General features: G+C 37.3%; 101 protein-coding genes, 3 tRNA genes and 1 pseudogene (2 of these 105 cut by a window edge). 55 read left to right on the top strand and 50 right to left on the bottom strand.

Annotation, left to right across the window (positions count from 1 at the left end; genetic code table 11):
* From pilB to H4J73_RS14815, 4 genes are all read right to left on the bottom strand, one after another.
* On the bottom strand, positions 1-159 hold the 5' end (the start) of the coding sequence (gene pilB / locus H4J73_RS14830) for a type IV-A pilus assembly ATPase PilB (protein WP_182223632.1). The gene continues 1545 nt to the left of window position 1, outside the view; 159 of the gene's 1704 nt are visible here — the first part of the coding sequence; it begins with the start codon at positions 157-159; the stop codon falls past the left edge of the window.
* Between the two features lie 193 nt (positions 160-352).
* Positions 353-775 (bottom strand): prepilin-type N-terminal cleavage/methylation domain-containing protein, encoded by a 423-nt coding sequence (locus tag H4J73_RS14825; RefSeq protein ID WP_182177097.1) that lies wholly within the window; start codon positions 773-775, stop codon positions 353-355.
* Positions 776-934: 159 nt separating this feature from the next.
* Entirely contained in the window at positions 935-1813 is an 879-nt protein-coding gene (gene nadC, locus H4J73_RS14820; protein WP_404851832.1) for a carboxylating nicotinate-nucleotide diphosphorylase, read from the bottom strand.
* An 89-nt stretch (positions 1814-1902) separates the two neighbouring features.
* The gene (locus H4J73_RS14815; RefSeq protein ID WP_182177095.1) at positions 1903-2421 is read right to left on the bottom strand and encodes a TIGR02281 family clan AA aspartic protease; all 519 of its coding nucleotides are present in this window, start codon (positions 2419-2421) and stop codon (positions 1903-1905) included.
* A gap of 91 nt (positions 2422-2512) precedes the next feature.
* Here H4J73_RS14815 and ampD point away from each other — a divergent pair, with 91 nt between their 5' ends.
* Together ampD and ampE are read left to right on the top strand one after the other, a co-directional pair.
* Entirely contained in the window at positions 2513-3058 is a 546-nt protein-coding gene (gene ampD, locus H4J73_RS14810) for a 1,6-anhydro-N-acetylmuramyl-L-alanine amidase AmpD (RefSeq protein WP_182223684.1), read from the top strand.
* A 58-nt stretch (positions 3059-3116) separates the two neighbouring features.
* Positions 3117-4046 carry a beta-lactamase regulator AmpE gene (gene ampE / locus H4J73_RS14805; protein ID WP_182177094.1) on the top strand — a complete coding sequence of 310 codons (930 nt, stop codon included), beginning with the start codon at positions 3117-3119 and terminating at the stop codon, positions 4044-4046.
* 59 nt (positions 4047-4105) lie between these two features.
* Here the strand turns inward: ampE and H4J73_RS14800 are convergent, their stop codons facing one another.
* Both H4J73_RS14800 and H4J73_RS14795 read right to left on the bottom strand, forming a co-directional pair.
* On the bottom strand, positions 4106-6040 hold the full coding sequence (locus H4J73_RS14800) for a DNA topoisomerase III (RefSeq protein ID WP_182177093.1): 1935 nt from the start codon (positions 6038-6040) through the stop codon (positions 4106-4108).
* A 315-nt stretch (positions 6041-6355) separates the two neighbouring features.
* On the bottom strand, positions 6356-7084 hold the full coding sequence (locus H4J73_RS14795; protein ID WP_182223633.1) for a cytochrome b/b6 domain-containing protein: 729 nt from the start codon (positions 7082-7084) through the stop codon (positions 6356-6358).
* Between the two features lie 324 nt (positions 7085-7408).
* Between H4J73_RS14795 and H4J73_RS14790 the strand changes: the two genes are divergently transcribed.
* From H4J73_RS14790 to H4J73_RS14770, 5 genes are all read left to right on the top strand, one after another.
* On the top strand, positions 7409-7636 hold the full coding sequence (locus H4J73_RS14790) for a glutaredoxin family protein (protein ID WP_182177091.1): 228 nt from the start codon (positions 7409-7411) through the stop codon (positions 7634-7636).
* Between the two features lie 129 nt (positions 7637-7765).
* Positions 7766-9658 carry a diguanylate cyclase gene (locus tag H4J73_RS14785; protein ID WP_182177090.1) on the top strand — a complete coding sequence of 631 codons (1893 nt, stop codon included), beginning with the start codon at positions 7766-7768 and terminating at the stop codon, positions 9656-9658.
* Positions 9659-9674: 16 nt separating this feature from the next.
* A complete protein-coding gene (locus H4J73_RS14780; protein ID WP_182177089.1) occupies positions 9675-10811 on the top strand; it encodes a hypothetical protein in 1137 nt (378 codons plus the stop codon).
* Between the two features lie 18 nt (positions 10812-10829).
* On the top strand, positions 10830-12965 hold the full coding sequence (ovoA, locus tag H4J73_RS14775) for a 5-histidylcysteine sulfoxide synthase (protein WP_182177088.1): 2136 nt from the start codon (positions 10830-10832) through the stop codon (positions 12963-12965).
* A complete protein-coding gene (locus tag H4J73_RS14770; RefSeq protein ID WP_182223634.1) occupies positions 12966-14156 on the top strand; it encodes a pyridoxal phosphate-dependent aminotransferase in 1191 nt (396 codons plus the stop codon).
* Between the two features lie 107 nt (positions 14157-14263).
* On the opposite strand, the gene H4J73_RS14765 is transcribed toward H4J73_RS14770, so the two are convergent.
* Both H4J73_RS14765 and H4J73_RS14760 read right to left on the bottom strand, forming a co-directional pair.
* Positions 14264-14899 carry a hemolysin III family protein gene (locus H4J73_RS14765; protein ID WP_182177086.1) on the bottom strand — a complete coding sequence of 212 codons (636 nt, stop codon included), beginning with the start codon at positions 14897-14899 and terminating at the stop codon, positions 14264-14266.
* 202 nt (positions 14900-15101) lie between these two features.
* Entirely contained in the window at positions 15102-15320 is a 219-nt protein-coding gene (locus H4J73_RS14760; protein ID WP_182177085.1) for an EF-hand domain-containing protein, read from the bottom strand.
* 205 nt (positions 15321-15525) lie between these two features.
* On the opposite strand from H4J73_RS14760, the gene H4J73_RS14755 reads away from it, so the two are divergent.
* The 4 genes from H4J73_RS14755 to H4J73_RS14740 all read left to right on the top strand — a co-directional run bounded on the left by H4J73_RS14755 (position 15526) and on the right by H4J73_RS14740 (position 19752).
* Entirely contained in the window at positions 15526-15876 is a 351-nt protein-coding gene (locus tag H4J73_RS14755; RefSeq protein WP_182177084.1) for a RidA family protein, read from the top strand.
* Positions 15877-16153: 277 nt separating this feature from the next.
* The gene (locus H4J73_RS14750; protein ID WP_182177083.1) at positions 16154-17290 is read left to right on the top strand and encodes a porin; all 1137 of its coding nucleotides are present in this window, start codon (positions 16154-16156) and stop codon (positions 17288-17290) included.
* A 7-nt stretch (positions 17291-17297) separates the two neighbouring features.
* A complete protein-coding gene (locus H4J73_RS14745) occupies positions 17298-17717 on the top strand; it encodes a phosphate ABC transporter substrate-binding protein (protein WP_182177082.1) in 420 nt (139 codons plus the stop codon).
* A gap of 94 nt (positions 17718-17811) precedes the next feature.
* Positions 17812-19752, top strand: a complete 1941-nt coding sequence (locus tag H4J73_RS14740; RefSeq protein ID WP_182223635.1) for an ATP-dependent DNA helicase RecQ — start codon at positions 17812-17814, stop codon at positions 19750-19752.
* A gap of 82 nt (positions 19753-19834) precedes the next feature.
* Here the strand turns inward: H4J73_RS14740 and H4J73_RS14735 are convergent, their stop codons facing one another.
* A complete protein-coding gene (locus H4J73_RS14735; RefSeq protein WP_182177080.1) occupies positions 19835-20326 on the bottom strand; it encodes a peptidylprolyl isomerase in 492 nt (163 codons plus the stop codon).
* A gap of 36 nt (positions 20327-20362) precedes the next feature.
* Positions 20363-21349 (bottom strand): tRNA-modifying protein YgfZ, encoded by a 987-nt coding sequence (gene ygfZ, locus H4J73_RS14730; protein ID WP_182223636.1) that lies wholly within the window; start codon positions 21347-21349, stop codon positions 20363-20365.
* A gap of 171 nt (positions 21350-21520) precedes the next feature.
* Here ygfZ and H4J73_RS14725 point away from each other — a divergent pair, with 171 nt between their 5' ends.
* A complete protein-coding gene (locus H4J73_RS14725) occupies positions 21521-21772 on the top strand; it encodes a succinate dehydrogenase assembly factor 2 (RefSeq protein WP_182177078.1) in 252 nt (83 codons plus the stop codon).
* A 37-nt stretch (positions 21773-21809) separates the two neighbouring features.
* A complete protein-coding gene (locus H4J73_RS14720; protein WP_182177077.1) occupies positions 21810-22112 on the top strand; it encodes a hypothetical protein in 303 nt (100 codons plus the stop codon).
* Between the two features lie 9 nt (positions 22113-22121).
* On the opposite strand, the gene nadB is transcribed toward H4J73_RS14720, so the two are convergent.
* Positions 22122-23720 carry an L-aspartate oxidase gene (nadB, locus tag H4J73_RS14715; protein WP_182177076.1) on the bottom strand — a complete coding sequence of 533 codons (1599 nt, stop codon included), beginning with the start codon at positions 23718-23720 and terminating at the stop codon, positions 22122-22124.
* Between the two features lie 239 nt (positions 23721-23959).
* Between nadB and rpoE the strand changes: the two genes are divergently transcribed.
* From rpoE to H4J73_RS14635, 16 genes are all read left to right on the top strand, one after another.
* Positions 23960-24538 (top strand): RNA polymerase sigma factor RpoE, encoded by a 579-nt coding sequence (gene rpoE / locus H4J73_RS14710; RefSeq protein ID WP_182177075.1) that lies wholly within the window; start codon positions 23960-23962, stop codon positions 24536-24538.
* Positions 24539-24620: 82 nt separating this feature from the next.
* Positions 24621-25244, top strand: a complete 624-nt coding sequence (locus tag H4J73_RS14705) for a sigma-E factor negative regulatory protein (protein WP_182223637.1) — start codon at positions 24621-24623, stop codon at positions 25242-25244.
* Entirely contained in the window at positions 25241-26200 is a 960-nt protein-coding gene (locus H4J73_RS14700; RefSeq protein ID WP_182177073.1) for a MucB/RseB C-terminal domain-containing protein, read from the top strand. The genes H4J73_RS14705 and H4J73_RS14700 overlap by 4 nt, the downstream gene beginning before the upstream one ends.
* Complete coding sequence (locus H4J73_RS14695; protein ID WP_182177072.1) at positions 26197-26706, top strand: SoxR reducing system RseC family protein; 510 nt, start codon at positions 26197-26199, stop codon at positions 26704-26706. Before H4J73_RS14700 ends, H4J73_RS14695 begins: the two co-directional genes overlap by 4 nt.
* Before the next feature lie 258 nt (positions 26707-26964).
* Positions 26965-28755 carry a translation elongation factor 4 gene (lepA, locus tag H4J73_RS14690; protein WP_182177071.1) on the top strand — a complete coding sequence of 597 codons (1791 nt, stop codon included), beginning with the start codon at positions 26965-26967 and terminating at the stop codon, positions 28753-28755.
* Between the two features lie 10 nt (positions 28756-28765).
* Positions 28766-29686 (top strand): signal peptidase I, encoded by a 921-nt coding sequence (gene lepB, locus H4J73_RS14685; protein WP_182177070.1) that lies wholly within the window; start codon positions 28766-28768, stop codon positions 29684-29686.
* A complete protein-coding gene (gene rnc / locus H4J73_RS14680) occupies positions 29686-30378 on the top strand; it encodes a ribonuclease III (RefSeq protein WP_182177069.1) in 693 nt (230 codons plus the stop codon). The genes lepB and rnc overlap by 1 nt, the downstream gene beginning before the upstream one ends.
* A 15-nt stretch (positions 30379-30393) precedes the next feature.
* Positions 30394-31305: a GTPase Era gene (gene era / locus H4J73_RS14675; RefSeq protein ID WP_182177068.1), complete on the top strand. Its 912-nt coding sequence runs from the start codon at positions 30394-30396 to the stop codon at positions 31303-31305.
* 29 nt (positions 31306-31334) lie between these two features.
* Entirely contained in the window at positions 31335-32021 is a 687-nt protein-coding gene (gene recO / locus H4J73_RS14670; protein WP_182177067.1) for a DNA repair protein RecO, read from the top strand.
* A gap of 18 nt (positions 32022-32039) precedes the next feature.
* Positions 32040-32777, top strand: coding sequence for a pyridoxine 5'-phosphate synthase (gene pdxJ, locus H4J73_RS14665; protein ID WP_182177066.1), 738 nt, complete (start codon positions 32040-32042; stop codon positions 32775-32777).
* Positions 32778-32885: 108 nt separating this feature from the next.
* Positions 32886-33266, top strand: coding sequence for a holo-ACP synthase (acpS, locus tag H4J73_RS14660; protein WP_182177065.1), 381 nt, complete (start codon positions 32886-32888; stop codon positions 33264-33266).
* A gap of 117 nt (positions 33267-33383) precedes the next feature.
* On the top strand, positions 33384-33629 hold the full coding sequence (locus H4J73_RS14655) for a hypothetical protein (RefSeq protein ID WP_182177064.1): 246 nt from the start codon (positions 33384-33386) through the stop codon (positions 33627-33629).
* A 315-nt stretch (positions 33630-33944) separates the two neighbouring features.
* Positions 33945-35891 (top strand): acetate--CoA ligase, encoded by a 1947-nt coding sequence (acs, locus tag H4J73_RS14650; RefSeq protein WP_182223638.1) that lies wholly within the window; start codon positions 33945-33947, stop codon positions 35889-35891.
* Between the two features lie 337 nt (positions 35892-36228).
* Positions 36229-37326, top strand: coding sequence for a 3-deoxy-7-phosphoheptulonate synthase (locus H4J73_RS14645; RefSeq protein ID WP_182177062.1), 1098 nt, complete (start codon positions 36229-36231; stop codon positions 37324-37326).
* 44 nt (positions 37327-37370) lie between these two features.
* Positions 37371-38510, top strand: coding sequence for a bifunctional chorismate mutase/prephenate dehydrogenase (gene tyrA, locus H4J73_RS14640; RefSeq protein ID WP_182177061.1), 1140 nt, complete (start codon positions 37371-37373; stop codon positions 38508-38510).
* A 55-nt stretch (positions 38511-38565) separates the two neighbouring features.
* Positions 38566-39042, top strand: a complete 477-nt coding sequence (locus H4J73_RS14635; protein WP_182177060.1) for a thioredoxin family protein — start codon at positions 38566-38568, stop codon at positions 39040-39042.
* A gap of 93 nt (positions 39043-39135) precedes the next feature.
* Here H4J73_RS14635 and barA read toward each other — a convergent pair whose 3' ends face one another.
* The gene (barA, locus tag H4J73_RS14630) at positions 39136-41964 is read right to left on the bottom strand and encodes a two-component sensor histidine kinase BarA (protein WP_182223639.1); all 2829 of its coding nucleotides are present in this window, start codon (positions 41962-41964) and stop codon (positions 39136-39138) included.
* A gap of 96 nt (positions 41965-42060) precedes the next feature.
* Here barA and rlmD point away from each other — a divergent pair, with 96 nt between their 5' ends.
* From rlmD to H4J73_RS14600, 6 genes and pseudogenes are all read left to right on the top strand, one after another.
* Positions 42061-43383: a 23S rRNA (uracil(1939)-C(5))-methyltransferase RlmD gene (gene rlmD / locus H4J73_RS14625; protein ID WP_182177058.1), complete on the top strand. Its 1323-nt coding sequence runs from the start codon at positions 42061-42063 to the stop codon at positions 43381-43383.
* A 40-nt stretch (positions 43384-43423) separates the two neighbouring features.
* Positions 43424-45631: a GTP diphosphokinase gene (relA, locus tag H4J73_RS14620; RefSeq protein ID WP_182177057.1), complete on the top strand. Its 2208-nt coding sequence runs from the start codon at positions 43424-43426 to the stop codon at positions 45629-45631.
* A 35-nt stretch (positions 45632-45666) separates the two neighbouring features.
* Positions 45667-45807, top strand: a pseudogene (gene mazG, locus H4J73_RS14615) (nucleoside triphosphate pyrophosphohydrolase); the annotation flags it as partial.
* A gap of 37 nt (positions 45808-45844) precedes the next feature.
* A complete protein-coding gene (locus tag H4J73_RS14610) occupies positions 45845-46393 on the top strand; it encodes a hypothetical protein (protein ID WP_182177055.1) in 549 nt (182 codons plus the stop codon).
* A gap of 18 nt (positions 46394-46411) precedes the next feature.
* Entirely contained in the window at positions 46412-47254 is an 843-nt protein-coding gene (gene mazG / locus H4J73_RS14605) for a nucleoside triphosphate pyrophosphohydrolase (RefSeq protein ID WP_182177054.1), read from the top strand.
* A 2-nt stretch (positions 47255-47256) separates the two neighbouring features.
* Positions 47257-48060: an enoyl-CoA hydratase-related protein gene (locus H4J73_RS14600; RefSeq protein ID WP_182177653.1), complete on the top strand. Its 804-nt coding sequence runs from the start codon at positions 47257-47259 to the stop codon at positions 48058-48060.
* Positions 48061-48117: 57 nt separating this feature from the next.
* Here the strand turns inward: H4J73_RS14600 and H4J73_RS14595 are convergent, their stop codons facing one another.
* The 5 genes from H4J73_RS14595 to H4J73_RS14575 form a co-directional block, all read right to left on the bottom strand.
* Positions 48118-48846 (bottom strand): YebC/PmpR family DNA-binding transcriptional regulator, encoded by a 729-nt coding sequence (locus H4J73_RS14595; RefSeq protein ID WP_182177053.1) that lies wholly within the window; start codon positions 48844-48846, stop codon positions 48118-48120.
* Positions 48847-48989: 143 nt separating this feature from the next.
* The gene (locus H4J73_RS14590) at positions 48990-49919 is read right to left on the bottom strand and encodes a PDC sensor domain-containing protein (RefSeq protein WP_182177052.1); all 930 of its coding nucleotides are present in this window, start codon (positions 49917-49919) and stop codon (positions 48990-48992) included.
* Positions 49920-50095: 176 nt separating this feature from the next.
* Positions 50096-50233 carry a hypothetical protein gene (locus H4J73_RS14585; RefSeq protein WP_182177051.1) on the bottom strand — a complete coding sequence of 46 codons (138 nt, stop codon included), beginning with the start codon at positions 50231-50233 and terminating at the stop codon, positions 50096-50098.
* A 35-nt stretch (positions 50234-50268) separates the two neighbouring features.
* The gene (locus H4J73_RS14580) at positions 50269-50799 is read right to left on the bottom strand and encodes a hypothetical protein (RefSeq protein ID WP_182177050.1); all 531 of its coding nucleotides are present in this window, start codon (positions 50797-50799) and stop codon (positions 50269-50271) included.
* Between the two features lie 124 nt (positions 50800-50923).
* Positions 50924-51805: a LysR family transcriptional regulator gene (locus H4J73_RS14575; RefSeq protein ID WP_310649654.1), complete on the bottom strand. Its 882-nt coding sequence runs from the start codon at positions 51803-51805 to the stop codon at positions 50924-50926.
* Between the two features lie 971 nt (positions 51806-52776).
* Between H4J73_RS14575 and astB the strand changes: the two genes are divergently transcribed.
* Positions 52777-54114 carry an N-succinylarginine dihydrolase gene (gene astB / locus H4J73_RS14570; protein WP_182223640.1) on the top strand — a complete coding sequence of 446 codons (1338 nt, stop codon included), beginning with the start codon at positions 52777-52779 and terminating at the stop codon, positions 54112-54114.
* Between the two features lie 76 nt (positions 54115-54190).
* Here astB and glsB read toward each other — a convergent pair whose 3' ends face one another.
* From glsB to ltaE, 4 genes are all read right to left on the bottom strand, one after another.
* A complete protein-coding gene (glsB, locus tag H4J73_RS14565; RefSeq protein ID WP_182177047.1) occupies positions 54191-55123 on the bottom strand; it encodes a glutaminase B in 933 nt (310 codons plus the stop codon).
* Between the two features lie 211 nt (positions 55124-55334).
* On the bottom strand, positions 55335-57629 hold the full coding sequence (locus H4J73_RS14560) for an ATP-binding protein (protein WP_182177046.1): 2295 nt from the start codon (positions 57627-57629) through the stop codon (positions 55335-55337).
* Between the two features lie 54 nt (positions 57630-57683).
* Entirely contained in the window at positions 57684-58946 is a 1263-nt protein-coding gene (locus H4J73_RS14555) for a PotD/PotF family extracellular solute-binding protein (protein WP_182177045.1), read from the bottom strand.
* Between the two features lie 104 nt (positions 58947-59050).
* The gene (gene ltaE, locus H4J73_RS14550) at positions 59051-60064 is read right to left on the bottom strand and encodes a low-specificity L-threonine aldolase (protein WP_182177044.1); all 1014 of its coding nucleotides are present in this window, start codon (positions 60062-60064) and stop codon (positions 59051-59053) included.
* Positions 60065-60364: 300 nt separating this feature from the next.
* Here ltaE and H4J73_RS14545 point away from each other — a divergent pair, with 300 nt between their 5' ends.
* Positions 60365-61879 carry a leucyl aminopeptidase gene (locus H4J73_RS14545; protein WP_182177043.1) on the top strand — a complete coding sequence of 505 codons (1515 nt, stop codon included), beginning with the start codon at positions 60365-60367 and terminating at the stop codon, positions 61877-61879.
* A 144-nt stretch (positions 61880-62023) separates the two neighbouring features.
* Here the strand turns inward: H4J73_RS14545 and H4J73_RS14540 are convergent, their stop codons facing one another.
* The 18 genes from H4J73_RS14540 to H4J73_RS14455 form a co-directional block, all read right to left on the bottom strand.
* Positions 62024-62725, bottom strand: coding sequence for a VC0807 family protein (locus H4J73_RS14540; RefSeq protein ID WP_182177042.1), 702 nt, complete (start codon positions 62723-62725; stop codon positions 62024-62026).
* A gap of 168 nt (positions 62726-62893) precedes the next feature.
* Positions 62894-65611, bottom strand: coding sequence for a nitrate reductase (locus tag H4J73_RS14535; RefSeq protein ID WP_182223641.1), 2718 nt, complete (start codon positions 65609-65611; stop codon positions 62894-62896).
* Between the two features lie 71 nt (positions 65612-65682).
* A complete protein-coding gene (gene nirD / locus H4J73_RS14530; protein WP_182177040.1) occupies positions 65683-66048 on the bottom strand; it encodes a nitrite reductase small subunit NirD in 366 nt (121 codons plus the stop codon).
* A gap of 10 nt (positions 66049-66058) precedes the next feature.
* A complete protein-coding gene (gene nirB, locus H4J73_RS14525) occupies positions 66059-68650 on the bottom strand; it encodes a nitrite reductase large subunit NirB (protein ID WP_182177039.1) in 2592 nt (863 codons plus the stop codon).
* Positions 68651-68745: 95 nt separating this feature from the next.
* Positions 68746-69942, bottom strand: coding sequence for an alginate export family protein (locus H4J73_RS14520; RefSeq protein ID WP_182177038.1), 1197 nt, complete (start codon positions 69940-69942; stop codon positions 68746-68748).
* Between the two features lie 73 nt (positions 69943-70015).
* Positions 70016-70858, bottom strand: coding sequence for an ABC transporter ATP-binding protein (locus H4J73_RS14515; protein WP_182177037.1), 843 nt, complete (start codon positions 70856-70858; stop codon positions 70016-70018).
* Positions 70859-70881: 23 nt separating this feature from the next.
* Entirely contained in the window at positions 70882-71838 is a 957-nt protein-coding gene (locus tag H4J73_RS14510; protein ID WP_259366616.1) for an ABC transporter permease, read from the bottom strand.
* 85 nt (positions 71839-71923) lie between these two features.
* Positions 71924-73321, bottom strand: coding sequence for a CmpA/NrtA family ABC transporter substrate-binding protein (locus H4J73_RS14505; RefSeq protein ID WP_182177035.1), 1398 nt, complete (start codon positions 73319-73321; stop codon positions 71924-71926).
* A gap of 342 nt (positions 73322-73663) precedes the next feature.
* Positions 73664-74749 carry a CmpA/NrtA family ABC transporter substrate-binding protein gene (locus H4J73_RS14500; protein WP_182177034.1) on the bottom strand — a complete coding sequence of 362 codons (1086 nt, stop codon included), beginning with the start codon at positions 74747-74749 and terminating at the stop codon, positions 73664-73666.
* A 29-nt stretch (positions 74750-74778) separates the two neighbouring features.
* Positions 74779-75414 (bottom strand): ANTAR domain-containing protein, encoded by a 636-nt coding sequence (locus tag H4J73_RS14495; RefSeq protein ID WP_310649651.1) that lies wholly within the window; start codon positions 75412-75414, stop codon positions 74779-74781.
* A 322-nt stretch (positions 75415-75736) separates the two neighbouring features.
* The gene (locus H4J73_RS14490) at positions 75737-75949 is read right to left on the bottom strand and encodes a hypothetical protein (RefSeq protein WP_182177033.1); all 213 of its coding nucleotides are present in this window, start codon (positions 75947-75949) and stop codon (positions 75737-75739) included.
* A gap of 1182 nt (positions 75950-77131) precedes the next feature.
* Positions 77132-78070, bottom strand: a complete 939-nt coding sequence (locus H4J73_RS14485) for a PEP-CTERM sorting domain-containing protein (protein WP_182177032.1) — start codon at positions 78068-78070, stop codon at positions 77132-77134.
* 592 nt (positions 78071-78662) lie between these two features.
* A complete protein-coding gene (gene speB / locus H4J73_RS14480) occupies positions 78663-79589 on the bottom strand; it encodes an agmatinase (protein ID WP_182177031.1) in 927 nt (308 codons plus the stop codon).
* Between the two features lie 12 nt (positions 79590-79601).
* Complete coding sequence (gene speA, locus H4J73_RS14475) at positions 79602-81512, bottom strand: biosynthetic arginine decarboxylase (protein WP_182177030.1); 1911 nt, start codon at positions 81510-81512, stop codon at positions 79602-79604.
* A gap of 284 nt (positions 81513-81796) precedes the next feature.
* Positions 81797-82138, bottom strand: coding sequence for a YdbL family protein (locus H4J73_RS14470; protein ID WP_182177029.1), 342 nt, complete (start codon positions 82136-82138; stop codon positions 81797-81799).
* Positions 82139-82147: 9 nt separating this feature from the next.
* Positions 82148-82330, bottom strand: coding sequence for a YnbE family lipoprotein (locus H4J73_RS14465; protein WP_182177028.1), 183 nt, complete (start codon positions 82328-82330; stop codon positions 82148-82150).
* A 2-nt stretch (positions 82331-82332) separates the two neighbouring features.
* Positions 82333-85098 (bottom strand): YdbH domain-containing protein, encoded by a 2766-nt coding sequence (locus tag H4J73_RS20825; RefSeq protein WP_182177027.1) that lies wholly within the window; start codon positions 85096-85098, stop codon positions 82333-82335.
* Positions 85099-85572: 474 nt separating this feature from the next.
* Entirely contained in the window at positions 85573-87099 is a 1527-nt protein-coding gene (locus H4J73_RS14455; RefSeq protein WP_182177026.1) for a carbon-nitrogen hydrolase family protein, read from the bottom strand.
* A 482-nt stretch (positions 87100-87581) separates the two neighbouring features.
* On the opposite strand from H4J73_RS14455, the gene H4J73_RS14450 reads away from it, so the two are divergent.
* From H4J73_RS14450 to H4J73_RS21035, 3 genes are all read left to right on the top strand, one after another.
* Positions 87582-87866 (top strand): MazG nucleotide pyrophosphohydrolase domain-containing protein, encoded by a 285-nt coding sequence (locus H4J73_RS14450; protein ID WP_182177025.1) that lies wholly within the window; start codon positions 87582-87584, stop codon positions 87864-87866.
* A 130-nt stretch (positions 87867-87996) separates the two neighbouring features.
* Positions 87997-88086: a beta-propeller domain-containing protein gene (locus H4J73_RS21040; protein WP_182188807.1), complete on the top strand. Its 90-nt coding sequence runs from the start codon at positions 87997-87999 to the stop codon at positions 88084-88086.
* A complete protein-coding gene (locus H4J73_RS21035) occupies positions 88047-88268 on the top strand; it encodes a beta-propeller domain-containing protein (protein ID WP_404851962.1) in 222 nt (73 codons plus the stop codon). The genes H4J73_RS21040 and H4J73_RS21035 overlap by 40 nt, the downstream gene beginning before the upstream one ends.
* Positions 88269-88925: 657 nt before the next feature.
* Here the strand turns inward: H4J73_RS21035 and H4J73_RS14440 are convergent.
* The 6 genes from H4J73_RS14440 to mutY all read right to left on the bottom strand — a co-directional run bounded on the left by H4J73_RS14440 (position 88926) and on the right by mutY (position 93533).
* Entirely contained in the window at positions 88926-90128 is a 1203-nt protein-coding gene (locus tag H4J73_RS14440; protein ID WP_182177024.1) for a serine hydrolase, read from the bottom strand.
* Positions 90129-90291: 163 nt separating this feature from the next.
* Entirely contained in the window at positions 90292-91350 is a 1059-nt protein-coding gene (locus H4J73_RS14435) for an AraC family transcriptional regulator (RefSeq protein WP_182177023.1), read from the bottom strand.
* A 334-nt stretch (positions 91351-91684) separates the two neighbouring features.
* Positions 91685-91760: transfer RNA gene (locus H4J73_RS14430), tRNA-Thr, on the bottom strand.
* Positions 91761-91867: 107 nt separating this feature from the next.
* Positions 91868-91943 (bottom strand) — tRNA-Phe (locus tag H4J73_RS14425).
* A 188-nt stretch (positions 91944-92131) separates the two neighbouring features.
* Complete coding sequence (locus H4J73_RS14420; protein ID WP_182177022.1) at positions 92132-92404, bottom strand: oxidative damage protection protein; 273 nt, start codon at positions 92402-92404, stop codon at positions 92132-92134.
* 55 nt (positions 92405-92459) lie between these two features.
* A complete protein-coding gene (gene mutY / locus H4J73_RS14415) occupies positions 92460-93533 on the bottom strand; it encodes an A/G-specific adenine glycosylase (RefSeq protein ID WP_182177021.1) in 1074 nt (357 codons plus the stop codon).
* A gap of 141 nt (positions 93534-93674) precedes the next feature.
* On the opposite strand from mutY, the gene H4J73_RS14410 reads away from it, so the two are divergent.
* Together H4J73_RS14410 and trmB are read left to right on the top strand one after the other, a co-directional pair.
* Complete coding sequence (locus H4J73_RS14410) at positions 93675-94013, top strand: 50S ribosome-binding protein YggL (RefSeq protein ID WP_182177020.1); 339 nt, start codon at positions 93675-93677, stop codon at positions 94011-94013.
* Positions 94014-94172: 159 nt separating this feature from the next.
* Positions 94173-94907: a tRNA (guanosine(46)-N7)-methyltransferase TrmB gene (gene trmB / locus H4J73_RS14405; protein ID WP_182177019.1), complete on the top strand. Its 735-nt coding sequence runs from the start codon at positions 94173-94175 to the stop codon at positions 94905-94907.
* A 14-nt stretch (positions 94908-94921) separates the two neighbouring features.
* Here the strand turns inward: trmB and H4J73_RS14400 are convergent, their stop codons facing one another.
* From H4J73_RS14400 to H4J73_RS14390, 3 genes are all read right to left on the bottom strand, one after another.
* On the bottom strand, positions 94922-95269 hold the full coding sequence (locus H4J73_RS14400) for a hypothetical protein (protein WP_220459969.1): 348 nt from the start codon (positions 95267-95269) through the stop codon (positions 94922-94924).
* A gap of 295 nt (positions 95270-95564) precedes the next feature.
* Positions 95565-96044 (bottom strand): methylated-DNA--[protein]-cysteine S-methyltransferase, encoded by a 480-nt coding sequence (locus H4J73_RS14395; RefSeq protein WP_182177018.1) that lies wholly within the window; start codon positions 96042-96044, stop codon positions 95565-95567.
* Between the two features lie 71 nt (positions 96045-96115).
* Positions 96116-96547: a CBS domain-containing protein gene (locus H4J73_RS14390; protein WP_182177017.1), complete on the bottom strand. Its 432-nt coding sequence runs from the start codon at positions 96545-96547 to the stop codon at positions 96116-96118.
* Between the two features lie 194 nt (positions 96548-96741).
* Between H4J73_RS14390 and H4J73_RS14385 the strand changes: the two genes are divergently transcribed.
* From H4J73_RS14385 to H4J73_RS14340, 10 genes are all read left to right on the top strand, one after another.
* The gene (locus tag H4J73_RS14385; RefSeq protein ID WP_182177016.1) at positions 96742-98985 is read left to right on the top strand and encodes an ABC transporter permease subunit; all 2244 of its coding nucleotides are present in this window, start codon (positions 96742-96744) and stop codon (positions 98983-98985) included.
* Between the two features lie 16 nt (positions 98986-99001).
* Positions 99002-100639, top strand: a complete 1638-nt coding sequence (gene pstA, locus H4J73_RS14380) for a phosphate ABC transporter permease PstA (protein ID WP_182177015.1) — start codon at positions 99002-99004, stop codon at positions 100637-100639.
* 150 nt (positions 100640-100789) lie between these two features.
* Positions 100790-101611, top strand: a complete 822-nt coding sequence (pstB, locus tag H4J73_RS14375) for a phosphate ABC transporter ATP-binding protein PstB (RefSeq protein WP_182177014.1) — start codon at positions 100790-100792, stop codon at positions 101609-101611.
* 49 nt (positions 101612-101660) lie between these two features.
* The gene (phoU, locus tag H4J73_RS14370) at positions 101661-102362 is read left to right on the top strand and encodes a phosphate signaling complex protein PhoU (RefSeq protein WP_182177013.1); all 702 of its coding nucleotides are present in this window, start codon (positions 101661-101663) and stop codon (positions 102360-102362) included.
* Between the two features lie 178 nt (positions 102363-102540).
* Positions 102541-103221, top strand: coding sequence for a TIGR00153 family protein (locus tag H4J73_RS14365; RefSeq protein WP_182177012.1), 681 nt, complete (start codon positions 102541-102543; stop codon positions 103219-103221).
* A 9-nt stretch (positions 103222-103230) separates the two neighbouring features.
* Entirely contained in the window at positions 103231-104496 is a 1266-nt protein-coding gene (locus tag H4J73_RS14360; RefSeq protein WP_182177011.1) for an inorganic phosphate transporter, read from the top strand.
* 251 nt (positions 104497-104747) lie between these two features.
* A tRNA-Phe gene (locus H4J73_RS14355) sits at positions 104748-104823 on the top strand.
* Positions 104824-105085: 262 nt separating this feature from the next.
* Positions 105086-106510, top strand: coding sequence for a TolC family protein (locus H4J73_RS14350; RefSeq protein ID WP_182177010.1), 1425 nt, complete (start codon positions 105086-105088; stop codon positions 106508-106510).
* Between the two features lie 2 nt (positions 106511-106512).
* Positions 106513-107829, top strand: coding sequence for an efflux RND transporter periplasmic adaptor subunit (locus tag H4J73_RS14345; RefSeq protein ID WP_182223642.1), 1317 nt, complete (start codon positions 106513-106515; stop codon positions 107827-107829).
* Positions 107826-110942: an efflux RND transporter permease subunit gene (locus H4J73_RS14340; RefSeq protein WP_182177008.1), complete on the top strand. Its 3117-nt coding sequence runs from the start codon at positions 107826-107828 to the stop codon at positions 110940-110942. The genes H4J73_RS14345 and H4J73_RS14340 overlap by 4 nt, the downstream gene beginning before the upstream one ends.
* A gap of 71 nt (positions 110943-111013) precedes the next feature.
* Here the strand turns inward: H4J73_RS14340 and H4J73_RS14335 are convergent, their stop codons facing one another.
* Together H4J73_RS14335 and tal are read right to left on the bottom strand one after the other, a co-directional pair.
* Positions 111014-111187 carry a DUF3545 family protein gene (locus tag H4J73_RS14335; protein ID WP_182177007.1) on the bottom strand — a complete coding sequence of 58 codons (174 nt, stop codon included), beginning with the start codon at positions 111185-111187 and terminating at the stop codon, positions 111014-111016.
* A 148-nt stretch (positions 111188-111335) separates the two neighbouring features.
* Positions 111336-112289, bottom strand: a complete 954-nt coding sequence (gene tal / locus H4J73_RS14330; RefSeq protein ID WP_182177006.1) for a transaldolase — start codon at positions 112287-112289, stop codon at positions 111336-111338.
* Positions 112290-112537: 248 nt separating this feature from the next.
* On the opposite strand from tal, the gene yaaA reads away from it, so the two are divergent.
* The 3 genes from yaaA to H4J73_RS14315 form a co-directional block, all read left to right on the top strand.
* Positions 112538-113314, top strand: coding sequence for a peroxide stress protein YaaA (gene yaaA, locus H4J73_RS14325; protein ID WP_182177005.1), 777 nt, complete (start codon positions 112538-112540; stop codon positions 113312-113314).
* Between the two features lie 96 nt (positions 113315-113410).
* Positions 113411-113932 (top strand): TIGR03546 family protein, encoded by a 522-nt coding sequence (locus H4J73_RS14320; protein ID WP_182177004.1) that lies wholly within the window; start codon positions 113411-113413, stop codon positions 113930-113932.
* Positions 113929-115343, top strand: the 5' portion of a protein-coding gene (locus H4J73_RS14315) for a TIGR03545 family protein (RefSeq protein WP_182177003.1). It continues 385 nt past the right edge of the window; the window shows 1415 of its 1800 coding nt (coding positions 1-1415); its start codon is at positions 113929-113931; its stop codon lies beyond the right edge, outside the window. The genes H4J73_RS14320 and H4J73_RS14315 overlap by 4 nt, the downstream gene beginning before the upstream one ends.

The following is a 115343-nucleotide window of genomic DNA, read 5'->3' as shown; positions in this document are numbered from 1 at the left end:
ACTATCCGCGTTTAAATTTTTGTCTTCAATAAGAAATCGTATGAAAGGTTTTGATTGCTGAAGGAATTCAGCACCAATACTATCGACCATATTCTTGTCGACAACATCATGCTTTAAAAGTGCAGTTAAAACACTTGATTGTTTATGATGACCTTTCATGGCAACCTTTTCGCGGTAGGAATAATATAATCTATTTACTCACAATGTTTATTGCAAGTATAGCTTAATTCATTTTGAGTTTTGTAAAATAAAGAGTTGAAAAAATTAGGCATAAAAAAAGCCCCTAATGTAGGAGCTTTTTTATGCAAACTAGTTAGTTATGTTAAGCAGCTAACAAGTTATCGCTATATTATTAACATAAACCTGCAGCGATACATGTTCCAGTTTTTGTCCACTCTACAGGAATACCAGCACTTGGCGTTAAAATATACGTCGCAGATCCTGCTGCAGCAGTAGCAGTCGCTGTTATAACACCATCAGTAGTTACCACAGATGCAACCTTATCTGTTGCTCCTGCTGCTACAACACCATTTGAGCCATCATCTAAATCGACAAGAGCCACACCTGTTTGTCTGCCAATTTCAACAGCAATTTTAGCAGGGCTTGTTGCTAATACAACCTCTGAAAATTTAGCTTTAAGCGTATAAGTTTGATAAGCAGGTAGTGCAACAGCGGCTAAAATACCGATAATCGCAACAACGATCATTAATTCGATAAGGGTAAAACCCTTTGCTTTGTTTACAGATTTAGTATTTAAAAATTTTACGTTTTTCATAATAGGTATTTCCATACTTAATTACGGGGGCTGGATTCATCTTGCGACAAAAATCAGGAAATGTAAAATTTTGTGACACTTTTTTTGTCTTTATTTTTTTAAAAGTTAAAAGTTGTTAGTTATTAACGACTTTTTAACTTAGTTTATTCTTATTAATGACTAAACGAATCGCATAGACAGGTCGATAGCGGTAACATGTTTAGTCAACGCGCCAACTGATATAAAATCCACACCTGATTTTGCGTAGCTTTTTAATGTTTCAATGGTCATGTTGCCAGAAACTTCTAATTTGGTCTTCCCTTGAGATATTTTAGCGGTCGCTTCTACCGCTTGTTCAATCATCTCATGACTAAAGTTATCAAGCATAATAATATCGCTGCCAGCATTTAGCGCTTGGTTGAGTTCGTCTATACTTTCAACTTCGACTTCAACAGTTATGTTTGGATGATTTTTTCGAGCGGTTTGAATAGACTTTTCAATACCACCACACGCAGCAATATGATTCTCTTTAATTAAGAAAGCATCGAATAAACCAATACGGTGATTAACACCGCCACCACATTTAACCGCATATTTTTGCGCGCTACGTAAACCTGGGATCGTTTTACGGGTATCAAGCAATTTCGTATTTGTGTTTGACAACTCTTTAACATAAGTACTGGTTAATGTTGCCGTACCAGAAAGCGACTGTAAAAAATTTAAAGCGCTACGTTCGCCGGTAAGCAGAATGCGTGCGTTACCCGACAATTCAAATAAGGTGGTATTGGCCTTAACACTCTCGCCATCGTTAACAAACCAAGTGATATGAGTTTGAGTACGATAAATAGCATCGAGTTGTGCAAAAACTTCATTTACCCAAGCAACACCACAAACGATACAATTTTCGCGGGTAATGATATTAGCAACCGCGATATTTTGAGCAGGAATGAGTTCAGCCGTAATGTCTTGGCTATTTTTTAATGCATCAGCGTTATCAACGCCCAAGTCTTCACATAATGCCCACGTTACTGTTTTTTGAATATCATGTTGTAGTTGCACACAAAGCATTGAATTTTATTCTCTTGTTTGTAAGTAATTAAGTCAGTTTTCAGTTGGTTGCTAATAGCGAGTAGATCTTCGTTGGTAAGTTATCGTTCACGTAAAATAAGTTGCTTACCTACTTGACTGAATTCTACCCTTTTTAGTGCGCTCATGCCCAATAGAATTTGATTTGATTGCATACTGGGGTTGATGTGGGCGGCTACATCATACAAATAGATATTACCAATACTCAGTTGTTGTAATTTTGTTTGATAAACAGTAGTCGTGCCATTTGCCGTGTTAACGCGTGATGAACCATAACCCTTTAACTGTAATTCTTCGGCAATGCGCGCAGGAATTGACACTTGGGTTGCTCCGGTATCAAGTAAAAAAACTACCGGCAATTCATTGATTTCACCATGAACGACATAATGCCCTTGGCGGTCTTGCTGCAGTGTTACTTCAGCTTTACCTTGACTATTTAAATTCATTTTAGGGTCTTTATTTGGATCCCATTGCTTATCAAGTACATCTTGAAAAAAAAATACCAATAATGCTAAGGCAAATAACCAAGCTAGCCAAATAAATATTTTTCCCATTTTGTTTGTCGGATCAAATTCAGTCATACTCTACACACAGATCTTGAAAATCAAATAGTAACGCCATTGTATGACGAAAGACTTTAAAAATAAATTAGCAATAAAGCATAAATGCAATATGCCCATCAGTTTTGGCTGGCTTGTTAATGAAGAGCAGCAAAAATCGCCACATTTTAGCGTGCGAGAGAAAACCGATACAGTAAACTTGTTGGTTGTCCACAATATATCACTACCGCCAAAGCAATTTGGCGGCGGATATATTACTGACTTTTTTTTAGGGAAGTTAGATGTAAAAGCTCATCCGTATTTTGATGAAATTGCTCAATTAAAAGTATCAGCCCATTGTTTGATCACCAGAGAGGGGCAAATTATTCAATATGTTTCATTCGCCGATAAAGCTTGGCATGCTGGTGTATCTTCATATCAAGGACGAGACAAATGTAATGATTTTTCTATTGGTATTGAATTAGAAGGGACTGATGATATTTCTTACACAGCTGCACAATATTATTCGTTGGCACAATTAACCCAAACGCTTCAGCAAAATTACCCGAGTATTAAAAATAATATAGCAGGGCATAGTGACATTGCTCCTGGGAGAAAAACAGATCCCGGCAATGCTTTTAATTGGCAGTATTTTCATCATTGTTTAAAGTCTAGTTAATTCAATAGCAAAAGGTATATACTCATTTAAAAAGAGTATTAAAAATTAGGAAAATTTTATGAGTCTTATTAGCTTACTTATTGCATTGGCTGCTGAACGTTATTTGTCGACAACATCATGGCAGTTTAAAACTTATTTTCATGCTTATGTTGGTCTATTTAAACGCTCTAAACTAATGCATTTAGCGAAGCAGTCAATTGTGTCTCAATTGATTTTTATTGCCATACCTGTAATTGCTTGCGATTTATTACTCGAACTTGTTGATGATGGCTTACTTTATCTGGTCTTTTCAACTCTCATCTTAATTGTTTGTTTTGGTTGTGTTAAAACTCGACAGTGCTATAAAGATTACTTATTGTCAGCTTTTCGAGGTGAACCGACAACCTGTGGATTACACCATAGGCAACTACAACAAGATACCAGCAGTGCGCCAATGAGTTTTGGTCAACTATTGGTGTGGTTAAACTACCGATACTTTATCGCTATTATGATTTTCTTTGTTGTTTTTGGACCGGCAGGCGCACTATTTTATCGTTTATTGGTTACCATGAATGAATCGCCTGAAATATTCGAAAACGTGACGAAAGAAGAGAGTGTAGATACTGAAAGTGATGAAGCTGATATTAATGTAAATGTCGAAAGTAAAGCCGAAGCTACACCAATAGATTTTATTGAAAAAAATAAAACGCCACTATTAAAAGATATATTATTTTGGGTGGATTGGTTACCGGTTCGCCTTGTGGCTTTTGGTTACATGCTAGTAGGACACTTCTCTAAAGCAATAGCAGTATGGCTAGAAAACTTTTTTGATATCAATAAACAACCTAATCAAATACTGATCAGTGTGGCGCAAAAATCTGAAGACTTTATGGTCGACGCTGATGATTGTACTGCCGAGCCTTGTTTATTAGTGAGATTAGCAAAGCGTACGCTATTGTTATGTTTGGCCGTGATTTCGGTACTAATATTAACGGGTATTCTTAATTAGCCACCCTCTTTATACTTTCACAGGAGCTTTGCTGTGAAAGTATAAATATAGTAGAGAAATTATCCTGCCTTTTTAAAGCGAGGTTTCCTTTTAGTTTTGCGTTTAAAAGGTACCTTTGGCAGTTGATCAAAAGATTGCTGCCCAGCTTCAGCCACCATACTCTTTAACGTTGCTGTTAACGGCATAATAAAATTTTGATAGTTACTTTTTCGTTCACTAATATCAGTAAGTGTTGCTTCCCATTGTGCGGTCATATCTGGTGTTGTAGCCATTTTAGGTAAAGCGTTTATTAGTGATGTGCCAATATCTGTAGCCGTTATATTCTTTCCTATACGCTGTAAAAAACCGCGTTTAAAAAGTAAATCAATAATACCCGCTCGAGTCGCTTCTGTTCCTAAGCCATCAGTATCTTTAAGAATTTTTTTAATTTCTGTATTTTGAACGAAACGAGCAATACCTGTCATCGCACTGAGTAGTGTTGCATCGTTGTAAGCTTTTGGTGCTTGTGTCACCTTCTCTGCAATTAAACCTTGTTCACAATGTAGAGTTTCACCCTTATTTAATTTAGGTAAAAGTTGTTCTGAATATACGTCTTGTTCGCTATTAGACGACAGGTTGTTTTTTGTTTTGCTTGATTGGAACATTACTTTCCAACCTAGTTGCTGTGGTACCTTTGCATTTACTGTGAATTTTCCTTGGGCTATATCAAGTTCTACTTGCGTTTGTTGGTAGCAATAAGGAGGATAAAACTGTGCAAGATATTGGCGAACAATTAACTGATAAATGTTTATTTCAAAAGAATTAAGTGCAATATTATTGGTTGACTTTTCTGTTGGAATAATGGCGTGGTGAGCACTTACTTTACTGTTATTCCAAGCCTTACTTTGAATGTTACAGTCAGCACCTTTAGCAAATTCCGCGTATTTGTTTTTTGAGTCAGCTAATATTTTAATAATAGAGCTCGCTTGCTGATGATGTTCGACGGGTAAGTATCTAGAGTCGGATCTCGGATAGGTAATCAATTTATGTTTTTCATACAAGGCCTGACAAACATCAAGTACTAGCTTTGCGTTCATAGAAAACTGTTTGGCGGCATCAATTTGTAATGAAGACAAATTATAGGGAAGTGCGGCAAATTGTTTTTTATCTTGTTCGGTGACTAAGGTCACCTTTGCGGGTTTTTCTGCGATACGGCCAACCACGTTTTCTGCGAGTGCTTTGTTAATAATTTTTTTATTGTCATCCATGTAGGGTGCACAAGCATCACTAGGCTGCCATTTAGCGATGAATTTCTCACCGGCAGGTGTAATTATATCTGCATAAACATCGAAATAATCATGAGGAATAAAGTGTGCTATTTGACGATCTTTTTCTACGACTAAACCTAGCAGTGGTGTTTGTACTCGACCCACTGAAAGTACACCATTAAAACCTGCTTTTTGTCCTTGTAAGGTATAAGCCCGAGTCAGATTTATACCGTATAACCAATCAGCTCGAGAACGAGCCAGTGCTGAAATAGATAAAGGCATGAAATCTTGGTTACTTTTTAATGCGTTGAGCGACCTTTTTACAGCAGGTAAGTTTAAGTCGCTGATTAATAAGCGTTTAACTTGCTGTTTTTTAGTTTTAGAGACCTTTAAAAAATCAATAACTTCATCAACCAGTAATTGACCTTCTCTGTCGGGATCGCCAGCATGAATAATTTCGCTTGCACTCTTAACCAACTTACGTAGTACGGAAAGTTGTGAACGTGTTTGTGCTTTTGGCGTTAACTGCCATTGCTCAGGAATAATAGGTAAGTGATCCATTCGCCATTTCTTAAAGTCATCGTTATAAACTTCGGGATCTGCTTGCTCAAGGATATGACCAATACACCAGCTGACCACGTCACCATTGCCAAGCTCAATATAGCCTTTTTGACTTTTGTGAGGTTTGGGTAGGGCTGCGGCAATTGCGCGTCCTAAGCTTGGTTTTTCGGCGATATATAGTTTCAATAGATTTTCCATGGGTCAACACTGTCCACTAAAATAAGCTTAGCACAATAACTGGTTTTTTATACAGCGTTTGTTTTATTCTTTAACCGTGTATTACCTTTTAGAGAGATACTGTCCTTAAAACTTGAGGAGTATGCTAATGATGCAGAGACAATTTAATAACAATTGTAGCAGTGATCATAGTGCTTATTTGATGGCGCTCGTCAGTGGTATGGCAGCTTATTTTTATGAGTGAAATCAACATCATTAATATGTTATGCCTATTGCACCTAATGGCTAAATTTGAGCTTCGCTATTTAGCGAAGCTCAAGGAGATCATTTATCTTTTGGTAAATACTTATAACCATGGATCATTGCAGAAACAATAGAATGTTTCTCACGTCGCTCAGCAAAGAATACGGCTAAAATATGTAGTGGGATCAAGAGCAATAAAATGTAAAAACTATAAACGTGTGCCGTTATAAATGGTTTTCTAAAGCTACGCATTTTTTTGTACGCATTAGCATCAATATTTTCTTTACTGTAAGGTTTAATTAATGTCATCTGGCTTTTATCTTGAGCAATACTGCTAGCAAAATATTGGCCAAACGGCGGGTAATAAATATCGGTACCAGCAATGACTAAACCAGAAAACATTTGCACAGACAAGCTTATCATGAATGCACCAACCATCAGTTTTCCAAGTGGACTATGACCTTTAAAGATTTTATTTTTATCATGCTTAAAATCAGCGAGCTCTTTCTTAAATACGTTACTAAAAGGCAGTGTTTGCCCCCAACGTTCAAAGCCTTTACCCACAAAACCTAGGATAATTCTAAAAATTAAATTTGCTGAAAAAATGTAACCAATCCAAACATGAATTGTTTTCAGGAGGACTTTACCTTCAGTAGAAACGCCTAAATCTTTACTAAAATAAATAATAGTGCCAATAACAATAAGCAGTAATACTGACAAGACATTTAACCAATGAAATAAGCGAATTTTTCTACTCCAAACAAACGTTTTTATTAAAGGTGAACTCTTGTTTATTTGGTTTACTTCCATGTCTATTACTCTTTCTATTGGTTAACGTTTTACCGGTACTTTTATCATAACTGAAAGATTTATAACTCGCTAATGATAAGTGGCCACTCCCCCTATTATTGGTGGTACGATAATTAAAGTGTCTGTAATACTTACCCCTTTATAAAGAGAATGGGGTATGACGAACAAGTAAAACTACCTGAGCATTAATTGTGAGTGTTTTTTTTAAGGTCAATTGATGTAAACTTGCAAGTACAGTAGTCAAAAAACGTATCAAGAGTATGCTTTCAAAAATCGTGTTATTGATAATAACCCTTTGCATCAACCATAAAGGAATTTAACCTCGTGAAAAAAATTGTTTTATATAGTATGAGCAACTGTCCGCATTGTGTTATGGCGAAAACGTACTTTGAAAAAAATAACATTTCATATCGTTTATGTAATGTAAAAACGGCGGCGGGACAAAAAGAGTTTCGCCGAGCAAACTTTAGATCTGTGCCAGTAATAAAGGTTGGCGAGCAATACCTGCAAGGTTTCAAATTAAGCGATTTTAACAAACTCTACAATGATTAATTTGCAGCGTTATCGTTTACTATATTAATGCTCATGCAAATAAATTGCTTTAACTCGTTTTAAAAAAATGGTTATGCTAAAGTTAAATTATGTAACAGATATAAAAATATCATTGATCACGGATGTGTCATGAAGTTTGATTGTTGTCGATTTCTTTCGTTTGCCTTTATTATGTTTGCCTCTCTATGTGGTCAATCGCTGGCAGATAACAATAGGTTATCAGTAGCCCAAGTCGATGTGCCATTTAGCCAGCTAGACATGGATGATGAAATACGCCGACGGCCTTTGCAGACATATCAAAAATTATTAGCCTTAGAAAATGTTTTTTCTGATATGCCTAAGTTACACCAAATTTGGTGGTTATTACGCAAGGCGCAAGCAGAAAATTTACTTTACTTCTATAAAGATTTTAATCAAACGGTTACCCAAGCCATTGCACTTATTGATGCTAATACACCACTCAAAATTCAAAGTAGTCTTTATATTTACCAAGGTCTTATTTATCGCCGAGATGCGCAGTATGCTAATTCTGTACTTATTCTTCGTAAAGCGATGACTATAGCTAAGAAAAGCAACTTAACCTATCTATTCATTATTGCTAAGCAAGAGCTTGCTTATACAAAAAGTATCACTGAACTTTATGAGTTGTCGTTAAATGAAATGCAGGAAGCTTATTTGGAAGCTTATGCATTAAAAGAATATTTTCTGATTGCCGTCATCAATGAAACTTACGGTGCTATTTATGGTTATTTAGATGATTATGAAAAGTCGATTGAATATTATCAAAAAGCGCTAAATACTTATGAACGTTTAAATTATCCCGCACATGTATCAGAGGCTATTTATGGTATCGCTGCAACTTATCGTTACTGGCAAAAATATGATCAAGCGATTCAGTATTTTGAGCTTTATCAAAAAAAAATTGCTTATACTCCTAATACCGAGATTTCTTTTTTCTCTGCCTATGGTTTAGGCATGACACTTGCTGAAAAAGGCGATTGTTTACAAGCCATCACTGTTATTAATCGCGCATTAACACTCAATGGATTAATTGACTATAACGCTGAGCTATACAAGCAACAAGTTCATTGTTTTATTCAATTAGGTAAACTGGAACAAGCTCAAGCATCGTTGACTAAAGCTGAAAATATATTTATGTCGTTGCCTGAATTGGTAGGAACTAAATGGCAACTTGAAGTAATAAAGCTTGGCTCAGAGCTTGCTCATGCAAGAAATAATGACAGTGAAGCGTTTCAATTATCTCGACAGTATTATCAACAATATAACAAATTACTGGTGAAAAATTCTAGCATGCGCTTAACGAGCGCTCGTGCAGCAATGGAAAACGAGCGAATGTACATTGAAAATGCACTGACTCAACAACGAGAAAAAGTTTCTATGTTAGAAAATGAGTCACTTAATCAACAAAAACAACAGAATATTTATTTATTGATATTTATTCTATGTGGCGGTGTAATTGTTATTACGGTGATAACCATTCAATATAAAAATAATAAAAAAATGTATGCTATATCCATTAAAGACCCTTTATCAAATTTATATAACCGTCGCTATATTTTCGAATATTTATCAAATTACTGTAAAGATGTTTTTGTTGAAAAAACAAAATTATCGGTTATTTTGTTTGATATTGATGACTTTAAAAGTGTCAATGATAAATTTGGCCACCCGGTTGGCGATTCAGTTATTAAAAAATTAGCTGATCTTTGCCATGATGTGTTTCGTACTGAAGATGTCATTGGTCGTATTGGGGGAGAAGAGTTTTTATGTATTCTACCACGGACTGATGAAAAGCAATGTAAAGTAATTGCTGAACGACTTTTGAAAAAAATTAGACAGCAAGTTTTTACAGAAAATCTAGGGTTGCAAATTACGGTGAGTATCGGTATTGCTTCCTTGTCCCCAATTAGCCCTACGAGCGAAGCATTATACCTACATGCCGATGCTGCCCTTTATCAGGCAAAGCATAACGGTAAAAACAATGTGGTTATATATCAATAGAAAGCCATTACCTCTTATGAATAATACAACACCATTAACTGTTCAAGCTATTCTCTTATTACAAAGTTATATAAAACAGCTTGGTTTTACCCCCGTAATTCATTTTGAATTAGAAGGTTGTTATCAATTCGACAGTAAAATAGAAAAATTCTCATTGGACTACCAAAGAATTAATCGCCAGTTAGTTCGTGCAGGAATTGATGGCGAATTAGTGCCTGAGTATTGGAATAGTCAGTGGGAGTATGTTTCTTTATTTAACGGCCAGTCACCTTTAAAAGAAGCGGATAATTTAAGCCAAGCAATAAAGTTTTTACCGCGACTATTTGCTGAACAAGGTATCAGTACAACATTAATTAAACCGGTTGTATGGTCTGGGGACAAAGGTAAGTTAGCCAGTGGTAGCGGCGATATATTCACCACTGAAACACGTGCTGTACACATTCCTAATGCAGTACAAATGAATATTAGTGCACTTGATAGCGAAGGTAAAAACATTATTGTTGAACGCGGGTTTGGTGAGTATTTGCAGCAATGTTTTCTTGATACGAGTTTAAACTGTTGTTTAATATATTTACCTGAAGAAGAAGCTTTTGAGCGTTTAGCATTAAAAAGTAAATATGGCTTAGCGGCTGAGTTATGTTCACCTATCGATATTTCAGGTGGGCACCAGGGCAGTATTGCTTTGTACAAAGAAGTAGGAAAACATAATCAGGCTATGGGCGAAGAACCCTTACTTTATGATCATAATAATAAAGTCTTAGTTAAGCAGCACAATTGGCAAAAAACCGCGCGTATCGAACATAGGATTGGCGCTTCAAGTCTGCAATATAATGCTTATTTTAATATTATTTATTCTTTATTGAACTTAATTGATGCACTTGAAGTATATAACACTGATAACTGCAGAAGATTGCTCCGTAAAGAAGTTCATCAGCAAAATTTACCTTCATCATTGCATGATAATACTTTGACAAAATGCGTAGGTGCAATATCCTTATTTGATAATGATCACTGGTTTAGTGAACGTTTAAATAAGATATTTACTCGTTCATGTGGTGAACAGATGTCAGAGCAGTTATTATTAGGTGATAAAATAAAGCAAATGATTTTAGCGCCATACCAACAGAAACTTATTCTCACTCATACATTATAATTAATTTAAAAATAAAATATGACTCTTATTAATAATCAAAATATTACCCCTCAGCTTAATGGTTTATCTATAGATGATAAGCGCGCAGAGCTGAAAAGTTACTTTCATAATACATGGACGACCTACGAGTCGTTATTTGCTTTAATCAATAACGACCAAGCATACTATTTGCGGCCTGAGACATTACGCCACCCCCTTATTTTTTATTTTGGCCATACGGCTACCTTCTTTATTAATAAATTACTCTTGGGTAAATACATTAATAAGCGCGTTAATACCAAGTTAGAAGCCGTTTGCGCTGTTGGTGTTGATGAAATGAGCTGGGATGATCTTAACAGTGAGCATTACGACTGGCCTAATGTTGATGAAGTAAGAGAATACCGCCAGCAAGTTTTCGCTTTGGTTAATAACCTCATTGATACGATGGAACTAAGTTTACCCATTAAACAAGACTCATTAGCTTGGGTAATACTGATGGGCTGTGAGCATGAACGCATACATCTAGAAACATCATCGGTGATCATGCGTATGCTGCCATTAAATTGCTTAACACCGCCAACGGAGACAGCTAGCCAATGGGCAAGCTGTACTCATTATTCTGCGGCACCTAATAATGAATTATTAGCGGTTGCTGAACAATCTGTTATTTTAGGTAAAAAATTAAGTGATGAAACTTATGGCTGGGATAACGAATATGGTGAATTATCAGTTGATGTTAGTGCGTTTTCAGCCTCTAAATATTTAGTTTCTAATCAAGAGTTTTTAGTTTTTATCGACGCAGGTGGTTATAAAAAACCTCATTATTGGACTGAGGAAGGTCAAAAATGGTTAAGCTTTACTAAAGCTGAGATGCCACGTTTTTGGCGCAATAACAGTGGAGAATACTTGCAACGTAATTTACTTAACGAGATTCCTTTACCTTTAAATTGGCCTGCAGAAGTTAACTACTTAGAAGCAAAAGCTTTTTGCCAGTGGAAAAGTGAGCAAACAACGTTAAACATTGCTATGCCTACCGAAGCTCAGTGGCATTGCTTACGAGAAGGTACCAGTGATAATCAAGGGAATGAGCAAGCCCCATCAGGGAATATCAACTTAGCCCACTATGCTTCGTCATGCCCTGTTGATGAGTTTTCAGCCGGAAAGTTTTATGATGTTACGGGTAATGTTTGGCAATGGAGTGAGTCTGCAATTGATGGTTATGAGGGATTTAAAGTTCATCCACTTTATGACGATTTCTCTACACCCACTTTTGATGGAAAACATAACCTAATTAAAGGTGGGTCATGGATCTCAACAGGCAACGAGACTATTCAATCGTCTCGTTATGCTTTTAGACGTCATTTTACTCAGCATGCGGGTTTTCGTTACGTTGAAAACACTGACGGTAAAATACCATTAACACCGGTTAATTGTTATGAAACTGATATTGAAGTATGTCAGCAACTTGAAAGCCATTACGGTGAAGAACATTTAAGTATTGCTAATTACTCACAACAAGTGGGTCAATTGCTATTAAGCAAAGTCAAAGAACTGGCGACTAATACCAACAAATTATTGCATGTAGGCTGTAGTGTTGGCCGCACTGCTTTTGAGTTATCTGAACACTTCCAGCATATTGACGCCGTAGATTTTTCTGCCCGTTATATTCAATACGGTGTGCAACTTCAACAACAAAAAACACTCCGTTACACTAACGTTATTTCAGGTGATATACAGAGTTTTCATGAAGTGTCACTTAAGACGTTAGCGTTGGAAGGCTTTGCTGAAAATATTTTATTTAGCCAAGGTGATGCCAGTAATTTAAAGCCGATGTTTAATGGCTATGATGCTATTTTAGTGGAACATGCTTTAGAAAAAAGTTATCAGCCTAAACAGTTGTTAGCCACACTATCACAGCGATTGAATGAGCAAGGTTTATTGTTTGTATTAACAGATCATCAGTACACAACGCAATATACTGAAAAAGAAAGTTGGTTAGGCGGACTGAAAGTCAATGGTGAAAATGTTATTGGTTTTGATGGCTTACAAGAAAAGCTAGCGGAAGATTTTTGCTTTTTAGGTGCACAGCCCTTAACGAGAGTGATTAAGAAAAACCAATGTACTTATACGGTGACAACCACGGAAATGTCAGTTTGGCAGCGTAAAAAGTCGTAAATGATGAAGAACCTTTTACCGGCACATATTGCTTTTGGTCAACGCCTAGCGAGCAATCAAAAAGTGACTATAGAACACAATTTGAGCAACTCTTGTGGGCAAAGTTTATCTGTTGCCCAGCTTTGTCTTTTAGGTGAAACTAGCCTCGAAGTATTGCTGGGTGATCAGGCGTTATCTTATGCGTCGATAAATGGAAGCCACCGTTTACGATCACTTATTGCTGCTTTTCATCAAGATTATAATCATCATCAAGCGGAACTCTCGGCTGACAATGTTTTAACCTTTTGTGGTGCCCAAGAAGCGTTGTCTGCTATTTATCAAACAGTACTGCTTGAAGATGAAATAACAAACTGTAATAGTGTTGAGCAACAATCAGCCATTGAAATTGTGGTGATCACACCGTGTTATCCCTCTTTAGTCACAATGGCAGAGCAGATGGGAATAACTGTCAGGTGCCTAACGGTTGACTTTCAACAAAGCTGGCAGATTAATCAGCAAGAACTTTTAGCCTTAGTAAACGAAAAGACTCGATTAATTGTCCTCAATTCACCACATAATCCAACCGGTAGCGTAATAGAGACTAAATTCGCTGAGCAAATTTTAGCGATAGCAAAGCAATTCAATTGCTACCTTTTAGCTGACGATGTATCCCAAGCGAGTAACTATAATAATATTGACTTATCCCATCGCTATTTAGATTATGATCGCGCTATTGTTGTGTCGGTGTTATCAAAGAGCTTTGGCTTGGCGGGTCTTCGTATCGGCTGGGCAATATCTCAAAGTAAGTCTTTTTTGAAAAAACTCTTAGCAGTAAAAGCACAAGGGTCGATCTGCACCTCTATTGTAGATGAAAAATTGGCAGAAATTGCTCTGGAAAACTATCAAAAAATAATTATAAAAAATAATGCTATTATCAAAAAAAATATTACTTTATTTCAGTTGTTTATCGAAAAAAACAATGCATATTTTAGTTGGCATCCTCCGCAAGCAGGTTTACTGACATTAGTTAAATGTCATACCGAAATACCGATACTTAACTGGGCTGAAATACTTGCCGAGCAAACAGGAATATTCGTTTATCCAGCCTGTTTATTTGGGCTATCAGGGTCTTATTTTCGTTTAGGACTTGGCGGGGAAAACTTTCCTGTGATATTACAGTCATTACAACGCTTTGTTGATAAACCGGTATAGTCAACTTTACGTTGGTGTTACGTAAAAATTCATTCATTGTATATATTTGATCAATTATCTACTTTTATAATCAATAGTTATGGGCGAACAGCAACTCGTCTTTATGCTTACAGGTATAAGTAGATCATAAAAAAATGACAAATAGCGCCCCCTAGTACGAACAGGTGCCAAATAGCATGATTGAAGTGAATCCGCTTTTGCACATAAAAAATAACGCCTAAACAATAAATAGCCCCACCTAATGCCAGCAGTGTTAACCCTTCGCTTGATAGTTTTTCATTCAACTGTTCAATAATTGTTATTGATATGAGTCCCATACCTAAATAGGTGATCAAGGATGTTTTTTTAAAACGGTGGCCAAACTTTAGTTTAAAGAACACACCCAGTATGGCTAAAGTCCAGATAATCATTAACATAATCATCCCAAGTTGATCATTCAATGAAATTAACATTAATGGAGTATAAGTGCCGGCTATTAATAAGTAGATAGCACAATGGTCAAGTAATTTAAAAAGCTTTTTCTTATGAATATCTTGAAAAGAGTGATAAAAAGTTGAGGCGCTAAACAATAAAATTAAACTGGCACCATATACAGAGAAACTAATTATTTTTATTAAACTATTGTCGACAATAGCGGCGGTTAATAGCATGTAGCAGGCAATAATAGACAATATGGCACCTAGTGCGTGAGTCAACGTATTGGCGATTTCTTCATTCTTACTGTAACTTGCTTGGCTTGTCATTTATTATCCTGTTATGTTTTTTTGCTTTTCAGTGCACACGTGTACACTGAAATAATAACATAAAAAATAGTTGAAACAAGAGGTCAGACCAAGGAGTTTTTGATATAAAAAAAGAGCTTGGGTAAGCTCTTGATTAGACAAAATAATTATTTTATTTTTCAGAATAAATTTTTAGTTCATCATAAATTTTTAATGATAGGCATTACAACGCTAATTCAATAACCATCGCTTTGAGTTCTTCTTTAGAAATAGAGTTGTTATGATTGACATCAAATTTGTTAAAAATGCTCTCACACATACGAAGGCCTTTATCTTGTAAAAGGCATTCAATCAGTTCAACAAACTCACTACGACTAATCGCGCCATCTTTGTCTTCATCGAAAACTTCAAATAATTCATCAACCCACTGATTAATGTTCATCAGTATTCCTTTTTAATAAGTATTACATCTATTAAAGACTTTATCTTTAATTACCCTGTTTGTGAATGTTTAATTGCAAGATTCAACGAATAAGAGTTATTTGAATATTCATCGGTGAAAGTTTATTCATGATATCTGTATCGAAGCTACATTCTGCTGTAGGTAGAGTATATACTTTAACAAAATCAATAATTACTGAATAAAAATGACTATTATCAGACAAGAAACAAAAACAAGAATGAGCCGTATTGTTAAACATAACGGTGTCATTTATTTATGCGGGCAAGTTTGCAAAGATGCGAGCTTTGGCATTGAAGAACAAACACATTCAATGTTAGAGAAGGTTGATGAATTACTAGAGCAAGCAGGTAGTGATAAAAAGCATATTTTATCGGCAACAATTTACATAAAAGATATGAGTGACTTTTCAAAAATGAATAACATTTGGGATAACTGGATCCCCGAGGGTTTTGCTCCGGCAAGAGCTTGTGTCGAAGCTGGTATGGCACGAAATGCATTACTCATTGAAATATCGGTAATCGCTGCAGAGATATAATCAGTATTTAAATGTTCAGTTAACTTAACATATTTTATACATACGTATGAAATATGTTGATTTTAACGACATATGCCTCAATTTAAAAAGTTATTTTTACTCAAAAGTGGCTGGTATTTTATTTTTTTCTTTATCTGTTATCCTTTTGCTTTTCTTGTATGACACTTTTATAATATTCATCTATACTTCATTGGGTTAGCTTTTATTAAAGCAACTTTATTTTAACAATACAGTAAGAACATAAGAACATAAGAACATAAACTCTAAGGTGAATAATATGAAAAGTAAAATAGCGGTACTAGCGATTGCTAGTAGCTTTATTTCCTATACGGCTCAAGCAGATATCAATTTAAGTGGCTTCGCTTCAATAACAGGTGGTATCACTACATCGAGTGATGAAAAACTGTATGGCTTTAATGATACTTTTGACTTTAAAAATGGTTCATTACTGGCAATTCAAGCATCAAGTAATATAGGTGAAGGTCTTGATATTACTGCACAAATTGTTTCGCGCGGTGATAATGATTGGGATACTGAATTTGAATGGGCCTACGTTAGCTATAACGTAAACGATAACTTTAGGGTTTTGGCTGGGCGTCAACGAGCACCTTTCTTTATGTACTCAGACTTTTTAGATGTTTCGTATGCTTATCCGTGGATAACACCACCAAAAGGTGTTTACGATTTAATTTTTAATACCTTTGACGGTCTTAGCGGTATATACAGTAGTACTCTTGGAGAATTTGATACGACTTACCATTTTATTGCGGGTAATAACTCCGATGAAATCGAAGTCTTTGGTGAAAAAACAAAGCCTAGCATGGATAATATCTTAGGTGGCGCTGCTACCTTTAACAGAGATTGGTTAACCTTAAGAGCGGCTTATTTTAATGCTGATGTATCAATACCTTTAACTGAATTAGATGGACTTGCTAAGCTTTGGAGTGAAAATGGTTACCCAACCTTTGCAGGCAATACTAGTATTTTTGAAGACAAAGCAACGTTCACTGAACTTGGCTTTCAAATTGACTATGAAGGCATCTTAGTTGTTGGCGAATATACAACGCTTAAAATAGATAATACGATATTAGGTGAAGAAGAGTCTTATTATGTGATGCTAGGTAAGCGCTTTGATAATTACTTAGTACACATTACTTACGGTGTTGATGAAGACACTGCGGCGAACGATTTTACTAGCGTTATACCGTCAGGAACTCCTCTTGACGCTTTAAAATTGCCAACACAAAAGACTATAACTGATCAAAAAAATGACTCAAGCTATGTTACTGTTGGTTTACGTTGGGATTTTCATAGCTCAGCGTCATTAAAGTTTGAATATACCGGTTTTAATGATGACCTTAATGGTGTCAATGATGCTGGTTTATTCCGCACTTCACTTGTTACTGTTTTTTAGGGGATTGATGATGAAATATATAAAAGTCACTGCGATCTTACTTTCAATAGGCTTTAGTTTAACGGCTTCTGCCGATATTGCTGTTATTGTTAACCCGGCTAATTCTAGTGCGCTGACCGACAGAGACATCTCTCGGATTTTTTTAGGTAAAAATAAGAAATTTGCTAACGGTGCTTCTGTTATGGCAGCAAATTTAAAGGATGAAAGTGCGGCTCGAGAAGAGTTTGAAAGTAAAGTGTTGAAAAAGACTAGCTACCAAGTTAAATCTTATTGGGCTAAGCAAATTTTCTCTGGTAAGGCCAAACCTTTAGCAGAATTTGACAACGATGCTGAGGTTTTAAGTTTTGTTGCGGCTAACCCTGATGCCATTGGTTATATTGATGCTGCTAAAGTTAGTGATAAAGTTAAAGTGATTAAAACCTTTTAAATAACTCTGGTATTATAAAACGAGTATCAACAGTGATTTTCAATTGTCTGTTGGTACTCGTTTTTTTAACTCATTTATTTAATAGGTACTTCTTGTGTCACCTCTTGTTAACTCACTCAAGCAAACCTTTGGCTTTGATGCCTTTCGTGATGGGCAGCAACAAACGATTGAACAGCTCCTCAATGGCCAATCTTCTCTTGCAATATTTCCGACTGGCTCAGGTAAATCATTATGTTATCAGTTAGCGGCTATAGAACTTCCTCACTTAACTATTGTTGTTTCTCCTTTGCTGGCGCTAATGAAAGACCAATTAGCCTTTTTAGAGACGAAAGGTATAGCGGCGGCAAGTATTGATTCGACATTAACGCCTGTGCAAAATCAGCAAGTGATGGCGGATACTCGCAGCGGTAAAATAAAGATTCTTATGGTGTCAGTCGAGCGTTTTAAAAATGAACGTTTTCGCCAATTTATTGATTCCGTTAATGTTTCAATGTTGGTTGTCGATGAGGCGCATTGTATCTCTGAATGGGGTCATAACTTTCGCCCCGATTATTTAAAACTACCTAACTATCGCCAAGAACTGAATATTCCGCTGGTACTTTTATTAACCGCTACAGCGACAAAAAAAGTAAAAAAGGACATGGCATCTAAATTCGACATTTTACCCGAGCATATTGTGCAAACGGGTTTTTATCGAAACAACTTAGATTTAACAGTGTTAGCGGTTTCAAGCAAAGATAAAAATCAACAATTGCTAACGAACATCAACGCGCAAACCGGTTGTGGTATTGTTTATGTGACTCTACAACAAAGCGCTGAGTATGTAGCAAGCTTTTTGTCACAGCAAGGTTTGAATGCTCAACCTTATCACGCTGGGTTTATTAGCGAAAAACGGCAGAAGATCCAAGAAGACTTTATGTCGGGAAAAGTACAAATCATCGTGGCGACTATTGCTTTTGGCATGGGTATAGATAAAGCAGATATCCGCTTTGTTATTCATTATGATTTACCAAAATCAATTGAAAATTACAGTCAGGAAATTGGCCGTGCAGGACGTGATGGTTTAGCGTCAAATTGTATTACCTTGGCAAATTTAGATGGGTTAAATACCGTTGAAAATTTTGTTTTTGGTGACACACCTGAACTGAGTGGTATCGAATGTGTCATAAACAATATTCAACAAGAATGCCTTAATGAACGCTGGGAATTACAAGGCTTGTCGTTGTCAAATATCAGTAATATTCGCCAACTACCGATGAGAACATTACTTGTTCAGTTAGAGCTACAGGGCGTTATTAAACCGTTGTTTTCATATTTCGCTGATTTCAAATATAAATTTACCACCAATAAAGATGATGTATTAAATTGTTTTGAAGGTGAGCGCAAAGACTTCCTTGCGACTATTTTTAGCTACAGTGGCTTTAAGAAAGTATGGGGAGAGCCAGATTTTGATGCGTTATTTCAGCATTATGGCTGTGATCGTGGTCGAGTGATTGTTGCTTTGGAATACCTACAAGAGAAACAATTGATCACCTTGGAAACAAAAAAAATCACTGAAGTATTTAGTGTCAATAAAAGGTTATTGTCGGCTGAAAACCTTGCTAAGTCATTACATGATTATTTTGTTGATAAAGAAGAAAAAGAAATAAAACGTATTGCGACACTGGTGCGCTTCTTTGAATTAGCGTCTTGCCTGAGTCGAAATTTATCCTTGTACTTTAATGATAAAAACACCCCTGAACATTGTGGGCATTGTTCTGTATGCCGAGGAAACTTTGCTAAGCTAAGCTATTCACAAAAAAGTACTTTGCCAGATGACGCCGTGATAGTTGACATGCTAACGACACTTATCGAACATATGTCGACCAAGCACAAAGGTGTATTGTCTTTAGAAACGATGTGCCGATTTTTAACCGGATTAACCGTGCCGCTTTTTAGCCGTAATAAAATAAAACAGTTACCTGGCTTTGGCTGTTGCGAAAATATTCGTTATCAAGAAGTGCGTGAAAAAGTGATCAGTGTCATGAAGAATTAGCGGCAAATAATTAATGAAAAAAGCGAAATATAATGTACTTATATTTCGCTTTTTTATTTTTCGAACTCATTATTTATGGTGATTAGTCGTGGCTGTGGCCACAACCGCCTTCACCATGGACGTGTCCATGTTTCAATTCATCTTCTGTAGCATCACGGACTTCTAAAATTTCAACATCAAACTTTAAATCAATACCCGCTAATGGATGGTTTCCGTCAACGGTTATTTCATCATCTGTTACATCAATAACAATAACAGTTTGCTCGCCATCGTCGGTTGTAGCCCGTAGTTGTGAACCAACCGCTAAATCTTCAACGCTTTCAAACATACTTTTGGGTACGGTTTGCACAAACTCATCATGGCGATCACCATAAGCATTTTCAGCACTTACTGCGACTTCGAATTTATCATCAACAACATGATCTGTTAAGGCATCTTCTAAGCCTGGAATGAGATAACCTGTACCGTGAATAATAGATAAAGGGCTGTGGTCATAAGAGCTGTCGATGAGTGTATCTTCGCTGTCGGATACGGCATAGTGTAAAACGACAACTTTATTTTCTGAAATTTTCATTATATATCCTAAATTTTAAATAAATATAACTAGCGACTATTCCGCTAATTTATAGGGTAATTCAACCAAGCTTAGAGCAGAGTTTTCATGGCTTTTAATTCGTAAGTTTGTGGTGCTATCGATATCGCTGGCTAAAACAGCCTGCAGATAATAAATACCATCACCACTGATATAACTGGCTAGAAGGTCACCTGCTTTACGCCAGTTTTCACCTAACTGCTGCTCAATAATATCACCTGCTTGCAAGGTTATTAACTCATTATTGGCTGAAGGGCTTTTTAACGAAAATAACGCGCGTTTGTTTTTCCCTAAATATTGCATACGCGCAACAGTTTCTTGTCCTAAGTAACAGCCTTTAGTAAAACTTATGCCGTGAATCGCTTGTAAGTTCAACATTTGAGGTACATATGAAGAAACTGTTTCTGGAGCGAGTAAAGGAAAACCTTCGTTAATTTCGATTAAATTCCACAGCGCTTGTGGGTAAATCGCTAATGAAAAGTCACTGATTATTTTCTCTGCAATCTTCGCTTCATCAATAATAAGATAACGTTTTAGCTTGCCCGCTAAATACACAATCGTGGTACTGCCAACTTGCAAAACGGGGGTTAAGCTATTAGGTAATTCAACAAATTGCTGATGCAAAACCTCAGTTGCGTTTTTTCCGGCAATCGCATAAAACGCTAAATCTGCTGTTTGCTCAATAGTGACTTTGGCAAATACACCGAATTTTTTCAATTCAACGAGTGACTTACTAATACTTGCTGTCGGTTGCAATAATAAATGTGTTTGTTGACGATTAATTAAACGAAAAACAGAAAGTACCTTTCCTTTAGCGTCACAATGACCCCCTAGTAATAAGTTATCATCTGCAAGCGTGTTTACATCACAAGTGACTTGTCCTTGCAAATATTTACTTTGTTCTGCTCCATGCAAAGCAATTGCACCATATTCAGCTAAACTAATGGCACAAGCATCAGGGAGGTTATCGTAACTAGGTAGGGTATTTTCAACAGAGGTTGTCATAATTAAGTTAGCATTGTTGTTTTATTGTTAGGTTAAATAATGAGGACTTTCTTGGAAAATTCAAGGTGCTGGTGAGATTCGTTAGTTTATTTCTCTGGATCGGATAAACAATTTTGTAATGGCAAATGACTTTGCTAGAATAAGTACAGATTTTATTTTACAGGGTGTTGTATGTCACTAACCGATAATAAACCGCGTTTAAGATGGGCTTGCCGTCGTGGAATGCTTGAATTAGATATACTTTTTATGCCTTTCGTTGAAGAGGCTTATGATTTGCTGTCAGAAAAAGACAAGCAAACTTTTGAACGTTTATTAGAAGAGCAAGATCCTGAGTTATTTGCTTGGTTTATGGGGCATAAGGTCTGTGAAGACAAAGAACTTAACGCCATGGTGCAACACATCCTCAAGCGAGTTAAAGTTTAATATAGATGTTATAGATACGCATAATAAAATAAACTTTATGCGTATTATTTATACCCAACCCGCTAGTTTTACCCTTAATATAAGGGGGGAGTGTCAGTTTTCGGTTGACGATAAAAGGCAATTAAGTCCGGAAAGTCGAATAGGTTTTTGGGGGTGTTGGTTGGTCTTTGAAAGTCGTTCATCTGAAAATGCTTATCTGCTTCAACAATCACCCTTAAAAAGGTGGCTAGTAAAACTAAGCTTACCCAGCTATTTTATTGCTCAAAAGAGTTTGTCAGCCAAGCAATATGCAAGATTATGCCGCGTTATTATTAAGTTAAGCAATAACGCGGATAGCTAATACCTGATATTAGGGGGTTAAAATGGTTGAGGTTGCTGCTTCACTTAATTCAGGATAGTCGAGTGTGTAATGTAAGCCACGGCTTTCTTTACGTTCCATTGCACACCGAATAATTAATTCAGCAACTTGTACTAAATTTCTTAATTCTAATAAATTATTACTGACCCGAAAATTTTGATAATAATCATCGATTTCTCTTTGTAATAATTCAACACGGTGCAAGGCTCTTTCTAAACGTTTTGTTGTTCTAACAATCCCGACATAGTCCCACATAAATAATCGTAGTTCATGCCAGTTATGTTGTATAACAACTTCTTCGTCGGAGTTTGTTACACGACTTTCGTCCCAGGCGGGTAAAACGACAATACTTTGCTGAAGATCTATTTTCTGTTCGATATCTAAAGCGGCGGCGCGGGCAAAGACTAAACATTCTAATAATGAATTACTTGCCATGCGATTAGCACCGTGTAAACCGGTATAAGCAACTTCCCCAATAGCATATAAGCTATCGATATCCGTTTTCCCTTGCTTGTTGATCATCACACCACCACAAGTGTAATGGGCAGCAGGTACAACGGGCATAGGCTGTTTGGTAATGTCGATACCTAAAGATTGAGTTTTCTCGTAAATATTAGGAAAATGTTGTTTAATAAAATCAACAGATTTGTGGCTAATATCTAGATACATGCAATCAGCGCCAAGGCGCTTCATTTCAAAATCAATGGCGCGGGCAACGATATCACGCGGGGCAAGTTCAGCTCGCTCATCGAAACTAGGCATAAATCGACTACCATCAGGACGGCGTAAAATAGCACCTTCACCACGTAATGCTTCCGTTAATAAAAAGTTTCCAGCATCAGGATGAAATAAACAAGTGGGGTGGAATTGATTAAACTCCATATTAGCGACACGACAACCTGCTCGCCACGCCATCGCTATCCCGTCACCACTGGCAACATCTGGGTTTGAAGTATATTGATAAACCTTACTTGCGCCACCTGTTGCTAAAATTGTTTTCTTAGCAAAAATACGCTCAACACATTCATTATTTCGGTTCCAGATATAAGCACCAATACATCGCTTTTGTTGATTGTTGCCATCAGTTGGTGGCTCACAGACTAGATCAACAGCATTGTAACGTTCAAAAATTCTAATACGCGGATGATTTTTAACTTGATCCACTAATGTGGTTTGAATGGCTTGACCGGTCGCGTCAGCAGAATGAAGAATTCTGCGATGACTGTGCCCACCTTCACGGGTTAAGTGATAACGTAATTCACCTTGATCATCTTCTTCTTGGTCAAAGTTAACACCTTGCCCAATAAGCCATTCTAAACATACACGGGCATTCTCAGCGGTATACTGCACTATGTCTTGGTCGCATAAGCCAGCACCGGCAATTAACGTGTCGCTAACGTGATCTGCCACACTATCATTTTCATCAAAAACAGCAGCGATACCCCCTTGGGCGTAAAAGGTAGAACCTTCATTAACTAACGCCTTGCTTAATACAATAATATCGGCATTATTCGCTAAATGTAACGCAAGTGTTAAACCCGCGGCACCACTACCAATAATTAATACGTCGCAGTTATGTTGTTTGTTCATAAAATTCTGATTTTGATGTATTCTATATATATAGCAGGAATCTTAACGGTTATTCACCTGTGGGAACAGATAAAACGGGGTGTATGTCGAAAAAAGAATAAATTCTTATCGTTTTACGAATTATTTTGATCTTTTTTCGAACTTTTTCAAATAAGTGCAGTCCTACTTGATGTGTTTGCCATGAGCCAAATGTTGAACCGGATTTTAGAAGTAAGTGATAATTAGGAGTATTGGCTCAAATGAGCGAAATAAACGTTGACCAAAAACTGGTTGAACGAGTACAGCGCGGAGATAAGGCTGCTTTTAACCTTTTGGTGACAAAGTATCAGCATAAAGTAGCAAATTTAGTGTCGCGTTATGTAAAGAATCACAGTGATGTACCGGATATAGTTCAAGAAGCATTTATTAAAGCTTATAGAGCTTTACCTAACTTTAGAGGGGACAGTGCTTTTTATACCTGGCTTTATCGAATAGCCGTTAATTGCGCAAAAAACCATATGGTTGCTAGCAATCGAAAACCACCAGGTTCTGATATAGAAGTTGAGGATGCAGAAATTTATGACTCAGGTGAAGCTTTACGAGAAAACGCTTCTCCTGAAAAGTTATTATTAACCAATGAAATCAAAAAAGTTATTTTTGATACCATTGAACAGTTACCCAATGATTTGCGCACAGCAATTAACCTTCGAGAGCTAGAAGGGTTAAGTTATGAAGAAATAGCACATATCATGGATTGTCCGGTTGGGACTGTGCGTTCGAGAATATTTAGAGCTCGAGACGCGGTAGATAAAAAAATTAGGCCACTACTACAAAACTAGTTATTAATGTTAGCTTTGTTGTATTAAAGATAAAATTAATTTAATTCACACGAATGTTAGTGTTAATTTTTAAGGTGTATATATGAGTGAAAATAAGTTTGAGACAGTGTCGTCTTGTGTTGATGATTTTCAACATGATGACAACGCGTTTGATGATATTATCAACGATGAACATTTGTCGACTACTTGGGATCGTTATCATTTAATTGGAGATGTATTACGCAACGACACTCCAGATGTTTTACAACTCGATTTGTCTGCAGAAATAGCACAAGCTATTGCAGCAGAGCCAACCATTTTAGCGCCGAAAAATAATAACGTTTTCGCGTTGAAATTAAAGGCAAAAGTTGTCGCGTTTGCGAAACCTTTTGGCCAACTAGCGATTGCCGCTTCAGCTGCAGGTTTAATGGTTTTAGGTGTACAAAGTAATGTTGCTCAAAATAATGAAACTATTTTACCGAGCCAAATAGTAAAAACTATTCCTATGGCTGGCACTGCTGAACCGGTAAGCCTTAACTTTCAAGAGCCTGATAGGGCTTCACAGAAACAAGCTTTTATTGATCAACAGCGTCGTTTTCATGCTTTATTCTCTGATCATCAGCAACAGGTTAAATTAAGTTCATTGGCTGTTAATGATACTAACACTGATGATCAAAATGAAACTCATTCTATTGTTGATAAAAAGGTAAATGAAAGTAATAAATGAAATTATTAAGTTATGTTTTACTACTGTTAAGTATAAGCTTTTCAGCGGTTGGTGAAGAAAGTGAGCCAGCAAAAGCTTGGCTTGAACGTTTATCTAACGCATTAAATAAACTGAATTTTAGCACTTCTTTTGTTGTCGTCAAAAACAATCAAGCACAGCCATATCATTGGTTTCATGGTGTAGATGATACCGGCACTGAACTCGAAATACTTTCTCTACTCAATGGCCCGCGTCGCGATATTCTTCGTAAAGGCAATACCGTTAGTTACATTGAGCCAGAGCTTCCTCCTTATTCGGTGACCTCTCAACAAATTAGTGGGCCTATTCCTGCTATTTTAGCGGGCGATATTTCTCAGTTAGAAAACATATATGATTTTATTTCTGTTGGCCGCAGCCGAGTTTTAGGCCGACCCGCACAACTGATCAGAATAGAAGCAAAAAATGCTCATCGTTATGCTTATTGGCTGTGGTTAGATCAGCAATCGAGTATGCTATTAAAATTGTCTATTGTTACTAAACAAGGGCAACAATTAGAGCAAATTCAATTCACACATTTAGAGATAACGGATAAGCCATCTGAAAGTGTATTACAGTTAAATGATACTGAACTACCAGTTTTAGTTGATATTCCGCAAGAGTATCAACAGCAAGAGTTGCAATGGAATGTTAATTGGTTGCCGGAAGGTTTTACTCAAATTAATACTAATCGTCATAAAATATCACTCACGAAACAGCCAGTTGAGTTTATGCTATTGAGTGACGGCCTTGTCGATATTTCAATTTACGTTAATGGTAGTCAAGAAAAGCAACGTAATGCTGATTTTGCTATGGACGGAGCAACGTTGGCATTAAACCAAGTGAATGAAGGTATTGAAGTCAGTGTTGTTGGAAAAATTCCTTCTACAACGGCAAAAGCTATTGCAGACTCTATTACGATAAAACCGCCAAAACCATGATTGAAGAAAATGCTACCGTTGTGTCAATAGATTCAGCGGAAAATAAAAGTGCTGATCGAACCATTAAAAGTAAAGTCACGGTTGAAAGCCAAATAAAATCAAGTTGCAGTGGCTGTAAACAAGTTGATAACTGCGGAAGTGGGCAGGTGGCTAAAGCCTTTCCACAACCCAAACTTACTTTAGAACTAGAGACTGATTTACCGGTAAAAATTGGCGATACAGTCGTTTTAGGTTTATCGGATAAACATTTATTATTAACCGCTTGGCAAGTCTATTTATGGCCTTTGCTCGGGCTAGTTATAGCATCTTCCCTTGGGCAATGGTTTGTTGAAAATGAAATATTCGGTCACGAATTACTGGCAATAGCATTAGGTGCTTTCGGTGGTTATATCGGTTTTTCTTTAGCAAAATATCAGCAAAAGCGTGGTAAATATTGTAATTTATTAATCCCACGCATTCTTCGAATAAATCATTCATCAATAAATATTGTCGAAATTACTGACTAAAACGAGTGTATCTGTTCTAGCCTAATGTGTAAGGCGATAAAAGGGCACTCTCTCGTTAATTAATGTCGACAATACGATCGTTATTATCTTCAATTACTGCCGAGTATTTATGCCTTTAACGACTGACTGAAAGCCGTATCTTGAAATGGAACGAGCATATACACAAGTTAACACAACATAAAGATAGCCGCAGAGCGCTAAATTAGATAAAATCGTGCCACTATTGAATTAACCACAGCATTATTTGAACTTCCATTTATGAAAAATATACGTAACTTTTCAATTATCGCCCATATCGATCACGGTAAATCTACACTTTCTGATCGCTTGATCCAACATTGTGGTGGCTTACAAGAACGTGAAATGGAAGCACAAGTCCTAGACTCAATGGACATTGAGCGTGAACGTGGCATTACCATTAAAGCGCAAAGTGTTACGCTTGATTATAAAGCTAAAAATGGGGAAACTTATCAGCTTAACTTTATCGACACGCCTGGCCATGTTGATTTCTCTTACGAAGTTTCGCGCTCATTAGCTTCTTGTGAAGGTGCCTTGCTTGTTGTCGATGCCGGTCAAGGTGTTGAAGCACAGACGGTTGCCAATTGTTATACCGCGCTTGAGATGGATTTAGAAGTTCTCCCTATTTTGAATAAAATCGATTTACCACAAGCCGATCCTGATCGCGTTAGTGAAGAAATTGAAGATATTATTGGTATTGATGCTACGGGTGCTGTGCAGTGTTCTGCAAAAACAGGCATAGGTATTGAAGATGTATTAGAAACTATTGTTGAAAATATTCCTGCGCCAACAGGTGACCCTAAAGGCAATTTACAAGCATTGATCGTTGATTCATGGTTTGATAATTACCAAGGTGTTGTTTCACTCGTTCGTGTTATGAACGGTGAAGTCAAAAAAGGCGATAAAATGGTGGTCATGTCGACAGGACAAGTTCACCAAATTGATAAAGTCGGTATATTTACACCTAAGCAAGTTGAAACAGGTATTTTAAAAACCGGCGAAGTAGGCTTCATTATCGCTGGCATTAAAGAAATTCATGGTGCGCCAGTGGGTGACACCATCACAATCAGTAAGAAGGAAGCGACTACCGCACTTGCTGGTTTCAAAAAAGTTCAACCGCAAGTTTATGCGGGTATATTTCCTATAAGTTCTGAGGATTTCGAAAATTTCCGTGATGCATTGAACAAATTAAGCTTAAACGATGCATCATTATTTTTTGAACCAGAGAATTCATCAGCACTTGGTTTTGGTTTCAGAATTGGTTTTCTTGGTATGTTACACATGGAGATTGTGCAAGAACGTTTAGCGCGTGAATATGATCTTGATTTAATAACAACTGCACCAACGGTTAATTATGAAATTTTGTGTACTGATGGCAAAGTGTTATCAATTGATAACCCGGGTGATTTACCCGCCGTTAATAATATTGATGAAATTCGTGAACCTATTGTTGAAGCCAATATTTTAGTGCCACAAGAACATTTAGGTAATGTTATTACTTTATGTATTGAAAAGCGTGGCGTTCAAAAAGATATCATTTATCACGGTAATCAAGTGGCTGTAAGGTATGAGTTACCAATGGCAGAAGTGGTAATGGATTTCTTTGATAAATTGAAATCCACCAGCCGTGGTTATGCCTCGCTTGATTATAACTTTGTTCGCTTTGAACCTGCAGATATGGTGCGCGTTGATGTAATGATCAATGGTGATCGTGTTGATGCACTCGCAATGATTACCCATAGAGGTAATTCAGTTGCTCGTGGCCGTATGTTAGTGGATAAACTAAAAGAACTTATTCATCGTCAAATGTTTGATATTGCCATTCAAGCCGCGATTGGCAATAACGTCATTGCCCGTACGACAGTTAAGCAATTACGTAAGAATGTTACTGCAAAATGTTATGGTGGTGATATTTCTCGTAAGAAAAAGCTACTGCAGAAGCAGAAAGATGGTAAAAAACGTATGAAGCAAGTGGGTAACGTTGAAGTACCTCAAGAAGCGTTTTTAGCGGTACTTAAATTAGAAAGTTAGTAAGGAAATTATGGCTGTTTATTTTTCAATATTCCTGGTTATTATTACTGGGATCACCGGCATTGTATGGTTAGCAGATAAGTTTTATCTAGCCCCTCAGCGTCAATTAAAATTAGCGAACGCTCAAGCGCAATGCCAAGAAGCACTGCCAGATGACGTTGCCGCTAAGTTAGCCGAGCCTTCAACAATTGTTGATACGGCTGTGCAAATATTTCCGGTAATCGCTTTTGTTTTGATCTTACGCTCATTCTTATGGGAACCGTTTCAAATACCGTCTGGTTCTATGATGCCAACGCTATTAGATGGCGACTTTATTTTAGTGAATAAATTTAACTATGGTTTACGTGATCCTGTGGTACGTAATAAATTTATTGAAATAGGTTTACCTGAACGTGGTGATGTTGTTGTTTTTAAATATCCAGAAGATCCAAAAATCGACTACATAAAGCGTGTCATTGGTTTACCAGGCGATAGAATTATTTATCGTAATAAATCAATCTATATCAAATCTGCTTGTCAAGAAAGTGATGCTAAATGTCCAGACTTTGAACAAGTAGTACATACTTTTAAAAAAGAAACTGAGTCACCAGATGGTTCGTATGGACTTAGTCGTTATACGTCTGATATGCCAAACAAAAGCCATGATATTTTAATTGATAACCAAATACTGCCGCGTACTCAATATTATTATAAGCAATCAGGTACACAGCAAGATGAATTTGTAGTACCCGCGGGGCATTTTTATGTGATGGGTGACAATCGCGATAATAGTCTCGATGGACGTTTTTGGGGTTTTGTACCGGAAGAAAATCTTGTTGGCGAAGCTATCGCTATTTGGATGAGTTTTGACTTTGATCGTGACCAAAGCAGTTTTTTACCTAAATGGGTGCCGACTAATGTGCGCTTCTCACGTTTAGGCTGGATTAATTAATGGTGAAAAGCTCAGCAATTGCAATCACAAGACTCAGTAAAAATTTAGGGTATACCTTCAACAATACTGATTTATTATTACAAGCATTAACGCATCGCAGTGCAAAAGGTACGCACAATGAACGTTTAGAGTTTTTGGGTGATTCTATCCTTGGCTTTGTCATTGCTGAAGTACTTTATCAGCAATTCCCTTCTCATGATGAAGGTGACCTCACTCGCATGCGTTCTAGCCTGGTTCGTGGTGTAACATTAGCCGAAATTGGACGAGGCTTTAATTTAGGTGAATACTTAATTTTAGGTCCTGGTGAATTAAAGAGTGGTGGACACCGCCGAGACTCAATTTTAGAAGATGCTGTTGAAGCTATTATTGGTGCCGTATATTTAGATTCAGATAACGATACTGCTAAAGCGTTAGTGCTGAGTTGGTTTGCTGAACGCTTAAATATCATTAAGCCAGGTAACGAGCAAAAAGACCCTAAAACACGGTTACAAGAATACTTACAAGCACGGAAAATTGCCTTGCCACTTTATGAAGTTATTCATACAAGTGGGCAGTCTCACAACCAGCAATTTACTGTGCGATGTACAACTAGTGTGATAAGTACTGAAGTTATCACTAAAGGCACTAGTCGCCGAAAAGCCGAACAAGCCGCAGCGCAACAAGTACTCGCGCTCATTTTTGATAAAAAATAACTCAGCGAAATCATCATGACAAGTGAAAATAAACATTGTGGCTTAATTGCTATTGTTGGTCGTCCTAATGTTGGTAAATCAACATTGCTTAACAGCTTGTTAGGTCAAAAAATTAGTATTACCTCACGTAAACCACAAACGACTCGCCATCGAATTTTAGGTATTTTAACCGAAAAAAATAAGCAAGCGGTATTAGTTGATACTCCAGGGCTACATTCAGATGAAAAACGCGCGATTAATCGCTTAATGAATCGTGCAGCCAGCAGTTCAATTGCCGAAGTTGAATTAGTTGTGTTTCTTGTTGAAGGGACACATTGGACAACAGATGATGAACTTGTACTCAGTAAAATCAAAAAATCAGGCGCTCGTTGTATTTTAGTCATTAATAAAATAGATAACGTGCAAGATAAAGAATCGTTGTTGCCCCACTTGCAAAAATTAGGCGAGAAGCACAACTTTAGTGATATCGTGCCTATTTCTGCAGCGAAAGGTGATAACGTTGATACTATTCGTCAGCTTTGCCTTGACTCACTTCCTGAAGGTGATTTTTGGTTTCCGGATGACTACGTTACTGACCGCTCGAGTCGATTTATGGCGTCTGAAATCATTCGTGAGAAGCTTATCCGTTTCACGGGTGATGAACTGCCTTATTCAACAACGGTTGAAGTTGAACAATTTAAAATGGACGAAAAAGGTATTATCCATATCAATGCGCTCATTTTAGTGGAACGAAAAAGCCAAAAGCGCATGGTTATAGGTAACAAAGGAGAGCGCCTTAAAACAATTGGTCAAGAAGCTCGTCGTGATATGGAAGCACTTTTTGAACAGAAAGTTTTTCTCGAAACCTGGGTAAAAGTGAAATCAGGTTGGGCAGATGATGAACGTGCTTTACGTAGCTTGGGTTATGGGGATGAATACTCTGGCTAGTTGCTAACCTGCCTTTTGGACCCTAAATAATGGAAGAATTTGAGCAAAGTGCATTTTTATTACATTCACGGCCCTATCGTGAAAATCAAATATTGCTTGAATTCTTAACATCCCATCAAGGGAAAATCTCTGCAATTTCTTACTTAGGTCATTCGTTAAAATCTAATAAAAAAGCGTTACTGCAACCTTTCTCTCCGCTAAAAATTGTATTGAAAGGGAAAGGTAATCTGAAGTATTTACAGCGGGTTGAACCAGCAAGAAAATCATATCAACTCAGCGGTAATTACCTCTACAGTGGTTTCTACCTTAACGAGCTACAAGTGCGTTTATTGGGAGAACATATCCCCTACGATGAACTTTACTGTCAATATCAAGAAAGTATTAAGCAACTATCTAAACAACGTCCCATTGAATTTATATTGAGACACTTCGAAAATAGATTATTAGAAGAATTAGGAATGACTATTGATTATTCACCCCTATTTTCAGAAAATAATAGTCATTATTATTACCTTCCAGAGAAGGGGTTTGTGCCTGCAATCACTAAGCTGGTTCAAACGGGTTATAATTCAATGCATTTAAAAGCGATTGCACAAGAAGATTTATCATCTAAAGAAGTCATGCAAACGTATAAAGGACTGATGCGGCAAATTATTAACCATTTACTCGATGGTAAACCGTTAAATAGCCGGAAATTATTTACAAAAAATTCATAAATTTAAGAGATAAAAACAATGAGCGAACTTTTATTAGGCGTAAATGTCGACCATATTGCTACCTTACGAGAAGTGAGGGGCACAAATTACCCTGATCCTGTTTATGCTGCATCAGTTGCAGAGCATGCTGGTGCTGATGGTATTACGGTACATTTACGTGAAGACCGTCGTCACATCCAAGACAGAGATATTCACGTGCTAAAGCAAACTTTGCATACACGCATGAATTTAGAAATGGCACTCACTGATGAAATGTTAGCAATTGCTTGTGAAGTTAAGCCAGTATTTTGTTGTCTTGTTCCTGAAAAACGTGAAGAACTTACAACCGAAGGTGGCTTAGATGTCGTGGCTAATTTAGATAAAATTACCCGTGCAGTTACTCAGTTATCTGCAGCAGGTATTGAAACAAGTTTATTTATTGATGCAGATAAAAATCAAATCGATGCAGCCATTGCAAGTAAAGCCCCTTATATTGAAATTCATACTGGGCATTATGCTGATGCTGAAAATGAACAAGAACAAAAAATTGAACTGAACCGTTTAATTGAAGGCATTAAATACGCGCATGCCAATGGTTTAAAAGTTAATGCTGGACATGGTTTAAACTACTTTAATGTAAAACCTATTGCGGCAATCGAAGAGATAATAGAGCTAAATATTGGCCATGCTATTATTGCGCGAGCCGTTATTGACGGATTAGATAGAGCTGTTCGTGATATGAAACAGTTAATGTTAGAAGCTCGAAGTTCACGCTAGAGTATATCGAAGGCAGGATGTGTCACATTGCTGCCTTATTTAACGTAACTAAGTATTTATAAATGTTAATGTGGCGCTTACAAGAAAGCTTTAAAAAAGAGATTCATTATGTCTGTTGTCGGTATAGGTACTGATATTATTGAAATAAGCCGTATAGAAAATATGGCCATTAACGTACGTGACCGTTTAGCGCTTCGCGTACTTACGCCGGCAGAGTATGAAAAATATCACTCATTAAAAAATCCTGTGTTTTATTTAGCAAAACGCTGGGCAGGAAAAGAAGCTGCATCAAAAGCCTTAGGTACGGGGATAGCCAATGGAGTCTCATTTCAACATTTTGAAATAAAATCATTAGCATCAGGCCAGCCTCAACTGCACTTATATGATCGAGCAGAAGTACTAGCTACAGCATTAGGCGCTAAAACTTGGCATATATCACTCTCTGATGAAGCGTTGTTTGCCACAGCGTTTGTGGTACTTTCTACTTAGTTAACTAATAAAAGTCCCTTGGTGATCTATCTGTCCTATACTAAGAGTAGGTGTGACAATTGTTCAAGCCTATATTACGAGAATGTAGTCAGTCTTTACTTAATTGGCGGGTATGTTATGCGTTTAGAAAAGCAACCCTTTACTGAGAGAAGAAAAAAATCTCCTGAGCATTCAGTCTGGTGGGAAAAGTTATCACTCGCTCAAAAATTTTCTGCGGGTAGCTTAGGTAAGTTTGGTTATGAATTACTCTTTATACGTAATGAAGAGGGGCGAAGTATCGCTGTGCTATCGAATAATAACGGCACCGTTATTATAACAGAAGGTGGTGAAATTAACGGTTCACCAGAAATTACTATTCGTTAACCCATAATCACTACCGTTTATATTTTATAATAAAGTGCAAATTTTTTTGCTTTTTTTTAGTTGACTAATGACAGCGTTGTCATTGGGTGTTTTCAGTGTTAATGTATTGCAAGGACAATAATTTTTTCCAGCTTAATATGAAATTAATCAGTCGTATTCGACTTTAGTTGAGTAGTCGCACTAATTAACTTCCTATATGATGTTGTTCACTGTTTTAAAAGTAAAACTCAAAATCTATTACCGCTTATATGGATTTTAAGACCATTTAAGTAATAATAATGTTAGCAACGTCAAGTCAGCAATGAAGGACTCAAGATGAAAAAATTGAAAAGCTGTTATCCAGTTTTAGAGCAAGCCAAGGCACACACGCATATCGATAGTGCAACTTATGATGCGATGTATAAGCAATCAATTGAGCAACCGGACATATTCTGGGCTGAACAAGCTGATAAATTTCTTGATTGGTATAAACCGTGGGACAGTGTCAGTGATGTTGACTTGAAAACGGCTGATATTAAGTGGTTTTCTGGTGGTAAATTAAACGTAAGTTATAATTGTATTGACCGTCACTTAGCGACTAAAGCAAACGATACGGCTATTATTTGGGAAGGCGATGATCCCAACGAAGACAAAAAAATTACGTACCAAGAATTACATGATCATGTCTGCCGTTTTGCAAACTTACTCAAAGCACGAGGTGTTAAAAAAGGTGATCGTGTTTGTATATATATGCCGATGATCCCTGAAGTTGGTTATGCAATGTTAGCGTGTGCTCGAATTGGCGCAGTTCATTCTGTTGTCTTTGGTGGTTTTTCAACTGAAGCCATTCGTTCTCGTGTCGCTGATGCTGATTGCCAAGTGGTTATTACCGCCGATGAAAGTTTACGTGGTGGTCGTGTTATTCCTTTAAAAGTAAACGTTGATGACGCTGTTGCAGAGTGCCCTAATGTACATACTGTTATTGTTGTTGCCCGAACAGGTGGTGATGTTGCTTGGAATGACAAGATTGATGTTAATTATGAAGACGAAGTTGCCAAGCAATTAGCCGTTTGTGAGCCGGAAGTGATGGATGCGGAAGATCCATTGTTTATCCTTTACACCTCTGGCTCAACAGGTACGCCAAAAGGTGTTTTACATACTTGTGGTGGGTATTCTCTTTATGCTGCTATGACCCATAAATATGTTTTTGATTATAAAGATGGTGAAATTTATTGGTGTACCGCGGATGCTGGCTGGATCACAGGCCACTCTTATATTTTCTATGGCCCATTAGCTAATGGCGCCACTACACTGGTTTTTGAAGGTGTGCCAACATACCCTGATGCAGGACGATTTTGGCAGGTTTGTGAAAAACATAAAGTGAATATCTTCTACACTGCACCTACCGCTATTCGGGCTTTAATGAGCGTTGGTGATGATTTAGTTCACCAATCAGACCTTTCATCATTACGTATATTAGGTACTGTTGGCGAACCTATTAATCCTGAAGCTTGGCATTGGTATTATGAAATTGTCGGTAAATCTAATTGTCCAATTGTTGACACTTGGTGGCAAACAGAAACGGGTGGTATCTTAATTACTTCATTACCTGGTGCCGTTGATATGAAACCGGGTGCAGCCGGTAAGCCATTTTTTGGTGTACAGCCGGCATTGTTTGATAAAGAAGGTAATGCTCTCGAAGGTGCTGATCAAGGTTTGTTAATGATAACAGGCAGTTGGCCTGGTCAGCTACGTACCGTTTATGGTGATCATGACCGTTTCTATCAAACCTATTTAAGCCAATATCCAGGTAATTATTTTACTGGTGATGGCGCGCGTCGTGATGAAGATGGGTTCTACTGGATAACGGGGCGTGTTGATGATGTACTTAACGTTTCGGGTCATCGCTTAGGCACCGCTGAAATCGAAAGTGCATTAGTTCTTCATCCTGCTGTTGCAGAAGCTGCTGTTGTGGGTTATCCACATGAGATTAAAGGGCAAGGCGTTTATGCTTACGTGACTTTAATGGGCAATGCGAGCGAGTCTCCAGAATTGCTTAAAGACTTAACAGAATTTGTTGCTAAAGAGCTAGGTCGTTTTGCCAAACCTGATTACATTCAGTCTGCACCGGGTTTACCAAAAACACGATCGGGTAAAATTATGCGTCGTATCTTACGTAAAATTGCTGAAAATGATATTGATACTCTTGGTGATACGTCAACATTAGCAGACCCAGCGGTAGTTGATCATTTAATCAGTAACCGAATTGTTCATACTGGCTAAACCATCAGTGTAGTCTTTACTGTCAACATAAAAAGCGCCTTAGGGCGCTTTTTATGTTTCGGATGAACGCTATGGTAGCTATTAGAGGCGGTTTTATGCACAAAAATTAAATAAGCTAGAATAAAAACACTAAAAAACCTGTACCTTCAAAAAAATAATCTGTAAGATATTCTATACAAGCACAGTAAACTTAACTTTACATAATTACAGTCGGTAAAATTATTATGCAAATCCAACAAAAAAGATATTATTACATTCCCTTCTTTTGCTAAGTCACACTTAGTCTTTTGTTCTATATTTACCTTAATAAATAATCTTGCGATAAATGGAAAATACAATGTCTCACTCTTTATCAAGTAAAAATTCTCATGTGAAAACACTTAATGATATTCACGTTAATTCTGAAGATGTACTGATCACACCTGATCAGCTTAGAGACGAATTACCTTTATCAGAAACCGGACGGAATTTTGTTAAAGCTGCCCGAAAAGTTATCGCGAATATTATTCATAAAAAAGATCATCGTTTATTAGTCATTTCAGGCCCTTGTTCAGTACATGACCTTGAAGCTGCTAAAGAATACGCACAAAAATTAAAAACGCTTCACGATAAGCATCAAGATAACCTTTACATTGTTATGCGTGTATATTTTGAAAAACCCCGCACGACTGTAGGTTGGAAAGGGTTGATAAACGATCCGCATATGGACGGCACTTTTGATGTTGAAACCGGTTTACGTAAAGCTCGAGAATTATTGATTTATTTAACTGAGTTAGGCCTGCCATTAGCGACCGAAGCACTTGACCCTATTAGCCCCCAATATTTAGCTGAATTATTTAGTTGGTCAGCGATTGGTGCTAGAACAACTGAGTCACAAACACACAGGGAGATGGCTTCAGGGCTCTCTATGCCTATCGGCTTTAAAAATGGCACGAATGGTAGTTTAGATGTTGCTATTAATGCTTTGCAGTCAGCAGCATCTCCACATCGTTTTATGGGGATTAATCGTCAAGGGCAAGTGTCATTGATTAAAACATCAGGCAACCCTGACGGCCATGTTATTTTGCGGGGTGGCAAAAAACCTAATTATGATGCTGTTAATGTCGGGTTGTGTGAGAAAGAATTGAGTGTTCATGGCTTAGAGCCTGGTATCGTTATTGATTGCTCACATGGCAACTCAAGCAAAGATTATCGCCGTCAGCCCTTAGTGGCAGAAAATGTCTTTGATCAAATCGTTGAAGGTAATAAGTCAATAATAGGTATAATGTTAGAAAGTAATATTCATGCGGGTAACCAGAGTACGAGTGGTCCAAAAGAGTCATTGAAATATGGTATTTCAGTCACTGATGCATGTATTGATTTTAACGATACCGCGCTTTTACTAGCCAATGCGACCAATAAACTTAATGATGCCTTAAAAAACCGTTTAATGTAAACCGAAGTGAAGGCAACGGCCACTAAAAGTAAATGAGTAAACCAATGGATAATAAAAGTATAGCTCCTCAGTTAGATCAACTGAGAAATGAAATTGATGAAATAGATACTCAATTAGTCGAGCTATTAGCAAAACGCAGGAGAGTCACGACCAAAGTTGGAGCGCTTAAAAGCAAAGTAGGTATGCCTATTTATGCACCTGAGCGGGAAGCTAAATTGTTATCTATGCGCAGACAACAAGCGATGGAAGCAGGGGTGTCTCCTGAATTAATCGAAGATATTTTAAGGCGATTAATGAGTGACTCTTACATTAGCCAAGATGCGAGTGGTTATCAATGTGTTAATATTGAGTGTGGTAAAATTGTTGTTATTGGTGGTAGTGGTCAGTTAGGTAAAGTATTTGTCGACTTATTTGAGCGCTCTGGTTATCAGGTAGAAATACTCGAACAGGAAGATTGGTCAAATAGCGATAATATTCTTGCTGGAGCAGGCGTTGTTATTGTTGCCGTACCTATTCGGTTAACATCAATGATTATCCAAAAATTATCTTTTTTATCAAAAAAATGTATCTTAGCCGATGTGACCAGTGTAAAAGAAATGCCTCTTTATGAAATGATGAAAGTTCATAAAGGGCCTGTTGTTGGCTTACACCCGATGTTTGGACCCGATGTTTCAGGGCTAATTAAACAAACCATTATTACTTGTGAAGGGCGCTTACCTGAACAATATAATTGGTTGCTGAAACAATTTCAGGTCTGGGGGGCAAAAATTTACCCCGTAGATGCTTTAGCACACGATCAGGCAATGTCGATGGTGCAAGTGATGCGACATTTTTCAACGATCGCTTATGGCTATCATTTGATGACAGAAGGAGCTGATATTTCACAACTTGTTGAAATGAGTTCGCCTATCTATCGTCTAGAGTTGATTATGGTTGGGCGTTTGTTTGCACAAGACCCAGTGCTTTATACCGATATAATTTTTTCAAATCACGATAATGTCGCGATGATGAAACGTTTCGCTTATCGGTTTTTAGAACTGTTAGAAGATGTTGAAATGGGTGATAAAGATGCTTTTGTTACTATGTTTTCACAAGTATCTGATTGGTTTGGTGATTATGCCGATATCTTTTTACAAGAAAGCAAAGCCATGTTATTAAAAGCTAACGAATTAAAGAAACACTAAACGATTTTGACGTTTACAGTTTTGTATATACTGATACAAACCAACAAGAGTCGCTATGAAAAAATTATTATTAACAATGTTATCAACCGCTTTTATTAGCCTATTATCGTTATCAGCGCAAGCCGATGATTTTGCATTGGGTGTGGTCAGTGAAGCTAAACTGTTGAACGATTTTAGCGTATTTGAGACAAATTTTGAGGCATTTTCAGTCAGCGAGCAAGAGCAAGAACTTATTGCTCAGTGGCCTAAAACGCTAAAAATAGATATTTATTTTGCGACTTGGTGCCATGACAGTGAGCGGGAAGTGCCTAAATTACTTAAACTATTAAAAGCAAATAAGCATATTAACGTAACACTTATTGCGCTTGATTATCAAAAAACAGATCCTCAGGACTTGGCAATAAATAATAATATCAAATACACACCCACTATTATCATTTACCGAGATGAAATTAAAAAAGAGGAATTAGGACGGATCATTGAAAGACCTAATAAAAGTTTAGTGCAAGATATTGCCCAGTTACTGCTTTGATCAAGTATTCAGTAAATTATCTAAGTTCTAAAAATGGCTAAAGCTATATCAGTTAATGATCATTAACTGATTATCTATAATAATAAAGTGTATCTAGTGCTTGTTTTTTGTTGAATGATTAAATATTTCAGGCGCTTGATTTATTACATTATCGATATGTTCAAAAAACTCAAAAAATTCAGGCTCTAAATCATCAATGGTGACATCACTTTTGAGCTCTGTTTCAATCTGATGAACGACACGTCCTAGGCTTGGTACTCCTGAATAACAACAAGCACCATTGAGCTTATGAATGAGTATCTTTAATTGTTCTACATCTTGTGAAGTAAGCGCTTCAGAAATATTCAGTTTAGTTTCAGGTAGGCTTTGTACTAAACCTTTGAGCATTTCTTTGGCGAGCTCTTCTTTATTGCCTGCTCGCTTTAATGCTAAAGGCCAGTCAATCACTTTATTATTATTATGTGCTGGCTCAATCGTTGATTTTTTAGTCTCATTTATGTTTTTATGTAAATGAGTACGATTTAGGCTGTTATTTTTTATTGTTGTAACATGTGGTGGCTGTGTTAAATCACAATATTCATAAATACAATGGCGCAGCATCGCTTCGTCAATGGGTTTAGTCATGTAAGAGTCAAAGCCAAGCTTTAACAGTTTATCTTTTTCTTCTTTAAGGGCATGAGCCGTTACTGCAATGATGGGAGTATTGTCATTAAACGTCATCGCTTTAATACTTTTTAGGGCTGAAATCCCGTCCATTATTGGCATTTGAATATCCATAAATATCATTGAAAATTTTTCATTTTTACAAATGTTTACGGCTTCTTGACCGTTTAAAACGGTGGTTACTTCGTTAACTTGTTCAAGCAAAAGTTCATTAATGAGTTTTAAATTAGCTTCGTTGTCATCAACTGCCAATATTTTTATAGGGATCTTATTTTCTTCAGTGGTTGATGTAGTGTTACCAAGTAGGTGGTTTTGAGGGAGTAAGACCTTATTTAATCGTTCTGGTGTGATAGGCTTACTTAAACAACTTTTGGCCCCACTCGCAATCAGTGCTTCTTGTAAATTAGGAGAGTTACTGTTTATTGCTAAATGAATTTGAGTCACGTTGGTTGAAAGTGTTGCGATAAGTTCCTTCAACTCTACTAACGCTGTTGGCGTGATATCATGACTAATAAGGGCAAAATCAAAGTGTGACTTTTCGCTAAGCAAATCGTTTACTTGCGCTAAGTTTTGAGCAGGATGAACGTCCAAGTCCCAATCGGTAAGAATTTCACTGGTCGCAATACGACTATGCGTATGAGGTTCAAAATAAAGCACACTTTTTCCAGAAAGCTCATGGTTATCAAAAATATTACCAAGAGAAATAGGGTTAACTTCACAACGGAAAGTAAACCAAAAGGTTGAACCTTGGCCTTGCTCTGTGGAAAAGCCCATATTACCGTTCATTTCATTAACCAAGCGTTGAGAAATAACCAAGCCAAGCCCCGTGCCACCATAAAGACGAGTAACACTCTTATCTGCTTGACCAAAAGCGTCAAAAATAGTTTTTTGCTGCTCGTTACTCATGCCAATCCCTGTATCTTTTATCGTTACTTTTAAAATAGCGATATTATTTTCAATACGCTCGCTGTCGACATCTATATCAACAGAGCCTTTGTCGGTGAACTTCATTGCGTTGCTGGTTAGATTGATTAATACCTGCTTAATTCTCATCGCATCACCAATAAGCGCATCAGGTAATTGCGGGTTAACACGTAAAGATAACTCGATATTTTTTTTATGAGAGGTAGGTGCCAATAATGTTAATGTATCCTCAACGGCTTCTCGCATTGAAAAAGGAATGTTTTCAATCACCATTTTTCCAGCGTCTAACTTCGAAAAATCTAAAATATCATTAATAATCGCCAGCAAGTTAGCTGACGAGCGCTCAATGGTTTGTAAGTAGTCACGCTGAGTAATGGTTAAAGGTGTCTTTAATACTTGGCGAGTAAAACCAATAACGCCATTGAGTGGTGTACGAAGTTCATGGCTCATATTAGCTAAAAATTCTGATTTAACTTTATTGGCTTCTTGTGCTTTTCGTTTAGCAATATCAAGTTCAACGTTTTGTATTTCAAATTGTTCTAAACTTTCTCGTAAATCGGTAGTCGCTTGGTCAATACTGCCTTGCATTTCTTCTTGATAATCTCCTAATGATTGGGCCATTGCATTGACACCATTTTTCAAAAAATTTAACTCTCCAATCAATTGTCCCGTTACTCGGCTTTCCAGCTTTCCTTCCCTAATTCGATCAACAGCTTGTACCATAGCGCCTATTGGACGAGTAAAGTTTTTAATAAGCCGATAAGAAAAAAAGGCACTAAAAGCTGTACCGAAAAGTACAATAAGAAAGGAGAATATCATTTGGTCTTGCTGCTTTAACCGAATCTTACTGCTATCAACTTGCATAGCAATATAGCCAATATTATCTTGAGATAAGGAACGCGTCGCGTCATTAATTAAGGTTTCATTAACTATAGGACTATGAAAAATAAAATCATCACCCGTTTTCGAAAAAATTGTACCATCAGGAATAACTTGCCCGGCTTTAAGACGCAACAAATTAGCATCACCGTGATAAGAGCTGGTAACAAAAACTTGGTTATCTTTGGTGAAAACAGCAATACTTTTGATAATAGACGATTGACTACGATGGGTGAAGTTCATCAAATTACGAAGTTGCACACGATCTTTGTTCAACATGGGCAAAGTGCTGGCAATCGCTAGGGGTTCAATAATACTTTGTGAGCGCTGCGTTAAAAAATTATTCAATTCATCATACCGGCTATAGGAAAAATAGCTGGCGATCGAGAAAGCGATCAGCGTGGTTGGCACTATGGTAAGTAAAATTACCCAATCTTTCAGACTTATTTTATGCATTATTTGCTGAACTTTAGTGTAAAATCATGACTTTGAATAACCTTATCATGGCATATCGTCATATAAATTTATAGCACTTAACAGGTATATTTCGTCATGGCCAACTTTTTTAAAGCAACAGTTAAAAAACAAGAATTAGGGCAAGAAGTAAAAATTACAATAACACGCCTTGATATTAACGGCTGCGGCGTTGGTCAATACAATAAAAAGCCTATATTTATTGATGGTGCGTTACCTGATGAAGTGGTTCAGGTGAAGGTTATTGAGCAAAAAAACAAATATAGCCGTGGCAAGCTAACCGCGGTAATCGTTCCCAATGAAGAGCGTATAGCGGCGAAGTGTCAACACTTTCTCAGTTGTGGAGGTTGTGATTTACAGCATTTGTCACCCGCCGCTCAACTTGACTTCAAACAGCAAAAAGTCAGTGACTTATTTTCGCGCAACAATCATGAGCAATTATTGCCTTGGCAAGTACCTATAATCAGTCAATCTTGGCATTATCGACGAAAGGCTCGTATTGGCGTGCAGTACAATAAAGTTGGGCAAGCAACTATTGGCTTTAGGCAGCGTGGTAGTAATCATTTAATTAATATTAAAAATTGTCCTGTACTTATTCAGCCATTAAATAATATTTTTTCACCCCTTAAAGTCTTGCTAAAAAAACTGTCTGGTAAAAATGCTATTGGTCATATAGAGGTTATTGCGACAGAAAGAGTGACCGTTGTGGTGCGTCAACTTGACAAGCTAACCCAGCAAGATAAACAGCACTGGCAAACATTCAGTGATGATTTGTGTTGTGATGTGCGGTTTGATTTTGGTAAAGAGATAATTTCGTTAGATGAATCGATTTCAGAAAATTTACAGTATGTTTTAGATAACAATATTGCTATCTCTTTTAGTAGTGATAACTTTATTCAGGTTAATCACGACGTAAATAAAAGTATGATAACTCAAGCTATTGATTGGTTGCAGTTAACTGAGCAAGACATTGTGCTAGATTTATTTTGTGGTTTAGGAAACTTTAGCTTACCTATCGCAAAACGTGTCGCGCAAGTTGTCGGTATTGAAGGCGTCGCGCTTATGGTCACTAATGCGCATAAAAACGCTTTGCAAAATGGTTTAACTAATTGTGAGTTTTATCAAGCAGACCTAAATAGCGATTGGAAGGACGAAACTTGGGTCAACAAAAAATACACTAAACTGCTATTAGACCCTGCTCGAGCAGGTGCATATGAAGCGCTGCAACAATTGACTCATGTAAATATTCCAACCGTTTTATATGTAAGTTGTGATCCCGCAACGTTAGCTAAAGATAGTGAGTTATTAATAGCACAAGGTTATCGTATTGAAAAAATATCTTTAATGGATATGTTTTCTCAAACAAAGCATATTGAGACTATGGTATTGTTTGTAAAGTAGGTATTCATTTTGTTTCTCTAAAATTTAGTAGGTTATTTTTATGGTGTCGGTACGTAAATCTCATCAAATTTCAGAAATAAATTTTGAGCAATGGTTAAGCTCATTAGAACTTAGTGACCAAAAAAACCTAGCACTCGAGAAGCTTTGGCAGCAAGTGAGTGAGTTCTGCGTAGAGCAGCAAGAGTGTCAGACTAAGTCTTTAGAAATGGTCGAGATTCTTGCCAGCTTGAATCTTGACCGTGATTCATTGTGTGCTGCTTTTTTACTCCCCTTATATGAATATCAATGTATTTCATTGGAATACATTGAAGAAAATTTTTCTAAAAAAATACTCAACTTATGTAATGGTGTTAGCCAAATGCAGGCAATAAAGACCCTGCAGCAAGGCCAGTCAAATCAAGTGTCTGCAAACCAAGTTGACAACATCCGTAAAATGTTAGTTGCGATGGTCGATGATGTACGTGCGGTTGTGATTAAACTTGCTGAGCGAGTTTGCTACTTGCGACTGGTAAAAAATGCGGATGAAGAAACACGTGTTTTAGCTGCCAAAGAAACAGCCAACATTTATGCGCCACTGGCTAATAGGTTAGGCATAGGGCAATTAAAATGGGAGCTTGAAGATATATCTTTTCGCTACCTCCATCCAAACGTATATAAAGATATTGCCCAACAATTAGATGAAAAACGCCTTGACCGAGAACAATACATGGCTGATTTTGTTAGCAACCTTAGCGGGCAATTAAAAGATTTAAATATCTTGGGTGACGTCTATGGCCGGCCTAAACATATTTTTAGCATTTGGAAAAAAATGCAACAAAAGTCACTTGATTTTGAAGAACTCTTTGATGTTAGAGCGGTAAGAGTTGTTGTTGATAAATTACAAGACTGTTATGGCGCATTAGGCATAGTTCATACAAGTTGGCAGCATTTGCCTAATGAATTTGATGACTATGTCGCGACGCCAAAACCTAATGGTTATCAATCGATTCATACGGTCGTTTTAGGTCCTGAGGGTAAATCAGTAGAAGTTCAAATTAGAACTCAGCAAATGCATGATGATGCAGAAATGGGGGTCGCTGCCCATTGGCGTTATAAAGAAGGCAGTGCAGGGGGGAAAAATACCGATAGAAAAACGGGTTTTGATGAAAAAGTGAGTTGGTTAAGAAAAATATTACAATGGCAAGATGATGTAAGCGAAAGCGGTGACTTGTTGGATGAGTTACGTAGCCAAGTCTTTGAAGACCGTATTTATGTATTCACGCCAAATGGTGATGTAATTGATTTGCCAGCAGGGGCTACTCCGTTAGATTTTGCGTATTATATTCATTCAAATGTTGGTCATTGTTGTATAGGTGCTAAAGTTTCTGGTCGAATTGTGCCTTTTACTTATCGTTTAAAAACAGGTGATCAAGTTGAAGTACTAACCAGTAAAACACCCAACCCAAGTCGAGATTGGTTAAACCCTAATCTGCATTATACTCATGCACCAAGAACAAGATCGAAAATTCAGCATTTCTTTAAGCTTCTTGACCGTGACAAACACATTGCCTCAGGTAAAGAGCAGTTAGATGGCGAATTATCTAAACTTGATTTATCAGATGCAGACTTAATGCTAGCAAGCCAACGTTTTAATATTAAAACCGTTGATGATTTATATGCCGCAATAGGCTCAGGTAATGCTCGCTTGCAGCAAGTGATTAATCATTTGCAATATCATGAAGAAAGAAATAAACCCCCTGTTGAACTTGACCCACAAAGCTTAGTAAAACCTCAACAAACTCAGCAAAAATTTAAAGCTGACGCCAATGGTATAACCGTATCGGGTGTCGGTAATTTGTTAACACACATGGCAAAATGTTGTCATCCAGTGCCCGGTGACGATATTGCGGGTTTTATTACCCAAGGAAGAGGTATTTCGGTACATCGCAACGATTGTGACCAATTCGCTAATGCATTAAATCAGCAACCTGAGCGTCAAGTAGAAGTGCAATGGGGTGAGCAGAGTCAACAGAATTACCTTGCAACGGTTAAAGTTATCGCAAGTGATCGTCAAGGGTTAGTCCGTGATATTTCTACGATTGTCTCAAATGAACGTGTCAGTATTGTCGGCATGGAAAGTCGTTCTGATGCCAGTAAACAAACAGTCGCTATGTTATTAAATATCGAAATTCCAAACAATGAAATATTAGGTCGTTTAATTGGAAAATTACTGCAACTCGACGATGTATTAGAGGTTAAAAGACTTTAGCTTTATTTTATCTACCTTATGGAAAACGTATAAATATGTTAACTGAACAAGCTTCAATGAATAAACTTCGCTGGATTATATCAGCGTTACGCGACGCAGAAACAGGGTGTCCGTGGGATATTAAGCAAGACTTTGCTTCGATAGTTCCCCACACCATTGAAGAGGAATGCAAGGTTCCACGGTTAATGAGTTAATTATTAATAAGGATATTAAGTGAAAGTATTATTACATTTGTTCATGGTTATTTGCATCAGTATTCTTTTGATGGGAGCTACCAAGTGGGGAAAAACCTTTAGGGAAGGTTCACCACCATCGGATTTCTATTATAAAACTCTATATTCATGGGGTAAGCATTATGATGATGTTGTTAATAAAAACGGAACCCCAAATGAAATTATAGAAAATCCAATACGAAATGAAACATATAAGCGATTAGATAAAAACATCACTCTAAAATATGACGAAATTTCTATACAATTTTATGTTTATGATTACGACAAATATGATGACGGTAGTGAAATAGTTACTCGTAAGCTGTTTCAAAAGTTTAATTTAACAGGTTGTGGTGAGAGCTTAAGCTTTAGTTCGATTACTTGTAATGGGGAAGATGAATTAATACGTCAATTGGGTAAGCCAAGCAGGATAGAAGGCTTCAATTATATCTATATGGTAGCTAACGAAGATGTAGGAGTGGCACCAATGATATTTACTATCCCAGACGACAAGGTTACTAAAATTGAGTGGCAGACCTCTTCACATTAATTATGGTGGACATTAAAAATGTTAAATGACAAATCTTCAATCGAAAAACTCCGTTGGATTATGACACAACTTCGCGACCCAGAAAGAGGGTGTCCGTGGGACATTAAGCAAGACTTTGCCTCGATAGTTCCTCATACCATCGAAGAAGCTTATGAAGTAGCTGATGCAGTAATTGACGCTGTTGAGCAGCAAGACTTCTCTGAGTTAGAAAAAGAATTAGGTGATTTATTATTTCAAATTATTTTTTATAGTCAACTCGGTCAAGAGCAGAAGCAATTTGATTTCGACAGTGTGGTCGCTGCCATTTGTGAAAAATTGATCCGCCGTCACCCACATGTTTTTGGCGATAAAAAGTTAGTTTCTGATGCTGATATAAATGCAAATTGGGAAGATGAAAAAGCGCAAGAAAGACAACAAAAAAATGCCAACGAAACCGTCAGTATTCTTGCGGATATTCCAAGAAATTTACCCGCACTGAGCCAAGCGGCTAAAATTCAAAAACGTTGTGCTCATGCAGGGTTTGATTGGCATAATATTGAAGACGTATTTGCTAAAGTCGCGGAAGAAGTTGAGGAGGTTAAGGTTGAGATTGAACAGAATAACCCCGAGGCATTGGCTGAAGAGCTCGGTGATTTAATGTTTGCGGTTGTTAACCTTTGTCGTCATGCCAAGCAAGACCCAGAACAGCTATTACGCCAAGCAAATCAGAAATTTACTACACGATTTCATGGTGTTGAAAAGCAGGTACAAGACTCAGGCATAATATTTGAACAGCACTCACTCGAAACGCTAGAAGCATACTGGCAACAAGTGAAGCGCGATGAAAAAAAGTCAACACTGAAATACCTTAAAGAGAAATAGTGATGAAAGAAAAGCTTCCCCAATTATCAGACTGCATACTCGCCCTAGACAATAATATTGTTACGTTAACGTTTAATCGTCATGACGTACGTAATGCGTTAACCAGTACAGCAATTGCGGATGATATTGTTGAAACCGTTAATTGGGTGAATAAAAACGCTAATGTGGCAGTTTTGATTATTACCGGTGCGGGCTCCGCGTTTTCTTCAGGCGGAAATATTAAAGATATGGCCGAGCGTGGTGGAGATTTTGCTGGCGATGTTCAAGAACTTGAAGCGCGTTACCGCCAAGGTATTCAACGAATCCCTCTTGCTTTACACAAATGTGAAGTGCCTATTATTGCGGCTATTAATGGTGCAGCAATCGGTGCAGGTTTTGATGTGGCTAATATGTGTGACATCCGTATTGCTTCAACCAAAGCAAAGTTTGGAGAAACATTTGCTAATTTAGGGCTCATCCCTGGTGATGGTGGTGCGTGGTTTATGCAACGCGCTATCGGTTATCAAAAGGCCGCTGAACTCACCTTTACAGGACGTATTATAGATGCCGAAGAGGCAAAAGAATTGGGCGTTGTGCTCAATGTTGTTGAACCTGAATTATTAATGGAAACAGTGCGAGCCTTAGCGACGGATATAGCCAGTAAACCAACCGCTTCAATGCGCTTAACTAAGCGATTGATGAAAATGGCACAGCGTACCGATTTACCTGATTTTCTAGATATTTGTGCAGTATTCCAAGGGATGTGTCATAACAACCCAGAACATTTAGACGCGGTAAATGTCATGCTGGAAAAACTGGCTAAGTAAGTATGATGAAACCAGGATGCCAGATAAAGAGCATCCTGAGCTTAGTCTTATGTTAAATTATGACTCGGCAATATCAGCATTATGATAAACGTTTTGTACATCATCACAGTCATCTAACATAGCGATAAACTTCTCAAAATTTGCCGTGTCATCTTCACCGGTAATTTCAGTATAAGTTTGTGGTACCCACGTAATTTCTTCAACTTCTAAATCAAATTCTGGCATTGAATTCGCAAATTCAGTTTTAATTTTGAAAAACTCAGTGTGCGGGGCATAAACAGTAATGATACCGTCTTCAAGCTCAACATCGGTCACATCAATATCAGCCATCATTAAGGTCTCTAAAACAGCTTCATCATCTTCACCTTGAAAGGCAAATACGGCTTGATGATTAAACATGTGTGAAACAGTACCTGATGAACCAATTTTAGAATACGTTTTAGTAAAACATTGGCGAACGTCTTTAATGGTACGATTACCGTTATCGGTTAAACAATCGATAATAACCATGCAGTTACCCGGACCAAAACCTTCATATCGTGCCGCCACAAAGTCTTCACCGCCAGCACCAGATGCTTTCTTAATAGCATTTTCAATAACATGTGTAGGTACTTGGTCTTTTTTAGCTCGTTCAATTAAACCACGAAGTGTTAAGTTGCCGTCAGGGTCTACACCGCCTTCTTTGGCACTCACATAAATTGCTTTACCGTATTTAGAATAAACTTTAGTTTTCGCACCGGCTGTTTTCGCCATTGACAATTTGCGGTTTTGGTATGCTCTACCCATCTGAATGCATCTCATTGTTCTTAAAAAATTGATGAGCTAGATTCTACCCGCTAGGGTGAAGTTTGACTAGTGCTGTGGTCTGTTAATCACGTATATTTATGCCTTTATTGATATAAATATTACTAATAATTAAGCAATGTAAGCTATTTCTTCAACAATGTTTCTGCTTTTGCGCCAAGATAAACATAAAGTCCTAATCCAACCAGTAATCCAACTGAAGTTGCCATCATCGCTACCGCATTCACTAAGTATTCAGGCGAGCCAAGCACCGATTTAAACATCAGCAATAAAGCTTCTATCGAAACAGCAATTAAGATGGTCGCAATAAATCGAGTTATTGTTCGTCGTGTCGAACTGTGGCGTAATATATCTTTTTGCATGAGCACTTCTTCTTCAATGGTCGTTTTACCTAAGTCGAAAATAGCGAGTGCTAAGGTTAAAAAAATAATAATGCCAAACGGTTTTAATTGAAGATCTTCAGGGGTGGGTGAAAGCAGTAAATTAATTATTTCACTACCTGCCGAATATAAAAGAATACCCACGATAAAGAAAAGGCCAATAACAATGCATGAATATATACTAACAAAAAAAGGGTGGAATTTTTTTCGTTTTACATCGCCCATTAAAAACTCAATTGCCTGAGATAAGTTAATATCAATCACCAACACACCGACCACATCACCATTTTTATTGGCATATTTCATTGACGAAGAGATACATAAATTATGGCTAGAGGTTGATAAGTAGGGCTCGGTAACAATAATGTTATTATTTTCACTTGCTTTGATATAGTAAGGGCGATAAGAGCGGTCTATTCCAGGGCCTTCAATACTGTTTTTATTGACAACGTTATGCTTTGAAATGTTTTTACTACGTTGAATACCATCGGCATCTAAAGTGAACATCAACTCAATAAAAGGGTAATGTTTGGTCAGCCAATCCATTGAGTTTTTCAGTAAGCGTTCATCGTTAAAAAAATTTTCATCAAAAGCCCCTGCAACGATTGAAGCCATAAGCTCATGAATAGCGTCATGATATTCATGATATCTCTCTATTACACTAATATAGTTCATAAAAACTCGATTTTAATGATAAGTGTTTTTACAGGAAAGTGCCCGTTTAATGCGGTTAACGTAGTTTTATTTTATGAGGGTTGGGTATAAGGAAATAAGGTAGCAACGTTATTTTTATCATTTAAATGTTAAATGAGTTAACTGCGTTGCTACTGTATTTTAAATAGATCATTCATTTACCTTTGTTGTCGCGAGTTATTAAAGTGTTGTGTATTGTCTGTTTCTTCAATATCCCACTGACTTATTGATAAATGTTTAATGTTAAGCAGTAAAGTCGTTACGGATAAAATACTGTATAGCATTCGCTTTAGCATGTTGTATCTCCTAAATATTAACGTTGTAATGATGATTATTCGGCAAACTGTGCTGAAGTTGAAGCAAGAGTTTGAGATTTATAGAGTCGTTTTTTTACAATGTTTAAGTTACCAACGGTAACCGTATTTGCATCAATTAACACAGCTGCACTTAAATCAGTTAAGGCACCAGAAATATCATTATTTTTATATCTCGAAATACCACGATTACTGTAACTTAATGATTTAAGGTATAGGGCTTTGTCATTATATAAGTCCATGGCTTCAACATCGTTGATTGCCGCAGTACATGCTAATTCTGACTGTTTGGCATTATCAGCTTGTAAATAAGCAACACATAAACTCATATTGCTGTTGTATGAATTTTCATCTTTATGACGTCTGGTTAGTTTTTTAATACTCGAGTTAAAGTTTCCCTTAACAATATCTTGACTACCAGTAGCATCTTTAACGATAGCCACTTTTAAGGCTAAGTTGTTTTCAAAAGCCATTAAAGGGCTACTTATCACTAAAGTCATTACTAGAGTCATTAATGATTTTTTTAAAAAAACGTGTTCACTATTCATTTTGGTATCTCTTTTTAAAAGCGCATTGGGTTAATGCACGTTCACTATAGAAATTTTAATTTAGCTAAACAAACGATTAAAATAAACGTATTAAGTGAATAAAATTCACCCATCACCAACGCGGCTATTTATTGTCATTGGCGAAGGTTTCTTTTACCCAATTTGCGAATAAAGTTAGTTCGGTTTTATTTTCCATATTCTCATGTTGAATTAAATAGTATCTGTCGTTGGTATTTAGCTCTTCATCGAATAGTTTCACTAATAGTTCCTCGCTAAACCATGTTTTACTAATAGGAAGAGGTACTAAAGCAATTCCCATTCCCTGTTGAGCTGCTCGTACGACGCCAAACATACTGTCAAATTGTATAATTTGTTTCGGATCAAAATCGTCAATGTTAATGTTGTCAGCCCATTGATGCCATGACCAAGGACGAGAACGGTGTAAAATGAGTGGCGTGTTTTTTAATGCGGCAACCCCCATACTTTTAAGCTTTTTATAGAGTTTTTTATTGCAAGCAGGAGTGTAGCGAACAGGAAATAATTCATGAACAATACTGGCATTAGGCTTCCCATTGGCGAGTACGATTGATAAGTCAGCAACCTGGGAGGGCTCACTTCCTGACTTTATTGTCTCTAATTGCAGATTGATTTCTGGGTTCTTTTCAGACCATTCACTTAATTGTGGAATGAATAATTCGCTGGCAAAAAACTCAGGCAAACTAATGACAATTGTCTTGTTTTGTTGGTTATGAGTAAATTCTGAAATTGTCGACTCAAGCTGATGAATAATCGGCTGAATAGACTGATAAAACTGTTTCCCTGAACTGGTTAATTCTATTGATCGGGTACGTCTTTTAAAAAGGATAAAACCTAACTGTTCCTCTAGCTGTTTTATTTGATGGCTAACCGCTGAGGGGGTTAAAAATAATTGTGCGGCGGCATGTTTAAAACTTAAACATTTTGAGGCCACACAGAATGACCGTAAACCACGTATGGGTGTTTGAATAGGCATATAAGTAAAATATATTGATGAAGACAGAGGTGATTAGCAATACTTATACCGAAATTTAATTTATTGATATCATTGTTTATTTTTTTTTACTTACACGGTGATAAGGTCTTGCTTGCACTACTTTGGTTCGTTTGCACTAAAAGGACAGTAAAAGAAATAAAAAATGAAGGCAGAAAAAAAGGACATCGAATGATGTCCTTGAAATGAAACAGTTTAACAATATAAGTAAGTGCTATTAAAGAATCGGGGGAGATTCAAAATACATCTTCACCATAAGGTTATTCATCAAACGCCGCAAACGAGATAAATTCATCCGATAGATGAGTTTTTTTCACCTAGTAGTCAAAATAAAGGCAGAAAAAAAGGACATCGAATGATGTCCTTGAAATGAAACAGTTTAACAATATAAGTAAGTGCTATTAAAGAATCGGGGGAGATTCAAAATACATCTTCACTTTACGTTTATCGATCAAACGCCGCAAACGAGATAAATTCATCCGATAGATGAGTTTATTTCACCTAGTAGTCAAAAAAGACAGAAAAGAGGACATCAAATGATGTCCTTGAAATGAAGCCGTCTAGCAATAAAAAAGAGTGTTATTAAAGAATCAGAGATATTATTATTAAAAATAGGGAGTGATTCAAAAAACAAAACCATCATAAATTTATTCGATGAACATGGCAAATGAGATAAATTCATCTTATACTTTAACATTTTTCACCTATTAGTCTTACTGAGAGAAATAATTGATGAGAGAGACCACTTGCTATTCTTTTTACAGACCACCATTGCTTTATTTCTATTGAGTAAACACTGCACGTTACAAAAAATTAATGGATCAAAATGATGCATTAAACAAACATTAATATCACCAAAAATTGTAAGCTATTGATAGGTATTTTATTTTGGATTGGTGTGTATTTTGCTTTGCGATTAGCATAATGATAAAAATGTAGGAATGATGATGAAAAGTGTTGAAGTAAATTTTGATGGATTAGTGGGGCCAACCCATAATTATGCGGGTCTTTCAGAGGGTAATGTTGCGTCATTATCTAATACTCATAACAGCTCAAACCCTAAAAAAGCCGCCTTGCAAGGTTTGAAAAAAATGAAAGCTTTGCATGATATGGGATTAAAGCAAGGTGTATTTGCGCCTCAAGAACGCCCTGATATGTATACCTTAAGAAGACTGGGGTTTCATGGTAGTGATGATCAAATTTTGGCAGCAGCCTATAAAGCATCGCCAACCCTGCTCGCTTCTTGTTGCTCTGCTTCAACGATGTGGACAGCAAATGCAGCATCAGTGTCGCCATCAGCCGATACACTTGATAAAAAAGTGCATTTTACTTCTGCTAACTTAGCGAATAAATTTCATCGCTCACTTGAGCCTGAAACAACCAGCAAAATTCTTAAAGCGATGTTTGGTGACGAAAAGTATTTCCAGCATCACCAGCATCTTAATGATAATGAACATTTTGGTGATGAAGGTGCTGCTAACCATACGCGCTTATGTGAAGGTTATGGTGATGCGGGTGTAGAAATTTTTACTTATGGTCGTTATGCTTTTAACCGCAATAAACCAGTGCCTATTAAGTTTCCTGCTCGTCAAACGTTTGAAGCGAGTCAGGCTATTGCAAGGTTACATGGTTTGTCTGAAGATAAAACTGTTTTTGTGCAACAAAATCCCGATATTATTGATCAAGGTGTTTTTCACAATGATGTCATTGCGGTGGGAAATCAAAATGTCTTTTTTTACCATGAGCAAGCCTATTTAAATACCGCTGAATTTAAAGCTGAGGTAACACGTAAATTTGACAGCGAAAAACTGCACTTTCTTGAAGTTTCAACCGAACAAGTGTCTGTTCAAGATGCGGTTAATACCTACCTGTTTAATACGCAAATTGTTACGTTACAGGACAATACGATGGTCATTATTGCTCCAACGCACTGTCGTGAAAACATTCAAGTTAATGACTATTTACACAGATTAATCGCTGCGGATAATCCAATAAACCATGTTGAATTTTTTGATGTTAACGAAAGTATGAAAAATGGTGGTGGCCCTGCCTGCTTGCGTTTAAGGGTTGCCCTTACTGAAGAAGAATTACTTGCAGTGAATCCCAGTTGTTTATTAACACCCGCGTTATATACACAATTAGTTGCATGGGTTAACAAACATTATCGTGATAAATTAATACTTGATGATTTACGAGATCCTCAGTTAATTATTGAGTCACGTACGGCTTTAGATGAGTTGTCTCAACTTTTATCTTTAGGGTCTGTTTATCGCTTTCAGCAATAATTCATTAGAGAAATAAAAATCCCCCTTTTATAAGCAGTAAGTCTTTATGTCGGTCAACTTACTGCTTTTATCGGCTTTAATGGTAAATAGACAAGCCTAATTCTTCTGCAATACCTTCTACTAATTTCATACCAACAACAGAATTACCAAAACTGTTTAACGGTGGGCTCCATGTACAGATAACGCCATAATTTGGCACAATAGCAATTAAACCACCCCCAACACCACTTTTAGCGGGTAAACCGACAGAAAAAGCGAACTCACCAGATTGATCATACATACCACTGGTTGATAATATCGCATTAACGCGGTGGGCATCTTTCGGGCTACAAATAACCCGTTTTGTTAAGGGATCGACACCCTTATTGGCTAAAAAAAGCAAACTCTGCGCTAACTGCTCGCAGCTCATAGCGATTGAACATTGGGTGAAATAATGGCTAAGTACGTCAGGAATTTCGGCTTCAATATTACCAAAGCTTTTCATTAAGTAGGCTAGGGCGGCATTACGGTTACCATGGGTGAATTCAGATTGGTAAACCTCAAGGTCAACGCGAATATCTTCGTTGTTGGCAAGTTTTCTTACAAAGCCTAAGAAAGCGAGTTTACTGGCTGAATAATGGCTGGTTAATACGTCAGCAACTAATAGCGCTCCAGCATTTATGACCGGATTTCGGGGAATACCTTTTTCCCACTCAAGTTGAATAATAGAGTTGAAAGGTTGACCTGAAGGCTCCATTCTTACACGTTGCCATAATGACTCACCCAGACGATTCATTGCCATGACTAAACCAAATACTTTTGAAATACTTTGAATGGAAAAAGACTGCTGATAATCTCCCGCGCCTACAGTTTTTCCGTCAATGGTCGCGACAGATATACCCGCAAAATCAGGCCTAACAATAGCGAGAGCTGGAATGTAGTCCGCTACGGCACCTTTTACAAAGCTATCACGATGAGTAAGCAATAATGTATTTAGCTTATCTTGTAAATCAACAATGTTGCTTTTCATATAAACGTCGGACAGTAAAGTGAAGATGCACTTATTATGCACAAATTAAACTTGATATGTAGCCCTAAAGGTCACTTTTTTAAATAAAGGGTTTTAATGCTAGAGTTCAACGACTTTATTGTAAATAAAGCCAATATATTGGCTTTATTTACAATCGGTAATGAATAATATCTTTAAGTTAACAAGTACCTTAATGATTTTTAATGTGGGGTTATTTTGTTGCCCAAGCGGAAAGTTTTTGATGTAATTTATCAATATCTATCGGTTTAGCTAAGTAATCATTCATACCAGCATTCATACATTTTTCTTTGTCTCCTTTCATCGCATTAGCGGTCATCGCGATAATGCGGATATCTTGATGTTCCTTTCCTGCTTTTCCAGCTCTAATCGCTCTAGTTGTTTCATAACCGTCCATTTCAGGCATTTGGCAATCCATTAAGATTAAATCATAGGACGTTGATTTTAGCTTTTCTATTGCCTCAATACCGTTATCTGCTATGTCAGCTTTAAGCTTTAATTTGCGGAGAATAGTCATTGCTACGATTTGATTTATCCTATTGTCTTCAACCAAAAGTATTTTTTTAAATAGTAAGTTAACATCTTTAATCGGGGGATTTTCCTCTGATTTGTCAGAAATATCTTTTTCTGGTTTTTGATAAAGCAAGTTAAAAGCAAAACAGCTGCCTTTGTTCAATGTACTGTCTATCTTTATATCTCCGGCCATAAGTTCACAAAGCTGTTTAACTATGGTTAAGCCTAAACCTGTACCTCCGTACTTTCGTGTTGTTGAATTATCAGCCTGAGAAAAAGGACTGAAAATATTATCTTGCTGTTCTTGAGAAATACCTATGCCAGAGTCTCTTACTTTACAAGAAAAGTTAAGTTGTTCATTGTTTACCTCAACAAGCAAAACTTCAAGTTCAATACCTCCTTGCTCGGTAAATTTAATCGCATTACTGATCAGGTTTATCAGTATCTGTTTAAGCCGAGTAGGGTCACCTATTACTGTCTTTTGAGAGAGTTCGATCGATTTAATAGTGAGCCCTAACGATTTTTTCTCGGCGATAGCAGCCATAATGATTACGACTTCGTTAATAATATCAGCAATATTAAAATGAATGCTCTCGATTTCTAGTTTGCCTGATTCAATTTTAGAGTAGTCTAAAATACTGTTAATTAAAGTCAATAAAGATTCAGAGCTAGAATTGACAAGACTAATGTATTCTTTTTGTTCATCGGTTAATGGTGTGTTTGACAATAAGCTGAGCATACCAACAACGCCATTCATGGGCGTTCTAATTTCATGGCTCATATTCGCTAAAAACATACTTTTTGCTTGGGTTGCCTTTTCAGCCTTCTTTTGTGATAGAACAAGTTGTTGATTTAATTGTTGTGATCGTATTAATAAGTCATTTGTTTGCTGGTTTTTTAATTGGAATATAGTGGCTGACTTCATTAAATGACCTATTTCATCAGCTCGATTCACTTCAAGTTCAAGGCCTTCATTAAGCTCTTTATTTTCTGCGAGTGTATTGAATACTTGGGTCACTTTTTCTATCGGAAATATGAGTCTTTTGAGTACATATAAGGTGATAAGGCTAGTAAAAAATATACCAAAAATAAACATAATAGTGCCACGTAAAATAGACTCGTCAACAATTCCATTAAGGTTTGAGTTACTGGAATCACGATATTGTAAGACAACTTTACTTAAGTCTTTCGCTAAATATAGAAATTCGTTTGCAGAGCCAGACATAACAACGTTTACTAGATAGTTATAATTTTTGGTTACTTGTGTTAATAATTTCATTTCGCTAGAAATAATGGCTAAATCTGTATTTATTTCTTTGATATTTAATGCGGTAGTAACACTTTTTAACTTATTGAGAATACGTTGAAAATTGATTGTGTTTTCAGTATTTGGTAAAAGAAAATATTGATAAGCAGCAAGCTGTAATTCAGATGTTAAATTACTAAGCTTCTTGTTATTTATACGTGTAGTATTAAGTGGGGGCGTGTTCGTTATATCGTCCGATACTTTAGTCGTAATACTTTTTAAGTGAGTTAATCGAGTGACTATCTTTTGATTAAACAATTCACCCTTTTTATCGATAAGTAAAACAACAGAATCAAAGTTTTCTCGGTAATCTTTTAAATGATTACGCATACTCTCTATGGCGACCTCTTGATTGTTGCCAATTTCATTTTTTTTGATTAAAAGTAACGTCATATCTAATTTACGAGTGACGGAGGTCATAATGTCATTCAATCGTTTTAACACTGAAGATGCTTGATTTTCTTTATAAATAAGTACGTTTCTTTGTAAATCTAAAACATCTTTCTCTAATGTTTTAACTTCAATAACGGCATCAACTATTTCTTGGTTAGAGGTTAGGCCAGTAATTAACAGTTTTTGGCTTTGATACGACACATACTCTTGTCCAATAAAAAGTAAAATTATAATCGTTAAAGAAAGTATTAGCTGTGCTTTTAAGCTTGGAAACATTTATAACACCACAAGGTTTAATTTTTTAACACACTTGAATGAAAAGTAGATTGTTTATGCATTAATAAATTCATACCATTTTTGAATACTATAATCATAGGTCGGCATGACAGTATTCCAGACAGCGACATTACTAAATCGTTGTTCATAACTGCCTCCTCGGCGAATATTTCCTTGATAGACTGATACTTTATTATCAACCCCTTTTAAGTCGATTGAAGCGGCTTTTCCATCATACCAATAGTCCCATTCTTGTGATGACAAGTAACGAGCGGTACGTTGCGGGTTTGAAATATAATAGCCTTGTCTAGCAATATAAGCGCCGGGCCAACCCGATAACCACCAATTCATATAGTCGTAAGCGGCATCTTTTACTTTACCCGTTGTCGCCTTTGATATACACATTACGCCATGCCAACCTCTGTACCCTTCTTTGGGTGCAGCGTAGGTAACGGGGACATTCATACCATTTAACGATGCGACAGCAGGAGAAAACATACTTTCTATAACGACTCGGCCTGATTTCATAAATTGAATTGATTCAGGGACCGAAGTCCATAAACCACTGAAATGTCCAGCTTGTTTTAAGCCAATTAATATACCAAACAGTTTATCTAATTCTAGCTTGGTCATCGCGCCAATATTATTAAAAGACATTAGATTTTTAGCTTGTACTGCCAGCGCTAAGTCAAATATACCAATGGTAGGCGCGTTGATAATACCCACACGACCACTGTACTTTTCGTCTAATAACCACCCCCAACTTTCGGTTTCGTAAGGTATGCCTTCTTTAATAAAGTCAGTGTTGTAACCAAACGAATCAACATTATGAACATAAGGCAAAAAGCTGATGTCGTTGGTGTGGTTTTCTCCGAGTTGATTGTTTTTTTGAATATGTAATATCTTATAAGGAGCATCGCCATCACCCAGTTTTGCTGATGGTGTTATTTTCCCCGTCTTACTTAAGTTGTTAATTTCATCCCAATGAGTAATTCTTCTTTTATCTATAGATTGAATAGCGCCAGAGCGCCAAAGAACATTAATACTATTTGACCACTGTTCGTATAAATCGAATGACTGTGGAAACATTGATGCTTTTTGTAAAACTGCCGCGCTACCTTTGGGTTCAAAGATCAAGTTGATGCCAAGGTCTTCCATGGCTTTTTGTCTTAGTTCTTCTTGTAATGTTACATGCGTGCCCAAAATGCGTAAGGTTACTTTATTGCGGGCAAATACATAAGGCGCTTTGGCAATTGCTATACCGGCAGCACCACCTAATGCAATTTTCTTTATAGCATTTCTACGTGACTTATCCATTTGATTTTTCGTATGTAATTTATGTAATATATCGAGTATAGATAATAGAAATAAAAAATCGAATGATAATCACACGATATGATCTTTTTATGGAAAAATTTACTCTATTTATTTAATGCCACTTTTAATGCTGAAATAAAGTAATTGATATCTGCTTTACTCAGATCTAAATGCGTAACCAAACGCATATAGGTACTCGGTGATATTATAATTCCTTGAGCTTTTAATTTGGTGGCGATGGCGTGAATATCGATTGATTTTTCTACCTTAACAAAGACCATGTTAGTGGTAACTTGCGCGAGGTCAACCTCAAAGCCTACAATATTATTCAGTTGATTTGCTAGATGTTGCGCATTTTCGTGGTCAACGTTAAGCTGTTCAACATTTTCAGTTAAGGCTATTTTAGCGGCAGCACAGAGAATACCGGCTTGACGCATACCGCCACCCAGTACTTTTCGCCAGCGTCGGGCTTTGGCTATGACTTCAGTTGAACCTAATAATAATGAGCCAATAGGCGCGCCCAACCCCTTAGATAAACACACCGACATGGTGTCAAAATATTGTGCTATTTCAGTGACATCTACGTTTAAAGCTGTCGCGGCGTTATAAACTCTAGCGCCGTCTAAATGTAAACTTAATTGATGTTTGTTCACAAAGGTTCGCAAATTGGCTAAGTATTTTAATGGGAGCACTTTGCCATTAATAGTATTTTCAATGCTAACCAGTTTGGTATGAGCAAAATGGGAATCATCAGGTTTAATCGCTTTTTCTAGCTTCTTTAAGCAAATGGTGCCATCTTTCTCGTTTTCTATCGGTTGTGGCTGAATTGATCCAAGGACCGCAGCACCGCCACCTTCAAATTTGTAGTTATGGGCTTGTTGACCACACAAATATTCGTCACCACGCTCGCAATGGGCCATAAGTGCTAATAAATTGGCTTGTGTGCCTGAACTACAAAATAGTGCGGCATCAAAACCATGGCGCACCGCTGACCATTGTTCTAATTCATTTACCGTTGGGTCGTCGCCATAAACATCGTCACCGACCTCAGCTTGGGACATTGCATTACGCATTTTTAAAGAGGGGCGGGTTACGGTGTCAGAGCGAAAATCAATCATTTTACATCCAAATAAAGTATTAATAGCCACAAAGTATAAACGGTTATACTGGCGATAATATAGAGAAATAACCTTATTTTTAAAATGAAGCCGCAAACAACTTAACGAATGGTTTACCGATTAAAAGATATAAAAAAATAAGCCTCTTTATGTAACAATATAGCGAGGCCGAACCTTTCACGTTGAAGCTTACTCAGGTTTTTAGCTCAAAGTAAGGCACTGAACTCATATGGTTTTACTATCGTATGTATAGGATATAGCTAAATTATAAATATTTTTTACACTTTAATAGAGGTTTTTATGTCATTTAAACGCACCACCATTTCAGTTGCATTGGCTGTTGTTCTCTCAAGTACATCAGTATTTGCTGAAAAAATAAGTTTTGCAGATTCCGTAACCGTATCAGCAGATACTTTAGTGGTTTTTCACGGTAAAGATGGTAATAACAGTGATTTTTCTACTTTTGATAAAAAAAGCCAAGGTCACTTAACTAAGGCTGTTAAAGCACAAGGTTTCACCAGTGAATACGGTAGTTTTTTACAAGTTGTTGCGCCTTTTGGCTTAGATTATGACCGAGTGTTAATCGTCGGAATAGGTGAACAGGAACAATTAACTAAAGACAAGTTAACCGCATTGGGAGGTGATTTACTGGCTAAATTAGATACCAAATTAACTAAAATCATCGAAGTTTCTACAGATGATTTGGCTAACAGCAATACCTCTGCATCTTTATTAGCCCATGGCGTAAGCTTGCGCGCTCACCGGTTTGAACAATATCATAATGAAAAACGCAGCGAAAAAACGTTTGTTTTTGACGTTGAAAATGGCAAAGCAGCACAAGTGGCTTACACTCCTTTAGCCAATATTGAGCAGGGTGTTTTTTTAGCCCGCGATTTAACCAGTGAAGTACCTACTGAAATGACACCTGTTGATTTTGCTAATGCGGCAAAAGCACTTAAAAAGCTGGGTGTTGAAATTAAGGTGTTAACGCCTAAGCAACTTAAAAAATTAGGTATGGGAGCTTTAGAGGCTGTTGGTCGTGGTAGTAAAGACGGTTCACGTTTAGTGGTTGCGCATTACAAGGGCAGTGATGATTCACCTATTGCCTTAGTAGGTAAAGGGATCACTTTTGATTCTGGTGGGTACAGCATTAAAACTGGAGCATCTATTGCTCGAATGAAGTCAGATATGGCTGGCGCCGCTGCTGTATTAGGTACCATTAAAGCTTTAGCCCTCAATGAAAGCAAAGTAAATGTTGTTGCTGTGATGGGAATGGCGGCGAATATGGTTTCCCAATTTTCAATTGCACCGGGTGACGTAGTTACAACAGCCGAAGGCTTAACGGTCGAAGTCGTTAATACTGATGCAGAAGGGCGTTTGGTATTATCTGACGCACTTTGGTATGCGCGTGAATTTTATAAGCCAGAAATAATGGTTGATGTAGCAACGTTAACAGGTTCGAAAGTTCGAGCGCTGGGTAACCGTTATGCGGGCTTATTTTCAGACGACGAAGCCTTAGTTACAGAATTAACTTTTGCAGGAAAGCAGGTGAATGAAAATTTATGGCGCTTACCGCTGGGTTATAAAGATATGCTTGAAACCGATATTGCTGATTTACAAAATACAGGTACAGGCGGACCCGGCGCAACAACAGCAGCAAGTTTTTTACAGCAATTTGTGGGCGATGTTCGATGGGCACATCTAGACATTGCTGGTAATGCGTTAAGCAGCAAAGCAAAAAATGAAGTCCCAACGGGAGGCACTGGTTTTGGTGTGCGTTTATTGTCGCAATGGTTAATGACTAGAGAAAAGTAATGGGCTAATCGTTGATCTTTCATTAAATCGAGGTCACTGATTTAAACGATATAAGGGTGTAAATATCAAATTTTGATATTTACACCCTTATATCTAGGCTCAAGACCTAATGCATGAGGTTTATTTTAAAGGTTGCTTTCACTGCTAGTTTTCACCGTTTAATATTTGATCCAACGTTAAACCGGTTAACTTCATCGAGCTTCTTACCACATAAAACATAATCGCTATCAGCATGACCATCGAAGGTATCGCAATAACGGGATAACTTAGTAGTGTCATTTCACCGAGCTGCTCATTAAACTCTGTTGTACCAGCAGGGCTAACGACAATCCATTTCGCTAACAGGTAATTCATGGCAGCCGAAAAAACAAAGGTTGAAGATAATAGGTGATTTGCCCACTGAATTCTTGCTTTAAACGCTTGGATTTTATTTTTATTTTCAAGTGTTTGGTAGATCAAATCTAAATTAAATAAAAGTGGGTTTAACATCACTTTGGCGATGAGGGGTTTACCCCAGAAACCAGATATTAAGACAACTAAACCAATAACGGCTGGAATTGCGGCTTCTTTAATGGCTAACCATTCTACATCTAATTCAAATAAACCAATACTGCCCGTTAACAACGTACTCAAAAATCCCAGTAAGGCAATAAAGTTCATCGATTTATTTCTAATAAAATCGGATAGCCCATAACCCAATGGAAATAATAGCGCCACGATTAAAGCGGGTACAGTACCTAAATATTCATCCCCCGATAATTTCATTAAAATAAGTGACGGAATAGCAATGTTAAAAATAATTTCTAAAAAAGCATTAGGACGTTTAGCAGTTGTTTGAGTTGACATTATATTTCATATTTAGGCGAAACTGACACGAGCCAGTTTGTTTAAGTCTGCTAACATTTTATCTAATAATAGATAAAATGTCATGCTATACCCGATAGACCTCACCTTTAAGGCTGAAACTGCACTTTGACGTGTTCTGGGTATATAATTGTAAAAAGAAAGTGACAATTAGTTATCACTTTCACTTAACGTCACTGTTTCTCTAAAGGAGGTCTTTATTATTTTGACTTTATTGATTTTATACTCATGAACTAAAGCGCTTAATTCTGATTTACACGAACCGCAATTTGTTCCACATTTTAAGTTTTTGCCTAATTTTTCAACCGAATCACAGCCTGTTTTAATGGCATTAATAATGGCTTTCTCACCTATGTTGTAGCAACTACAAATTTGTTTACCTTTAGCGAATATCTCACTTGAAGACCCTGACAATAATGATTGAATATCGTGTTCAGGCAATTTTTTTTCACTGAAAACATGTTCAAGCCATGCGCTTTCGGTGTTTGGTGGCCTTGATGAGATATAACATAAGAAAACTAACTGCCCCTCTTGCATGCAGATAATATAACTTGTGTCTCCTTGGGTAAATTTTATCCACTCACCCAATATTTGACTGGTTGCTTGGCACCAGTGTAAGCATTGTGTTTCAAGCTGAGTGTTTGCAAAGTGAAAACTCATGCCATAAGGCGTTCGAGCTTTGCTCCAAAACTCATTACTTACTTGTGTTTGAACAATAAATTCTTCGCCAATATGAAGCTGCCCAAATTGCGTAAAGGTTGTTTTGCTTAACGAAATTGCGCCATGTTTAGTTTCAGCTTGACCCGAAATAGGGTCGGTAATACTCGCATACAAATTGCTAACATTGGCACTAGAAGCAAATTGTTTATTCCAATGAATGGGCATAAAGCATTCATTGGCTCTTTGATTTTTATCTAATTTTGCATGAACGGTTGCTTGCCCGGTGCTGGAAGTAACATTGACTATTTCATCATTAACGATATTTAAGCGCGCAGCATCGTTAGGGTTAATATAGAGGTAACATTTATCGGTATGTGCGGTAAGTTGCGGCGCTTTACCCGTGCGAGACATAGTATGCCATTGATCTCTTAAGCGGCCGCTGTTTAATATAAAGGGAAACTTTGCTGAGATTTCTTGTACTGGCTGGCGCGGTGTAATAGGAAAAAACAGTGCTTTACCTGAAGGAGTAGAAAATTTTCCGTCTTCATAAATACGCTTTTTACCTTCAGGATAGGTGTCGTTAACTGGCCACTGTACGGGTTTTAAGCGGTCATACTGTGCAGGAGAAATAGTGGAGAAGGCGGATATATCAAAAACACGCTCGCCATTATTTTCAAAACCTGATAATTGAGCGAATTCTCGAAATACCTCACTAGCATGCGCATAATCAAAACCTGAAAAACCCATAGCTGTGGCAACTTCTGCAATAATTTGCCAGTCGTGCTTTGCTTGTCCGTTAGCTGCTATAGCATTTATTTGCCGTGAAATACGACGTTCTGAATTGGTAACTGTACCGTTTTTTTCTAGCCAAGGTGTCGCGGGTAATTTAACATCAGCAAGGTCTAAAGTGTCATTGTTTTCAACACAATCAGAAACAACAACAAACTCGCACTGACTTAATGCTCGGGCTATTTTTTGTCGATCTGGCAAGCTCACCATTGGGTTTGTAGCCATTATCCAAACCGCTTTCACTTTGCCTTTATCTATAGCATCAAAGAGATCTACCGCTTTGTAGCCACTTTTATCAGCCATGGTTGGCGATTGCCAAAAGCGTTGCACAGTTGATCTGTGTTCAGGGTTTTCGATGTCCATGTGTGAGGCTAATTGATTAGATAAACCGCCGACTTCTCTGCCCCCCATCGCGTTGGGTTGTCCGGTAATAGAAAAAGGTCCACAACCGTCTTTGCCAATTTTTCCTGTCGCTAAGTGACAATTAATAATACTCTGACATTTATCAACACCAGAATTCGATTGATTGATGCCCATTGAATAAAAGCTCAGTACTTTTTCTGTGCTTGTAAATAATTGATAAACACTTTCGAGGGTTTTTTGATCAAGTTCGCAATAGGCTGATACTTCCGCAATAGACCATTTTTTTGCGGCTAATAATGCTCGTTCAAAGCCTTCTGTATGTTGCTCAATATAGTTGCGATCTAGGCCATTATTCTCTGCTAGATAATTTAACAGACCATTAAAGAATGCCGCATCACTGCCGGGCTTTAATGGTAAAAAATAATCAGAAATTTGACAGGTTGCGGTTTTACGCGGGTCAATAACCACCACTTTCATTTTTGGATTACGCTTTTTAGCACGTTCAATGCGCTGAAATAATACCGGATGTGTCCAAGCAGCGTTAGAGCCAGTAATTAATAATAGCTCAGTTGTGTCTAAATCGTCATAGCTACAGGGCACAACATCTTCACCAAAACTACGTTTATAAGCGGCAACCGCTGAAGACATACAAAGACGAGAATTAGTATCAATGTTGCCAGAGCCGATATAGCCCTTCATTAATTTATTAGCAAGGTAGTAATCTTCGGTCAACAATTGCCCTGAAACATAAAAAGCGACTGAGTCTGGACCATGAGCGTTGATAATTTGCGAAAATTTATCAGCAACATGTTTTGTGGCGGTTGACCAATTAACCACTTGGTTATTTATCTGTGGTTCAAGTAGGCGGTTGGTTAAATCCGTGGTTGCTAATAAATTGGTGCCTTTAACACACAGTTGCCCAAAATTGGCGGGGTGCTCTTTTGTACCCACTAACGCCTTGGCTTTGCCATCTTCAACGGTAATATCAATACCACAACCTACACCACAGTATGCACAAGTAGATTGAACAATATGTGATGATTGAGAACAACTCATAAAATTTACCTTTAAAACAGAATATATATCGTTGAATAGCCTATTTTTACTCAGGCGGTTATTTATTTTATTTAGACAAAAAGTTGCACGTAGTCATCAATAATTCGCGCTGGGAAAACTTCAATGTATTTATCTTCTTGTAAACATTTTCCGGTTGTTAAACAAAAATGTTGTTTATATAAAGGCGAGGAAACGACAATGTCGTCTCCAACACTACCGACGATACCCCGATACAGTACATTAGCCTGACCAATGGGATCATAATTGCCAACGGCGTATACTTGTTTTTCGGTATTAGGTAAATGAAAAATAGCGACCTGTTTCTCTTCAAATTCTTGCTCTATTAAAGCGCAAATTCCTGAATCTTTAATTAAATCACTGGTTTGACATATCGTTAACCAATGCTTATTTTTTGCTGAGATAGTTTGCTCTGACATGATGATTTCCTTAAGCTTCTTCAGCAATTTTGCCGGCGTTAGTTATTTTTACTGTTTGCGAACGTTGTGCTATTTTTTCATCCGTAGTTGCTGGGCGAATTTGATCGCGTTCTTGTACAAAAATAATATTGCTGTCAGGTTTTGACGAGTTTACAAAAGGCTTAAAGCGCTTTAAGGCCTCAGGGTCACTTAAGGTGGTTTTCCATTCACATTGATAAGTGCCAATAATTGCGGCCATTTGTGCTTGCAGGTAATCGGTAAGTTTAAGGCTGTCTTCAATGATAACTGATTGTAAGTAGGCTAAACCGCCTTCCATATTGTCCATCCACACGGAAGTTCTTTGTAAGCGATCACCGGTGCGCACATAAAACATTAAAATGCAGTCAATATAGTTAACTAAGGTTTCATCATCGATGTCGATGGCAAAGAGATCGCCATGACGAGGTTTCATACCACCATTACCGCAAACATATAAGTTCCAGCCTTTTTCTGTGGCGATAATACCAATATCTTTACTTTGTGCTTCGGCGCACTCGCGGGTACACCCAGAAACACCAAACTTTATTTTATGTGGCGCTCTTAAACCTTTGTAGCGATTTTCTAAAGCAATAGCCATGGCAACAGAGTCTTGTACACCAAAGCGACACCAAATAGAGCCAACACAAGATTTAACGGTGCGCAGTGATTTGCCATAGGCATGACCTGTTTCAAAACCTGCATCAATAAGCTCTTGCCAAATAGGTGGGAGTTCTTCAACACGTGCGCCAAAGAGGTCGACACGTTGGCCCCCAGTTATTTTGGTGTAGAGCTTATATTTTTTTGCCACCTGTCCTAAAGCAATTAACTTGTCTGGGGTTATTTCACCGCCAGCAACCCGTGGCACAACCGAATAAGTACCATCTTTTTGCATGTTGCCAAGGTAGGTGTCATTGGTGTCTTGCAGCGATAAATGCGGTTTTTTAAGAATATAGTCATTCCACACCGAAGCTAATATAGACGCGGTAAGTGGTTTACAGACCTCACAGCCATGACCTTTGCCATGCGAAGCTAAAAGCTCATCAAAGGTTTTAATTTTTTCAACGTTAACAATGTCAAAAATTTCTCGGCGTGAATAAGCGAAATGTTCACAAATATCTTTTTTAACCTCAACACCACGACTGGAAAATTCTTTGTCAGCAACATTTTTTAATAAAGCGGTACAACCGCCACACCCCGTACTCGCTTTCGTGCACGTTTTTACATCCCCAAGTGTGCACGCACCTTGGTCGATTGAGCTAATAATGTCGCCCTTAGTCACGTTATGACATGAACAAATAATGGCGTTATCGGGCAGTGCATCTACACCTAACGTGGGCTTTTCACCAGATGAAGGCAAGATCAGCGCTTCTGGTGAGGCAGGTAAATCTATTGCATTAAGCATGTACTGCAGTAAAGAATCATATTCACTGGTATCGCCAATTAACACCGCGCCAAGCATTTTTGTTTTGTCGCTAGAGACGACAATTTTCTTATAAATGCCTTCTGGTTGGTTTTCATAGGTATAGGTTAACGCGCCAGTGGTTTTTGCATGTGCATCGCCAATTGAACCCACTTCCACGCCCATCAGTTTTAATTTTGTACTCATGTCTGCACCGGTAAAAGATGCTTGCTCACCCATGATATGTTTTGCAGCCACTTTAGCCATGTTGTAACCAGGTGCCACTAAACCAAAAATAAAGTTATTCCATAGCGCACACTCACCAATGGCATAGATGTTTTCATCTGAAGTTTGGCATTGGTTATTAATAACAATACCGCCACGTTCGCCCATCTCTAGTCCAAAAGACTTAGCTAAATTGTCATAAGGGCGGATACCTGCTGAGAATAAAATAAGGTCAGTTTCAAGTACGGTGTCATCACTAAAACACAGTTTGTAACGACATTCATCGCCATCTTCAATAATACGGGTAGCCTTTGATGTGTGCACTTGCACACCTAAAGCTTCAATTTTTTCTTTTAATAATCGACCACCACCGGCATCAATTTGAACACCCATTAGTTGCGGTGCAAATTCGACTACATGGGTTTTTAAGCCTAAGGCAGTCAAGGCATTTGCTGCTTCAAGACCCAATAAACCTCCCCCGATAACAACGCCGACTTTACTAACCTTGGCACTGGCTTGAATATCGTCTAAGTCATCAATAGTGCGATAAACTAAGCAGTGGTCACGGTCTTTTCCAGGAATAGGCGGAACAAAAGGGTAAGAGCCTGTGGCGAGAATAAGTTTGTCATATTCGATGACTTCATCGTTTTTGGTAACAATCTGTTTATTTGCTCTATCAATATAAATAACTTTGGCATCTGTCTGGAATTTTACCCCCCACTCTTGATAGGTTTTTTCGTCAGTCATCGCTAAGTCTGCAGCTGTTTTGCCACTAAAATATTCTGAAAGGTGAACACGGTCATAAGCAAGACGAGATTCTGCTGATAAAACCGTGATTTCAATGGCTGGGTTAGCCGTACGCAATTGAGCCAATTGCTCAACAAAATGGTGACCTACCATGCCGTTACCGACAACAACCACTTTTTGTTTTTCTACTAATTGCTGATTATTTGAGCTCATTTTTATACCTGCTTCAATATTGATAGGGGGTTTACAACTTTTGGTAACACTTAATAAAACGACTAAAAATTACCGTTATGGTGTGTTCTGGTCAGTTAAAAATTTGCACTGATCCACAGCCATACTTTATCGGTGTCGACTTTACCCGCAGACGAATCACCTGCAGAGTAAGCCGCATACTTCAAGCCAGCCTTATAGTGTTTAGAAAAACGTTTAGCGAAAATAGCATTGATTTCACTACCTAAATCGTCAACCGTGTCTGTTGCTTCGTCAGCAGAAAAGTCATGCAGGGCTACTGTCCAGCTACCACTAAATGCTTTACCTGAAACTGAGGCATACAAATCTACTAAGCCTTCTTTTGGTGTACCTAAGAATTGATCTGACCAACCGTTAAACTTATGTAGTGTCGCTAGCGGTGTAGAAAATCCATACATTGCCTTGTCACTACCCAGTATTTCTGCGCCTAATTTAATAGTTATTGCATCAAAGCTGTAGCCACCTTCAATCGCTATATAGCTTGTAGAATAATCAGTGCCAGCAGTCTCTGAATCTTGCGTGGCAAATTCAGCAAAATATGAAAAGTTATCTTTTTTTCCTTTAAAGCTGATACCAAAAGTGTCTAAACCGTTTGATGTACCTTCATCAACTTCTAGTAAGTAGCTATAGGCAGTTAGTTGTCCAAAGTTTGTGTTGTAGGCAAGATTAAGTAGATGATCTTTTGAGTGAAGATCTTTTACATCGGCAAAAATTCGGTTACGTTTGTTTAGGTAGCTATAGCTTATTTTTAGGTTGTTTAAGGCGGCATAATTTAGGGTAACAGCATCAAATGTTTGTCTGTCTTGACGCCAGCCAACATGACCGACATAGCGATGGTTATCTAGAGTGATAACTTGGCGACCAATTTTAGCGGTAAGTTTATCGCGTTTGTATTGTACAAAAGCTTGATCTAATTCCGTGGTTTCTGGATCGGCAATAACAGAATATTGCGTATTGTTGCCAACAGTATCGTTATAATCATCAACACCTGCTATTTGGCGAGAGTCTTCAAATTCAACGATACCTGAAAAACCACTGTAGCTAGCCGTGGTATAATTTAACCGGCTACGTAATGTTAATGCGGAGGCATCTTTAGCGGTATTGTCTTGATCAACTGTTTCGTAACGTAAGTTGAAATCGACGCTGGCTTTAGCGTTGCTTTTAATCTCATTCTCGCTATTTGCACTCACTGAAATACTTGAACTTGTTAGTAAAATCAATGCTGTAAGTGTTGAAAGTTTACGTACTCGTTGCATGGTTTATTCCTTAAATGTCTTTTTAAAATTGGTTTAAAGCTATTTTAATTATTGGTTAAGTACTTAATCGGTATTAAGCAACATCCGATGTTTTTTGTTTACTTTCAGTCGCTTCCACTTTCGGAATAACTTCCACTTTTCGTTGTTTTTCATATAGAAAAGTAAGAACAGCTGAGCGAAGACGGTTATATTCAACATCTTCTGCTAGGGCTAAACGATTTCTTGGGTGGGGTAAGTTAACGTCTAAAATCTCACCGATCGTTGCAGCGGGTCCGTTGGTCATCATGACGATACGGTCAGATAATAAAACGGCTTCATCTACGTCATGGGTGATCATAATTACGGTATTATTGAGTTTTTGTTGAATTTCCATTAATGAGTCTTGCATATGGGCACGTGTTAACGCGTCGAGCGCACCAAAAGGTTCATCCATTAACAGTATTTCGGGTTTCATCGCTAGCGCTCTGGCAATACCAATACGTTGTTTCATACCACCTGATATTTCATCAGGGCGTTTATCTCTCGCATGATCCATATGCACTAAACGTAAGTTGTGCTCAATCCATTCTTTCATCTCAGTCTTTGACATCTTATTTTTAAAGACCTGCTTTACCGCTAACTCAATATTTTGATATGCCGTTAACCAAGGTAATAATGAATGGTTTTGAAAAACGACCGCACGTTCAGGTCCGGGCTCCGTCACCTCTTTATTATTAAGGATCACACCGCCCATTGTTGCTTTATGAATACAAGCAACAATATTTAACACCGTGGATTTACCACAACCTGAATGGCCAATCAGTGAAATGAATTCACCCTTTTTAATTTGTAAATCAACGCCCTTCAAAGCAGTGAAGTCGCCTTTAGGAGTAGGGAATACCATGTCTACTTTGCTGATATCTAAAATAATGCTCATCTTTTTTCCTTCGTGTTTATTCGCTAGCGTTGCGCGCTTGATTTATCCCAAGACAACGCTCTTTGTAGTTGCAACATGGCAAGATCAAGCAAGTAGCCAATAAGTCCAATAACGAAAACAGCGGTCATAATTCGACTGAGTGATTGCGAGCTACCGTTTTGAAATTCATCCCAAACGAATTTTCCTAACCCAGGGTTTTGTGCCAACATTTCTGCAGCAATCAATACCATCCAAGCAATACCCAGTGACATTCTCATGCCCGTAAAAATGGCAGGAATGGACGCCGGTAAAACAATTTTTTGTATATGGACGAGTTTAGGGAGGCTTAATACTTGACTAACATTTACCCAGTCTTGATTCATTGAAACCACACCAAAAGAGGTGTTAATAACCATCGGCCAAATGCTGCATAAGGTGACGGTGATTAAAGAGGTGATAAATGATTTAGCAAACATAGGCTCAGGAGAAACATAAACCGCACTCACCACCATGGTTACTAATGGCAACCACGCCAAAGGAGATACAGGTTTGAAAATCTGTATTATGGGGTTAATGGCAGTGTTTAAATTTTTACTTAACCCAATGGCAATACCCAAAGGAATAGCAATAACAGCAGCCAATAAAAAACCACTAAGGACCGTCACGACACTGGTGACTATTTGGTCTAAGAAGGTTTCTTTACCGGTATAGGCACGCACTTTAGCTTGGTAACTGGGATCTTTTGCCTGACGCATTTCATTTCGCTGGTCTTGACGAATATAAAAAGCGTCTTCTTTATTGCGTTCAGCATTGTGCTCATCAATTAAATTAACCACTTGAGTGGCCACGGCACTTGGCCCAGGAAACTTACCAAGAGAAGTATCAATGCTACTTGCGGTGAACGACCAGAGCAGCATAAAACAGCAGATACCGACCAAGGGTAAGATCAACGCTTGTGTTTTTTCTGCAATAAAAGACATGATCATTTTGTTTCTATTCATTGGGGCAATACCTACTATTTTTTTACTCATTAAAGCGGTCATCTTTTTCTCCTGAAATGCTACACAAGCAACACATTCGAGCTCACTAGAGTTTGTCACCGGTTTTTAAACCAATTTTAAACTTGTTGATATAGGCGTTCGGCTGAGTACCGTCATAAACAATATTGTCAATAAAGTGTTTTTGAGGAGCACGGAAACCATCTTCACCAACGAGGTCTGAAAAGTCGTTTTTAGATAATATCTTGTCATCAACTAATGATTGCGCTGCCGCCATGTAAATATCAGGACGATAAACTTTTGCGGCAATATCTTTGTACCAACTATCAGGCATGTCATCGCTAATTTGTCCCCAACGACGCATTTGCGTTAAATACCAAATAGCATCTGAGTAGTAAGGATAAGTGGCGTTATAGCGAAAGAATACGTTGAAATCAGGTACTGAACGCACATCGCCTTTTTCGTACTCGAAGGTCCCTGTCATGCTGTTTGCGATAACATCGTAGTCAGCACCGACATAGTTCGATTGAGATAAAATTTTCACCGCTTCAGGGCGGTTAGCATTGTTGTTTTCGTCTAACCATTTTGCTGCGCGAATGAGAGCACGTGTTAAGCGAATGGTGGTATTGGGGTATTTCTCAGCAAAGGCTTTAGTGATGCCAAATACTTTTTCTGGGTTGTTCTTCCATATTTCATAATCGGTAACAACGGGTACACCAATACCTTTAAATACAGCTTGTTGGTTCCAAGGTTCACCTACACAATATCCATAGATAGTACCGGCCTCCATTGTGGCTGGCATTTGTGGAGGAGGCGTTACTGACAACAAAACTTGTGCGTTAATTTTTCCTGAAGTATCACCTTTATGCGGAGCATAAAAGCCCGGATGAATATCACCAGCCGCTAACCAATAACGTAATTCATAGTTATGAGTCGATACTGGAAACACCATTCCCATATTGAAAGGTTTACCTTCATCAAGATATTTCTCTACAACAGGCTTTAAAGCATCTGCTTTAATCGGATGAACAGGTCTTCCATCAGCTTGCTTAGGAATATTTACCTTCATTTGTTTCCAAATTTCATTAGAAACAGTAATGGCATTACCATTTAAGTCCATGGAAAAAGGAGTGATAATCTCAGCCTTAGTGCCGTAACCAATGGTTGCTGCAATGGGTTGGCCAGCAAGCATATGTGCACCGTCTAATCGACCATCTATAACGCCATCAAGCAATACTTTCCAGTTCGCTTGGGACTCAATCGTGACATATAGCCCTTCATCTTCAAAAAAACCTTTTTCATAAGCGATAGCGATAGGCGCCATATCGGTTAATTTAATAAAGCCAAATTTTAGTTCTTCTTTTTCTGGATAACCTAACTCTGTCGCTTGTAAAGACGCGGTAAGTAATGAGCCGGATAGACATAGCCCAGTAAGGACAGTAAGGCATAATTTCTTATATTCATTCTTTAAAGTTGCTTGAAACATACTTTTCTCCAAATAAAAAAGCCCACAGCACATCAGAGGAAATCCGAGTACTGTGGGCTTCAATGCCAAACTAATAATGACTACGTCGTTGCAGTGCGATTAGTTTTAACGAAATAAATGTTTAGTCAGTTTTCACTTATGTTCAATTTTATTGGTTGAATCAACATGAAAACACTACAAGTAATACAGCACATTTAGTGCCAATAATTTATATTTATTCTTATCAATAGCTTAGTGTTTTTTGTTGGTTTTTTAGTTAAACGTTTTACCTACTTTGGCGCAAGATAGGGAAGCATTTGCACTATTTTGGTGTTTATATTGGTTTTTCAGTTGTGGTCAATATTAGGGCTTGTTCGGTTTAAGGGTATTAATAACCGCTTGATAAATATCTTCTCTGTAGATTGAAGCAATGTTTAAACCTGCTCTTTGTTGCGTGTTTATATGGCCACACGCTTGCATTAGTTCGGCAATGTTCTCACCATAATGATGAGCTGGCGTGTTGAACTTAGGATCGTCTAACGAAGAAAATTGTTGATAAGTGGGCATTTTACGTGGCGCGGAATTATTAATCGTTAGGCAACTGCCCAGTAACGAGGGCGCGATTACGTCGATATGGGTATCTAAATATTTTGCGCGGCTCAATAATCGAGCTGCTTCAAAACGATTAGGGATATTCTCAAGCCACTGACATGCTTCATATAAAGCTGACACCAAAGCTAATGTTGTTTGCGGGTGTTGTTTTTGCCAATCAGACATTAATCCCAGGACTTTTTCAGGACAGTCTTGCCATAAATCAGAGGAAGTAACACCGGTAATACCCACTCCTTCTCTTACGGCTTTGGCATTCCAAGGGCTACCCACACAGAAGCCATCGAGATCACCTGAGTGCATAGCAGGCACCATGTCTGAAGGAGGAACAATTAATAAATTAATGTCTGTGAGTTTAATCTCACTTTCTTTAAGCCATTCAATCAGTTGATAATAGTGACAGCTATAAGGAAAAACGACTGCAAAAGTTAATTTATCGCCTGATTTTTTACGCTGCTCTATTTCAGGGCGAAGAATTTTTGCTGTAAATGGCATGCTGATTTCATTACTGTGATGTTGTGATAATATTTTTTGATAGAGGTTAGTCGATAATGTTATGCCATTACCGTTGCGACTTAATATTATTGGTGAGATCACCGTTGATTTTTTTCCGTATAAACCTAAATTACTGGCAATGGGCATAGGCGCTAACATTTGTGCAGCATCAATGACCCCAGTATGTAGTTTGTCTTTTAACGTTGACCAAGAGTTTTGTTTGGTTAAGTTAACGTTAAGCCCCCATTTTTGAAAAAAATCCATTTCATAAGCGATGACTACCGGAGCACTATCGGTTAATGGCATGAAACCGAGCGTTATATTTTTCTTTTCAATAGTAAACATAATTTTTATTCTCTAAATTTTTAAACGCGCTAAAAAATGCTGGCGACAGATAGAATATTCTTAGCAACGTCGTCCATTTTTTGACTGTTGTCCATCGCTATTTTTCGAATGAAATGATAAGCATCTATTTCAGATAGTTGCTTGGTTTCCATTAGCCAACGCTTAGCTTTATCAATGTTTTTTTGACTAGATAGTTTTTGTTTGGTGTCAGCAAGCTCTCGTTTGAGCCCCTGAAAAACCTCAAATCTTGCTATCGCTACATCAATAATAGATTTCACCCTTGTTTGGTTAACTTCCCCAACAACATAGGCACTGACACCTGATTTAACCATCTGATTAATGGTGGTGTGAGTGTTTTGTTGTTCTGAAAAAACTATTATAGGTTTAGGAGCGAATTGAGAAATTTGATTCAGGTTTTCAAGCATATCCCTATTAGGTGATTCAATATCTATAATGATGACATCAGGGTTTAGTTGTTCAACATCTCTAAGCAAAGGTACGCCAGAATGAGCAATGTGATAAATGTCGTATTCTGCATTAGAGAGAATGCTCATTAATGCTTTTGCTTTTATAGGGTTATTTTCTGCAAGTAATACTTTTAATTTGGCAGTTATATCTTGATTTTTATTACTTATTTTTGATGAAGATAATATTTTTTTTCTCACTTTATTCAAATCTAAGGAAATAAGAGGATATATTTAAAAGAATAACGCAGTATTCATGCCAGTAAGTTAAGTTGTTTAATATCAGAGGTTTGACTTTATTTTAAGATCTTTCATACAACTTTTGTCAGTTTATGATGCACAGATGCACCAAAGTAACATGTAGTTGAGTCAATCTATCAGTCTGCGGCCATACCTAGTAATTTTTAGTGTAGCTATAAGCTTTATTTCAGCAAAAAAAAAGCCTTAACATTTCTGTTAAGGCTTTTTATCGAAAGGGTGGGACAACTGTCTAAATTTTTACTTTGATATTCCTGGAAAAACTTCACTCTTCAATTTCATAGTCATCGTCATCAAAAACATTACGTAATTTTTTACGCGCTTTTTTACTTGCTTGTTTATAATGACCCGCCACATTTGCTCTGTCTCTGGAATGTTTTAAATGAGCAAATTGGCTTTGGTGGGATAAGTCAAACTCAGCTAATTCGTTATTCAATGCGTTGTCATTACTCGATGGTGAAACAGAGTAAGTATTCATGATGTTCTCTTTAATGGTTAATAAATACTATTTTTATGATACTCGCCATTTTTATTAAAAATTGACAGTAAAATATTTTTGTCATTTCGATTAAAAAATTTTGTTAACACATCGCAAGTGGGTTAATGAGAGGCAAGTAGATAAATTCCTATTTTGCTTTTATCAAATACAGCCTTCATTTAGTGTCATCAAATATATTTCTGTCATAATTACTGATGATATCTCGGGCGTTGATGAAGATGAACAAAAAAATACTAATCTCGCTAACTTTTATAAATGGCTTCCCCATCAAAGTACAAACTAAAAGTTTTACCTTGATGACTAACGGTATTGTTAAGGTTTAATTTAGGTTTAATTTAGGTTTAATTTAGGTTTGATTTAGGTGTTAGATAGGTGAATGGATAATGACATCAGTTGTGCCACCTGATTGCATCAGAACGGCTAGTCATTATCATCTAATACTGTCACCTAATAACACTTACTACGGCCACTGAATAACATTAGGTTTGCCATTAATATATATGTTCACTTTGTGCGCAATGGATAAGTAAGGTTTTAGATTTGTAAACGTTTGTCGAGGTCACCTGCACAACCTTTAGTTGTCATAAGCAGGCCCGCAGCTAACTTAATATATTTCGGCTTAGCGGACGTTACAAAAATCAGTGTTGAGGCTCATTTCATGTGCAAAAAAGCAGAATACATATATATAAGTGAGAACAATATTTATGGTTGCTGCAAGCTCATTATGCTGTTAGTAATATCTTTAATGAAAAAAATATTTAGTCTTAAAGTGCTGGATATAAATTATAGAAAAAATTTATCAGACAAATTGAGCATGGTTCCACAAGGTAATTTATTAGCCATTATAACGTTAACGGTATTTCAATTGAATATACAGAGATTTAGCCTTTAAATATAACGACTAAAAACATTCGTGGATTGTATGGTTTTTTCACCATTAAACAAAGAAAGTCTAACAGTTGATGGACACATAAATTAATTTTTAACTATGAGTTGAATTATGAAAAGCGCACTTAAGAATATTAATAACGTAGAATCGTATTGTTAGGAAATCTGTTTTTAACACTATTTCATGTTGTAGACTAACTCTATTTGTATCGTATAAAAAAAAGCATCACCGTTACCTAAAAGGTGATGCTTTTAATAAGATAATAATGACTATTATTTTTTGAATCGACGTACGCCAAGTCCAATAATACCAAAAGCGAATATAGCTAAAGTAGTTGGTTCAGAGACTATGGTGGGTGTACCTAAAGGATCTCTAGCCCAAACGGTTAAATGAGATAGACCTGCACTAAAGTCACCCGGCTTTATATTTATAGCACCCGATAAAGAATATGCAGTTTCAAAATCAAATAATCCTGGGGCTTCATTATTGAATATTTCATAAAAGTTAAAGTCATATATCGCCCAACCTTTATCATCTTGATTTCCTTTTCCTTTTCCACTACCAGCTTTAGCTACAAAAGCCAAGTGGTCAAATGTGGCCCTATCAATAACTTCCCTTACTGTTTCAGCAATATCTATATCTGTAGTTAGTGTCCAATTAATAGCAGAGCACTCACCACCACTATTATCGCAACTAAAAGTAAGCTTTAATACATCTGATATATTAAGTGTTTTTGTTTGATCAAAACTAGTAACATTACTATAAGTAATTTCGTTATCATCTACATCAAATTTAGCTAAATTTATCCAACCAGGGTCAGTCGCAGCACCTAGGCCATCAATATTTAATGGTTCACCATCATAACCCCCAGCTAGACCACCAACCATACCATCAATAAATTCATATCCTGTTAAAATTGAATCTTCACCATTTAGAAGACCGTCTCCGAATTCACCAATGTTGTTAGCTGTTTGATCGCTATCGTTACCAGCAAAAATTCCAATACACTCAGAAGCATTATATGGAGTATTCTGTAATAAATTATTACCTACTTGACCTCCACTATTATTGTCAATATCTAAATCTGATAGATGTATTGAAGTTAAAGTAGCATTAGATACATCACAGTCACCCGTGACGATTAAATCGGCGTAAGTGAGTTGTGAAATGCAAGCTAGCGATAAAATAATCAGTTTAATTTTATTAAACATTTGTAATTCCTTTTGAAAATATAACCAATCGCATGCATTTTTCGCACCAACAATCTAATAAGCTGATTAAGTTAGGTTTTTCGAATACAAATGTTTTATCATTTAATGAAGTGTAAAAATAACAGACACTTCAGCAACAGTTCTTAGGTAATTATATTGGTTAACTAACACAGTCCTGATTATATTATGATAGCTATATTAAACGAATGACTATATTGGTGACTTTGTTTTTTTTAGGCTTAACGGGATATAGGTAAAAGTAACCATCAAAAATTGAAACTTTTTACCTATGGGGAGCCTCAGCTATAGCGAACCTTTAATATAATATTGTTGTTCAGCCATGTCCGCTGCAGATCAACATGTACAAATATTTTTAGTATGAATTCTCAAATGCTAACGTCTTCAAAGTGGCAAAAGTGAGCATTAGCAGTGTTCAATTTATCCAAAGACGACAGCTTTAATAAGGCCAAAATATTCTGGCATAATTAAATGTAATTGGTTGGCTTAGGTAAATGTAATCAAGTGGCACTGCTGCTAGAGGTTTTCCAAGTGAATGCGTAAGTTACAAAGCAACAATAACTTACACATTTTGTTAGACGATTTTATGTTTAGCTGTCCAAAGATGTGCTAATTCTAACGCTATTGTTGCCGCGGCTAATGCGGTAACTTCACTGTGATCATAAGAAGGAGCGACTTCAACGACGTCCATACCAATCAGGTTAATGCCCACTAAACCTCGCAATACCTTCAACACTTTATCTGTGGTTAAACCGCCACATACTGGCGTGCCTGTTCCTGGAGCAAAGGCGGGATCTAAGCAATCAATATCAAAGCTTAAGTAAACAGGCATATCGCCGACTCTTTCTTTAATCCTTTTTGTTATCTCATCGACACTCAGATCATTGGCTTGCATGGCATTAATGACAGAAAAACCATGGTCTTTTTCTTTGTAATTCGTGCGAATACCCACCTGAATAGATTTATCTTTATCAATAAGGTTTTCTTTTGGCGCATGATAAAACATAGTGCCGTGGTCATAACAACTACCATTACTATAAGTATCGGTATGAGCATCGAAATGTATCAGTGCCATCGTGCCAAATTTCTTTGCATAAGCGCGTAGTATCGGCAAGGTAACAAAGTGATCGCCACCTAACGATAAAACGGTTTTATCTGCGTCAAGTAATTGGCCTACAGCCGTTTCAACTTGCGTACAAAAGTGCGCTGAGTCCCCAGGAGAAAAAACCAAGTCACCCACATCAATTATTTTACAATGTTTTAATAGGCTAAAAGGCCAAGGAAATCGTCGACCTTCCCAAGCCAAATTAATCGACGCTTGCCTAATAGCCATAGGGCCCATTCGAGCGCCTGAACGACCAGTGGTTGCCATATCATACGGCAAGCCTAAAACAACAATATCAGCAGCCGACTCAATGGGATTTTGCACCAAAGGCTGACGTAAAAATGTCATTGCATTTGAGTAAATAGACTCATCAACTTGATTGAAAATATTTTTCATGTCGCTTATTCTCTACAAATCTTCAAGGTAGGTATAGCCTTTTAAGCCATCAACTAACTCTTTATAAACTTCTTCACCTTCACTTTTTGATAATCTAGCATCGATAAGCTCGGCATAAGTTTGTTGAAATAACTTTGCGTCTAAATGCACATAATTCAACATGTCTTCAACGGTGTCACCTTGATTAATTTCAGTGATTTCTGCTTCACCGTCGTCATTAACGAATACGACAGCACTATGAGTGTCACCAAATAAATTATGCATATCTCCCAAAATTTCTTGATAAGCACCGACTAAGAAAAACCCCAATAAATAAGGCTCATCTTCTGTCCATGCGGGTACGGGTAGTGTGCTTTCAATACCTTGTCCATCAACATAATGATCAATAGTGCCATCAGAATCACAAGTAATGTCTAATAACACGGCTCGTTTTTCATGTGATTTTTCTAAGTTACTTAATGGTAATACGGGAAAAACCTGATCGATCCCCCATGCATCTGGAAGTGACTGAAATAAAGAAAAGTTCACAAAAAATTTATCAGCAAGTTTTTCGGTTAAATCATCCATTATTGGACGATGAAAACGATTTTTACCATCCATTAATTTATTTAATTCGTAACAAATACGTAAGTTAATTTGTTCAGCCCAAGCGCGTTGAGTTAAATTTAATAATCCCATCGAAAACTGACTATGTACTTCAGCTAAATCACTTTGTGTGTCGTGATAAATTTCAATCAGGGCGCGATCATCATTACGGTCATTTAATTGCGCTAACGAACGCCACATATTACTTAATAAAATAGATTCATCAGGTGTTGGTGCTGTTATGTTTTCTGGCTCATAAGACTCAGCACCAATAACATTGGAAATAAGTACCGCATGATGTGCGGTTAATGCTCTACCTGACTCCGAAATAATCATAGGCATAGGTTGATGATAACTCTTACAAATATCACCAATCGTATGGACAATATTATTAGCGTATTCGGCAACACTGTAGTTCATTGAGTTATGCGATTGGCTTCGTGTACCATCATAGTCAATGGCTAAACCACCACCGACATCCATGCATAAAATACCTGCACCGAGTTGGCGAAGCTCACAATAAAAGCGCGCGGCTTCACTAACGCCCAATCTAACATCTCTTATATTGGCTATTTGTGAGCCTAAGTGAAAGTGCACAAGTTTTAACGCGTCAAGCATGTTTTCTTCTTTGAGTACTTTAACAACGTTGAGTACTTGTGAAGCTGATAAACCAAACTTTGATTTCTCACCACCACTGGCTTGCCATTTACCTTTACCTTGAGAGGCTAAACGAACACGTATGCCCAATCGAGGTTCTACATTCAGTTTTTTTGCTTCCGTTAAAATCATCGCCAATTCAGACATTTTTTCTAAAACAATATGAACTTCGTGTCCTAACTTTTCGCCAATTAACGCTAAACGCACATACTCTCGGTCTTTATAGCCATTACAAACAATAACCGATGAAACCTTTTGAGCCATCGCCAAAACAGCCAATAATTCTGCTTTACTGCCAGCTTCAAGGCCTAGCTGCGTGAACTCTTTATTATTTTGGCTAGCCAAAATTTCATCAACCACTTCACGCTGTTGATTGACTTTAATCGGATAAACTAATAAATATTTTTCCTGATAATCATAGTCTGCTATCGCTTTATTAAAAGCTTCACACAAACTGTGAATGCGATGATGAATTATTTGTGGAAAACGCACGAGTGCAGGGAGTGTTAAGCCCTTATCTTCGATCATCTTAGCGATACTGATTAAATCTACTGTGTGTTCTTGATGATCAACTTTCGGTGCAACATATACGTTTCCTGCATCATTGATACCGAAATAGCCTTGACTCCAATGACGTACATTATAGTGTGCACGTGCGTGATCAAGATTATCTTTGTTCATTAACTTTCCTTTACGCTTTCCACTGAATAATAGAATGAGAATTCTTCTTGGGTAATTAAGGCGAATTAGAATTTAAGAGTCGATTAATGTCAAACAAAAAAAATAATCGCTTATGAAAATTATTATTGATGAGTGGCTGAAGGGGAAGTATTTAAAGGGATTTTAACTGTTTACGTTACAAGGCTAAGGTGTTTTTTCAGCGTAAAAAAAAACCTTAGTATTGCTATTAAGGTTTTGTCAGTTTATTGCTAAATAGAGAGGTGACCAGTGTTATGGGCACTGTGCTATTTTTTAACCCATTGGCCAGTACTATTTTGGATAAAATGCCCCGACTGAGTTTTAGCAAAAGCTTTCTTACCCGCTAAAGCCGTTACTTGCTCCATGGTAATTTTATTTTGACGCGCTAAATTCATATAAATACTCTTACGCTTTTCATTAACACTCATGACTAAGCTTTTAGCTTCTGCGTTATCAACAACGAGGCCTAAGTAACCATTAGACATTTCACCGACTAAGCCTTGCTCTTTTGCATCGTCAAGAGAAATAGCCCAAGCAGAAAAAGCCAGGGTAGAAATAAACAGAACACAGGTGAGCTTTTTTATAATTTTGTTCGTTAAATTTTTCATTATATCTCCTTAAAATATGTCGCTTTCAGCACTAAATATATCATCTAGTTCTTTATCTACTTTCACTTTTATTTCATGATCAATTTTTAAATTTAAATTAATTGTGATCGGCTCTTTTGCGCTAACTTCTATCTTATGGGTGCAGGCACTCATGATAAAAACAGTGAATACTACAGTGAGTATTTTACTCATACTTATCCCTTATTTTTTTGTAAACCTTTGAGAATACTTTCTTCAAAACGTTGTGTTATTGACAATGACTCAAGTAAACCCAGTAAATCGTAACTCAAGTTCAAATTCAAATTTACATCGTTATCAAGATCTGGATTACGACCTTTGATCACTGTGTCTAACTGCATGTATCCGTCGTCTGCCATTGAAACTGCTGATGAAAGCTGATGATAATGCAAGTTCTGCAATGCATCAAATGCTAGTTTTAGCTGGCTGTTGTTGGCTTTTAGTGCTGCTACTGCTGGATTGTCAATAACCTGTATTAGCCCGTTGCTCGTATTGTGTAGTTCACCTTCTTTAATCATATATTTGTCACCATCAAAAGTAACGGGAAGTTGACCTGATATTTTACCTGTCACCACAATACCTTGTTTTTCATCTAATGCTAAGACTTGCTCTAAGTCTATACTCTTTAGCTGAACGTTAACTGAATTCCCGTGCTCGAAAGGCCAGTTTATAGTTGGAACAAAAAAACTGCCGCCTAAAACATCGGCTTTAAGTTTGTTTGCTGAAAGCGTAAAGGTTTTGTCAACTGTCCAACTCGTGTTAATTGACAGCTTTGAAACAGGGGTAACGGTTTCAATTAATTCAATGGTTAAGTTGTCTTTTACATTAGGTATTGTCGTTATTTTACCTGCATGTATCGATAAATGTTCTTGCCAGTTTAATTCTTGCAGCCAGATGCCATTAATTTCACCACTGAGTGATGTTACAGCAACCGAAACACTAAGTGGTGTGTTTTCAATATTACTTAACGCGTTTATTTGCCCTGATATGTTGTAATCTAGTCTGCCGTCAATTAGTTCAATTTTAGTGGGTAATTGTATATTTAAGGATAATAAATCAGTGAGTTGTAACTTCTTTGCATAAACTTCTATGCGAGGCGACTTTACTGGGCCAGTAATAACAAGGTTACCCAGGTTAACGCCGTCTGCCGTTGCGCTCGCATTGAGGTTTATGTCATTAAGACTGCCTTTAATTTCACTAAAAAGATTAAACGAACTTATTTTCAATGCATTGGGCACATTTACTTGTGAAGCTCTGTTATTAACCTTTAAGTTTATATTAAGGGTGTTGTTTTCTAAGCGTTGTACGCTACCCTCTAGCGTTGTTGTCAATGTTTTTAGGCTTACCAGCGCTTGGGGTTTCTTTGTCGCTAAAGTGTGCTCTGCTTTTTTCTGTTTAATGCTATTTTTAAGAGCAGTTGTTTGTTTAAGCACAACAATATTGCTCAATGTGATTGAGGAGTTTTCAGTTAATATAACCGTTGTTTCTTGTTTGGTTTGTTTTAGTGAGCCGGCCAGGTGAAGAACGGCCGGCGCCGTGGTAAATTTAGCCATGCTTAACAGTTTAAGTTGACTATCAATAGTAAAACGACCTATTGCCAATATAGAAGGTGTTTCATCACTTTTAATGCTGCTTTTAGCAACCTTGTTGTCCGCGCTAACTCTCGTGTCTGTTATGGCACTATCACCGAGTGCTATATTTGAGTGGGGTTGGATAAAAGTAATATCATCAAGTTTAATTTTATGGAGTCGTTCATTGCTACGCGCATTTATTTCAAGATGACTAAGATAACCCTTATTATCATTAAGTGTTACTAAGCCATTGCCCTGAAACTTTAACGTTAAATGTTTTAAAGGGTTATCTTTAAGTATTGAGATAATAGTGGGGGAGAGCTCGATTTGCTCTAAGGTTTTTAAAAACTGTGGCTGACTATATTCCAATATTAATTCATTTTTTCCCGTAAAGGTTAACGCTACTTCTGTATTGTTCTCATCGGCTAGGGTCTTTTTAATCTGACGGGGTATTGCTTTAGTCGATTTTTGGGGAATTAAATTGAATTGACTCTTAACGTTTAGTGCCCCAGAAAGCTTAAAAGCGCCGCTATTATCAATGCCGACAGCAGAACTTATTGAGATGTCGGTAATATTATTTTGTAGAGTAAAAACATCTGCCTGATATTTTATGAGTGAGTCGATATTACCTGATACTTCGATAGCAGCTAAGTGGTTTGCTAATGCTGTCGTTATAGGTAATTGATGAGTACTAACGAAGCTTTTCAGTAAATTTAATTGACTTGATAACGCAACGGAAAACCCTTTTTCTACTTGGGTTAATTTAGCCTTGATAAATGGTATGTTTTCAGTGTTTTTTAATGAAAATGATAACGTGTTATCTCGTGTCGATAGTTTAGCCGTATATAAATGCTCGTCTTGCTTTATGGTTTTTTTATTGGGCGTGTTCACTTTATGAAGAACAATAAAAGGTAAATAGGAAATGCTGTCGATATTAATGGTTATCGGTAATTTGAATTGTGTAACCTGCTCAGCATAGGGTCTTAATATTGTTGACAATAATTGGCTAAAATTTTCATTGTTTTTATTAGTTGAGGGAAGGTCATTTACTTTGGAAAATAAGTGATCTGTGCCTTTAATTTTTACCCGACCAACATCAATATCGGTTATTTTAAAATGGGGGGAATACCGCCAATGTATGGTCATATCAACCATTTCAATATCAGCTTGAGACGATTGTAAACATAACTTATCGACGCTGATGGCCAAATTTCGGGCAAAGCTGATATCTAGGCAAGTAATATCTATGTTAAGCGAGCTCAATTGCGCTTGTGCGACGTTATTGATGATGGAGACTCGTGCACTATAAATAATAGTTAACGTAGTTAATAAGGTGAGAACAGCAATTAAAATTAATTTAAAAAATCGCACTTAGGTTCCCTTGCCATAGTTACTTTGTCTTTGAACCAAAGTAGAAAAAATATATTAATTGAGATAAAAACCTGATGCTGGCTTGTCGGCAATACCTTTATTGTCGAAACACCTAACAGGGTAGCCTAATTTTACTCAGTAGAATATAGCGAGTCATTGGTTAAGCAGCATAATGCTGTGGCTTCTCTTTTTAAATAGCATGAAGCGCTATAAGGATTTCTCATTTATTAAAATGCATCATACAAGATAAAAGTTCACAAGTGAGAAAGGCTTATTAGCCATACTCAAGAAATAGCGATGTTGTTATGTGTAGCGTGAACATCATGTGAATTCGTTTATGTTGTCGAAGACTTATACGACAAAATAACCTTTGTATCTCAAAGTAGCACCTGAACCGTTATAGATTCGATTTAGGCGCTTTGATTGTGCAGATATGCTAGTGGTTAATGTATTCTATCAATAAAAAATGACCAACTAAGCTTTGTTATGCTCAGTAATGCTATATAAATCGTGACGTCTATCTCGCATGGTATGCACAGATCCATGGCTATGTAACTGCTTTAATAAATCTATATTTACGTCGACGATAACGGTCATTTCTGAATTTGGTGTTGCTTCCGCTTTAATACCTGTAGTGGGGAAAGCAAAGTCAGACGGCGTAAAAACGGCAGATTGCGCATATTGAATATCCATATTATTCACTTTGGGCAAATTACCTACTGCGCCAGCAATAGCGACATAGCACTCATTTTCAATCGCTCTTGCCATCGCACAGTGACGTACTCGCGTGTAACCATTTTGGGTGTCGGTTAAGAACGGCACAAACAAAATATTCATCCCTTGATCAGCAAGTATTCTAGAGTACTCTGGAAATTCAACATCATAACAAATCATGATACCAACTTTGCCACAGTCAGTATCAAACACCTTAAGGTTTTTACCACCCACCATAGACCAGCTACGTACTTCTGCTGGCGTTAAATGAATTTTATCGTAACGTTCCCATGAACCATCCCGGCGACACAAAAAGCCGGAATTATAAAGATTGCCATCAACAAAAAACGGCATACTACCGGTAATAATATTAATATTATAACTAATCGCAAATTCGATAAATTTATCGCGAATTTGTTCAGTATATTCTGCTAACCGGCGAATACTTTCAGTTAAACGTAAGTGATTAAATTCGGCCATCAATGGCGCATTAAACAACTCAGGAAACAAGACAAAGTCACTTTTGTAATCTGAGACTGCATCAACATAAAACTCCATTTGTTCAAATAAATCATCAATGCTTTTCATGGAACGCATTTGCCATTGCACTAAACCTAAACGAACTTCTGAGCGCGGGGCATTGATCAGTTTTACTGATTTAGTATAAAAAATATTTGGCCATTCAAGTAACGTGGCATATTCCATTGATTCCTTATCACCCGATAAGTAACCGGTCAGTAACTTGCGTACATAAAAATCATTAGCAAGCTGAAAACTTAATACGGGATCATATAACTCTTTAATTTTAACTTTTTCAATGTACTGCTTTGCACTGATTTTGTCTGAATACTGTGCATAGTTAGGCATACGACCGCCCGCTACAATGGCGCGCAAATTCAAGTTTTCGCAAAGTTCTTTGCGCGCATCGTACAAACGTCTAGCCAAACGTAAACCACGATAATCAGGGTGAATAAACACCTCAATTCCATACAAAGAATCACCCTTGGGATCATGATTGTCAAAGGTCATATCGCTCGTGATTTCAGCATAAGTATGTTCATCACCAAAATCAGCATATTCAATGATTAATGAAAAGGCACAACCGACTACAATGCCATCAACAACCACACAGATTTGTCCTTCTGGAAATTTAGTTAATAAGGCTTTTACCGTAGATTCATTCCACGTTGCTAATGCTTTATTAAGGTAAACTGATTCACTTGCGTGTCGAAGCTCTGTCATATCTTGTAAAGTTAAATGACGGACGGTAACGCTATTTGCTTCCATTTATATTCCTAATCGATATGGGTCATAATTATTCTTTTCTCTCATCGTAGAGTGCAAAAAGACGATTATTGTGATTTGTATACCAAAAAATCAACTTATACAAGCATATTAAAAAATGTAGCAAAACGGTCCCAGCAGTGCGTAGGGTTAGAGTTGTGTTAGTTTTTAAGGTTGTAGTACCTAGTTGTGGGTTGAACGGTTAAATCAGCTTATAGAATGATTTGTCAGCAGGTGTCAGCTCTTGATTTCTAAATAACTCAAGAACAAACAAAAAATAACAAACGACAAATTGCAAAAGAGAATTAATAGTGCCGACTGCCGGAGTTGTTATGCTCACAACTTCTTTGATTCTAATTAAATCACTAGATTGCTTATAACGTTATTTTTCATTTGGCAACTAAGTATCAAATTTTATTTTTAGAGTGAATTCACTTAGATATGATAGTAAGTTAACCAATAGTTAAACTTAGTGAGTGAAAGACATGAATATTAATGAAATAGCTGAAAAGAACTATCTTTGGGTAGAAAAAATGGGCTGGCACAATAAAACGACTTTAGAAGCCCTTGCTTTAGTTGCCTCCGAAGTAGGAGAAGCGATCAATGAGTGTCGAAACGAAAAGCCTACGGATGCTTTTGGAGAAGAATTAGCCGACATTATTCTTAGGGTGTTAGATATTGCCCATTGGCAAGAGATAGATATTGAACAAAAGATTCTTGATAAAATGGCCAAAAATGAAAAAAGAGGCACGAGGGGAAGGTTAAAGTGAATTTTTTGAAATAGCTACGCGTCTTTGTAACTTACTTTGTTGCCCAGCCCGTTATACAATCTCACTTTTAGGTAGCTCAATGATAAACTGACATCCTCTTAGTTTTGATCTGCTAAGTTTACAGCTCGCTTTGTGCCATTCACAAATTACGGGTGCACTTGAAATTCCAGGCTATTCATCATACTTACACCCGATATCAGAACGCCTACTTGGAGAATAGGCCATAACGTTGATCCCAATAGACTTTTTCTCGCTGAAGATGATGGAACTACGCCTATTATTGAAGGCGCCAAAATAAGTTTATTTGACGTAAGTAATATGAATAATCCCCTTGAAATTAAATCTATTGTTTATGAAAACGGTTATACCCCTGTTGAATTTGATTATCATGCGTTAACCTAACTAAAAACCGACAATAATACCCATCGCTTTGGTTTACCGGTAGAAAGGTGGTTATTAGAAAGTGTAGTGGATCGTTTAACAGGGCAAGAGTTTAACATTTGGATGCCAGACAATTCCCTAGAGCTAATTGAAGTTACTGGTAACGATGTTGATGCAACCTTACTTTAAATAGGTAGCGTTAAACCAGTCGTAAATTCAGAACCTTCGGAAGCGAATTATGTTTCGGGGTGCGATGATCGAGGCATATTCCACAATGATGATATTTATTATCTGCACGGTAATAGTCTTTGGAAAATTTTATGGCAAATATCTGAAATAACTACAGGTCCATTCTAATAAACTAAAGCGTCTAAATGTTTTAATAAAGCCTAGTGATAAATTTATCACTAGGCTTTATTTGTCTCTGAATTAATAGTGCCAACAACAAAAGTCTAATTAGTATCTACTGATTCCAAGGTAACGCTTGAGAAGAGTTCTCTACTGTTAATATAGCTTCAGTGTATAGTATGCGTGCCTTTATAAAATAATAGCCCTAGACGCTTAAAGTAGGATTTTGTACTAATGATGTAAAACGTTGTTTTAGTTTATTGAAGACTGATTGAAATCATAAATCAGTTTTCCAAAATATCTATAGTTTAGGGGAATGCTAAATTATGTTTATTGTGAAATGGGTACTCTTTGCTCCATTGCAATTTTTGCCAATAAAAAAGGTTTTAACACTTGCATTGATACTTTGCCAAAATCCCAGAAAACTTTAGTATTTGAATTAATGTTAATCGCAACCGATATATTATGCTCAGGCAAAACCATCAACCAGCTTTGAGCGCCTCTTGAAACCCCACCATGGTTAGCAAAGGTTATTTCTCCAACTTCTGGGTCAATGTTTCTTGTCAAAACTCGCCAACCTAGTGAATAGCCATCGGGGGTTTCGCTTCCGTCTGGTAATTTTTGCGGTGTCCAAAAAACACCACGTGTTTTGGCTGAGATAAATTCATCATCCAAGAAAGCGTTGCCCACTTTAACAAGATCTGAAGAAGTGGATATAAAGCCACCACCAGCTAACCTATGGCTAAGGTCAACATCGCGCCATTGTCTGACTTGGGTCGAACGTCCGTTATTATTCCAATAAAACTTGGCTAAATTTTTAGAATTTTCTCCTTGAAACTCAGCCAAGGTCGCGTTCATTTTAAGCGGGTCAAAGACTTGTTTTTTCATAATTTCAAGATAAGGCATATTCGCGGCATTCTCCATAACAGCACTAAGTAAAACTGTGCCAAGTGTTGAATAGGAAAATTGTGTTCCGGGCTCAAATAAAAGTTCGCTACTATCAAATATCGAAAGCGAATCTTCAACATCTTCATAGCGGGTAGATAACGTTAACGTTTTGTATAATCCTACATAATCAGTATTTTGTTTATAGTGTGGCAGGCCTGCCATATGTGAAGCAAGTTGACGGCTAGTGATGTCTTTCCAAGCATCATTAGACAAGTCCTTCATATAGCTAGAAATATTCTTATCAAGATCAATCATCTTCACATCATACATTCTCGCAAGAGCCGTTCCTGTTAATGCCTTTGCGGTACTGCCAATTCTAAACTGGGTATTCGTAGTAACCGGCGTTTTATTTTCTATATCTGACCAACCAGACGCACCAGCCCAAACTAATTTACCGTCAATAGATACGGCAGCTGAAATTGCTGGCGCATTAATCGCGACTTTATGTGTTGTTATTACATCTAATGCTTTGTTTGCTGCTTCTGTGTAGTTCTCTTGATAGAGTATTTGGTCGGTTGGGCTAGTTTTCGGTATTTCATCAAATTGATAAAATGGAAGAAAACTCACCTTGTTTTTGTGGGCCATACTCTCATAAATTGGCCAAATTAATATGAACAGAGTTGCGAATAAGCCGATACTAATAATTTTAACTTTTGTGAACTTTAACATGTAAATTACTCTTTGAAGTTGATATGTAAATGCTAAACAATTCGGCCCATTAAAACTTATCAATACTAAAAAACACTGATCATTTTTGAAATTTATTGCGATATTCTTTAGGTGTCATGCCTTTTTGCGCTTTGAATGTACGATTAAAGGTGGCAATTGACCCATAGCCCAACTCTAAAGCTATTGTCAAAATAGGTTTGCGAATGAACGTTATATCTTCAAATTGTACACATGCCGCGGGAATTCGGTAGCTGCTTAGAAAGTCTGAAAAATTTCTAAAGCCTAAATGTTTATTAATTAATTCACGTAATTGATGTTCTGGCATTTTAAGTTTGTTTGCCAACTGTTTAATTGATAACTGAGTTTCCGTATAAAAGCCATCTTGCATTAATTGATTAAGTTGTTGATAAACATTTTTAAAAACTAGCGGGATAGAAGGGGGATAATTATCATTGTCTTTTATTTCTTCAATTGATGCGGTTTTAGTTTTTTCTGTGAATCTATTATTAAAATAGTGCCAACTAAAAAAAGAAGTTGAAACTAAAATGAGTCCTGCATTTACGAGACTAAAAATAGAAGAGTCTCTTATTGCCGCATTACCTAACTCCAATATCAATATCAATATTAAATATATACAAGTGCAAATTATCGTGACTAACCTAGCATTTCGCCTCGCTTGAACTAAATCATCTGGAAACTCTTGTACGGCAACATAAATAATATGGATGATAAAAAAGAGCTGTATTACATGGTTAACTTGATGAAAACTGCCACTTCCTTTGATGTAACCAAAAAAGTATATAAACCAAAGTAACATTAATCCAATGCTAACTTTAATCCAAATGGACCATTTCGTTGGTTGAAAATTATCTTTGAAATGTAATAAAACGAGCAACCAAAGTAAATAAGGTGCAACTTCGGTGAAAAATAAAAGTATGCCTCTTAATATGCCGTAATAGTGATCAGGTATGGGGGCTGTCAGCAAAAGATAAGCACATAAACAAATATTAACTGAAACCGCTAATGCAGAAGATAAGTTTTGGTTCTTTGATAATATGTAATGGCACAATAAAGAAAGTTGACCTACAGCTAAAAATCTCAGGAAAAGGTCAAAAATATCAGCAAATGATAGGTACATTAATCACTTTTTAGTTAATAAACAGAAAATAAAACTTTAACATATATATGAATGTTCTGGGTTGAATAGCATTATTTACACAATATTCGTTTTTTAGTACTGAAAATTGGACTAAGAGAAATGCAGTGTCTTAGCAGGGGATTGGATAGTAATGTGTGTCGTGGCTATTAGCTTATTAGTATAAACGATGTAAATAACGCACAAAGTACAGAGTAGGTGAGGTAAAGGTGCTAATCGTTACTACTGAGATATTCTCTATAGTTTGTTAAATTTCAGACGAAAAAAAACCTTAACATTGCTGTTAAGGTTTCGTTTCTTCTCCGAAGAGAATAAATGGTGCCGACTGCCGGAGTCGAACTGGCGACCTACTGATTACAAGTCAGTTGCTCTACCAACTGAGCTAAGTCGGCACACGAAGAACGTGTGCAGTATTATTTAGTTACGAATAATACTTTGGCACCGAATAAATGTTTCTTTTAAAACTAAGCAACAAATATTCAAATAGTGTATGAATAGATGGTGCCTCGACCCGGAATCGAACCAGGGACACGAGGATTTTCAATCCTCTGCTCTACCGACTGAGCTATCGAGGCAGTGTCTAATCTGCTGTCTTTTCGGCTTTGCCTTGAAGACGGGGCGTATTAAACTGTTTTTCGTTTTGTTCGTCAACCCTTTTTTTTAAATAAATGTTTGTTTGCTTGTTTTTTCTGCTTATTGTCGGAATAGTCAGCGTAAAATCGTTATTTAATCAAAATATTCAATAAAAAAAGTTGTTCCGTCACTACTTTTTAGGTGGAACGTAGCCTTCAATTTCTGGTTCTTTTCCTTCAAAAAGATAAGCGATCATGGCTGTTTCTAAAAAAGCACGGTCATTTGGCTCCATCATGTTCATTTTTTTCTCATTAATAATCATGGTTTGTTTTTGTTGCCAGTTTTTAAATGCTTCTTGACTAATGTTATCAAAAATACGTTTACCCACTTCTCCTGGGTAAAGTTGAAATCCTAATCCTTCAGCGTCTTTTTTTAAGTTTTGACAAAATACTATACGGCTCATAAATTATTTCTCTTGTTCTTGGTTATAAATTTTCGACAAATACTACTCGAAAACATCATGGCTTTAATAAAGTGATCAGTTTTTGTGTTGATGCTGCTAAGCCAACCGATGCTGTTGTGGCTAAATTGTACCACTGTTGTTGGCTGTTTTCGTTGATTTCTTTTATAGATAACTGTTCACAGTCAATCACTATTGGCTCAATATCTAAATGAAAATGGCTAAAGGTATGACGAAACTTTGTTAACGATTGCACTGAAGTTTGTTTCAGGTGAAGTTTTGCTAATAAAATGGCAATCTCATCTTCGTGCTGAACTTCTAAAAAGCACCATAAGCCGCCCCATATTCCACTCGGTGGACGTTTTTCTAATAAAACTTGATGGTTAATACGGGGTATTACCATGATCGTTTGTTTTTCAGGAATGGTTTTCTTTGGTTTCTTTTGTGGATAGCTACTTTGTTCGCCCAACGAAAAAGCTAAACAACTTTCATTTAATGGGCAAAGTTCACATTTAGGTTTACTGCGCGTACAAATCAGTGAGCCTAAGTCCATCATCGCTTGGTTAAACTGCGCAACACCTTCTTTGGGGGTTAGTGCTTCAGCAATAGGCCACAAGGCTTTCTCATACTTACTTTGGCCATTATGGCCTTCAACCATATAGCAACGTGCTAACACACGTTTTACATTACCGTCTAGAATGGCGTGATGTTTGTTGAGTGCCAAACTTAAAATAGCACCAGCGGTTGAGCGGCCAATGCCGGGTAGGGCAATTACTTGCTCAATGTTTTCGGGGAAATTCCCTTGGAATTGTTGATGAATGATTTTTGCTGTTTTGTGTAAGTTACGTGCTCGAGCGTAATAGCCTAAACCTGTCCAGTGATGTAACACGTTGTCTTCATCTGCTTTGGCCAAATCTTCAATGGTTGGGAAACTGTCCATGAAACGTTGATAGTAAGGAATAACGGTTGCTACTTGGGTTTGTTGCAACATTATTTCTGAGATCCATACGCGGTATGGGGTTTTATTTTGCTGCCAAGGTAAATGTTTTCGACCTTGGGCTTGGTACCAGTCGAGTGTTTGCGTGGCAAAATACTGCGCTGATTTTGATGATATTTGAGTTTTATTTGTCATAGGCGCTTAGTTTACCTAAAAAGTGGACACGAATAAATGTGCATTTTTTATTGCAAAAATTTATAATGCCATTATGCTCTCGTCCATATAAATATCGAGATTATTACTCAAAATGTACTCCCCAAGTCTTAAGGAATTAAAATGAAATTAAATGCTAAAAACCGTAACCGCCGTTTACGTAAAAAATTACGTGTTGATGAATATCAAGAATTAGGTTTTGATGTTGCTTTTAAATTAGCTGACGGCACTGATAATGATACCGTTGATACCTTTTTAAATAACTTTTTCAATGAAGTTATTCAACCTAATGGCTTAGGTTTTGGTGGCGAAGGCGACGTGTTATGGCATGGTATCGTGTGTACTCAAAATATTGGTAAATGTACCGATGAACACCGCACTACTGTTGAGTCATGGTTAAATAAAAATGGCGCTACAGCCGTTGCTGTTAGCGAGCTTTACGATGTTTGGTGGGCTGAATAATTTTATTTTTATAAATGAGCTTTGTTTGGCACTATTAGCATTTTTTGTGTGTTTCAGTGCTATTGTTTATGCAGTATAAGCGCAGGCTCTGAAATTTTTCACAGCTTTGTTTAAAGCGCATTTATTTAGAATTAAACTTGGATTATATTGAAGAAATGTATGACAGATAAAACAGAAAACAGCCACAAGACCGTTGAACAAGCCGAGAAAGAAGGCAAATATATTCGTAAAGTGCGTAGTTTTGTTAAGCGCGAAGGGCGCTTAACAAAAGGACAAGCGAGTGCTTTAGAGCAGTTTTGGGCAACCATGGGCTTGAACCATTCAGACGCAATGATTGATTTTGCTCAGCTATTTAATAACAGTAACCCTGTTATTTTAGAAATCGGTTTTGGTATGGGGAAATCTTTAGTTGAAATGGCAAAAAATGCCCCAGAGCTAAACTTTGTTGGTGTTGAAGTGCATCGCCCAGGGGTTGGCGCTTGTATTTCATTAGCAAAAGAAGAAGGCGTTGATAATTTAAAGGTTTTTGAACACGACGCGATAGAAGTGCTCGCTGATTGTATTCCTAATAGTTCGCTAACGACGGTGCAATTATTTTTCCCTGACCCGTGGCATAAAAAGAAGCACCACAAACGTCGGATTGTTTCTTTAGAGTTTGTAGAAACTATCCGCCAAAAGCTTAACGTAGGTGGCGTTTTTCACATGGCTACTGACTGGGAAAATTACGCGGAATGTATGATCGAAGATATGAATTCAGCGCCGGGCTATAAAAATTTAGCAACCGATGGTGATTTTGTACCGCGCCCAGATTCTCGCCCATTAACAAAATTTGAGAACCGCGGTAATAATTTAGGCCATGGCGTTTGGGATATTCAATTTAAACGCCAAGATTAACCTAAAGCGAACAACTAATTTAAGTATTCTTGTTCAACGTGGAAAAGATGCTGGCTATTACGCAAGTTACCAGTATCTTTTAACCATTGCGTGCTAATAATCTCTCGCTGTAAAGCGGCTTGTAAAATACGTGCTTTATACTGTGACCAATAATAAATAGTCGCGTGTTGATGAGCCTCGTTATTTGGAAATACCTCACTTCTATTTTCTTCTAATTCAGCTAATATATTAGCGATGACTTTCGGTTTTAGTTCTTCTTCAATTCGTTGCTTGAATTTAGTAAAGCGTTTTGCTTTAACTAATAACCACGCCATCCACAATATAACGGCTATGGCAAAAAAAAATACAATATCTATACTCATGACTTATTAATTCTCTAGAAATATTAATACCAAATCTCACTCATTATGTGATCATTTATACCGGTTAAAATCGCCAACTACGGCGTTATAAAATGCATAAGTAGAATAACAACTTACTATATTTATGCCTTGTATTTTCCACTATATCGCCAGTATAAAATAGCTCATCTACGTTATGAAATTGGTATAAGCATCTTATCAGTCAAATTCAATTTTGCTAAAGTTTATTTTTATTTTATAGCGTTGACTTGAGTTAACGTTAAACAGGCTGTTTTTCAATTATTCACGGCTTGAGTTAAACACTAAACTGTGCTTTTTCATGCATCAGCAATTTTGCTTTTAAGGCTAAACCACCTGCATAACCAGTTAACTTTCCGTTGGCACCAATAACGCGATGACAAGGTATAATTAACGCGATAGGATTTCTGCCATTTGCTGCTCCTACTGCTCTTACAGCTTTTTCATTATTAATTCTTTTTGCTATCCATAAGTAACTTTTTGTATCACCTTGCTTAATCTTTAGTAATGCTTGCCATACTTTTTGTTGAAAAGGTGTGCCTTGTGGCGCAAGAGGCACATTAAAAGTGGTTCGTTTACCTAAAAAATACTCTTTAAGTTGTTGGCATACCTCAATGAAGTGGCTGGGGCTTTCGGTGTAATTGTCATCAATGATCAAGGGCAGTGCGCCTTCTTGAAAAGCTAGTGCGGTTAAGCCTTGTTCATTAGCGGTTAAAGCTATATCGCCATAAGGAGAGGGAGTGAGCGTAAAATACATTATTATTCCTTGGTTAAAGCGTGTTCACAATAAATCACGAAGATAAGCAACCCTGATATTTATCACCGCAATTATTTAATCGTCGCTAACTTAAGTCTGTACTGCAGAGCAAGAACTTTTAAAATATCTCGCCAGCTAACAATTCCAATAGGCTGCATGCTATTATCTACAATAGGCAAACATGAAATATGATTGTCATAAAATAGTAATACCGCGTCATTCAAACTCGTCTCTTTTTCGGCCGTTATCAAGTTTCGGTTCATGATTAAGTGCAGTTTTTTTTGTAACATTGAATGGTCACGAGGTGTCTCGTTTTTAGTACCAATGGTTGGACTTAAATGCTTGTATAAATCTCTATCAGTCACTACTCCAACCAGCTGCTTATCGCAGAGTATTAAGATATGGTGAATGTTATGTTGGTCAAATATTGCTTTGGCTTTACTTAAATCGTCATCAATTTCGAGTGTAATTAAGTTTTTCGACATGACTTTGCTTAAGCTCATTATTTCATCCTCATATTTTATTTTTATCTCATCATCAAGATAAACAAAATTTTCTTAGTTAACAATCACCGTTTGATTAAAACATCAGGTTTTATCATTTATGTATAAAGTAATCGTTGGCTGTAACAAAAATGTCATACAACTGTCTTATAATTGGAATCGTACTAAAGTTTCCATAATTGAAGGTGTTTTAAGTGGCAATTGCATTAAAATCGACTGGCCCACGTCAGTTGAAAAATACATTAGCACAATGGTTAATAACAGTAGGTGGCATAAGTGTTTTATTTACACTGGTGCTCATCTTTTTATATTTACTCTATGTGATAAAACCTATTTTTGAGTCGGCAACAATAGAACCTGTTAGTCAATTTGAAATAAGTACGGCAGCACCCACGTTATCAACAGGTGTTGATGAACTCAAAGAAGTTGCTTTTCAAATTACCCAACAAGGTGATATTAATTTTTATCAATTAGTTAAAAGTGCTGCTCATGACAAAGGGACGTTAGTACTCAATGAAAAGTTATTGAGTGATAATAGGACCCTCACTAAAGTTGTTCATGCAGGCAGAGAAAATAAATTATTAATTGATAGTGAAGGTAGCGTACAACTTGTTGCAGCTAAATTCTTTTCAAATTTTGATTCTGGCACACGTGAGATTATTCCAAGTGTAGCTTATCCATTGGGTGAAAATTCAATACCTGTTGATGAAAATGGCGAAAACTTTACCCAACTTGCCTTTAGTATGAACGATGAAAAAGCAGTTTTTGTTGCTTTTACGCAAGACCAGCGTTTAATTAAAACAAGTTTAATCGCCGAAGATGACTTTACTTACGACAGCGCGTTTGAGGCAGTTTATCAAGAAATTGATTTTCCAGTTGATCACGTTAACGACATTCTAGTTACACCAGATATGGGGTTAGCTTTTGTTCGCAGTGATGATCAAATTTTTGTTTTTGATCTCACAGATGAAGATGATGTCGAACTTAAAGCCACCATTATTCCATCATTAGAGCAAACGAGCACTAAACCTCATCATATTACTTCTATGGCATTACTTTCAGGTAGTAGCTCAATTTTATTGGGTAGCAGTGCCGGTAAAGTGTCGCAGTGGTTTGAAGTGGCTACTGACAATGGTCGTCAATTTAAAAATGTTCGTACTTTTGATGTTAGTGAAACTGAAGCTATTACGCAAATTCATACCGAACAATTTCGTAAAAGCTTTTACACCCTAACGCCATCTGGAAATATGGGTGTTTTTTACACCACCAGTGAAGCAGATTTATGGCGTGGCCAATTAACAACAAGTGAGCCAGCAGTATTTGCTATTTCACCTCGTGCTGATGGCCTAGTGATTATTGATAATAAGCAGTTAAAAATATTCAGCGTTGAAAATGAGCACCCTGAAGTAACATGGAGCGCGTTGTGGGAAGAAGTGTGGTATGAGGGTTACCCTGAGCCTGAATATATTTGGCAATCAACGTCTGGTTCAGATGATTTTGAAGGGAAATTTTCTTTAGTACCTATTTCATTTGGTACGATGAAAGCAGCCATGTACGCGATGTTATTTGCTGTACCTATCGCGTTAAGTGCTGCTATTTATACCGCGTACTTTATGACCCCAGGCATGCGCCGAAAAGTTAAGCCTACTATTGAGTTAATGGAAGCATTGCCTACTGTTATTTTAGGGTTCTTAGCAGGTTTATGGTTAGCACCGATAATAGAAAATTATTTACCTGCAATAGCAATGTTATTAATTATGTTGCCACTTTCGGTATTTGTTACCGCATTTGCTTGGCATAAGCTGCCCAAAGAAATGAAAAACACTATTCCTGAAACATGGGCACCGATCATACTTGTTCCGGTGTTATTGATTGCGGGGGGCAGTGCCTTTTTGTTATCACCCTTCTTTGAAACTTTGTTTTTTGGTGGTGATGTTCGACAATTTATCACTAACGACCTAGATATAGACTTTGACCAACGCAATTCATTAGTGGTTGGTTTAGCGATGGGGTTTGCTGTAATACCGACCATTTTCTCTATGGCAGAAGATGCAATCTTTAGTGTACCAAAACACTTAACCAGTGGCTCTTTAGCGCTTGGTGCAACGCAGTGGCAAACGCTTGCAAAAGTGGTTTTGTTAACTGCTAGCCCAGGCATATTTTCTGCGGTAATGATGGGGTTAGGTCGGGCTGTAGGCGAAACTATGATCGTTCTTATGGCAACAGGTAATACCCCAATCTTAGATTGGAGTATCTTCCAAGGCATGCGTACGTTAGCGGCCAATATCGCTGTTGAAATGCCAGAGTCTGAAGTCGGTAGTTCGCATTATCGAATTCTCTTTCTAGCCGCTTTTGTTTTATTTGTTTTCACCTTTATTTTTAACACGTTTGCTGAGCTGATACGTCAGCGCTTACGTGAAAAATATAGCTCGTTATAGTTAAGGAACTGAGTTTATGAATAGTTGGTTTAAATCTGGTTCTCCGTGGGTGTGGTTATCTGCTGGCGGAGTAAGTATCAGTTTAATTTCAGTTCTAGGTTTATTGTGGTTAATTGCTTCACGCGGATTATCGTACTTTTGGCCTGCAGACATTTATCAATTTGAGACGGTAAATGAACAAGGACAGGCAGTTACAGTTATCGGCGAGATATACGATCGAGAGAGCCTTCCTACTAAACAGTTGTCGCATTTAAATTTAGGTTTAGATCCAAATAAAGAGACCATTGAACGTATCTTGGTTAAAACGGGTAACCGTGAATTAGTCAGTTTAGATTTTCGTTGGTTATTAATACCATTGATTAACAAAACGTCGAAACCGGAAGAGTTAGTGGTGGTTGAACGTCGTACCAATGGTAATTTTTATGGCTACATTGAAGGAATTATTTTAGACGGTAAGCCTGAAAGTATTGAAAAAATGGCTGAGTTGGTTGAGCGTGTTGATGACTTTCAAGAAGAAATGGAAGAATTACAAAAAGCTGATATCGGCGCTATTAATTATCAAATAGAGCGTTTGCGTTTGAAAAAGCGTAAACACATACTTGATGAAACATTAACACTAGAACGTGAACAAGAAATTGATGACGAAGTTGCTCGTTATAACGCTGATTATCAAGTATTAGAAACTAAGTTAATGGCTATTCGTGACAAAGTATCTCGTGACCAATTAGTGGTTCGTGCTATGGGTGGCGAAGTTATAGAGATAAATTTTGAAGAAATACTCAAAGTAACTTATAACAATAAATTATCTGTTTTTGGTCGTGCATCAGTATTTATTCAGCAAATTGGCAGTTTTTTAGTTGATGACCCTCGAGAAGCTAATACGGAAGGTGGTGTATTTCCTGCTATATTCGGTACTGTATTAATGGTTTTATTGATGACGGTTGTTGTTGCTCCCCTTGGAGTGGTTGCCGCTATTTATTTGCATGAATATGCTGGAAAGAATGCGCTAACGAAATTACTTCGTATAGCGGTAATTAACTTAGCGGGTGTACCGTCAATTGTTTATGGTGTATTTGGTTTAGGCTTCTTCGTTTATATGGTGGGTGGCAGTTTAGATCAATTATTTTACGCTGAAACTTTACCTAGCCCAACCTTTGGTACACCAGGGGTTATGTGGTCTGCATTAACATTAGCGATATTAACATTACCCGTGGTCATTGTATCCACTGAAGAAGGTTTATCTCGAATTCCATCTGCAATGCGTCATGGCTCGTTAGCCTTAGGCGCGACAAAGGCTGAAACGTTATGGCGTATTATTCTCCCTATTGCCAGCCCTGCGATCATGACAGGTATTATTTTAGCGATTGCGCGTGCAGCCGGAGAAGTTGCACCATTGATGTTGGTTGGTGTCGTGAAAATGGCACCTAATTTACCGCTTGATGGTAACTTTCCATACTTACATTTAGATCGTAAGTTTATGCATTTAGGTTTTCATATTTATGATGTCGGTTTCCAAAGCCCTAATGTGGAAGCGGCACGTCCATTAGTGTTTGCTACTGCATTTTTATTGGTGACCATCATTGTTTCACTGAATATGACAGCGGTTACTATACGCAACCGCTTAAGAGAGAAATATCGCATGTTAGAGCATTAATTTTTATCGTTCACCCTGATTATTAGGCTTAATTAGGCTTAATTAGGCTTAATTAGGGTGACACTTTCCTTTTATTTCAATAGGAAAAAATATTAAATAATGAACACTTTAACCGTAACGAACAAAATTTAAGCATTGAAAGAGAATATTATGATTTCAGTCACGCCAAGAACATTAGACCCAAAAGTTAAACTTGATCTCAATAACTTATCGCCAGAGCAAGTGGCACTAGAAATTAAGAATTTGAACCTTTATTATGGTGAAAAACAAGCACTACAAAATATCAGTATGTCTATTCCTAAAGGACAAGTTACTGCATTTATCGGCCCTAGTGGTTGTGGTAAGTCGACACTTTTACGTTGTATTAACCGCATGAATGACTTGGTTGATATTTGTAAGATTGAAGGTGAAATTAATCTTCATGGCGAAAATATCTATGGTAAACAAGTTGATGTTGCAGCGTTACGTCGCCAAGTGGGTATGGTATTTCAGCGGCCTAATCCATTCCCTAAAAGTATTTATGAAAATGTTGTTTATGGTTTGCGCATTATGGGTGAAAATAATCGACGTGTTCTAGATGAAGCTGCAGAAAAAGCATTACGCAGTGCTGCATTATGGAATGAAGTAAAAGACCGTTTGCACGACAGTGCTTTAGGACTTTCTGGTGGTCAACAGCAACGTTTAGTGATTGCTCGCGCGATTGCGATTAAGCCCGAAGTATTGTTACTCGATGAACCTACCTCTGCACTCGATCCTATTTCAACCTTAACGATTGAAGAATTGATTAACGATTTGAAAAAGCAGTTCACCGTGGTGATTGTTACGCATAATATGCAACAAGCAGCACGTGTTTCAGATCAAACCGCTTTTATGTACATGGGTGACTTAATTGAATACAGCGATACGAATACGCTGTTTACTACACCCGCGAAAAAGAAAACTGAAGATTATATTACTGGCCGTTACGGTTAATACAGACGATTAATATGCTACTTTTATTGTAGAAGTATAAGGAAAAATAATGGATAACATCAATCTTGGTCGTCATATCTCAGGCCAATTTAATGAAGATTTAGAAAATGTCATTAACCATGTCATGCACATGGGTGGCTTAGTTGAAAAGCAATTAAGTGATTCACTGACTGCTGTTTATAATGCAGATGAAGCACTGGCTAAAAATGTTTTAGCGAACGATTACAAAATTAATGCCTTAGAAGTTAGTATTGACGATGAATGTACGCGCATTATTGCTAAACGCCAGCCAGCCGCAGGTGATTTACGTTTGATTATGGCAGTTGTAAAAACAATTGCAGATTTAGAGCGTATCGGCGACGAAGCACAAAAAATTGCTCGAGTTGCTTTAGAGAGTTTCTCTGGAGAGCAAAAAGCGCTGTTACTTAATTTGGACAATTTAGGGCGTAAAGTTTTAGAGTTTTTGCAAGCGACCTTAGATGCCTTTACTCGAATGGATGTAGATTCTGCGGTTAAAACACATGGCAATGATGAGAAAATTGACCGTGAGTATGAAGCGTTAATGCGTCAATTAATGACTTATATGATGGAAGACCCACGTTCAATTCCACAAATAATGAGTGTTATATGGTCAGCCCGAGCTTTAGAACGCATTGGAGATCGCTGTCAAAACATTTGCGAATACATCATTTATTTCGTTAAAGGCAAAGATGTGCGTCACACAACGGCTGAAGATATTAAATCTTTGTAAATTTATAAAAAGCCGCTACGTTTAAATAACTTTATATATACCTATACTGTTTTAACAAATGATAGGTATATCTATCTAAAAGTATAGGTATTGTCATAAAACGCTTGAAGATCGTGTTAAATGGGTTAATATCCGCGACGAATAATAACAAAGAGCAATTTGGCTCTGGGAATAAATTATGGCTACAAATTCTATACTAGGTGTCTTTGCAAAGTCACCTATTAAACCATTAGAAAAACACATTCGATTGGTCACTAAGTGTTGTAATCAACTCACTCCTTTTTTTGCTGCTTGTGCTGCACAAGATTGGTCTACAGCAGGAAAGCTTCGCAGTAAAATTTCAAAATATGAACGTGACGCTGACACCCTAAAACGACAAATCCGTTTAGAATTACCGGGCGGCTTGTTTATGCCGGTTGACCGAGCAGACTTATTAGAATTACTTTCCCAACAAGATAAAATAGCTAACAAAGCAAAAGATATTGCCGGACGTATTTTAGGGCGCAAACTTGTTATACCTGAAACACTACAAGCATCTTTTGTGACTTATGTAGCTAGAAACATAGACGCAGCCGAAAAAGCAGCTGACGCTATTAATGAATTAGACGATTTATTAGAAACTGGATTTCGTGGTCGAGAAGTAGCATTGGTTGAAAAAATGATCAATCAATTAGATGAAATAGAAGATGATACTGACGGTATGCAAATTAAATTGCGTAGCGACTTGTTGGCTATTGAAAATGACTTAAATCCAATTGATGTAATGTTTCTATATCAAATTATTGAATGGATAGGTGATTTAGCTGATTTAGCCGAGCGTGTTGGTGCCCGATTAGAAATTTTACTCGCTAGAAAATAAAGGTTATTCATGGATATTATATTAACACATGGCCCAATGTTGGTCATTATGGCTGGCGTAGTTGGCTTTTTTATGGCGTGGGGCATTGGCGCAAACGATGTCGCTAACGCGATGGGTACATCAGTTGGCTCTAAAGCGCTAACGATTAAACAGGCGATTCTTATTGCAATGGTTTTTGAATTTGCCGGTGCTTATTTAGCGGGTGGTGAAGTTACTTCAACGATTCGTAAAGGTATTATTGACGCTGCTTACTTCGTTGACAGCCCTGAATTACTTGTCTTTGGTATGATCTCCGCCTTGTTTGCCGCGGCTACTTGGCTACTCATTGCTTCTATTTTAGGATGGCCGGTATCTACTACACATTCAATTGTTGGTGCTATTGTTGGTTTTGCTGCTGTTGGTGTAAGTCCTGATGCAGTTGAATGGGGCAAAGTACTTGGCATTGTGGGTAGTTGGATCGTAACACCGCTTATTTCTGGTATTATCGCGTTTCTTATTTTTAACAGCGCACAAAAATTAATTTTTGATACAGAAAATCCTTTGATACAAGCTAAACGTTGGGTACCTTTTTACATGTTTTTAGCGGGTTTCGTACTTGCTTTAGTCACTATTAAGAAAGGTTTAAAGCATTTAGGTTTAGATATAGGCTCAGTTGAAGGTTATATATACGCTATTATCGTTGCTGTTTTAGTTGCGTTTATTGGCAAGCTTTTTATCAACCGTTTAAAATTTGATGAGAATGCAGCAAAGAAGACGCATTATGCTAACGTAGAAAAAGTATTTGCACTTCTAATGATTGTTACTGCTTGTGCAATGGCATTTGCTCATGGCTCAAACGATGTAGCTAATGCTATTGGTCCACTAGCTGCTGTTGTTAGTATTGTCGGTAATGACGGCGAAATTGCGGCTAAATCTGCTATTGCATGGTGGATATTACCACTGGGTGGTTTTGGTATTGTTGCGGGTCTGGCTTTGTTTGGTCATAAGGTTATTGCAACCATTGGTAACGGTATTACGCATTTAACACCTAGTCGTGGTTTTGCGGCAGAGTTAGCGGCTGCTTGTACGGTTGTTATTGCTTCAGGTACAGGCTTACCTATCTCAACCACACAAACATTAGTAGGTGCTGTTTTAGGTGTAGGTATGGCGCGTGGTATTGCAGCAATTAACTTAACCGTAGTACGTAATATTGTTGTTTCGTGGGTCATTACTTTGCCAGTAGGTGCTGGTTTATCGATTGTTTTCTTCTGGGGAATGGTCGCAATTTTCACCTAGCATTTAACGATGTTAATTTAAGAAACCAGCAGAGATGCTGGTTTTTTTATGGGCGTTAAATACTAAAATAAAAAATTTACGTACAGTCGTTTGTTTATTGATAATATTTTAAAAAATAGCGAAATGATTAACTGCTTGGTTAGAGAGTAATATAATTTAAAAGTGGTTAGGTAATGCTTGCCTGAAAGATGATTACCCTATATTATGACGCTTCTTTGAAATTCGCCAGAAATTCGCCAGAAATTCAAATTGCCTTGATAGCTCAGTCGGTAGAGCAGAGGATTGAAAATCCTCGTGTCCCTGGTTCGATTCCGGGTCAAGGCACCATATTTCTCTTTATTGAGACTAAAAAGCCCACAAGTGATTGTGGGCTTTTTTCGTTTTATGTTAAGTGAATTCAATATCTACGTTTATTTTCTTTACTGCACCCACTAAGTTAATAGCGTAACAAATTACCACTCACCTTTTAATATCTGCTATTCATCGCAACACTTTTACTGAAAGTAAACTTTTGTAAAGTCATTACTATTTTTTATCATTATTGAATACAATTAAGCCATTAAAAATAGCAGTAGTGGTTTCATATTTTATGGAAAATCGTCTGAGAACGAATGTCAAACAAGGTATTATTGTTGGCCTAACAACAAGTCTGTTGTTAGCTTGCTCTAGTACTTCAGAACTTGATGAAAATATTAAAAATATCAACTTACCAACAACTTGGCAGCAAAGTAATGAAAAGTTACCTGTTGAAGACAATTGGTTATATCAATTAGATAGTCCACAAGTTCACCAGCTAGTGAAATCTGCACTCGCCTCTAATCATCAATTAAGCATTCAAGCGTATGATGTTGAAATACAAAAGCAGCAACTGATTATTTCGGGTAGTTCGTTGTGGCCGTCCCTTGATTTATCTTTGCGTTCAGGTCGAAATAAAAATAATAACAATGATAGTTACGCTAATTCAAGTTCGGTTAATTTGAATTTGACTTATGAGCTTGATTTATGGGGGAAGCTTTCTGCAGCTGACCAGCAAGCTAACTTAACTTTTATGGCTGAGCAGTCACGTTTTGAGCAAAGTAAGCAGCAATTGGTTGTTAATGTAGTAACCACTTGGTTTGCAGTGGTAGAAGCTGAAAAACTATTATCCTTGTATGAAAGCCGAGTTAACAATTCACAACAAAATTTAGATATTATTGAGTCAGGTTACAACAGCGGGCTAGGAGAGGCGCTCGATGTTTACTTAACTCGTAATGAATTAAACAATGAGCTAACTCGTGTTTCAGAACAAAAATCTACAAAAAAGCAGTTAGTGAGACAACTTGAGCGTTTAGTCGGTGATTACCCCGCAGGAAAGCTACGAGTTGATGCTGATTTACCGCTATTAACTTCAGATATTCCGCTAGGACTTCCATCAGAACTTATCAGCAGAAAACCTGAGTTAATAGCAAGCTGGTATCAGCTTCTTGCTAAAGATGCCGGCCTTGCTTATGCACATAAGCAGCGTTTTCCAAGTTTGAGTTTAACAGCATCGCTAGGGGACAGTGGAACTGATATTGATGATTTACTCTCAGGTTCATCGTTAGCTTGGTCATTACTTGGTAATATTTCTGCCCCGTTGTTTAATGCAGGTCGCTTAGCGGCTAATGAAGAGAAAGCACGTTTATCGCTAAAACAAAACGAACAGCAATACCTTGATCATTTATATAGTGCTTTTACTGACGTTGAAAACGCCATAACACAAGAGAAAAGCTTAAAGCATAGTTATCAAAGTATGTTGGCAGCACAAGAAAATGCCAAGGTTGCCGCTACACTTTCTTTTGAACAATATCAAAGTGGTCTAGTCAATTATACCACGGTACTTGATGCTCAAACGCGTTCGTTTGACGCACAAACTACACTGATCAAAATTAAAAATCGCTTAATTGCCAATCGAATACAGCTTCACTTAGCACTCGGTGGCGACTTCACTGTGTCTGAAAAAACTGTCACTACTACTTATACAAAGGCTAAATAATTATGTCTTCACATTCTTCTCTAAATCATGCAACAGTTCAAAAACCAAGTAGAAAGAAAAAACTGATACTCTTAGCTGCAATTATTGGTGTGACACTGCTGTTAGTTACTTTGATTTTTAATAATCCGCCACAATCAAAACGCTTTAAACCCTCGAAAGCACCCCAGATGACCGTTGAAACAAAAATTTTAGTACCAGAAAGTTATCAAGTGATGGTAGAAAGTTTTGGTACGGTAAAACCTCGTACTGAAAGTATACTTTTTTCACAAGTTTCAGGGCAAATTACCCAGGTAAGTGAGCAATTTCGTGATGGTGGATTTTTTGAAAAAGGCGATGTATTAGTTCAACTTGATGATAGAGATTACCTGTCGGAAGTTAAAGTCTCTCAAGCAAACCTTTTGTCTGCCAACCAAGTCTTACTTGAAGAAAAAGCTCGAGTGCAACAAGCTCAAGCCGACTGGCAACGTTTAGGAAATGGTAAAACGGCTAATGTGCTTGTGCTAAGACAGCCGCAGCTTGAATCTGCAAAAGCAAAAATGCTTTCTGCTCAAGCACAATTAGATAAAGCAAGGTTATCACTCGAGCGTACGGCAATCGTTGCCCCTTATGCTGGGCGAATTCTAAAAAAACAAGTTGGTATTGGTCAAGTTGTCTCAAGCAATAGTCAACTTGCAACCATTTTTGCTGTCGATTATGTAGAAATTAGACTCCCGATTCAAAATAAAGATCTTGCCCTGATGAACTTACCTGAAGTGTATCGTGATATTGGCGAACAGGGCCGTAAAAATGACGTAAAATTAACCTCTGACCTAATTGGACATCAATCGTGGAATGGTAAAATTATTCGCACAGAAAGTGCTATTGATGAGCAGTCGCAGCAACTTTATGTCGTTGCACAAATTAATCGCCCCTATGACGCAAAAACTTCTGATGGATCACTGATAAAAATAGGCCAATATGTTACCGCTGAAATTGAAGGTAAAGCATTAAGTCATTCGTTGGTTATACCTAGCAGTGCTATTTATCAAGGCAGTTATGTCTATACGGTAGAAAAGGGCTTGTTGATGCGTAAAGAAGTTACTCTCGGTTGGCAAAATGGTAAACAGTCAATTGTTGAGTCTGGGCTCGTTGCTGGTGACGAGTTGGTGCTAACGTCGTTAGGTCAAGTAAGTTCAGGAACGCCTGTTGCCATTGAAGGCAGTGTGTCAAGCCAAGGTAATAAACAAGGTTCAAAAAAACAAGATAAAATAGCGAAACGTAAAGCAGAAAAACAAGAGAAACGTAAAGCAGCTAAACAAGCAAAGGATGAATCACAATGATTGCATGGTTTGCTCGAAATCACGTAGCGGCGAATCTATTATTAATAACCATATTGATTTTAGGTTTGTTTAGTCTTTCCGTAAGGATACCCGTAGAGGTTTTTCCCTCATTTGCCTCTGATCGTATTAACGTAAACGTTTCATTACGTGGCGCGACACCCGAAGATGTAGAAAAAAGTATCTCTATTCGTATTGAGGAGGCTATACAAGACTTAGAGGGCATTAAAGAAATATCTAGTCGCTCTTCTGAGGGGGCATCTTCTGTTAATATTGAAGTTGATAGCGGTTATGATGCACGAGAAGTATTGGCTGACATTAAAAGCCGAGTCGACTCTATTAACACTTTCCCAGCAGAGGCTGAAAAGCCTGTTGTTTCTCTAGCTACGCGAAAGCGGGAAGTTATTTCGGTAAGTGTCGCGAGTATATATGGCGAAAAAGAAACACGAGAGTACGCAGAAAAAGTACGTGACGAGCTGTTAAAAGTACCTTCAATTACCCAGGCTGAACTGAGTGGTGTACGTAATTACGAAATTTCTATTGAAATTCCGCAAGACAAATTACAACAATATAACTTAACTATCGCCCAAGTATCAGCTGCAATTAATAATGCTAGCACTGACGTTTCTGCAGGTAATTTAAGAACACAAGGTGGTGATATTTTATTGTTGTCCAAAGGCCAAGCCTATCGTAAAGATGAGTTTGCTGAGATAGCAATAAAGACCCACACTGACGGTTCTATTTTACGCTTGTCTGACATTGCATTGATCACCGACGCTTTTGAAGAAACTCCGGTAAGAACAAGGTTTAATGGCAAACAAGCAGCCTTTATTGATATTTACCGTATTGGCCCACAAAGTGCTATCGATGTTGCTGATGCAGTAAAAAACTATATTGATGAACAACAAGGTAACGTGCCTGTAGGTGTGGAACTTAGCTATTGGGATGATGATTCCCAAGTGGTGAAAAATCGTATTTCCACGCTAACAACAAGTGCGCTGCAAGGGGGCATTTTAGTCCTCGCATTATTGAGCTTATTTTTACGCCCATCGATCGCGTTTTGGGTATTTCTTGGTATTCCTATTTCGTTTATGGGCGCTTTTATCGCGATGCCATTTTTTGGTATTACGCTTAATGTGATGAGTTTGTTTGGCTTTATTTTAGTACTCGGTATTGTGGTGGATGACGCCATTGTCACCGGAGAAAATATTTATACCCATTTAAAAACAGCTAGCTCAGGTGAAGAAGCGGCTATTAGAGGCACACAAGAAGTGGCAACTCCAGTCACTTTTGGGGTATTAACCACCGTTGCTGCATTTTTGCCTCTCGCGTTTATTGAAGGTGCACGAGGCGCATTGTTTGCACAAATTCCTGTCATTGTTATTCCGGTATTATTGTTTTCCTTAATAGAATCAAAATTTGTTTTACCGTCGCATTTAAAGCATTTAAAGTTACGTAGTCAAAAAACAAAAACATCTAAATTTAGTCAATTTCAACAACGTTTTGCCGATGGCTTTGAAAGTACAATATTACGTTATTATCAGCCGTTATTACAAAAAGCGATTAATTTTAAAACGGCTACGTTTTTTGGTTTTGTCGGGGTTTTCTTAATCATTATTACCTTGGTCATGAGTGGCTGGACTAAATTTATTTTCTTCCCAAGAATCCCCAGTGAAACTGTACGTGCGTCATTAACTTTACCCGCGGGCTCGCCATTTGAGGTAACCAATAAACATATCTTAAAAATGACCGAAAAAGCAGAAGTGTTACGTGCTAAATATATTGATGAAGAAACTAATGAAAGCATCATCATTAATATTTTAGCCACGACTGGTGGTCGAGGTGGTACGACAAATCAAGGAAGTGTGCGCTTTGAAATAACACCGCCAGAGTCTAGGCACTCATCTATTGGCTCTGCGCAATTAGTGCGGGAGTGGCGGGAAATGATTGGGCCAATTCCTGGGGCTGAAAGTATGACTTTTAGAGCTGAAATAGGTCGGTCATCCAATCCTATTCAAGTGCAATTGAAAGCAAGTTCATTAGACTCACTTAAAGAAATTACTGATAAAGTTAAGGTGCGTTTAGCAACATATCCAACCGTTTTTGATATAGAAGATAGCTTGTCAGATGGTAAGCAAGAGCTACAAATTGAGTTAACTGAGCAAGGCAAAGCTTTGGGGCTAACCAGAGTGAGTATCTCTAATGAAGTACGCCGTTCTTTTTTTGGATCACAAGTTCAGCGTATTCAAAGAGGTAGAGACGATGTACGTGTAATGGTGCGACTACCATTAAATGAACGAAGAACGACCGCTGATTTAGAAAGTATTCTTGTTGGCACCCCCAATGGTGGTTCGGTGCCTCTGGCACATGTGGCTAGGTTAATTCCAGGAAAGAGTCCTTCAACTATTTCTAGAATTGATCGTTACAGAACCGCTAGTGTTAGTGCTGATGTTGAAAAAGAGAATACCAACATGACAATATTACAGGCTGATCTTAAAACCTACTTAGATGAACTGCTGCTACAATATCCTGGTGTCAGTCATTCTCTAGAAGGAGAAGCGAAAGAGCAACGTGAATCTTTTGGTTCGTTAGCTTGGGCATTACTCTTTGTTTTCTTCATTATTTATGCCTTACTGGCTATTCCATTTAAATCTTACATACAGCCCCTTATTGTTATGAGTGTTATTCCTTTTGGCATGATAGGCGCGGTAATAGGTCATTGGATAATGGGTATGGAGTTAACTATTATGAGTTTGCTGGGGATGTTGGCACTCATTGGTGTTGTGGTAAATGACTCTCTAGTGTTAGTTGACTTTATTAATAAAAAGCGATCAGAGGGGATAAAACTGATGGAGTCGGTGCTTACCGCGGGGGCTTCGCGTTTTCGTCCGGTGATGTTAACGAGCTTAACCACTTTTATTGGCTTAATGCCGTTACTTTTTGAGCAATCAACACAAGCACAGTTTCTTATTCCAATGGCTATTTCTCTTGGTTTTGGTATCTTGTTTGCGACTTTTATTACATTGATTTTAGTGCCAGTGAACTACTTAATTGTTGAGCGACTAAAGGAATTAATAGGTGTGAAACCCACTCATCAAACTTTAGAGCAAGCTTAGTTTTTAATTCATCCAAGAGTAAATAATAAAAAACCCAGTTAAAAACTGGGTTTTTTCATTTTGAAATAAAGCTAGAAATCTTCCAACATAAACTCTAACGAGTCTTCATACGCTTTCAGTTCTTTTTCAAGTTGAAACCTTTCCTTTATTAGTTCTATTTCACGCCATTTTCTTTTCTTATTAGTGCTTTCTGAGGGCTTAGATCTTTTACCAAATGAGCCCAATACTTGTTGAAGCTTTTCCATAGAACACTCCTTTTTATTTAACAGCACCTTTTTAATAACACATTCAAAGTGATAAGCAAATAATTAAAGCAATAAAAAACCGCAACATTTGATGGTGAAATAGCTCAATTTAGGGCTTATTTTAAACTAACTGTATGATAATTAGCTGTTAAAGTAGCTCAGTTAGTTGTTTTTCTAATTTGATCTGATCAATGGTGAAATTTCTGATTCCCTCGGCAAGTTTTTCTGTTGCCATGGCATCTTCATTCATTGCCCAGCGATAGCTACTTTCTGATAACTTGTCTTGGCTAGCTAATGTAGGTTGTTCACTAAATAATTTTTGCTCAAGTGTTTCATGACATTTTGATAGTTCATCTAATAAATTAGGACTAATTGTTAAACGGTCACAACCGGCAAGTTGGCGTATTTCGTCGATGTTGCGAAAACTTGCCCCCATCACTACTGTTTTATAACCCTTACCTTTGTAGTAGTTATAAATACTAGTGACTGAGATAACACCAGGGTCTTCATCGCCTGCGTACTCACTTTTACCACTGTCTTTTTTGTACCAATCTAAAATGCGGCCCACAAAAGGCGATATTAAATAAACACCGGCTTCTGCACAGGCTTGTGCTTGAGCAAAACTAAATAATAATGTTAGGTTACAATTAATGCCTGCTTTTTCGAGTTGTTCAGCAGCTTTGATACCCTCCCAAGTTGACGCAAGCTTAATAAGAATACGTTCATTACTAATTCCCGCTTCTTTATACATCGCCATTAGCTTGTGCGCTTTGGCGATTGAAGCTTCGGTGTCAAATGATAAGCGTGAGTCTACTTCTGTTGAAATACGCCCAGGGACTGTTTTTAAAATTTCTAAGCCAATCAATACTGATAATTTATCAGCGGCATCAATAACGTGTTGTTCTGCACTTGATGATTGTTCTTTTGCCCATGTAACTGCTTCGGCGAGTAAATGCTGATAGCTTTCTAATGAAGCTGCTTTTAATAATAGTGATGGGTTTGTCGTTGCATCTTGCGGTTGAAAATTTGCGATCGCTTCAATATCGCCAGTGTCAGCGACTACTGTGGTCATTTTTTTTAATTGTGAAAGCTGATTTGTCATGTCCTTTACCTTTTTAACGTGAAACTTGAGATTGGAGTATTATTACAACATAAATGGCTGAAAAAGCGATAAATCATTGATGTTGTGCTTGATATGACCATATTTGTAACAAATTTTCAATATATAGCAAGTATGTTTGACATTTTTTTAAAGGTATTTCAATTGGCTTATCATTTCGCTTCATGTTTAGCGGTTTTATTGTATTATATGATTTATATATTCTAATACAGTCAATAAACGGATCCTTTATGCTACTTGTTGTTTCCCCAGCTAAAAATTTAGACTTTGAGTCACCATTACCTACGGATAAATATTCTCAACCAGAGCTTTTAGCGCACAGTAAAACATTGATTTCGCATTGCATAAAGCTTACCCCTGTTGATATATCTACACTCATGAGCATTAGCGATAAACTTGCCGGGTTAAATGCCGCTAGATTTGGTGAATGGTCGATGCCTTTTACAGTTAATAATGCCCGCCAAGCAGTATTAGCTTTTAATGGTGATGTTTATACGGGATTAGACGCAAAAACGTTTAGTGCTGACGATTTTGATTTTGCCCAAAAACACATGAGAATTTTGTCTGGCTTGTATGGCCTTCTTAAACCGCTTGATTTAATGCAAGCGTATCGTTTAGAAATGGGTACAAGGTTAGCGAATGAACGTGGTAGTAACTTATATCAGTTTTGGGGGGATATTATTACAGACAGCGTTAATCAAGCGCTAGAAGAACAAGGTGATAATGTGTTAATTAACCTCGCATCAAATGAATACTTTAAGTCAGTGAAAAAGAAAAACCTTAAAGGTGAGATCATAACTCCCGCTTTTAAAGATTGGAAGAACGGTCAATTTAAAATGATCAGCTTTTTTGCTAAAAAAGCACGAGGTCTAATGGCGCGTTATATTATTGAACATCGCTTAACAGATGTAGAACAACTTAAAGCATTTGATGTCGCAGGTTACCAATACAGTGAAGATTTGAGTCAAGGGAATGATTGGGTATTTACCCGCAAAGACACTGAATAGTCGGTTGAAATTATTGGGCAAGGAACCGCTTAGTTACTTACCCATTATCATTACAGTGATCACTTATAGAAAAAGAAAACAACAAAAGGAGAAGGAATGCTTTCATTACTCGCTAAACTGTTTAATGCCTTGAACTCAGAAAGTTCAACTAGACAAATATCATTGGCCATTGCGTTAGGTTTTATTGTGGGTTTATCTCCACTATTAACCTTACATAATATCGTTTTTTTGTTTATTGTTTTATTTTTACGAGTCAATATAGGTGGATTTATAGTCGCTTGGGGATTCTTTAAAGGGCTGAGTTACTTATTATCACCGTTAATTGTTAACGTGGGTGAGTCATTACTTACGGCTGAATCTTTACAATCAATGTTTGATGCGTTTTACCAATTTTCATTGTTCAAGCTCGCTCATCTACATCATACCTACACTTTAGGTGCCCTAGTAATTGGTTGTTTATTGGCTATTCCACTTTATTTTATCAGTAATTTTTTAATTGAAAAATATCGTCTGCATATTAAAGCCTTCTTTGAAAAATTCCGTATTGTGAAAGCATTGAAAGCATCCAAGTTTTATCGTCTTTATTGCCAAGTTTCTGGTCAAGGAGAATTGTCATGAGTCGTTTTATTCGCTGGAAAGGGTTAGTTGGTTTTTTTGTGGTGATAGCATTAATCATGACTTTTATATATTTTTTTGCTGATGCGTTAGTTAAGAAAGGTATAGAGAAGTCGGGAGAATGGTATTTAGGTGCTGAAGTTAATGTCGAAAATGTTGAAATAATGTATGCCCCGTTAACACTCAATATTGAAGGTTTTCAAGCAACAGATCCAGAAAAACCAACGTATAATTTAGTGAGTTTTTCTCAAGCGTCAGCCGGTGTTGATGTATGGCAATACTTATTTGGCAAACTATACATCAGTGACTTAACCGTTGCGGAGTTACGTATAGATCAGCCAAGATTGTCGGCAGGGCAAGTATTCACTCTTATTGACCAAAATGTTGAAAATGGCAACAAAGGGGCGGACAACTCTGTTTTACCTGGACTTGATGTTAGCTTGCCTGCAGTGGATGAATTACTTAATAATAGCGATTTATTAACGGTTAAGCAGGGTAAAGTTTTAGAACAAAGCTATCAAACAGAAAAGAAAAAGCTGCAAGGTATTTATGAGACGCTCCCTAATAAAGACACGTTAGCTGACTACAAAAAACAAGTTGAAGCACTCACAAATATAAAGATTAACAGCTTAGCCGATCTTGAAAAGCTTAATAAAGACTTTACAGCGCTGAAGGCACAGTTTGATGCTGACCAAGCGATTGTTAAACAAGCTAAAGAACAAGTCAGCACTTCTAAAGCGTTATTGACCAAGCAAACACAGGCATTGAAAGAGGCACCTTCAGCTGATTGGAAAATCATTGAAAGTAAGTATCAACTTGATAGTGTAGAAGGTGCTGATTTTGCACATATGCTGTTTGGTGAGCAAGCACGTGAATATTTTGGCTATGCCGATGCGGTTTATCAAAAAATAGCCCCATTAATTAAATCTTCTAAAGTGGATAAGCAAGCTGAAAAAACAACAAGTGAAGGGCGCTATATACATTTTAACGATGACACACCTTTACCTGATGTGCTGATTGAACAGGCAAAGTTTTCTTTGATTTTACCGCAAGGTGAATTTGCCATCAGCGGCAAAGAATTGACACATCAACACTGGGTTCGTGGCAACAACAGCGTAGTTAACGTTGAGAGCGACAACGTACAGGGATCTGGGAAATTAGCATTAGCACTCGATTTTTCATTAGACAAGCAGCGTATTTTAAGTGGTAATGGTATATGGAAACTCTCAGATGTTGATTTGAATGCGGTTTCACTCCAGGAATCAAGCGCTTTTACTTTGCAACTTGATAGTGGCTTGTTGTCAGGAAAGGGGACTTTTTCATTACTTGATGATCAACTTGATAGTGAAAATAGCCTAAGCCTTGATAATACTCAATATAGTGGTGCGGGTACATCTCATTTAAGTACGCTCTT

The sequence above is a fragment of the Colwellia sp. MB3u-41 genome, from assembly GCF_014076845.1.
In the GTDB taxonomy this organism is placed as follows: domain Bacteria; phylum Pseudomonadota; class Gammaproteobacteria; order Enterobacterales; family Alteromonadaceae; genus Colwellia_A.
Note: the sequence above shows the minus strand (reverse complement) of the source record. Positions and strands in the feature narration are given on the sequence as shown.

Coding starts and splice junctions, on each gene's coding strand:
- H4J73_RS14825 (WP_182177097.1), bottom strand. CDS start 775: ATGAAAAACGTAAAATTTTTAAATACTAAATCTGTAAACAAAGCAAAG.
- H4J73_RS14815 (WP_182177095.1), bottom strand. CDS start 2,421: ATGACTGAATTTGATCCGACAAACAAAATGGGAAAAATATTTATTTGG.
- ampD (WP_182223684.1), top strand. CDS start 2,513: ATGCCCATCAGTTTTGGCTGGCTTGTTAATGAAGAGCAGCAAAAATCG.
- ampE (WP_182177094.1), top strand. CDS start 3,117: ATGAGTCTTATTAGCTTACTTATTGCATTGGCTGCTGAACGTTATTTG.
- H4J73_RS14795 (WP_182223633.1), bottom strand. CDS start 7,084: ATGGAAGTAAACCAAATAAACAAGAGTTCACCTTTAATAAAAACGTTT.
- H4J73_RS14785 (WP_182177090.1), top strand. CDS start 7,766: ATGAAGTTTGATTGTTGTCGATTTCTTTCGTTTGCCTTTATTATGTTT.
- H4J73_RS14780 (WP_182177089.1), top strand. CDS start 9,675: ATGAATAATACAACACCATTAACTGTTCAAGCTATTCTCTTATTACAA.
- ovoA (WP_182177088.1), top strand. CDS start 10,830: ATGACTCTTATTAATAATCAAAATATTACCCCTCAGCTTAATGGTTTA.
- H4J73_RS14770 (WP_182223634.1), top strand. CDS start 12,966: ATGATGAAGAACCTTTTACCGGCACATATTGCTTTTGGTCAACGCCTA.
- H4J73_RS14765 (WP_182177086.1), bottom strand. CDS start 14,899: ATGACAAGCCAAGCAAGTTACAGTAAGAATGAAGAAATCGCCAATACG.
- H4J73_RS14760 (WP_182177085.1), bottom strand. CDS start 15,320: ATGAACATTAATCAGTGGGTTGATGAATTATTTGAAGTTTTCGATGAA.
- H4J73_RS14755 (WP_182177084.1), top strand. CDS start 15,526: ATGACTATTATCAGACAAGAAACAAAAACAAGAATGAGCCGTATTGTT.
- H4J73_RS14750 (WP_182177083.1), top strand. CDS start 16,154: ATGAAAAGTAAAATAGCGGTACTAGCGATTGCTAGTAGCTTTATTTCC.
- H4J73_RS14745 (WP_182177082.1), top strand. CDS start 17,298: ATGATGAAATATATAAAAGTCACTGCGATCTTACTTTCAATAGGCTTT.
- H4J73_RS14735 (WP_182177080.1), bottom strand. CDS start 20,326: ATGAAAATTTCAGAAAATAAAGTTGTCGTTTTACACTATGCCGTATCC.
- ygfZ (WP_182223636.1), bottom strand. CDS start 21,349: ATGACAACCTCTGTTGAAAATACCCTACCTAGTTACGATAACCTCCCT.
- H4J73_RS14725 (WP_182177078.1), top strand. CDS start 21,521: ATGTCACTAACCGATAATAAACCGCGTTTAAGATGGGCTTGCCGTCGT.
- H4J73_RS14720 (WP_182177077.1), top strand. CDS start 21,810: ATGCGTATTATTTATACCCAACCCGCTAGTTTTACCCTTAATATAAGG.
- nadB (WP_182177076.1), bottom strand. CDS start 23,720: ATGAACAAACAACATAACTGCGACGTATTAATTATTGGTAGTGGTGCC.
- rpoE (WP_182177075.1), top strand. CDS start 23,960: ATGAGCGAAATAAACGTTGACCAAAAACTGGTTGAACGAGTACAGCGC.
- H4J73_RS14705 (WP_182223637.1), top strand. CDS start 24,621: ATGAGTGAAAATAAGTTTGAGACAGTGTCGTCTTGTGTTGATGATTTT.
- H4J73_RS14700 (WP_182177073.1), top strand. CDS start 25,241: ATGAAATTATTAAGTTATGTTTTACTACTGTTAAGTATAAGCTTTTCA.
- H4J73_RS14695 (WP_182177072.1), top strand. CDS start 26,197: ATGATTGAAGAAAATGCTACCGTTGTGTCAATAGATTCAGCGGAAAAT.
- lepA (WP_182177071.1), top strand. CDS start 26,965: ATGAAAAATATACGTAACTTTTCAATTATCGCCCATATCGATCACGGT.
- lepB (WP_182177070.1), top strand. CDS start 28,766: ATGGCTGTTTATTTTTCAATATTCCTGGTTATTATTACTGGGATCACC.
- rnc (WP_182177069.1), top strand. CDS start 29,686: ATGGTGAAAAGCTCAGCAATTGCAATCACAAGACTCAGTAAAAATTTA.
- era (WP_182177068.1), top strand. CDS start 30,394: ATGACAAGTGAAAATAAACATTGTGGCTTAATTGCTATTGTTGGTCGT.
- recO (WP_182177067.1), top strand. CDS start 31,335: ATGGAAGAATTTGAGCAAAGTGCATTTTTATTACATTCACGGCCCTAT.
- pdxJ (WP_182177066.1), top strand. CDS start 32,040: ATGAGCGAACTTTTATTAGGCGTAAATGTCGACCATATTGCTACCTTA.
- acpS (WP_182177065.1), top strand. CDS start 32,886: ATGTCTGTTGTCGGTATAGGTACTGATATTATTGAAATAAGCCGTATA.
- H4J73_RS14655 (WP_182177064.1), top strand. CDS start 33,384: ATGCGTTTAGAAAAGCAACCCTTTACTGAGAGAAGAAAAAAATCTCCT.
- acs (WP_182223638.1), top strand. CDS start 33,945: ATGAAAAAATTGAAAAGCTGTTATCCAGTTTTAGAGCAAGCCAAGGCA.
- H4J73_RS14645 (WP_182177062.1), top strand. CDS start 36,229: ATGTCTCACTCTTTATCAAGTAAAAATTCTCATGTGAAAACACTTAAT.
- tyrA (WP_182177061.1), top strand. CDS start 37,371: ATGGATAATAAAAGTATAGCTCCTCAGTTAGATCAACTGAGAAATGAA.
- H4J73_RS14635 (WP_182177060.1), top strand. CDS start 38,566: ATGAAAAAATTATTATTAACAATGTTATCAACCGCTTTTATTAGCCTA.
- barA (WP_182223639.1), bottom strand. CDS start 41,964: ATGCATAAAATAAGTCTGAAAGATTGGGTAATTTTACTTACCATAGTG.
- rlmD (WP_182177058.1), top strand. CDS start 42,061: ATGGCCAACTTTTTTAAAGCAACAGTTAAAAAACAAGAATTAGGGCAA.
- relA (WP_182177057.1), top strand. CDS start 43,424: ATGGTGTCGGTACGTAAATCTCATCAAATTTCAGAAATAAATTTTGAG.
- mazG (WP_182177054.1), top strand. CDS start 46,412: ATGTTAAATGACAAATCTTCAATCGAAAAACTCCGTTGGATTATGACA.
- H4J73_RS14600 (WP_182177653.1), top strand. CDS start 47,257: ATGAAAGAAAAGCTTCCCCAATTATCAGACTGCATACTCGCCCTAGAC.
- H4J73_RS14595 (WP_182177053.1), bottom strand. CDS start 48,846: ATGGGTAGAGCATACCAAAACCGCAAATTGTCAATGGCGAAAACAGCC.
- H4J73_RS14590 (WP_182177052.1), bottom strand. CDS start 49,919: ATGAACTATATTAGTGTAATAGAGAGATATCATGAATATCATGACGCT.
- H4J73_RS14585 (WP_182177051.1), bottom strand. CDS start 50,233: ATGCTAAAGCGAATGCTATACAGTATTTTATCCGTAACGACTTTACTG.
- H4J73_RS14580 (WP_182177050.1), bottom strand. CDS start 50,799: ATGAATAGTGAACACGTTTTTTTAAAAAAATCATTAATGACTCTAGTA.
- astB (WP_182223640.1), top strand. CDS start 52,777: ATGAAAAGTGTTGAAGTAAATTTTGATGGATTAGTGGGGCCAACCCAT.
- glsB (WP_182177047.1), bottom strand. CDS start 55,123: ATGAAAAGCAACATTGTTGATTTACAAGATAAGCTAAATACATTATTG.
- H4J73_RS14560 (WP_182177046.1), bottom strand. CDS start 57,629: ATGTTTCCAAGCTTAAAAGCACAGCTAATACTTTCTTTAACGATTATA.
- H4J73_RS14555 (WP_182177045.1), bottom strand. CDS start 58,946: ATGGATAAGTCACGTAGAAATGCTATAAAGAAAATTGCATTAGGTGGT.
- ltaE (WP_182177044.1), bottom strand. CDS start 60,064: ATGATTGATTTTCGCTCTGACACCGTAACCCGCCCCTCTTTAAAAATG.
- H4J73_RS14545 (WP_182177043.1), top strand. CDS start 60,365: ATGTCATTTAAACGCACCACCATTTCAGTTGCATTGGCTGTTGTTCTC.
- H4J73_RS14540 (WP_182177042.1), bottom strand. CDS start 62,725: ATGTCAACTCAAACAACTGCTAAACGTCCTAATGCTTTTTTAGAAATT.
- H4J73_RS14535 (WP_182223641.1), bottom strand. CDS start 65,611: ATGAGTTGTTCTCAATCATCACATATTGTTCAATCTACTTGTGCATAC.
- nirD (WP_182177040.1), bottom strand. CDS start 66,048: ATGTCAGAGCAAACTATCTCAGCAAAAAATAAGCATTGGTTAACGATA.
- nirB (WP_182177039.1), bottom strand. CDS start 68,650: ATGAGCTCAAATAATCAGCAATTAGTAGAAAAACAAAAAGTGGTTGTT.
- H4J73_RS14520 (WP_182177038.1), bottom strand. CDS start 69,942: ATGCAACGAGTACGTAAACTTTCAACACTTACAGCATTGATTTTACTA.
- H4J73_RS14515 (WP_182177037.1), bottom strand. CDS start 70,858: ATGAGCATTATTTTAGATATCAGCAAAGTAGACATGGTATTCCCTACT.
- H4J73_RS14510 (WP_259366616.1), bottom strand. CDS start 71,838: ATGAATAGAAACAAAATGATCATGTCTTTTATTGCAGAAAAAACACAA.
- H4J73_RS14505 (WP_182177035.1), bottom strand. CDS start 73,321: ATGTTTCAAGCAACTTTAAAGAATGAATATAAGAAATTATGCCTTACT.
- H4J73_RS14500 (WP_182177034.1), bottom strand. CDS start 74,749: ATGTTTACTATTGAAAAGAAAAATATAACGCTCGGTTTCATGCCATTA.
- H4J73_RS14490 (WP_182177033.1), bottom strand. CDS start 75,949: ATGAATACTTACTCTGTTTCACCATCGAGTAATGACAACGCATTGAAT.
- H4J73_RS14485 (WP_182177032.1), bottom strand. CDS start 78,070: ATGTTTAATAAAATTAAACTGATTATTTTATCGCTAGCTTGCATTTCA.
- speB (WP_182177031.1), bottom strand. CDS start 79,589: ATGAAAAATATTTTCAATCAAGTTGATGAGTCTATTTACTCAAATGCA.
- speA (WP_182177030.1), bottom strand. CDS start 81,512: ATGAACAAAGATAATCTTGATCACGCACGTGCACACTATAATGTACGT.
- H4J73_RS14470 (WP_182177029.1), bottom strand. CDS start 82,138: ATGAAAAATTTAACGAACAAAATTATAAAAAAGCTCACCTGTGTTCTG.
- H4J73_RS14465 (WP_182177028.1), bottom strand. CDS start 82,330: ATGAGTAAAATACTCACTGTAGTATTCACTGTTTTTATCATGAGTGCC.
- H4J73_RS14455 (WP_182177026.1), bottom strand. CDS start 87,099: ATGGAAGCAAATAGCGTTACCGTCCGTCATTTAACTTTACAAGATATG.
- H4J73_RS14450 (WP_182177025.1), top strand. CDS start 87,582: ATGAATATTAATGAAATAGCTGAAAAGAACTATCTTTGGGTAGAAAAA.
- H4J73_RS14440 (WP_182177024.1), bottom strand. CDS start 90,128: ATGGCCCACAAAAACAAGGTGAGTTTTCTTCCATTTTATCAATTTGAT.
- H4J73_RS14435 (WP_182177023.1), bottom strand. CDS start 91,350: ATGTACCTATCATTTGCTGATATTTTTGACCTTTTCCTGAGATTTTTA.
- H4J73_RS14420 (WP_182177022.1), bottom strand. CDS start 92,404: ATGAGCCGTATAGTATTTTGTCAAAACTTAAAAAAAGACGCTGAAGGA.
- mutY (WP_182177021.1), bottom strand. CDS start 93,533: ATGACAAATAAAACTCAAATATCATCAAAATCAGCGCAGTATTTTGCC.
- H4J73_RS14410 (WP_182177020.1), top strand. CDS start 93,675: ATGAAATTAAATGCTAAAAACCGTAACCGCCGTTTACGTAAAAAATTA.
- trmB (WP_182177019.1), top strand. CDS start 94,173: ATGACAGATAAAACAGAAAACAGCCACAAGACCGTTGAACAAGCCGAG.
- H4J73_RS14400 (WP_220459969.1), bottom strand. CDS start 95,269: ATGAGTATAGATATTGTATTTTTTTTTGCCATAGCCGTTATATTGTGG.
- H4J73_RS14395 (WP_182177018.1), bottom strand. CDS start 96,044: ATGTATTTTACGCTCACTCCCTCTCCTTATGGCGATATAGCTTTAACC.
- H4J73_RS14390 (WP_182177017.1), bottom strand. CDS start 96,547: ATGAGCTTAAGCAAAGTCATGTCGAAAAACTTAATTACACTCGAAATT.
- pstA (WP_182177015.1), top strand. CDS start 99,002: ATGAATAGTTGGTTTAAATCTGGTTCTCCGTGGGTGTGGTTATCTGCT.
- pstB (WP_182177014.1), top strand. CDS start 100,790: ATGATTTCAGTCACGCCAAGAACATTAGACCCAAAAGTTAAACTTGAT.
- phoU (WP_182177013.1), top strand. CDS start 101,661: ATGGATAACATCAATCTTGGTCGTCATATCTCAGGCCAATTTAATGAA.
- H4J73_RS14365 (WP_182177012.1), top strand. CDS start 102,541: ATGGCTACAAATTCTATACTAGGTGTCTTTGCAAAGTCACCTATTAAA.
- H4J73_RS14360 (WP_182177011.1), top strand. CDS start 103,231: ATGGATATTATATTAACACATGGCCCAATGTTGGTCATTATGGCTGGC.
- H4J73_RS14350 (WP_182177010.1), top strand. CDS start 105,086: ATGGAAAATCGTCTGAGAACGAATGTCAAACAAGGTATTATTGTTGGC.
- H4J73_RS14345 (WP_182223642.1), top strand. CDS start 106,513: ATGTCTTCACATTCTTCTCTAAATCATGCAACAGTTCAAAAACCAAGT.
- H4J73_RS14340 (WP_182177008.1), top strand. CDS start 107,826: ATGATTGCATGGTTTGCTCGAAATCACGTAGCGGCGAATCTATTATTA.
- H4J73_RS14335 (WP_182177007.1), bottom strand. CDS start 111,187: ATGGAAAAGCTTCAACAAGTATTGGGCTCATTTGGTAAAAGATCTAAG.
- tal (WP_182177006.1), bottom strand. CDS start 112,289: ATGACAAATCAGCTTTCACAATTAAAAAAAATGACCACAGTAGTCGCT.
- yaaA (WP_182177005.1), top strand. CDS start 112,538: ATGCTACTTGTTGTTTCCCCAGCTAAAAATTTAGACTTTGAGTCACCA.
- H4J73_RS14320 (WP_182177004.1), top strand. CDS start 113,411: ATGCTTTCATTACTCGCTAAACTGTTTAATGCCTTGAACTCAGAAAGT.